Origin of the sequence: Halomonas sp. BDJS001 (genome assembly GCF_026104355.1) — a bacterium.
GTDB lineage: Bacteria > Pseudomonadota > Gammaproteobacteria > Pseudomonadales > Halomonadaceae > Vreelandella.
The window spans coordinates 1038088-1153430 of record NZ_CP110535.1 but is presented as its reverse complement, the minus strand read 5'-3'; the positions used below and the strand labels follow the sequence as shown (position 1 = coordinate 1153430).

Annotated in this window: 95 protein-coding genes and 1 pseudogene (2 of these 96 only partly in view); 46 read left to right on the top strand and 50 right to left on the bottom strand. The window is 55.1% G+C overall.

The genetic code is table 11. The features are described 5' to 3' along the window. The 4 genes from OM794_RS05285 to OM794_RS05270 all read right to left on the bottom strand — a co-directional run. Positions 1 to 267: the 5' end (the start) of a DUF2955 domain-containing protein gene (locus OM794_RS05285; RefSeq protein WP_226248317.1), read on the bottom strand. 780 nt of this gene lie to the left of the window's left edge; 267 of the gene's 1047 nt are visible here — the first part of the coding sequence; the start codon lies at positions 265 to 267; the stop codon falls past the left edge of the window. A 31-nt stretch (positions 268 to 298) separates the two neighbouring features. Then, complete coding sequence (locus OM794_RS05280) at positions 299 to 1360, bottom strand: HlyD family secretion protein (RefSeq protein ID WP_226248314.1); 1062 nt, start codon at positions 1358 to 1360, stop codon at positions 299 to 301. 240 nt (positions 1361 to 1600) lie between these two features. Then, the gene (locus OM794_RS05275; RefSeq protein ID WP_226248312.1) at positions 1601 to 2110 is read right to left on the bottom strand and encodes a porin family protein; all 510 of its coding nucleotides are present in this window, start codon (positions 2108 to 2110) and stop codon (positions 1601 to 1603) included. Between the two features lie 77 nt (positions 2111 to 2187). Next, complete coding sequence (locus OM794_RS05270; protein WP_088700939.1) at positions 2188 to 3108, bottom strand: EamA family transporter; 921 nt, start codon at positions 3106 to 3108, stop codon at positions 2188 to 2190. 190 nt (positions 3109 to 3298) lie between these two features. Here OM794_RS05270 and OM794_RS05265 point away from each other — a divergent pair, with 190 nt between their 5' ends. Together OM794_RS05265 and pta are read left to right on the top strand one after the other, a co-directional pair. Continuing rightward, positions 3299 to 4483 carry an acetate/propionate family kinase gene (locus OM794_RS05265; protein WP_226248309.1) on the top strand — a complete coding sequence of 395 codons (1185 nt, stop codon included), beginning with the start codon at positions 3299 to 3301 and terminating at the stop codon, positions 4481 to 4483. After that, on the top strand, positions 4480 to 6663 hold the full coding sequence (gene pta / locus OM794_RS05260; protein ID WP_226248307.1) for a phosphate acetyltransferase: 2184 nt from the start codon (positions 4480 to 4482) through the stop codon (positions 6661 to 6663). The genes OM794_RS05265 and pta overlap by 4 nt, the downstream gene beginning before the upstream one ends. Before the next feature lie 87 nt (positions 6664 to 6750). On the opposite strand, the gene cyoE is transcribed toward pta, so the two are convergent. The 6 genes from cyoE to OM794_RS05230 all read right to left on the bottom strand — a co-directional run bounded on the left by cyoE (position 6751) and on the right by OM794_RS05230 (position 12608). Beyond that, a complete protein-coding gene (cyoE, locus tag OM794_RS05255) occupies positions 6751 to 7674 on the bottom strand; it encodes a heme o synthase (protein ID WP_226248305.1) in 924 nt (307 codons plus the stop codon). Then, positions 7632 to 7952, bottom strand: a complete 321-nt coding sequence (gene cyoD / locus OM794_RS05250) for a cytochrome o ubiquinol oxidase subunit IV (RefSeq protein ID WP_022520636.1) — start codon at positions 7950 to 7952, stop codon at positions 7632 to 7634. Before cyoD ends, cyoE begins: the two co-directional genes overlap by 43 nt. A 1-nt stretch (position 7953) precedes the next feature. After that, on the bottom strand, positions 7954 to 8574 hold the full coding sequence (cyoC, locus tag OM794_RS05245) for a cytochrome o ubiquinol oxidase subunit III (RefSeq protein WP_088700935.1): 621 nt from the start codon (positions 8572 to 8574) through the stop codon (positions 7954 to 7956). Further along, the gene (cyoB, locus tag OM794_RS05240; RefSeq protein ID WP_088700934.1) at positions 8574 to 10568 is read right to left on the bottom strand and encodes a cytochrome o ubiquinol oxidase subunit I; all 1995 of its coding nucleotides are present in this window, start codon (positions 10566 to 10568) and stop codon (positions 8574 to 8576) included. The genes cyoC and cyoB overlap by 1 nt, the downstream gene beginning before the upstream one ends. 3 nt (positions 10569 to 10571) lie before the next feature. Further along, positions 10572 to 11597, bottom strand: a complete 1026-nt coding sequence (gene cyoA / locus OM794_RS05235) for a ubiquinol oxidase subunit II (protein ID WP_226248302.1) — start codon at positions 11595 to 11597, stop codon at positions 10572 to 10574. 240 nt (positions 11598 to 11837) lie between these two features. Then, positions 11838 to 12608, bottom strand: coding sequence for a DeoR/GlpR family DNA-binding transcription regulator (locus OM794_RS05230; protein WP_088700932.1), 771 nt, complete (start codon positions 12606 to 12608; stop codon positions 11838 to 11840). Positions 12609 to 12986: 378 nt separating this feature from the next. On the opposite strand from OM794_RS05230, the gene OM794_RS05225 reads away from it, so the two are divergent. From OM794_RS05225 to cdd, 7 genes are all read left to right on the top strand, one after another. Then, entirely contained in the window at positions 12987 to 13832 is an 846-nt protein-coding gene (locus tag OM794_RS05225; RefSeq protein ID WP_226248299.1) for an outer membrane protein OmpK, read from the top strand. A 168-nt stretch (positions 13833 to 14000) separates the two neighbouring features. Then, positions 14001 to 15284, top strand: coding sequence for a NupC/NupG family nucleoside CNT transporter (locus OM794_RS05220; protein WP_226248296.1), 1284 nt, complete (start codon positions 14001 to 14003; stop codon positions 15282 to 15284). A gap of 84 nt (positions 15285 to 15368) precedes the next feature. Further along, positions 15369 to 16163 carry a deoxyribose-phosphate aldolase gene (gene deoC / locus OM794_RS05215; protein ID WP_226248293.1) on the top strand — a complete coding sequence of 265 codons (795 nt, stop codon included), beginning with the start codon at positions 15369 to 15371 and terminating at the stop codon, positions 16161 to 16163. Next, entirely contained in the window at positions 16163 to 17518 is a 1356-nt protein-coding gene (gene deoA / locus OM794_RS05210) for a thymidine phosphorylase (RefSeq protein ID WP_226248291.1), read from the top strand. The genes deoC and deoA overlap by 1 nt, the downstream gene beginning before the upstream one ends. Continuing rightward, positions 17515 to 18774 carry a phosphopentomutase gene (locus OM794_RS05205; RefSeq protein ID WP_226248288.1) on the top strand — a complete coding sequence of 420 codons (1260 nt, stop codon included), beginning with the start codon at positions 17515 to 17517 and terminating at the stop codon, positions 18772 to 18774. The genes deoA and OM794_RS05205 overlap by 4 nt, the downstream gene beginning before the upstream one ends. A gap of 29 nt (positions 18775 to 18803) precedes the next feature. Beyond that, positions 18804 to 19529 carry a purine-nucleoside phosphorylase gene (gene deoD / locus OM794_RS05200; RefSeq protein ID WP_226248286.1) on the top strand — a complete coding sequence of 242 codons (726 nt, stop codon included), beginning with the start codon at positions 18804 to 18806 and terminating at the stop codon, positions 19527 to 19529. A 12-nt stretch (positions 19530 to 19541) separates the two neighbouring features. Continuing rightward, the gene (gene cdd, locus OM794_RS05195) at positions 19542 to 19961 is read left to right on the top strand and encodes a cytidine deaminase (protein ID WP_226248283.1); all 420 of its coding nucleotides are present in this window, start codon (positions 19542 to 19544) and stop codon (positions 19959 to 19961) included. On the opposite strand, the gene OM794_RS05190 is transcribed toward cdd, so the two are convergent. The 4 genes from OM794_RS05190 to OM794_RS05175 form a co-directional block, all read right to left on the bottom strand. Next, positions 19962 to 20951, bottom strand: a complete 990-nt coding sequence (locus OM794_RS05190; RefSeq protein WP_226248281.1) for a LacI family DNA-binding transcriptional regulator — start codon at positions 20949 to 20951, stop codon at positions 19962 to 19964. Between the two features lie 71 nt (positions 20952 to 21022). Then, positions 21023 to 22264, bottom strand: coding sequence for an ABC transporter substrate-binding protein (locus tag OM794_RS05185; RefSeq protein ID WP_226248754.1), 1242 nt, complete (start codon positions 22262 to 22264; stop codon positions 21023 to 21025). Between the two features lie 85 nt (positions 22265 to 22349). Continuing rightward, positions 22350 to 23399: a Gfo/Idh/MocA family protein gene (locus OM794_RS05180; protein WP_226248279.1), complete on the bottom strand. Its 1050-nt coding sequence runs from the start codon at positions 23397 to 23399 to the stop codon at positions 22350 to 22352. Then, entirely contained in the window at positions 23396 to 24175 is a 780-nt protein-coding gene (locus OM794_RS05175) for a ThuA domain-containing protein (protein WP_226248276.1), read from the bottom strand. The genes OM794_RS05180 and OM794_RS05175 overlap by 4 nt, the downstream gene beginning before the upstream one ends. Positions 24176 to 24428: 253 nt before the next feature. Here OM794_RS05175 and OM794_RS05170 point away from each other — a divergent pair, with 253 nt between their 5' ends. Continuing rightward, on the top strand, positions 24429 to 25553 hold the full coding sequence (locus OM794_RS05170; protein WP_226248274.1) for an aminotransferase class V-fold PLP-dependent enzyme: 1125 nt from the start codon (positions 24429 to 24431) through the stop codon (positions 25551 to 25553). A 44-nt stretch (positions 25554 to 25597) separates the two neighbouring features. On the opposite strand, the gene OM794_RS05165 is transcribed toward OM794_RS05170, so the two are convergent. Together OM794_RS05165 and OM794_RS05160 are read right to left on the bottom strand one after the other, a co-directional pair. Beyond that, positions 25598 to 26287 carry a CBS domain-containing protein gene (locus OM794_RS05165; protein WP_226248272.1) on the bottom strand — a complete coding sequence of 230 codons (690 nt, stop codon included), beginning with the start codon at positions 26285 to 26287 and terminating at the stop codon, positions 25598 to 25600. Positions 26288 to 26451: 164 nt separating this feature from the next. Further along, a complete protein-coding gene (locus OM794_RS05160) occupies positions 26452 to 27897 on the bottom strand; it encodes a hypothetical protein (protein WP_226248270.1) in 1446 nt (481 codons plus the stop codon). 115 nt (positions 27898 to 28012) lie between these two features. Between OM794_RS05160 and OM794_RS05155 the strand changes: the two genes are divergently transcribed. Then, entirely contained in the window at positions 28013 to 29026 is a 1014-nt protein-coding gene (locus tag OM794_RS05155; protein WP_226248267.1) for a J domain-containing protein, read from the top strand. A gap of 76 nt (positions 29027 to 29102) precedes the next feature. Continuing rightward, positions 29103 to 29534, top strand: a complete 432-nt coding sequence (locus tag OM794_RS05150) for a hypothetical protein (RefSeq protein ID WP_226248266.1) — start codon at positions 29103 to 29105, stop codon at positions 29532 to 29534. Here OM794_RS05150 and OM794_RS05145 read toward each other — a convergent pair. After that, a complete protein-coding gene (locus OM794_RS05145; protein ID WP_226248265.1) occupies positions 29451 to 31955 on the bottom strand; it encodes a mechanosensitive ion channel family protein in 2505 nt (834 codons plus the stop codon). The two genes, OM794_RS05150 and OM794_RS05145, sit on opposite strands and share 84 nt — an antisense overlap. 156 nt (positions 31956 to 32111) lie before the next feature. Here OM794_RS05145 and OM794_RS05140 point away from each other — a divergent pair, with 156 nt between their 5' ends. Both OM794_RS05140 and OM794_RS05135 read left to right on the top strand, forming a co-directional pair. After that, a complete protein-coding gene (locus OM794_RS05140; protein ID WP_226248263.1) occupies positions 32112 to 33143 on the top strand; it encodes an amidoligase family protein in 1032 nt (343 codons plus the stop codon). Positions 33144 to 33216: 73 nt separating this feature from the next. Beyond that, the gene (locus tag OM794_RS05135; RefSeq protein WP_226248261.1) at positions 33217 to 33900 is read left to right on the top strand and encodes a gamma-glutamyl-gamma-aminobutyrate hydrolase family protein; all 684 of its coding nucleotides are present in this window, start codon (positions 33217 to 33219) and stop codon (positions 33898 to 33900) included. Here OM794_RS05135 and tpx read toward each other — a convergent pair. Next, positions 33897 to 34397, bottom strand: coding sequence for a thiol peroxidase (gene tpx / locus OM794_RS05130; protein ID WP_226248259.1), 501 nt, complete (start codon positions 34395 to 34397; stop codon positions 33897 to 33899). The genes OM794_RS05135 and tpx overlap by 4 nt on opposite strands. 150 nt (positions 34398 to 34547) lie before the next feature. Here tpx and OM794_RS05125 point away from each other — a divergent pair, with 150 nt between their 5' ends. Next, on the top strand, positions 34548 to 35270 hold the full coding sequence (locus OM794_RS05125; RefSeq protein ID WP_320442900.1) for a glutamine amidotransferase: 723 nt from the start codon (positions 34548 to 34550) through the stop codon (positions 35268 to 35270). Between the two features lie 19 nt (positions 35271 to 35289). On the opposite strand, the gene nfi is transcribed toward OM794_RS05125, so the two are convergent. The 3 genes from nfi to OM794_RS05110 all read right to left on the bottom strand — a co-directional run bounded on the left by nfi (position 35290) and on the right by OM794_RS05110 (position 38091). Then, positions 35290 to 35976: a deoxyribonuclease V gene (nfi, locus tag OM794_RS05120; RefSeq protein WP_226248254.1), complete on the bottom strand. Its 687-nt coding sequence runs from the start codon at positions 35974 to 35976 to the stop codon at positions 35290 to 35292. 119 nt (positions 35977 to 36095) lie between these two features. Beyond that, the gene (locus OM794_RS05115) at positions 36096 to 37811 is read right to left on the bottom strand and encodes a DEAD/DEAH box helicase (RefSeq protein ID WP_226248252.1); all 1716 of its coding nucleotides are present in this window, start codon (positions 37809 to 37811) and stop codon (positions 36096 to 36098) included. 88 nt (positions 37812 to 37899) lie between these two features. After that, positions 37900 to 38091, bottom strand: a complete 192-nt coding sequence (locus tag OM794_RS05110; RefSeq protein WP_226248250.1) for a hypothetical protein — start codon at positions 38089 to 38091, stop codon at positions 37900 to 37902. 252 nt (positions 38092 to 38343) lie between these two features. Between OM794_RS05110 and OM794_RS05105 the strand changes: the two genes are divergently transcribed. Then, positions 38344 to 38541 (top strand): CsbD family protein, encoded by a 198-nt coding sequence (locus tag OM794_RS05105; RefSeq protein WP_027959898.1) that lies wholly within the window; start codon positions 38344 to 38346, stop codon positions 38539 to 38541. A gap of 110 nt (positions 38542 to 38651) precedes the next feature. Continuing rightward, positions 38652 to 39134 carry a PRC-barrel domain-containing protein gene (locus OM794_RS05100; RefSeq protein WP_226248247.1) on the top strand — a complete coding sequence of 161 codons (483 nt, stop codon included), beginning with the start codon at positions 38652 to 38654 and terminating at the stop codon, positions 39132 to 39134. A gap of 113 nt (positions 39135 to 39247) precedes the next feature. Here OM794_RS05100 and OM794_RS05095 read toward each other — a convergent pair whose 3' ends face one another. Together OM794_RS05095 and OM794_RS05090 are read right to left on the bottom strand one after the other, a co-directional pair. After that, on the bottom strand, positions 39248 to 40273 hold the full coding sequence (locus OM794_RS05095) for a glutathione S-transferase family protein (protein WP_226248244.1): 1026 nt from the start codon (positions 40271 to 40273) through the stop codon (positions 39248 to 39250). A gap of 91 nt (positions 40274 to 40364) precedes the next feature. Beyond that, positions 40365 to 41288 carry a LysR family transcriptional regulator gene (locus OM794_RS05090; RefSeq protein WP_226248242.1) on the bottom strand — a complete coding sequence of 308 codons (924 nt, stop codon included), beginning with the start codon at positions 41286 to 41288 and terminating at the stop codon, positions 40365 to 40367. 451 nt (positions 41289 to 41739) lie between these two features. Between OM794_RS05090 and OM794_RS05085 the strand changes: the two genes are divergently transcribed. Continuing rightward, on the top strand, positions 41740 to 43428 hold the full coding sequence (locus OM794_RS05085) for a peptidoglycan DD-metalloendopeptidase family protein (protein WP_226248239.1): 1689 nt from the start codon (positions 41740 to 41742) through the stop codon (positions 43426 to 43428). Between the two features lie 78 nt (positions 43429 to 43506). Here OM794_RS05085 and OM794_RS05080 read toward each other — a convergent pair whose 3' ends face one another. Further along, the gene (locus OM794_RS05080; protein ID WP_226248237.1) at positions 43507 to 45141 is read right to left on the bottom strand and encodes a L,D-transpeptidase family protein; all 1635 of its coding nucleotides are present in this window, start codon (positions 45139 to 45141) and stop codon (positions 43507 to 43509) included. Between the two features lie 106 nt (positions 45142 to 45247). Between OM794_RS05080 and OM794_RS05075 the strand changes: the two genes are divergently transcribed. The 10 genes from OM794_RS05075 (at position 45248) to OM794_RS05030 (ending at position 57538) form a co-directional block, all read left to right on the top strand. Then, complete coding sequence (locus OM794_RS05075; protein WP_226248235.1) at positions 45248 to 45970, top strand: murein L,D-transpeptidase catalytic domain family protein; 723 nt, start codon at positions 45248 to 45250, stop codon at positions 45968 to 45970. Positions 45971 to 46138: 168 nt separating this feature from the next. Then, positions 46139 to 47263 carry a CZB domain-containing protein gene (locus OM794_RS05070; protein ID WP_226248232.1) on the top strand — a complete coding sequence of 375 codons (1125 nt, stop codon included), beginning with the start codon at positions 46139 to 46141 and terminating at the stop codon, positions 47261 to 47263. A gap of 102 nt (positions 47264 to 47365) precedes the next feature. Next, positions 47366 to 48385, top strand: coding sequence for a patatin-like phospholipase family protein (locus OM794_RS05065; RefSeq protein WP_226248229.1), 1020 nt, complete (start codon positions 47366 to 47368; stop codon positions 48383 to 48385). Positions 48386 to 48731: 346 nt separating this feature from the next. Next, positions 48732 to 50084, top strand: coding sequence for a NarK family nitrate/nitrite MFS transporter (locus tag OM794_RS05060; RefSeq protein ID WP_226248227.1), 1353 nt, complete (start codon positions 48732 to 48734; stop codon positions 50082 to 50084). Positions 50085 to 50177: 93 nt separating this feature from the next. Further along, the gene (locus OM794_RS05055; RefSeq protein ID WP_226248225.1) at positions 50178 to 51455 is read left to right on the top strand and encodes a nitrate regulatory protein; all 1278 of its coding nucleotides are present in this window, start codon (positions 50178 to 50180) and stop codon (positions 51453 to 51455) included. A 121-nt stretch (positions 51456 to 51576) separates the two neighbouring features. Next, the gene (locus tag OM794_RS05050) at positions 51577 to 52269 is read left to right on the top strand and encodes an SDR family oxidoreductase (RefSeq protein ID WP_226248222.1); all 693 of its coding nucleotides are present in this window, start codon (positions 51577 to 51579) and stop codon (positions 52267 to 52269) included. 141 nt (positions 52270 to 52410) lie between these two features. Continuing rightward, entirely contained in the window at positions 52411 to 53403 is a 993-nt protein-coding gene (locus OM794_RS05045; RefSeq protein ID WP_226248220.1) for an LLM class flavin-dependent oxidoreductase, read from the top strand. A 23-nt stretch (positions 53404 to 53426) separates the two neighbouring features. Further along, positions 53427 to 53921 carry a GNAT family N-acetyltransferase gene (locus tag OM794_RS05040; protein WP_226248218.1) on the top strand — a complete coding sequence of 165 codons (495 nt, stop codon included), beginning with the start codon at positions 53427 to 53429 and terminating at the stop codon, positions 53919 to 53921. Between the two features lie 196 nt (positions 53922 to 54117). Next, on the top strand, positions 54118 to 55785 hold the full coding sequence (locus OM794_RS05035; RefSeq protein WP_226248216.1) for a methyl-accepting chemotaxis protein: 1668 nt from the start codon (positions 54118 to 54120) through the stop codon (positions 55783 to 55785). A 169-nt stretch (positions 55786 to 55954) separates the two neighbouring features. Further along, positions 55955 to 57538 carry a diguanylate cyclase domain-containing protein gene (locus OM794_RS05030; RefSeq protein ID WP_265154325.1) on the top strand — a complete coding sequence of 528 codons (1584 nt, stop codon included), beginning with the start codon at positions 55955 to 55957 and terminating at the stop codon, positions 57536 to 57538. A gap of 67 nt (positions 57539 to 57605) precedes the next feature. Here the strand turns inward: OM794_RS05030 and OM794_RS05025 are convergent, their stop codons facing one another. Together OM794_RS05025 and OM794_RS05020 are read right to left on the bottom strand one after the other, a co-directional pair. Next, the gene (locus tag OM794_RS05025; protein ID WP_226248211.1) at positions 57606 to 58160 is read right to left on the bottom strand and encodes a DUF1415 domain-containing protein; all 555 of its coding nucleotides are present in this window, start codon (positions 58158 to 58160) and stop codon (positions 57606 to 57608) included. Positions 58161 to 58235: 75 nt separating this feature from the next. Continuing rightward, positions 58236 to 58913, bottom strand: coding sequence for a GntR family transcriptional regulator (locus OM794_RS05020; RefSeq protein WP_226248210.1), 678 nt, complete (start codon positions 58911 to 58913; stop codon positions 58236 to 58238). A 179-nt stretch (positions 58914 to 59092) separates the two neighbouring features. On the opposite strand from OM794_RS05020, the gene OM794_RS05015 reads away from it, so the two are divergent. The 9 genes from OM794_RS05015 to OM794_RS04975 all read left to right on the top strand — a co-directional run bounded on the left by OM794_RS05015 (position 59093) and on the right by OM794_RS04975 (position 70189). After that, complete coding sequence (locus OM794_RS05015; protein ID WP_226248209.1) at positions 59093 to 59662, top strand: chromate transporter; 570 nt, start codon at positions 59093 to 59095, stop codon at positions 59660 to 59662. After that, positions 59659 to 60189 carry a chromate transporter gene (locus OM794_RS05010; protein ID WP_226248206.1) on the top strand — a complete coding sequence of 177 codons (531 nt, stop codon included), beginning with the start codon at positions 59659 to 59661 and terminating at the stop codon, positions 60187 to 60189. Before OM794_RS05015 ends, OM794_RS05010 begins: the two co-directional genes overlap by 4 nt. Before the next feature lie 122 nt (positions 60190 to 60311). Next, the gene (locus OM794_RS05005) at positions 60312 to 61292 is read left to right on the top strand and encodes a Bug family tripartite tricarboxylate transporter substrate binding protein (RefSeq protein ID WP_226248204.1); all 981 of its coding nucleotides are present in this window, start codon (positions 60312 to 60314) and stop codon (positions 61290 to 61292) included. Positions 61293 to 61349: 57 nt separating this feature from the next. Then, positions 61350 to 61820 carry a tripartite tricarboxylate transporter TctB family protein gene (locus tag OM794_RS05000; RefSeq protein ID WP_226248202.1) on the top strand — a complete coding sequence of 157 codons (471 nt, stop codon included), beginning with the start codon at positions 61350 to 61352 and terminating at the stop codon, positions 61818 to 61820. 13 nt (positions 61821 to 61833) lie between these two features. Next, the gene (locus OM794_RS04995; protein ID WP_226248199.1) at positions 61834 to 63348 is read left to right on the top strand and encodes a tripartite tricarboxylate transporter permease; all 1515 of its coding nucleotides are present in this window, start codon (positions 61834 to 61836) and stop codon (positions 63346 to 63348) included. Between the two features lie 46 nt (positions 63349 to 63394). After that, positions 63395 to 65002 (top strand): gamma-glutamyltransferase family protein, encoded by a 1608-nt coding sequence (locus OM794_RS04990; RefSeq protein WP_226248197.1) that lies wholly within the window; start codon positions 63395 to 63397, stop codon positions 65000 to 65002. Between the two features lie 129 nt (positions 65003 to 65131). Then, positions 65132 to 67000 (top strand): ABC transporter ATP-binding protein, encoded by a 1869-nt coding sequence (locus OM794_RS04985; protein ID WP_226248195.1) that lies wholly within the window; start codon positions 65132 to 65134, stop codon positions 66998 to 67000. A gap of 166 nt (positions 67001 to 67166) precedes the next feature. Beyond that, positions 67167 to 68843: a methyl-accepting chemotaxis protein gene (locus OM794_RS04980; protein ID WP_226248192.1), complete on the top strand. Its 1677-nt coding sequence runs from the start codon at positions 67167 to 67169 to the stop codon at positions 68841 to 68843. 140 nt (positions 68844 to 68983) lie between these two features. Beyond that, on the top strand, positions 68984 to 70189 hold the full coding sequence (locus OM794_RS04975) for an EAL domain-containing response regulator (protein ID WP_226248190.1): 1206 nt from the start codon (positions 68984 to 68986) through the stop codon (positions 70187 to 70189). Here OM794_RS04975 and OM794_RS04970 read toward each other — a convergent pair. Next, positions 70153 to 72204: an ATP-binding protein gene (locus tag OM794_RS04970; RefSeq protein WP_265154320.1), complete on the bottom strand. Its 2052-nt coding sequence runs from the start codon at positions 72202 to 72204 to the stop codon at positions 70153 to 70155. The genes OM794_RS04975 and OM794_RS04970 overlap by 37 nt on opposite strands. A gap of 203 nt (positions 72205 to 72407) precedes the next feature. Further along, entirely contained in the window at positions 72408 to 72926 is a 519-nt protein-coding gene (locus OM794_RS04965; protein WP_226248183.1) for a molybdopterin-dependent oxidoreductase, read from the bottom strand. A gap of 169 nt (positions 72927 to 73095) precedes the next feature. Here OM794_RS04965 and OM794_RS04960 point away from each other — a divergent pair, with 169 nt between their 5' ends. Together OM794_RS04960 and OM794_RS04955 are read left to right on the top strand one after the other, a co-directional pair. Beyond that, positions 73096 to 73809, top strand: a complete 714-nt coding sequence (locus OM794_RS04960; protein WP_226248181.1) for a response regulator transcription factor — start codon at positions 73096 to 73098, stop codon at positions 73807 to 73809. Positions 73810 to 74146: 337 nt separating this feature from the next. After that, entirely contained in the window at positions 74147 to 74395 is a 249-nt protein-coding gene (locus tag OM794_RS04955; RefSeq protein ID WP_088700880.1) for a hypothetical protein, read from the top strand. 167 nt (positions 74396 to 74562) lie between these two features. Here OM794_RS04955 and arfA read toward each other — a convergent pair whose 3' ends face one another. Both arfA and dkgB read right to left on the bottom strand, forming a co-directional pair. After that, complete coding sequence (arfA, locus tag OM794_RS04950; protein ID WP_226248751.1) at positions 74563 to 74712, bottom strand: alternative ribosome rescue factor ArfA; 150 nt, start codon at positions 74710 to 74712, stop codon at positions 74563 to 74565. 109 nt (positions 74713 to 74821) lie between these two features. Then, the gene (gene dkgB / locus OM794_RS04945) at positions 74822 to 75640 is read right to left on the bottom strand and encodes a 2,5-didehydrogluconate reductase DkgB (protein ID WP_226248179.1); all 819 of its coding nucleotides are present in this window, start codon (positions 75638 to 75640) and stop codon (positions 74822 to 74824) included. 29 nt (positions 75641 to 75669) lie between these two features. Here dkgB and OM794_RS04940 point away from each other — a divergent pair, with 29 nt between their 5' ends. Continuing rightward, a complete protein-coding gene (locus tag OM794_RS04940; RefSeq protein ID WP_226248177.1) occupies positions 75670 to 76989 on the top strand; it encodes an MFS transporter in 1320 nt (439 codons plus the stop codon). A 21-nt stretch (positions 76990 to 77010) separates the two neighbouring features. On the opposite strand, the gene OM794_RS04935 is transcribed toward OM794_RS04940, so the two are convergent. The 4 genes from OM794_RS04935 to OM794_RS04920 form a co-directional block, all read right to left on the bottom strand. After that, on the bottom strand, positions 77011 to 78726 hold the full coding sequence (locus tag OM794_RS04935) for a bifunctional protein-serine/threonine kinase/phosphatase (RefSeq protein WP_265154318.1): 1716 nt from the start codon (positions 78724 to 78726) through the stop codon (positions 77011 to 77013). Between the two features lie 65 nt (positions 78727 to 78791). After that, positions 78792 to 79601 carry a formate/nitrite transporter family protein gene (locus OM794_RS04930; RefSeq protein ID WP_226248174.1) on the bottom strand — a complete coding sequence of 270 codons (810 nt, stop codon included), beginning with the start codon at positions 79599 to 79601 and terminating at the stop codon, positions 78792 to 78794. A gap of 76 nt (positions 79602 to 79677) precedes the next feature. After that, complete coding sequence (cobA, locus tag OM794_RS04925) at positions 79678 to 80577, bottom strand: uroporphyrinogen-III C-methyltransferase (RefSeq protein WP_226248172.1); 900 nt, start codon at positions 80575 to 80577, stop codon at positions 79678 to 79680. Further along, positions 80537 to 83254 carry a nitrate reductase gene (locus OM794_RS04920; RefSeq protein ID WP_226248170.1) on the bottom strand — a complete coding sequence of 906 codons (2718 nt, stop codon included), beginning with the start codon at positions 83252 to 83254 and terminating at the stop codon, positions 80537 to 80539. The genes cobA and OM794_RS04920 overlap by 41 nt, the downstream gene beginning before the upstream one ends. Positions 83255 to 83991: 737 nt before the next feature. Between OM794_RS04920 and OM794_RS04915 the strand changes: the two genes are divergently transcribed. The 3 genes and pseudogenes from OM794_RS04915 to nirD all read left to right on the top strand — a co-directional run bounded on the left by OM794_RS04915 (position 83992) and on the right by nirD (position 88332). After that, complete coding sequence (locus tag OM794_RS04915; RefSeq protein ID WP_226248167.1) at positions 83992 to 85344, top strand: NAD(P)/FAD-dependent oxidoreductase; 1353 nt, start codon at positions 83992 to 83994, stop codon at positions 85342 to 85344. Further along, on the top strand, positions 85345 to 87852 hold the full coding sequence (nirB, locus tag OM794_RS04910; protein ID WP_226248166.1) for a nitrite reductase large subunit NirB: 2508 nt from the start codon (positions 85345 to 85347) through the stop codon (positions 87850 to 87852). It begins immediately after the preceding gene. A gap of 58 nt (positions 87853 to 87910) precedes the next feature. Next, a pseudogene (nirD, locus tag OM794_RS04905) lies at positions 87911 to 88332 on the top strand (nitrite reductase small subunit NirD). A 78-nt stretch (positions 88333 to 88410) separates the two neighbouring features. Here the strand turns inward: nirD and OM794_RS04900 are convergent. The 5 genes from OM794_RS04900 to tssI all read right to left on the bottom strand — a co-directional run bounded on the left by OM794_RS04900 (position 88411) and on the right by tssI (position 97284). After that, positions 88411 to 89247, bottom strand: coding sequence for an alpha/beta fold hydrolase (locus OM794_RS04900; protein WP_226248163.1), 837 nt, complete (start codon positions 89245 to 89247; stop codon positions 88411 to 88413). A gap of 196 nt (positions 89248 to 89443) precedes the next feature. Further along, complete coding sequence (locus tag OM794_RS04895) at positions 89444 to 90775, bottom strand: hypothetical protein (RefSeq protein WP_226248161.1); 1332 nt, start codon at positions 90773 to 90775, stop codon at positions 89444 to 89446. Positions 90776 to 90788: 13 nt separating this feature from the next. Next, positions 90789 to 94229, bottom strand: coding sequence for a toxin VasX (locus OM794_RS04890; RefSeq protein WP_226248159.1), 3441 nt, complete (start codon positions 94227 to 94229; stop codon positions 90789 to 90791). Next, entirely contained in the window at positions 94226 to 95095 is an 870-nt protein-coding gene (locus OM794_RS04885) for a DUF4123 domain-containing protein (RefSeq protein ID WP_226248156.1), read from the bottom strand. Before OM794_RS04885 ends, OM794_RS04890 begins: the two co-directional genes overlap by 4 nt. Positions 95096 to 95166: 71 nt before the next feature. Next, the gene (gene tssI, locus OM794_RS04880) at positions 95167 to 97284 is read right to left on the bottom strand and encodes a type VI secretion system tip protein TssI/VgrG (protein ID WP_226248154.1); all 2118 of its coding nucleotides are present in this window, start codon (positions 97282 to 97284) and stop codon (positions 95167 to 95169) included. 263 nt (positions 97285 to 97547) lie between these two features. Between tssI and OM794_RS04875 the strand changes: the two genes are divergently transcribed. After that, positions 97548 to 98480, top strand: a complete 933-nt coding sequence (locus tag OM794_RS04875) for a cation diffusion facilitator family transporter (protein WP_226248152.1) — start codon at positions 97548 to 97550, stop codon at positions 98478 to 98480. A gap of 14 nt (positions 98481 to 98494) precedes the next feature. Here OM794_RS04875 and OM794_RS04870 read toward each other — a convergent pair whose 3' ends face one another. Continuing rightward, positions 98495 to 99664: an MFS transporter gene (locus OM794_RS04870; protein ID WP_226248149.1), complete on the bottom strand. Its 1170-nt coding sequence runs from the start codon at positions 99662 to 99664 to the stop codon at positions 98495 to 98497. A gap of 137 nt (positions 99665 to 99801) precedes the next feature. Here OM794_RS04870 and OM794_RS04865 point away from each other — a divergent pair, with 137 nt between their 5' ends. Continuing rightward, positions 99802 to 101190 carry a PLP-dependent aminotransferase family protein gene (locus tag OM794_RS04865; RefSeq protein ID WP_226248148.1) on the top strand — a complete coding sequence of 463 codons (1389 nt, stop codon included), beginning with the start codon at positions 99802 to 99804 and terminating at the stop codon, positions 101188 to 101190. A 4-nt stretch (positions 101191 to 101194) separates the two neighbouring features. On the opposite strand, the gene OM794_RS04860 is transcribed toward OM794_RS04865, so the two are convergent. The 3 genes from OM794_RS04860 to OM794_RS04850 form a co-directional block, all read right to left on the bottom strand. Next, positions 101195 to 102685 carry an alanine/glycine:cation symporter family protein gene (locus OM794_RS04860; protein WP_226248749.1) on the bottom strand — a complete coding sequence of 497 codons (1491 nt, stop codon included), beginning with the start codon at positions 102683 to 102685 and terminating at the stop codon, positions 101195 to 101197. 196 nt (positions 102686 to 102881) lie between these two features. Then, positions 102882 to 104456 (bottom strand): aldehyde dehydrogenase (NADP(+)), encoded by a 1575-nt coding sequence (locus OM794_RS04855; RefSeq protein WP_226248147.1) that lies wholly within the window; start codon positions 104454 to 104456, stop codon positions 102882 to 102884. Positions 104457 to 104514: 58 nt separating this feature from the next. Then, entirely contained in the window at positions 104515 to 105270 is a 756-nt protein-coding gene (locus OM794_RS04850; protein WP_226248146.1) for a FadR/GntR family transcriptional regulator, read from the bottom strand. Between the two features lie 496 nt (positions 105271 to 105766). Here OM794_RS04850 and OM794_RS04845 point away from each other — a divergent pair, with 496 nt between their 5' ends. After that, positions 105767 to 106084, top strand: coding sequence for an NIPSNAP family protein (locus OM794_RS04845; protein ID WP_022521774.1), 318 nt, complete (start codon positions 105767 to 105769; stop codon positions 106082 to 106084). Between the two features lie 37 nt (positions 106085 to 106121). Here the strand turns inward: OM794_RS04845 and OM794_RS04840 are convergent, their stop codons facing one another. From OM794_RS04840 to OM794_RS04810, 7 genes are all read right to left on the bottom strand, one after another. Further along, a complete protein-coding gene (locus tag OM794_RS04840) occupies positions 106122 to 107807 on the bottom strand; it encodes a thiamine pyrophosphate-binding protein (protein WP_226248144.1) in 1686 nt (561 codons plus the stop codon). A 102-nt stretch (positions 107808 to 107909) separates the two neighbouring features. Further along, positions 107910 to 109427 carry a tripartite tricarboxylate transporter permease gene (locus OM794_RS04835; RefSeq protein WP_226248142.1) on the bottom strand — a complete coding sequence of 506 codons (1518 nt, stop codon included), beginning with the start codon at positions 109425 to 109427 and terminating at the stop codon, positions 107910 to 107912. Beyond that, entirely contained in the window at positions 109427 to 109897 is a 471-nt protein-coding gene (locus OM794_RS04830) for a tripartite tricarboxylate transporter TctB family protein (protein ID WP_226248139.1), read from the bottom strand. Before OM794_RS04830 ends, OM794_RS04835 begins: the two co-directional genes overlap by 1 nt. Positions 109898 to 109966: 69 nt before the next feature. Then, positions 109967 to 110950 carry a Bug family tripartite tricarboxylate transporter substrate binding protein gene (locus OM794_RS04825; protein ID WP_226248136.1) on the bottom strand — a complete coding sequence of 328 codons (984 nt, stop codon included), beginning with the start codon at positions 110948 to 110950 and terminating at the stop codon, positions 109967 to 109969. Between the two features lie 204 nt (positions 110951 to 111154). After that, positions 111155 to 112480: an enolase C-terminal domain-like protein gene (locus OM794_RS04820; RefSeq protein WP_320442899.1), complete on the bottom strand. Its 1326-nt coding sequence runs from the start codon at positions 112478 to 112480 to the stop codon at positions 111155 to 111157. A gap of 53 nt (positions 112481 to 112533) precedes the next feature. Continuing rightward, on the bottom strand, positions 112534 to 114102 hold the full coding sequence (gene garD, locus OM794_RS04815; protein ID WP_265154314.1) for a galactarate dehydratase: 1569 nt from the start codon (positions 114100 to 114102) through the stop codon (positions 112534 to 112536). Continuing rightward, positions 114083 to 115343: the 3' portion of a tripartite tricarboxylate transporter permease gene (locus tag OM794_RS04810; RefSeq protein WP_226248134.1), read on the bottom strand. It continues 302 nt past the right edge of the window; only the last 1261 of its 1563 coding nucleotides appear in the window; the start codon falls outside the window, past its right edge; it ends in the stop codon at positions 114083 to 114085. Before OM794_RS04810 ends, garD begins: the two co-directional genes overlap by 20 nt.

Below are 115343 nucleotides of genomic sequence, written 5' to 3'. Positions count from 1 at the left end.
CACTACCGGCATATGTTTAAGCAACCCCACCACCAGGCTGACTTCGAGCACGTTGATCGATACATTGGCTAAAAACTGACGAATGATATGCCCATTGAGCACCGGCACCATACCCAGTAAAAACATCGGGAAAACGGTAAAAAATACACCGTAGTTCCAGCCCATCAGTTGGCTAACTATAAAACCCAGCGTACCGCCCCCGGCCACTCTAAGGCACTGACGCAAGCCATTCTTTGAGAGTTCGGGCTTGCGCTTAGTGGCCGCCATGCTAGGGGATCGCGATCTGGCCAATGTTTTTTTAATACACATAGTGCAGCCAGCTAATGAGATGTGCCTGTAACCATACAAAAGGCTTGGCCAGGACAGCATCACCGGGCTGGAGCTGTACCGTGGCACGGGCGCCGCTGGGTAATAAGTTCGCGATGGGCTGAGTGAGCGCCAGGTGAACGCGCATACGCTGGGCATCGCGCACCCAACGATCAGTGGTGGGAATATCGGCCAGTTGCCCATCGGCAGCCAACTGACCTTCGCGGACACCGGCATCCATAGCGAGTACTTGGGCATCAAATACCTGCCCCGGCCAGGCATCAAATACTATCCGCGCTGCATCACCAGGCGCAACATGGCGCAAACTCTTTTCACGAAAATCGGCAATGATATCGACCGCATCCGCCACTACCGCTACCGCGGGCTGTCCCGCCTGAACATAGTCACCGGCCTCTAGCTGCAGGTTGGAAACACTCCCGGCTTGCGCGGCGCGCACCTGAGTATGGGCAAGATCCAGCTGCGCTTGGGAGAGCGCGTTTTCCGCTTGGCGCAAGCGCAGGTTCGTTTCGCCGGCATCGCCCAATTGCACTTCCAGGCTGACTATTTTAGCCCTGGCTGCCGCCACACTGGCCTGTGCGGTACGCTCAGCAGCCACCTGCTGCTCATATTGTTGGCGCGATACGCTCTGCTGCGCCACCAGGGTTTCGGCACGACGTAGCTCACCCCGACGCTCGGCAGCCGTCGCCTCAGCGGATGCCAACTCCGCTTGGGCAGAGGTAAGCTCCGCTTCCAACTGGGCATTCTCCCGCTCGGCCTGTTCGCGATTAAGTTGCGCCTGCTCAACGGCTAATCGAAACGGCGTCGGGTCGATCTGAAACAGTACATCACCTTTAGCCACATGTTGGTGATCACGCACCAACACCTCGCTCACTGGGCCACTCAGTTCGGGCGCTATACGCGTTACCGGCCGCATCACCCGCGCTTCGGGGGTCATGGGCATAAAGCTATCGGCCACTAGAAAATAGATAAAAAGCAATACAAAGGCAGCAAGGGCTATTTTCACCCAGCGGGCAAATGTTTGATCAGGGGTCATGCAGAACTCACTTGTTAGCCACCAGGCAACTGCCTGGCCAGCGCCTCTCTACGGGCGCGTATCGTGTAGGAAATAGCGTAGGGGACTTTAGTCTAACAATTAATTAGCTGGCTAACAATATACTTGGACTTATTCACTGCATCAACGCGCTATAACAAGCTTATAAAAATAAAAAGCCCCATGGCATAAAGGCCACAGGGCTGAGTGCTTAGTGATTCGCTACACGTTCAAGCCAACGATTTAGAACCGGTAACGTAGACCAACGCTGGCCGCATCAAAGGTGTAATCAGATTTATCCAGGTAGCGCATGTAATCTGCATTCACCGACAAATTGGGGGCTACGTCCATTTCAGCGCCGCCACCGTAGGAGAAATCACTCTCCCTGTTATTACTAACCTCAACTTCTGTGAAGCCCGCTAAACCGTATAACCGCACTTCAGGCGCCACCGGGAAAATCCCTTTTGCATAAGCGCCAGCTAGATGATCCAGATCAGCGCCACCATCTGAACCGCCCGTGCCTAAATGCCCTTCCAGCGCAAAGTAGTCATTAAATTGAGCGCCACCACGCAGGCGTAAGCCCACGTCATCACGGGAAGAGCCCCTGTCTGGATCCAGGCTCCAGAACATGGCATCGCCACCCAGGTAAGCTTGTGGGTAACCGAAGGACTGTTGTGCTTGAGCAGTGGTTGCAAATGCGCCTGCACCCACCAGGAGTACCGCCGATGTAAGTGACAATAGAGACATCTTCATAGCTTGTACCTCAGTTAAAAAACAGTGTTTCCTTACACGTTTGTATTGTGGTTCATAACTATGGAGAACGCAAATATTTACCGCCCCTTGGATAAACTCAGCACGACAATGCCGCCAACGACGACAGCCCCACCGACCAGTTGGCCGGGGCTAAGCATCTGCCCCAACACAAAGTAACCCAGCACCAGTGAGGCCACCGGTTCGATATTCATCACTGGTGCGTTGCGCGCCATATCGAGTCGTGGCACAAAAATAAACAGCGTTGAGAACGCCGAACCATAGAGCAGCCCGAGCAGCGTGAGCCCCAGCCAGCCAGTGCTGTTATCCGGCAGGCTCATTCCCCCAGGTACCACTCCGGCGATGCCGCCAATGATCATGACGATAAACACCGTTTGCATGGTCAATAGGCTGCGCAGCGTGCTGCCCACACCCGCCAGGCGGTGTTCGGTGACCCACAGCGCGCAGGCAAAGACGAAGGCCGCCATCAATCCAAACCCGATGCCCGCGATCCACCCTGGCCCCATGCCATCGGCGCTGGCGATCCATGAAGGGATATCCAGCACCACCAGTAAGCCGATTAGAATGGTGCCCATAATCAGGCAGCTGCGCAGCGTCGGCCGCGGACCGCCCAGCGCCCAACTGAGCAGTGCCAGTTGAATCGGAAAGGTATTGACCAGTAGCAGCGCAATCACCACCGGCAGCCTGGCCACGGCCGAGTAGAGGCTAACGCTCTGAATCGCGATTAGCAGCCCCACCGCAAGCTGCCAAGGCCAACTCCCCGCAGGCAGCCAGAGCCGCTTTTTCTGCACGATAACGAGTGCCACCAAAATCAGGCAGGCAACCCCTGAACGGGTCAATACCGCCAGTAACAGACCAGTACCGTTATCAAACGCCAGCCGCGCCGAGACATGATTGGCGGCGAACATGGTGGCCACGGTCATCATTAACAAAATGGCCAAGTGGCGCGGCAGTAGTTTCGGCAAAGGGGACGCTGACATAAGAACAGAACGGCTCATTAAGGGAGTAAGAAGGTGTAAGGTAAATACCAGGCGTGTAGCCATCAATAGCCCAGCATGCCTCGCTTTTACATAGAAGGCTAACGAAATTCAGGCGCTGCTTTTCCGCAGCGCAGCATGTTAAACTAAAGTCTATCTCTTTGCCCACTAACCTCCTAGCGAAAAGGTTTTTATGAACGCACCGGTGCTGGTAATTAACTGCGGTTCCTCCTCGATTAAATACGCGTTGATTGACTCAGACCCTCAAGCACCGCGACTCGAAGGTATAGCTGAACGTTTGGGTAGCGAAGAGGCGCGCTTAAAGGGCAAAAACAGTGCCGGTGAACGTTTTACTCAGCCACTGCCTGGAGCCGACCATACCCAGGCGCTTAGCGCCATTCTTGAGCGCATGGAGGGCCGATTACCGGCGGCGGTAGGCCATCGCATCGTGCATGGCGGCGAGCACTTCACTCAAGCCGCACTTATCGACGATAGCGTCATCTCGGCCATCGAAACCACCGCAGCGCTTGCCCCCCTGCATAACCCAGCCAATCTAGCGGGTATTGCGGCCACCCAAAACGTCTTTCCGGCGCTGCCCCAAGTGGCCGTGTTTGATACCGCTTTCCACCAAACCATGCCGCCCCGCGCATACCGTTACGCGCTGCCTGAAAACCTTTACGCTGAGCATGGCATTCGCCGCTATGGCTTTCACGGCACCAGCCACGCTTACGTTAGCCAGCGTACCGGTGAATTGAGTAGCCGTGGCACAGGCGGCTGGCTGACCGCCCACTTGGGCAATGGCTGCTCCACCAGCGCGGTTTGGAACAATCAAAGCCAGGATACCAGCATGGGCCTTACCCCGCTGGAAGGCTTGGTAATGGGCACCCGCAGTGGCGACGTTGACCCTGGCCTGCACGCCCATCTGCACCGTCAACTGGGCTGGTCGTTAGATAAAATCGACAACGTGCTCAATAAAGAGAGCGGCCTACAGGGCCTTTCAGGCTTAACCAACGATATGCGCGAAATTGAGGAGGCATCCGAACAGGGCCACGCCACTGCTCAGTTGGCAGTAGAAGTATTCTGCTACCGGATCGCTAAATCGCTGGCGGGGCTCTCCTGTGCGCTGCCCCAGCTCGATGGGGTTATTTTCACCGGCGGGATCGGCGAAAACTCGCCCATCGTGCGCCGTCAGGTATTGTCACTGATGCCCCACTTCGGCTTCGCGCTGGATAACGACGCTAACGAAGCGACTATCCGCGGCAAAGAGGGCAAGCTGGATAGTGCTGGACACCAAGGCCCCCAGGTGTGGGTGATTCCTACCGATGAAGAGGGCCGCATTGCCATGGAAACCCGCCACTGCCTAGAGACACGTGTATGACTACCCACCCCGACCAGCCACAAGCGATTCTACTTGTGCCCACCAGTGAGGGCGTTGGACTTACCTCCGCCTGCCTGGGGTTAATTCAAGCGCTGGATACCATCGGCCTGAAAGCCGGCTTTTTAAAGCCGTTTATGCAGAACGAGCTGAACGGCCCGGGGTTGGATCGCTCCACCGCGCTTGTCTCCCGGGCGCTTAACCAGCGCCCGCCTTCGCCGATCTCCCAGGCACGTCTGGAGCGACTACTGCGTGACGACCAAACCGATGAGCTGATGGAAAATGCCGTCGAGCTCTATGAGCAGGTTGTCCAGCAAGCCCACCGCGATGGCAGCACCCTAGACCTCGTTGTGGTAGAAGGCGTAGTGCCTACCCAGCACACCACCTACGCCACCCAAACCAACGCCCAGCTTGCCAATGCATTGAATGCGCGGATTATCCTGGTGGGCACCGGAGACTTAAACGAGCCCCAGGCCCTGGCCGAACAGTTGGATATGCATGCCCGTAGCTTTGGTGGGGTTAGCTCCAGCCGCACCCTGGGCGGCATTTTGATGCGTATGAAGAACCTGCCTTATGCTCAGGAAGACGATCTTTCTGCCGCCCCAGGCACCTTCAAACCGCAGTTGGAGGAGTCGGTACTCGCTGAACTACGCCAGTACTCCCCTGCCCTGGCAACCGACAAATTCCATCTGATCGGGGTCGTGCCTTACAGCAAAACGCTCAGCGCCCTGCGCACCCTGGATGTGGCCCGAGCGCTTAATGCCAAGCTGCTGAACGAAGGCGAGGCGGCCAGCCGCCGGGTACTCTCCACTAGCCTCTGCGCTCGCAGCGCTGCCAACGCGCTGCATATTTTCACCCCTGGCAGTCTAATCGTGGCCTCCGGCGACCGCGACGATGTAGTGCTCGCCTCAGCACTGGCGACCATGAACGGTATTCAGCTAGCGGGTGTCCTGTTGACCAACGGCTTTATGCCTAATGACAACATGATTGAGATGTGCCGCCCCGCGCTGAAAACGGGCCTACCGGTATTGGCGGTAGAGACGGACAGCCTGACCACAGCCCAGAACTTGAGCCAGTTAAGCAGCGAAATCCCCATGGACGATTTCGAGCGCGCCGAACAGGTGGCCCGTTATGTGGCGGCCCATATGGATCTTGAGTGGCTGAAAGATCACCTGAGCAGCGGTTATACCCGTCGCCTTTCGCCTTCAGCATTTCGCCACCAGTTGGTTAAACTCGCCCAGTTGGCTAAAAAGCGCGTGGTGCTGCCGGAAGGCGACGAGCCACGTACCGTCGAAGCAGCCATTATCTGCCAGCGCCGCGGCATTGCCGACTGCGTTCTGCTGGGTAAGCGTGACGATATCGAAAGCGTCGCGCGTAACCGCGGGCTAACGCTGCCCAAAACACTGACGATCATTGACCCCGAGAGTAGCCGCGCACGCTATATTGGCCCGATGGTCGAGCGTCGTCGTGGCAAACTCAACGAGCTAACCGCCGAAGCGCAGCTACAAGACAACGTGGTGCTCGGCACCATGATGCTGCAGTTGGATGAAGTCGACGGGCTGGTTTCCGGGGCCGTACACACTACCGCCAACACCGTGCGGCCAGCGTTTCAGTTGATTAAAACCGCGCCGGAGTATAATCAAGTCTCGTCAATCTTCTTTATGCTGCTGCCCGAACAGGTAGTGGTCTACGGCGACTGCGCAGTGAATCCCGACCCAGACGCAGAAACCCTGGCCGAGATCGCCCTACAAAGCGCCCGCTCCGCTGAAGCCTTCGGTATCGAGCCACGCGTCGCCATGATTAGCTACTCCACCGGCGACTCCGGCACTGGCGCCGATGTGGATAAAGTCCGCGAAGCCACCAGGATTGCTAAACAGCGTGCGCCGCACCTGGCCATCGACGGCCCGCTACAGTACGACGCCGCCGCCATCGAAAGCGTGGGCAAGCAGAAAGCCCCTGACTCGCCGGTGGCGGGTAAAGCCACCGTGTTTGTATTCCCCGACCTCAACACCGGCAATACCACCTACAAGGCCGTACAGCGTAGCGCCCGTGTAGTGAGCGTTGGCCCCATGCTGCAAGGGTTGAACAAGCCGGTGAACGACCTCTCCCGCGGCGCACTGGTGGACGATATCGTTTATACCATTGCGCTGACCGCCATCCAGGCCAGCCAGCGGGAAAGTTAAGTTACATAACTTTCTCCTACTCAAAAAAAAACGCCCCGAGCAGTTATCTGCTCGCGTTTGGCTTGACTACTTAACAGTAGGTGCGAGCTAAACCCACATTGGCACCATCGATTCCAACACCATGACTAAACTCATCGCGGTGATGGTCAAAATGGAGACGCCAAACACCTTCTTGGCCCAGCGCACATCGTCGTCTAAGCGGTAGCCGCGCAGCGCCAGGTAGAGCCAGTAGCCGCCCATGGTCAGCGCCACACACAGATACCCCGCGCCCGCCTGGCTGGCCAGCCCTAGCGCCAGCGAGGCGGGAATAAACGCCACGATGTAGCCCAGGATATGGTGCTTGGCCATTTTGACCCCGCGCACCACCGGCAGTACCGGAATCGATGCCCGTTGATAATCAGCGTAGCGGAAGATCGCAATGGCATAGGAGTGCGGCATCTGCCACAAGCAGAAAATCACCAGCAGCATGATCGCACCGCTGTCGAACTGACCTGACACTGCGCAGTAGCCCACCACCGGCGGCATGGCGCCAGAAAGGCTACCCACCAGGGTGCCGTACTCTGAACGGCGCTTCATATAGAGGCTATACAGCCCCACATACACGCCCCAGCCAATCACCGCCAGGGCAACCGTCAGCCCATTGGTGCCCAGCGCCAGACACACCACGCCCGCCACCCCCAGCAGCGCCGAAACGCCCAACGCTTGGGTGATGGAAATGCTGCCTCTGACCAGGGGGCGATGGCGCGTGCGCGCCATCAATGCATCAATATCGCGGTCAATAACGTTGTTACACGCACAGCCCGACGCAATGATTAATGCAATCCCTACCATGACCGCCACAAAGCTGAGCCACTCGAACTGCCCCTGGGCGGCCAGAAAGTAGCCGCCTAGCGTCGCAATCAGGTTGCCCCCGATAATGCCCGGTTTGGTCAGCTCGAGCAGATCCCGCCAGCGGCTAGGTGCTGAAATCAGCCGATCATCATGTTGAGATGCAGATGCTGCATGATCCACAGCGAGCCTCCTACCACTAGGACGAGAATCGTCAGTGTGAAGACGAAGGACATCAGGTTCCAGCCCTCGTCGGCTTTGGTACTCATATGCATAAACATGACCAGTTGCACCAGGATCTGCAACACCGCGGTCACGGCTATCACAATCACGGTAGCCAGTACGCTAAAAGCGCCACTCATCACCACCGCAAAAGGAATAATGGTCAGTATCAGCGACAATACCAGTCCTGTCACATACGACTTAACGCTGCCATGGGCATTGGTTGAACTTGCACTCATCTCACAACACTCCCATCAGATAGACGAATGAGAAGACACAGATCCAGACAATATCGAGGAAGTGCCAGAACAGGCTTAGGCACAAAATCCTCGGCCGGGTCATATCGTTCAACCCTTTGGTCGACAGCTGTACCAGCATCACCAGAATCCAGATCATGCCGAACGTAACGTGCAACCCATGGGTGCCTACCAGAGTAAAGAAGGCCGACAAAAAGCCGCTACGATCCGGACCGTACCCTTCATGGATCAGGTGCTGGAATTCATAGATTTCCATCCCCAGGAAGCACAAGCCCAGCAGGAAGGTAATGATCAGCCAAACTTTTACCTGGCCTACACGGTTGGCATGCATTGCCAAAACGCCCATGCCGAAGGTAAAACTACTGATTAGCAGCGCAAAGGTACCGAAAAGAATCAACGGTAATTCAAAGATATCAGCGCCGGTTGGTCCACCCGCCGTGCCTCTCATCAGCACAGCGTAAGTGGCGAACAGTGACCCGAAGATCACCAAATCGCTCATTAAGTAGACCCAGAAACCAAACAGTTTCGTGCCCGAGGCATCGTGATGCTCTTCTTCGTGCTCTACCGGGTGGTGCGAGCTATGATTTAGCGTATCAGTCGACATTACGCTTGCGCCTCCACGCCTAGTTTTTGTTCACATTTGAGTTGATGCTCACGTTCGATGCGCTCAACTTCAGCAGCAGGAACGTAGTAGTCGATATCGTCGTTAAACACACGCGCCATAAAGCTGACGAATACACCCACAGCGCCGACGCCGGCTAACCACCAGATATGCCATACCAGGGCAAAACCGATGACCAGTGCAAAGAAGCTGATAACCGGCCCGGCCACGGTATTACGCGGCATATGGATATCGGTGTAGGGGGCTTCTTCCAACTGCTCGTTGCTACGCTGTTTTTGCGACCAGAAGCTATCGATATCACCCACTTCCGGTAGGCGCGCAAAGTTGTAGAACGGTGCAGGTGAAGAGGTTGACCACTCCAGGGTACGGCCATCCCAGGGGTCACCAGTGACATCCGCATTTTGCTTGCGGTCGCGGATGCTGACCCAGAACTGAATAATGGTGCAGACAATGCCCAACATGATGATCACCGCACCAACCCAGGCCAGAATCATCCACGGCTGCCACTCAGTGTTGGGATAAGACTGCATGCGGCGTACGGCACCAAAGAAGGCCAGCACATAAAGCGGCATAAAGGCGACGTAGAAACCGATAAACCAGCACCAGAACGAACGCTTGCCCCACTTTTCGCTGAGCGTGAAGCCGAACGCTTTGGGGAACCAGTAGGTAAGCCCCGCCATCATGCCGAACACCACGCCGCCGATAATGACGTTGTGGAAGTGCGCAATAACGAACAGGCTGTTATGCAGCACAAAGTTGGCCGCGGGCACCGCAAGCATAACGCCGGTCATACCGCCTAGGGTAAAGGTGATAATAAAGCCCAGCGTCCACAGCACCGGCGACGTCAACTCCAGGCTGCCGCGGTACATGGTGAACAGCCAGTTGAACACTTTCACCCCGGTGGGGATGGCGATGATCATCGTCATAATGCCGAAGAAGGCGTTGACGTTGGCGCCCGCCCCCATGGTGAAAAAGTGGTGCAACCAAACCACAAACGAGAGCAAGGTGATCGAAATGGTCGCCCACACCATAGTGGCGTAGCCAAACAGCCGCTTACGGGCAAAGGTAGCAATTACTTCAGAGAACACGCCGAAGGCAGGCAGAATCAGGATATAAACTTCCGGGTGGCCCCAGGCCCAGATGAGGTTGACGTACATCATCATGTTGCCGCCAAAATCATTGGTAAAGAAGTGCATCCCCAAATAGCGATCCAGCGTTAGCAGTGCGATGGTCGCGGTCAAAATTGGGAAGGAAGCAATGATCAGCACGTTGGCGCACAGCGAGGTCCAGGTGAAGATCGGCATGCGGAACATGGTCATGCCTTTGGTGCGCATTTTAATGATGGTGACGAAGAAGTTGATACCGGTGAGCGTCGTACCTATCCCGGATATCTGCAACGCCCATATCCAGTAATCGACCCCCACCCCGGGACTGAACTCGATCCCCGATAACGGCGCGTAAGCGAGCCAGCCGGTAGCTGCGAATTCCCCCACTACCAGCGAAATATTGACCAGAATTGCGGAGACCGCAAACAGCCAAAAACTTAAGTTATTCAGGAAAGGGAAGGCAACGTCGCGGGCACCAATTTGCAGCGGCACCACCAGGTTCATCAGGCCGATGACCATGGGCATGGCGACAAAGAAGATCATGATCACGCCGTGGGCAGTAAAGATCTGATCGTAGTGGTGCGGCGGCAAATAGCCCGCTGCATCCCCGGCGGCCATTGCCAACTGGGTACGCATCATTATCGCATCCGAGAAGCCACGCAGCAGCATCACCAGAGCGACGATGAAATACATAATGCCGAGCTTTTTATGGTCAACGGAGGTAAACCACTCGTTCCACAGCCAGCCCCACTTACGGTAATAGGTGATTAAACCAAACAGTGCGATCCCACCAATGGCCATAAAGGCCGCGACGACCATGATGATCGGCTCGTGGTAGGGAATTGACTCTAACGTGAGTTTTCCAAACACGACTTAACCTCCCGCTTCTACGCTAGAAGGATGGCTGCGCATGGCATTATCCTGACTAGCATGGTTATTGGTTTCATGGCCTGATTCGGCCGCATGATCAGTAGCGTGAGCGCTTTCGCCATCGTGTGGCTTAGCATGGTCGCTGCCCATCTGGTGGCCGCCGCCCATATCGTGCTCGCTGCCGGTATGGAAACTTTTCAAGATGCTTTCATACAGCGAAGGCGAAATCGCCGAGAAGTACTCCACCGGATTCGATTCGCTGGGCTCAGCCAACGCCTCATAACCTTCGGGGTAAGTCAGCGTTTGCGGGGCGCCGCGCACGGTTTCAACCCAAGCGTCAAAATCTGCAGGCGTCGTCACCTTGGCTTCAAAAGTCATGCCAGAGAAGCCCGCGCCACTGTAGTTGGTGGAACGACCAGGGTAGCTACCAATTTCATCAGCGATCAGATGGACATCGTTATCCATGCCCGCCATGGCATAAATCTGGCTGCCAAGATGGGGGATAAAGAAAGCGTTCATCACTGAGCCTGAGCTGACCCGGAAGCGCACCGGTGTATCCACCGGAAAGGCCACTTCGTTAACACTGGCAATACCCTGCTCGGGGTAGATAAACAGCCACTTCCAATCAAGCGCCACCGCCTGTATTTCGATCGGCGCCACATCGCTTTCTAGCGGTTTGTGGGGATCAAGGGTATGGGAGGTCTTCCAGGTCAACAGGGCGAGTACAGCGATAATTGCGCAAGGTACGAGCCACACCACCGCCTCAATCACATTGGAGTGCGCCCAATCAGGCGTATATTTAGCCAGGCTATTACTACGCCGGTAACGCCAGCCAAACAGCAGCGTCATGACAATCACAGGAATAACCACAATCAACATTAGGCCAAAGGCGGTGAGAATCAGTGTGCGCTGCTCAGCGCCAATCTGGCCTTTTGGGTCTAGCAGCGCTGAACTACAGCCTGCTAGAAACAGACACAGCGCAAGGAGCACTAGCGTGCCTCGCCTGCGCCAAAGTGAGCGTCGTTGCATGGTGTGATCTCGTCAGAGGTTGTTTAAAACACTAGCCAGCCACGCGACAAAAAACATAGCAGGCTAACTACCACCCCATACTCTTCCCAAAACATGCTCTTCAGAACACTGCATGAAGCTGTGAGCGTCACTGCTCCGGGAAAAATATGCGTCGCCGAATGGGAAATGGCGACGAGTCGCGCTGCTTAAGCACTAAAGGACTTAAGCAGCTAAGACTAAAGTATTTTCTATTGATCTAGATCACGAAAGAAGTGGCGCATTGCCGCACCCCAGGTATTGACTGCTATGTGTCTTCTCTTCGTCGGTAACCACCACATCAAAATCGTCCAGAGCAGCGAAATAGGCAGGGCGTACTACGCCGAACTTGCTAGCATCCACCACCAACAGCCGCTGCATGGCGGTGGCAATGGCTGCCTGTTTGGGTGCAACTTCGTGAAAGTGAAAGCAGCTAACACCTCGCTCTAGATCTACCCCAGCCGCCGATATCAGCGCTTTATTAATACCCAACCGTTCGATGGCAGCGGCCATATTGTCGCTGCCAAATGACTGCGAAGCAGGATAAAACAACCCACCCAGCAGTACCAAGCGCACGTTGGGGAGTGCGGCGACAGCATTGGCAACGTTTAACGCATAGGTGACTACCGTCAGTTCGTGGAAATGACTTAACTGGCTGAGCAGCGGCATCAGCGTTGACCCGCAGTCAATAAACAGCGTATCGCCCTCTTGTATATAAGCTAAGGCACGTTGGCAGAGCCGATGCTTGGCTTGATAGTGGCTGGCCTGCTGTTCATTTAAGTCGTAAATAGGGGTTACGCCCGGGTAGTTTGCCATCACTAGCCGCCCCCCCAGCAGGCTAATAGCGGTCTTCTGGGTAGTCAGATCGCGGCGGATGGTCATTTCTGAAACATCGCACAACTCTGCGGCATCGCGCAGATGCAGAGTGCCGCCACTGGCAAGCGCTTCCTGAAGTTTGGCAAGGCGCAGCGCGCTTCGGCCATTGGTAGTGGGCATCTCCTTGCAAACCCCTCTTGTTGTGTGAAGCTAAACGTAAATATCGAATCGATGTCTTGGCGATGCTGCCTTCCTAAATAGTCAGCGTTCATTTCTATGCTGCGTGAGCAACGGCGGAATTTCCACTGCTATATCGTCATGGGATGTTTCTACGGCCATATCTCCACGGCTACCACAACCCTTGAACCGCCCAGCCTATACCTGACCTCCGTGAGAGTTATATGACATTTAAATAGCGTTGATGTGACAATACTTGCAAATCAACGTTAGAAAAATAACACTGAATGTTATAATTTTAACATTAACGCCAGCCCGCACGACTATAACCTCGGATAGCCACACCCAAATGGCTCCGCGACAACCCTTGTTGAGGCTCTCATGACTGCTCGAACACTCTCTCGCACCCCTTCGTCTATAATCGCGCTTGGCGCTGGCGTATTAGGGGCAATTCTCACTATGCCGCTAATGGCTGACGAGGCTGCTCAACCGCATCCTCTTGACCGGCTGTGGTCATTCGCCAACGTTTCGGTTAACTACCTGGATTGGTCAAACGGTACCGAAGATCGCACCGCTTCCAACGCGGCGAAAAGCGACTTTATGTTTCTCGAAATCGAAGGCGGCGCTGGCTTTAGCTGGGGTGAGTTTTACGGTTTCTTTGATTTCGAGAACCCCACCAACGATCAGTTCGATGAGTCAAGCGGTGGTAAAGACAACTTCCGCACTGCGGGCAAAGTGACCTCGCATATTTACCTGGGTGATAGCCCGCTGTCGATTTACGCCCACCTGTATGACTTCCGCGATTACGGCTATAACAGCCGCGAACAGGATCAGATTCTGGGTTTAGGTTACCGCACTACCTTCGATAATGGCCTCTGGTTCAAGCCCTTTATCGGTGCTGCGCGGGTGCAGAGTAACAGCTATACCGGCATGAACGGCTATATGGCAGGCTGGGTCGCGGGTTATGATTTCAACGCGCTCAACCAGAACTTCAGCGTCACCAACTGGCACGAACAGACCTTTGGTCGCGATGATGAGTATCTGGAGCAGAACTACGTGGGCGATACAGCGGGCAGCGTAGGCACCAACGGTGCACTGAGCCTATGGTGGCATCCGAGTGACTTGATCACCACTGGCATTCAGTATCGCTACTCTGATAACAAGTTGGGCACCCCCAACGACTATCAGAATGCGATGATCTACTCCGTCAAGCTCAACTTACTTTAATCGATTTAGGAGCCTCTGATTAACGTAATGAGCGCAGGCTAGACAAGGCAAAAATCAACGAAAAGGCGGAGTTTACTAGCAGTAAATGAGCACTTTGAGGCGATTTTTAACGCCGTATAGGCAAGCGCAATAGTTAATCAGAGGTTCCAGGACTCGAAGGATCCCCTTATGACACTCCTTATGAGCTTGGTGGGTATGGTCACTCTGGTGGCCATTGCCCTGATTTTCTCCTACGACCGTAAATCCATCCGGCTACGTACCGTGCTGGGCGCCTTTGCTATTCAAGCGGGAATTGGTGCTTTTGTCCTCTATGTGCCGTTTGGCCAAGCGGTGCTGCAAACCATCTCCTCCGGCGTTAGCCAAGTTTTGGTGTATGCCAACGACGGTATCGGCTTTCTATTCGGCGGTTTAGCCGATGTGGATAACGTCGGCTTTGTATTCGCCATCAAAGTACTCCCCGTCATTATCTTCTTCTCCTCGCTAATCGCCGTGCTCTACTACATCGGCATTATGCAGTGGGTGATTCGTATCCTCGGTGGCGCCCTGCAAAAAGCCCTGGGCACCTCACGGACTGAATCACTTTCCGCAACGGCGAACATCTTCGTCGGCCAGACCGAAGCACCGCTGGTGGTACGTCCCTTTATCGCCCGTATGACGCCTTCGCAGCTGTTTGCCGTTATGTGTGGTGGCTTAGCATCGGTGGCCGGTTCAGTATTGGCGGGCTACGCGGCACTGGGCATTCCCATGGAGTATTTGGTAGCGGCCTCCTTTATGGCGGCGCCAGGCGGGCTGCTGTTTGCCAAGCTGATCATGCCGGAAACCCAAGACGTTACCGACAGCGACAGCGTTTCCAAGGTTGAAGAAGAGATTGAAGCCCAGGAAGATAAACCTGCCAACGTACTGGACGCTGCGGCATCGGGCGCTACCTCGGGCCTAATGCTGGCCGCCAACGTGGGCGCCATGCTGCTGGCCTTTATCGCCCTAATTGCGTTGGTCAACGGTATTTTGGGTGGTATTGGCGGCTGGGTGGGCTTTGACTCGCTGAGCCTGGAACTGATCCTGGGCTGGCTGTTTGCCCCGCTGGCCTTCCTATTAGGTGTACCCTGGGAAGAGGCCACGCTGGCTGGCTCATTCATTGGTCAAAAATTAGTGGTCAACGAGTTTGTCGCCTACATCAACCTAGCGCCTTACATTGATGGGGAACAGGTGGTAGCTGCCACGGGTCAGATGATGACACCGCACACCATGGCGATCCTCTCTTTTGCGCTGTGTGGCTTTGCCAACCTCTCCTCCATTGCGATTCTGCTGGGTGGCCTGGGTAGCATTGCCCCTACCCGCCGCAAAGAGATTGCCCGCTTTGGTGTCAAAGCCGTGTTGGCCGGTACACTGTCCAATCTGATGTCGGCCTCTATTGCTGGCTTCTTTATCGCCCTAAGTAACGTCACTGCTTAACGCAGCGGGCTTGCTGAAGGTGACGGGCGCTGCGGCTTTATCCGCAGTGCCCGTTTTTATCTTTTACTGATTTGTGAGAATTCCATGACTGCGACCGCCTCCCCCCATATCGTCCAAGCCGCCCGCCAAGCACTCACCCTCATGGATCTAACGAGCCTGAATGACAACGACACAGACAGCACCATTGAGGCGCTTTGTCAGCAGGTAAAAACGCCTTTTGGTACCCCTGCCGCGGTCTGCGTGTACCCACAGTTTATTGTTACCGCACAACGTGCCCTGACTGCTCACAAGCTAAATGAGCAGGTAAAGATCGCCACGGTCACCAATTTCCCTAACGGCGGCGACGACATTATGGCCGCCGCCCGTGAAACCCGCGATGCGGTTGCCTCTGGCGCCCATGAAGTTGATGTGGTCTTTCCCTACCGCGCGCTGATGGCCGGTGACGAAGAGACCGGCCTTGAGCTGATTGAAATGTGCAAAGCCGCCTGCGCTGGCCAAGCACTGCTCAAAGTGATCATTGAGTCAGGCGAGCTTAAAGAGCCTGCGCTGATTAAACGCGCCAGCGAACTCGCTATTGAGGGTGGCGCTGATTTTATTAAAACGTCCACTGGCAAAGTGGCCATTAACGCCACCCTTGAAGCCGCCGAAATCATGCTCAAGGCGATTAAAGCCAGTGGCCAGGACGTCGGCTTCAAAGCGGCGGGTGGCGTCAAAACCGCCGAAGACGCAGCAGAATATTTAGCGCTTGCCAACGACATCATGGGCCCAGACTGGGCGACGCCCGCGCACTTCCGCTTTGGTGCCTCTAGCCTGCTGGGCAATCTGCTGGCGACGTTGACCGGCAATACCAACGCGGCCACTACAGAGGGAGGTTACTAATGTCTGCCAACGCCACTCAACACACCCTGCTCCCCCAGGAGCTGATTCGCTTAAAGCGTGATAACCAGCAGCTGCCCGCGGAAGAGATCAAAGCCTTTGTCCAGGGCATTGCCGATGACCGTATCAGCGACGCCCAGATTGGCGCCTTTACCATGGCAGTGTTCCTCAACGGCATGAGCCGTGAAGAAGTCGTAGCCCTGACTACTGCCACCCGCGATTCCGGTCATGTGATGCAGTGGAGCGACTTAAACCTGCCCGGCCCGATCGTAGACAAACACTCCACTGGCGGCGTGGGCGATTTAGTCTCGCTGGTGCTCGGCCCCTGGGTGGCCGCCTGCGGTGCCTTTGTACCAATGATCTCCGGGCGTGGCCTGGGCCATACCGGCGGCACGCTGGATAAGCTTGAATCAATCCCCGGCTACGACCCTTACCCCGCACCAGAGCGTTTCCGCGAGGTGGTGAAATCCACCGGTGTAGCGATTATCGGTCAGACCGGCGACTTGGCACCTGCCGATAAACGTATTTACGGCGTGCGTGATGTGACCGCAACGGTAGAATCGATTCCGCTGATTACCGCCTCTATCTTGGGCAAGAAGCTGGCCTCCGGACTGGATGCGCTGGTGATGGACGTAAAAGTCGGCAGCGGCGCTTTTATGCCCACGCCGGAAAAATCCCGCGAGCTGGCCAAAAGCATCGCCAATGTCGCCACCCAAGCGGGAACACCCACCACCGCCCTGCTCACCGATATGAGCCAGCCGCTAGCCCCCTGCGCCGGTAACGCCGTTGAAATCGTCGAGACCCTAGCCCTGCTGCGCGGTGACCGCCCCAACAGCCGCGTAATGCAAGTCACCCGCGAGCTGGCAGTGGAGATGCTGATTGCAGGCAAACTCGCAGGCTCTCGTGAAGAAGCGCTAACCAAGCTTGAAAAGGCGCTAACCTCCGGCGCCGCCGCTGAAGTCTTCGCCCGCATGGTGCGTGAACTTGGCGGCCCCAGCGACTTTATGGAGCGCTCCGATCACTACCTGGCCAAGGCCGACGTGATTAAACCCGTGTATGCCGAGCAAGCAGGTATTGTGCAACGTATTGATACCCGCGCCGTAGGTATGAGCGTGGTGGAAATGGGCGGTGGTCGCCTGCGTAACGACGCCAGCGTCGACCACAGCGTCGGCTTTACGGCTATCGTCGAAATCGGTGAGCGTGTGGATAGCCAGCGCCCCATTGCCATGGTGCACGCCCGCAGTGAAGCCGCCGCCGAGCGCGCCGCTGAGCAACTGCGCGCCGCATTTACCATTGGCGAAGGTACCGCCAGCGCCAACACCCTGCTACAAGACACTTTCCGTGGAGAAGCCTTATGAGCCGCGCGATTGTACTGGTACTTGACTCCTTTGGCATTGGCGCCGCCCCGGATGCCGCTACCTTCGGTGATGAAGGCTCCGACACCCTGGGTCATATCGCTGCCGCTTGCGCTCGCGGCGAGGCGGATACCGCCAACCGTTCAGGCCCACTCAAGCTGCCCAACATGGCCAAGCTGGGGCTATTTCACGCCCACCGCGATGCCACGGGCAACGTTGCCGAAGGCGTCACGCTGCCGGAAAGTCTGGAAGGTGCTTACGCCCACGCCAAAGAAATTTCCAGCGGTAAAGATACCCCCTCCGGTCACTGGGAAATTGCCGGTGTCCCGGTACGCTTTGACTGGGGCTACTTTCTGGATAAAACCGACAGCTTCCCCCTCGAGCTGCTCGACGCCATCGTGCAAGAAGCCGACCTCACTGGGGTCATTGGCAACTGCCATGCCTCGGGCACCGAGATCATCGCCCGCCTGGGTGAAGAGCACATTGCCACCGGCAAGCCGATTGTTTACACCTCGGCAGATTCAGTGTTTCAGATTGCCGCCCACGAAGAGCATTTCGGCCTTGAACGCCTTTATAAGCTTTGCGAAACCGTCCGCGAGCTGCTGGAGCCTTACAACATTGGCCGCGTCATTGCGCGTCCGTTTATCGGCGAAGACAGCAAAACGTTCGCCCGCACCGGCAACCGTCGCGACTACAGCGTAGAGCCGCCCTCGCCTACGGTGCTGCAGAAGCTTGCCGATGCCGGTGGCGAAGTGGTCTCGATTGGTAAAATTGCCGATATCTACGCCCACTGCGGCATTACACACAAGGTAAAAGCCAGCGGCCACGATGCACTGATGGACGCCACCCTCAACGAGATCGAGCGCACCAGCCAGCGCGGCTTTGACAAGAAAAATAAGGGCGAGCGCGCCATGATCATGACCAACTTTGTCGATTTTGACTCAGTCTACGGCCACCGCCGGGACGTGCCGGGCTATGCCGCAGCGCTGGAAGATTTCGACGCCAAGCTGCCTAAGCTCCTGGCTGCGCTAAACGAAGATGACCTGCTGATTCTCACCGCCGATCACGGCTGTGACCCAAGCTGGCACGGCACCGAGCACACCCGCGAGTACATCCCCATTCTGGTACAAGGCCCCGGCTTCACCCCCGGCCCGCTGGGGGAGCGCGGCACCTTTGCCGATATTGGCCAAACCCTGGCCGACTTTTTCCTGCTACCGGCCATGGCCGATGGCAAAAGCTTTCTACCCGACGCCGCTTAAAGGCTAGCGCTGTTTAAAGGAGAACTTTGATGGCTACCCCGCATATTAACGCTGCCCCCGGTGATTTCGCCGATACCGTCCTGATGCCCGGCGACCCGCTGCGCGCCAAGTACATCGCCGACACCTACCTGGAGAACGTTCGCCAGGTCAACGACGTGCGCAATATGTTCGGCTATACCGGCACCTATCAAGGCCGCGAGATTTCGGTAATGGGCCACGGCATGGGCATTCCGTCGGTCTCTATCTATGCCAAAGAGCTAATCACCGACTACGGCGTTAAATCGCTGATTCGCGTGGGTTCCTGCGGCGCGGTGCGCGACGACGTCAATGTGCGTGATGTGGTGATCGGCATGGGCGCGAGCACCGATTCAAAAGTTAACCGCATGCGCTTTAACGACCACGACTTCGCCGCCATTGCGGATTTTGAGCTGACCCAGCACGCCGTGGCTGCCGCCAAGGCCAAAAACGTGCCAGTCAAAGTTGGCAACATCTTCTCGGCAGACTTGTTCTACAACCCGCAAACTGAGATGGCTGAAATGCTTAAGCGTTACGGCATTGTGGGTGTAGAGATGGAAGCTGCTGGCCTTTACGGCGTCGCCGCCGAGTTTGGCGCCCGCGCCATGACCATCTGCACCGTATCGGATCACATCCTGAAAGGCGATTCGCTCTCAAGCGCTGACCGTCAAACGACCTTTGACGACATGATGTTGATTGCTTTGGACACCGTGTTACGCGACGACGCAGCCCGCGCTTAAAAGGAGGGTGTGATGAGTCAGCAAACAGATGAAGTATCAGCAGAGATTGTTGAGCAGTTATTCAGCGCCCGGGCTAACGCCTATGTGCCCTACTCAGCACACCCGGTGGCATCAGTCATGGTGACGCCGGATGGCCAGCAGTTTGCGGGTACTAACGTAGAAGTGGCCCACTACAAAGGCCTGTGTGCCGAAGCCTCGGCCATTTCCGCCATGGTAACCGCCGGGCAACGCCAGTTGGCCACCGTCTACGTCATGGGCCCGGGCGATCACCTGTGCACGCCCTGTGGCGACTGCCGCCAGCGCATCCGCGAGTTCGCCACGCCAGAAACACAAATCAAGGTGCTCTCCGGCAGCGGTGAACTGCTGAAAACCTACACCATGGAAGCCCTGCTACCCGACGGTTTTGGGCCTGAGCAACTGCCACCGCGTTAACTACCCAGTTTCGCGCACCACCAGCGCCACCGGCAACGATACGTGCCGGGGCGCTTCTCCCGCCCTTGCTTCCGCCAGTAGTGCCATGCTCGTCGCCGCTATCTCGGCAATATCCTGCCGTACAGTGGTGAGCCCAGTAGCAAGGGTGGGCAGGTCATCAAAGCCTGTCACCGCGACCTGAACAGGCACCTCGATCCCGCGGTCTTCCAGCGCGGCCACACAACCCAACGCTAGTTCGTCGGTGGCGCACACCAGTGCATCAAAAGGCAGTGGTTGGGCACCCTCTTGATCTAAATAGCGATTTAAATAGCGATAGCTGTTAAGGGAGTCTGACGCCAAGCGGTGCGGTAGGCTGATCAAACGTTCGGCAAGCCCAGCCTCTGCCAACGCCCGCCGGTAGCCCTCCAAACGGCTATGGGGACGCGGCACCTCTAACTCACCGCCCATAAAGGCAAGCCGTCTGCGCCCCTGGGTAATGAGGTGGTGGGTCATCTCATACAGCCCCTGCCGATCGTCCGGAGCGACGGAAAAGCCTTCCCCGGCGTCACCTATGCGCACAAAAGGAATAGCAGCGGCTTTGAGCAGTGCCGGACGCTCATCGTCTGGGGCTTCACCAAGCAAAATAGCAGCCCCCGCGCGTGCGGGTAATTCGGCGGTTTGCTGGTGATTAAAGAACACCGGCACCATACCCTGCTGATGAAGGGCCACGGTAAGATGCTGGTAGAGCAATATATAGTAAGGGCGCAGCTCGATATCCTGACGGCCGAGCGAGATGCCCACCACTGCCATTTTACCGCTTATTAGCTGACGAGCCGCGGCGCTGGGCTGGTAGGCTACTTCTCGACTAATCGCCAAAATCTTCTCACGCAGGGCGTCGCTAAGCCCCGGCTTGCCGTTCAATGCCCGGCTGACCGAGGCAATCGATACCTGGGCCCGACAGGCAATTTCCCGAATGGTGGCCGTTTGGGCGCTTTGTTTGCTCTCTCTCACCGACTGTTTCTCGCCCTGTCTCTCACCTGGAAAGCGTCCAGTGTGCCGAAAACGCCCGGCGTTGCGACAGACTACCAGCCACGACGCCCTAAACGGACAAGCTCGCTTTCCAACTGCTGTAATGCCTGGCTGGGCTCAACGTCACCAGAAAGGACTTCGTGCACGCGGTTAAAAATAGCATTGGATACCCGAGGGTAGGCATCTCCGGTGATGCTGGCCGGGCGCGGCACGCCATTCATTACGGTCTGATAAAGCTCGCCAATAAAGGGCTGAGCGGCCAAGACATCGTCGTCTTCATACAAGGCAGGCCGAGTAGGATTACGCCCATACATAATCGCATGGGATTTCTGTTGCTCTGCAGCACTTAAATAGGCGGCTAGATCAGCAGCAATTGCTGGGTGTTCTGAGTAGCGCGAAACAGCCCAGTTCCAGCCACCAAGCGTCGCGACAGACTGCCCATCAGGCCCACTGGGTAGCGGCGCCACCGCAAACTTGCCCTGAATCGGTGTGCCATCGGCTTGCCCTAGCGACCATGCATAAGGCCAGTTGCGCATAAAAACTGCATTTCCTGCCTGGAAGACGCCTCGGGCTTCCTCTTCCATATAGTTACGCACGCCTTCGGGGCTAATATCACCGATCCACGATGCGGCCAGGGTTAATGCGTTGACTGCATTGACATTATTAACCGTCACCTGCCCCTTTTCATCGATAAAGGTACCGCCGCCGTAGCTCGCTACCCACTCTAAAGCATTGGTGGTCAAGCCTTCATAGGCCCGCCCCTGAAATACAAACCCGTGCATTCGCTGATTGCCAGCCTCACGCTCAGCGGTTTGAATCTGTCGTGCGGTGTCGGTCAGTGATCGCCAGGTTTGCGGCACTGCGGCGTCGTATTTGTCTAATAAATCGTGCCGGTAGTAAAGTAACCCCGCGTCGGTAAACCATGGCAGTGCCACCAATTTTCCCTGCACGGTATTATTCGCCATTAAAGAGGGAATAAATCCTTCGGTGGCACTGTCTGGCAGGTACTCATTTAAATCGACCAAGTGCTCGGCTAATAAGCCTGGCCAGACGATATCAACCATTAGCACATCGACATCTTGCGAGTGGCTGCCTAACAGCTGTTGGTACAGCGAGAGCTTTTCAGTGGGCGACGGCGGCGTGGTTACAATATTAACCTGATGACCGTTCGCTTCTGCCCAGCGCTGCGCCAGCTCCGGGCAAAAATCTGCCTCACCGCCATCACCACAGGCAATAGTAATCTCGACGGCATCAGCAGGTAGCGCGAAAGGCAGCAAGGTCAGGCCCGCTAACATACATAGCGCTTTACGTGGGGTGTGGAACATGGCAATTCACCTCTATTTGTTATTGGTAGGTGGTTAGAGCGTTGTATCAATTGTTTTAGCGGATAATGGCCAAGCTGCGATCCTCCTGACTGGAGATAACACAGGCATCAAGAACGGTTTGGATCGCCGCGCCGCGGGCAAAGTCCGGCTGGTCGTTTTCACCACTGCGGATGCTTTCTATGAAACGCTGATAGATATTCGGCGTGGACGGAGCCTTGACCGTGCTCCAGCGGGCGGGGTGAACATTGTCATCCAGGCAAACCTGCACCTCGTCTAATGATGTATCCAGATCGACCCGAATAGCGCCCTTATCGCCGTGTACGCTCAGGGTTAGCGAGTTGTGGTGCCCAGTCGCCCAGCGGGTAGCTTGAAGGGTGCCCTTGGCTCCATTGGCAAAGGTTACCCGCATTAGCGCGGTATCGTTGGCATCCAGCAGATAGTCACCGATGCGGTTATCCGGGGCTTTCTCGAAGCAGGTCAGTTCGCAGTTAACGCGGGTAATATCGCCAACGGGAAAGCTGGCGAAATCGACAATATGGACACCCACATCCCCTAGCACGCCTTTACTGCCGTGGGCTTCAGAGAGCCGCCAAAGCCACTGGCTATCCTGATCCCAACGTCCCCAGGCATTGCTGACCAGCCAACTCTGCCGGTAGCTGGCATCCACGTGACGGACTTGCCCAATCGCCCCAGCGGTAATCAGTGCACGGGCGTGCTGAATGGCCGGTGCATCACGATAGCTAAAGTTGACCATATTGATGACGTTGGCAGCCTCGGCCGCCTGGGCCATTGCATGGGCATCGTCGGCATTCGTCGCCAGCGGTTTTTCACACAAAATGTGTTTGCCGGCGGCAATCACGGCCAGTGACGTGCGCTTATGAACACCATCTGGTGTGACGTTGCTAACGGCTTGGATATCCTCCCGCGCCAGCATAGCCTCCAGGTCGTCATACGCATCGGCGATACCAAAACGCCCCGCAAAGTCTCGGGCCTTGACTAAATCCATATCACACACCGCCACCACTTCCACTCCCTCGATCCGGCTAAAGTGCTTGGCGTGTTCACCCGCCATACTGCCCGCGCCAATAATCGCCAAACGGATCATTTGAAACCCTCCTCACCGGGTTTATGCAGGCTTTCCCCTTTGATCTCCACCGGGTTGGGCGCCTGATCGGCAGGAACATTAGGGCAACTGTCGATCCATCGGGAGCCTTCCGGGCGCGCCCAATTCACCGCGTTCTTCAGCACCGTTTTAACTTGGGCGTCATAGTAGATTGGGTAGGTTTCGTGGCCAGGGCGGAAGTAGAAAATCTTGCCGTTGCCGCGCTTATAGGTCAGCCCTGAACGAAATACCTCTCCACCTTCAAAAGCACTGATAAATATCACTTCATCGGGGTTGGGCACCGCAAACGGCTCGCCGTACATTTCTGTATGCGGCAGTTCTATATAGTCGCCCAGCCCCTGCACGATAGGGTGCCCAGGATTCACCACCCATAGCCGTTCGCGCTCCCCTGCTTCCCGCCACTTGAGCGAGCAGGTGGTGCCCATCAAGCGTTTGAAGATTTTTGCATAGTGCCCGGAGTGCAGCACAATCAGCCCCATGCCCTGCAGCACTCGTTTCTGAACGCGATCAACCGTTTCTTCCAGTACATCGCCGTGGGCTGCGTGGCCCCACCACAGCAGCACATCGGTATTCTCAAGGGTTGCTTCACTTAGCCCTTGCTCGGGGTCTTGCAAGGTAACCGCGGTGGCGTTGATCTCTGCCGCTTCGTTGAGACCTTCGGCGATGCAGTGATGCATGCCATCAGGATAAATGCGTGCCACGACTTCATTGGTTTGTTCGTGGACGTTCTCCCCCCACACTGTGACGTTAATGGTCATCTTTTCTCCTCAGCCAGACTGGCAATCGCGTCTAAATGACGTTTTATGTCGCTCTCAACCGCCAAGGTAAACGTTTACCACAACTACGTAAACGTTTACTTATCTGCAACTTTAGTCGCGCTAAAGAGAGCACTCTGTTAGCTAACGCTATTGGCATAGCGCCCTGGTTATCCGTATTCTGATGTGTTCCCACCCGCTTTAGCGCCGCTAAAGCATGTGTTTCACTAGCTGTTTCTAACACCAGGAGAATGCCATGGCTGGTTTGCTACCCAACGTCGACCCCGACGGCCTGCTTGAGTACTCAGTGGTCTATACCGACCGTTCGCTGAACCATATGTCACAGCAGTTTCAAGGTGTAATGCGGGACATTTCCGCCACGCTAAAGGAGGTGTATCACGCCCACGCTGCGGTCATCGTACCGGGGAGCGGTACCTTTGGTATGGAAGCAGTAGCGCGCCAGTTTGCCGTTGAACAGAAAACCCTGGTCATTCGCAATGGCTGGTTCAGCTACCGCTGGACGCAAATTATTGAGATGGGGCGTTTAACCCAACAGCACACGGTGCTTAAAGCACGGCGTCTGAATGCCGATGACCCGCACTCACCTTTTCAGCCAGTGCCCATTCATGAGGCCGTGGCGCAAATTCGTAGCGAGAAACCTGCCGTCGTGTTTGCCCCACAAGTGGAGACCTCCGCTGGTTTGCTGCTTCCGGACGACTATATTCAGGCGCTTGCCGAAGCAACCCATGAAGTAGGTGGTCTGTTTGTGCTGGACGCTATTGCTGCGGGCACCCTGTGGGTGGATATGCAGGCGCTAGGCATTGATGTAGTGGTCAGCGCCCCGCAGAAAGGCTGGAGCGGCTCACCCTGCTGCGCTATGGTGATGCTCTCAGAGCGTGCTACCCAGCGTTTGAGCGAGACCCAGAGCAACAGCTTTGCCTGCGATTTAGGCAAGTGGCACAGCATCATGCAGGCCTACGAAAATGGCGGGCACGCCTACCACGCCACGATGCCTACCGATGCGCTGAGACAATTACGGGATATCATGCAGGAGACCCGCGCCTACGGCTTTGCCAAAGTAAAACAGGAGCAGCAGGCGATTGGTCGGGAAGTCCGCGCGATGCTTAAACGCCACGGTTTTGTCAGCGTTGCCGCGGAAGGCTTTGAAGCCCCAGGCGTGGTGGTGTGCTACAGCGACGATAGCGGCTTGGTGGGCAAGCTTGCCCAGGCGGGCGTTCAGGTGGCAGGCGGCGTACCGCTAATGTGCGATGAGGGTGATAACTTCCAAACCTTCCGCATTGGCCTGTTTGGACTCGATAAGCTCCACCACACAGAGCGCAGCGTCAACAGCCTGGAGCAGGCGATTAAGTCAGTGGTTTAAAGAGTCAGGAAGGAGTAGCCCGCTATAAGAATAGCGGGCTAAGGTTACATATACCCCACGCCCCGCGGTATCATACCCAGGTGGTTTTCAACTTTCGTAACCCCTGGCACGTTTTCTGCTGCCACTGATACCGCCTGCTTCTGCTCATGGGATTCGACCAGCCCCCAAACCTCTACCGCACCGCCATCCACAATCACGCTAATGCCTTCGACCTGTACACCGGTATTATTCTCAACCTCTTTGAGAATGGCCTCACGAATCTGCCGATCATCCGTGGGTGATTGGGTCGGCGCTACCGCGGCATTGGCAATCCCTTGTAGCAGGTTAGCGCGGCTGACAATGCCCACCAGTTTGCCTTCACGCAGCACAGGCACCCGTTTGATATGGTGTTTTTCCAACATACGCGCAATGGTGTGCAGCGGCGTATTTTCCGCTACTGACAGCGGGTTGGCCGTCATGACTTCATGGGCTTTTCGACCGTGGGACTTCACATAGTCACCCGCATCCTTGCCACCAGCAAATAGCGTTAACCACCAGGCGTCGCGGTGGTCACCCTCATCTTTTATCCGACGCATTAAATCGCCTTCGCTGACAATGCCAACCAGTTGGCGATCCTCATCAACTACAGGCACGGCACTGATCCGGTGCTTGAGCAGCAGTTGGGCAATGTCGCGCACTTCTGTATCAGGGCCCACGCTGACCACGTTAGGCGTCATAATATCGATAGCTTGCATGGCTCTCCTCCTTGCGTCAGCCTTTAATACGTATTTTAAAGACTGATTCGCAGATGCAGGTTGTCCTGCTTGTTCTTTGAGCCTAGTTCGCTGCGAGCAATTTGCCTATGCTGGAAGGAACACATTGAGGCGGTGTTGATCTAGCGCAGTTTATGGGGGCTTATTTATGCCTCACTGTTTTCTTTCTTCTGCTGCATGCCACTGCTCTCTTCGACTTTCTCCACATCGACAATGCCCGAGCGGCTCACGACGACCTTCCAACGAGCGAGATAGGGCGTATCTTCGCTGCCTGTTTCCCGAATCACCAGGTTGAACAGATGGCGGCGCTCGACACCCTCCCGCACTGCCTGGCCATCCTTCAGGCGGTAGATATGATGTTTGCCCTTACTCATGAGCCGGGTGAGCATGGAGATATCCAGATTGAGGGTTTCGCGGGTATGCTCGTAGCCGCTTAAAAAGCGCGTGGGGGACATACGTGAACTTGAACGGTAGTGAAGCACCACTTCTTCACGTTGAGCGACCGTGCGGCGTCGCATCTTTTGGATATCAGCGGCCAATGAAGCAAAGCGCTTATAATCGAACCACTCCAATTGACGCCCCACCACGGCATTGCGCGTAGGGTCTAAATACTGGCGACGCCATTTGGGGCGCCCTTTACGCAGCCAGCGCCACAGAGTATTGCGCAAATCATCCTTAAAGACCTCACGCATGGCATAGAGCAGTGCCATGGCTAGCACAAACAGCGCCGTGATATCGCCCAAGGCGCTACGCAACTGCAGCACGCCCAACGATACAAAGGCCATCACCACGGCGGTGGCAAGCGCTTTGACCGCTTTTTGCTCGCCGCCGCCCAACTCCAAGGCCTCTTGCTTCAGCGTAATTGGGTGCTCGATCAAGCGTCGCAGCAGGCGCATTTTATTCGACATGCGCGTAGGGTCTGCCATGACCCGCTCAGCGTTGTACTGCTGTTCCCGGCGATGCTCATCCTCACGATGGCAGACGCTGATGAAACGGCGGCGAATATCGGTAAACTCTCCCCCTCGGGGCATATGAGCGATCAACGCCAGCAACTGCTGTTCGGTAAACCAAGAGAGGTAGTTATCGATATTGGCAAAGTACTTATTGAAGCTTTCATCATCGGGCTTATGGCGTCGTAGCCGATTGAGAATACCGTCGCTTAAGTCGATCATTTCATGCAGTTGATCACGCAGGGCGTCGGCACTCTCTTGTGCTTCACTGCTCTCATCCCGCTCCTCTTGGCGAGCGTGACGCAGCTTATTGGCACTCACTAGCATTGAGCGAGTAGTGCGCTCCATCGCTTCCACGTATTGGTAAGCATAGAGGCTTAGGCTTAACCGGTACGACTCGCTGCCAAGACGGTTTCGACTGGCCAATCGACTGTGCACCAAGGGTAGGAGATACTCGTCACTGTAGTAGGTGCGTGAGACATTGATAGCCGCATGATAAAAGGCTTCTTCTGAGATAAGCTGTGTGCTTAAGCCAAGCTCGCCAGGCACAAAAAGATAGACGTCGAGGTTATGCGATGTCTCTTCCTTGAGCCGCCGGATAAGACGTAGCTGAAAGCTGTTTTTACGCTCAACGTTGATCAACTCATCAATCTCCTACTCCTTTGCCTAACGTGATGATATACCATGGCTAAAAATGATCATGTTGCCGCATAAAGCCACCGTACTTTATTTACCTCTTCGTCTGTGGAGCTAGGAAATGCCCATTGCCCGTTTTTCACCCTTTGAGCTGCTGCTATTAAAGAGCCGTAGCCAAGTGGATACGGCAACCCTGCTGCTGTTGGCCTGGGTGCTGGTGCACCGCCAACACGTCTCAGAAGGCCAGCGCCGCCGCCGCTTGGCTCAGGTGACCGCGCAGTTTCGCCATGGGCATGAGCTGGGGCCGGTGATGAGTATTGCCCATAGCCAGGATCTGCAGGCAATCCAGTTAGCCGCCGAGGTGGTTCGCAAAGAGTGTGGCTCTGAACGTAGCCTAAGCATTATTCATCAAGCCATTGCCGTCGCCACTGATGACGGCGAGCTGTCGCTGGCCAACCACTATATTTTGCGCTTTTTGGCTGATTTGCTAAACGTTGCACCAATGACCTTAAATACGCTGTTTAAGGAACTCACAGGCACCCCGCTTGCCACCCCCGAAGACCCTAGCCGCGACGCCTACTGGCAAACCCACGACCCAGAATACCATGCCCGAAAAGCACGTGAGGCTGAGGCGGCTGAACGGCAACACCAGCAGGCTCACGCCCGGGCCGAACAACAGCAACGAAAAAAAGAGCAGCGCCACCAACAGAAGCAACAAAAACAGCAGGAGAAGCAGCAACGTCAGGAGCAGGCGCGCCAAGCGCGAGAACAGGAACAGCAGCGCCAGCGGGAACAGACACGCCAACAAGAGCAGGAGCGGCAAAGGCAGCAACAGCAGCGCGAACAAGCCGAACGCGAGCAGCGACGCTCCCGCCAGCAAGATTCTCGTCAGCAGCACCGACATCGGCAGCAGCGCGCTTCACCGCCACCGCCCGACCGCACCACGCGGGCGCTTTCGGTGTTGGGGCTTACCCCTGGCGCCACCCGGATAGAGGTACGCCACGCCTATCGAAGGATGGCGCAGCTTCACCACCCGGACCGCTTCTATTCGGAAAGCGAACACCAGGTTGCCTTGGCGTCAGCACGGTTTCAGCGTATTAAAAACGCCTATGATTATTTAATGCAAACTTACTAAGACCATGTAACGCTATACGTTTCGCACTATGCGCCGGTTCACAAGAAACGAGTTCTAAGAGAAACAACAGCCCCCTATGCGCGATTTGTATCAGCGCCTCGCCGTTTCCCCCGAGGCCAACGACCAGGAAATCAGCCAAGCTGTGGCTAGCTGCCAGCACAGCGCGCTACGCCAGGATGCTGAGGCGGTGTTCGCGGTTGCCGAACGCCGGGAAACCTACGATACGTTGCACGACACCGTCAGTGATATTGGCAGGCTACGCGCACGCCTTGGGCTCAGCCACGGCCCCCACTGGCAGGGCGATGTCGCTAACGACTTTTCACTGCCCCCCGACCACGCTATTGCCCGTCACGACGAACTGGTTGACCGCGTTAGCCACGCGGTCTCGCTGTACAACCGCTGGCGCCGTCTGCGCGGCCCATGGCTACTCATCGCCGTGTTCGCCGCCGGGGCTGGCATAGGTATCGCCCTGGGGCTCGCCCTGTGCATGGGCCGTTTGCCGATGTGAGGCTGCCCGGTTAGCCGTCTTATCGTGCTTGCGTGCCTGCTCATCCTGGCGTATCTCGGCTTTTGTCGGACGCGGCGCGGGCTTCGGCGGAGCCGGTTGCTTATGATGCCCGTCGTTTGATTCGCTCTCCTGCCCAGCTTCACCACCGTTCTGTCCGCTCTCCGGCGAGTCTTTTTCCAAAGAGAACGAAGTCCCCGCGGTGGCCTCCATACGGTCTTCGGCGCGCGCTTCCATACTCACGCTGAGACGCGGTACACCCAGGTCAATCTCTTGATCTTCCATACGCTGCTTCAGCAGCAGATTAAACGCCCGTGAAACATCCCACTGCATCTCCGGCGCGGTGCGAAAACGCATACGTAAAATGGGGCAGCCATCTTCAAAACCCTGAACGCCCTGCATCTCCAGAGGCGACCAGATGTAGTGACGCATCATCGGGTCACGGCGCAGTTCCTGGGCGGTCTCCTGCATCAGCGTAATCGCATCGTCGATTTTCATATCAAAGGGAATGCGGATACGCATTAGCGCAATGCCGAACTGGCGCGACATGTTATGAATCGACTCAATGCGGCTGAAGGTGATGATATGCACTATCCCATCCAAATCGCGCAGCCGCACGGTGCGTAGCGTCAGCCCCTCGACCGTACCCATATGGTTATTAATCTGCACGAAGTCATCGACCGCCAGCGAATCCTCAATCAAGATAAAAATACCGGTGATCAAATCCTGCACCAACGTCTGGGCGCCAAAACCAATCGCCAGACCAATCACACCGGCACCGGCTAGCAGCGGTGTGACGTTGACCCCCAAATTCGCCAGCCCAGCGATGAAGGCAATAATCAAAATGGTGACGAAGATGACATTGCGAATCATCGGCGTAATGGTTTGCGCCCGCGCCTGATTGACCCGCCGCCCACGAGAGCGTGCCGACGACGTGAGTGCCCGCTGAATGGCGGTATCGGCAAAGATCCACACTAGCCACGCCAGGAGCACGGTGGCCCCCAGGCTCATCAGCGCTTGGCCAATACGCGCGCTGGCCACGGCCTGCTGGCCTAGCCCAAAGAAGGAACTACCCCACACCTGCATTGAGAGCTCAGCAAACACCATCCACGAACAGATATGCGCCAGCACAAAACCAAAACGCTCCAAACGCTTACGGTACTGGCTCTGGCGGCGGCGGTGTCGGCGCTTGCCCATGCGCTCCGCCTGGCGGCGCAATAAGCCAGTGACCACCAGCGTAAGCACCAACAGGCTGGCGGAAATAATCGAGCGTGCCAGGGCGGTTCCCACATCCCCCACGGTGATAAAGATCGCCAGCAGCGAGCCACTCACCAGTAACAGCGCGGGGATGTGCCAGAGCCCCCCCAAGGAGCGAATCATCTCAACGGCCGTACTGGCATCACGACGCTGCTTGAACGGGCGGTTGCAAATCAAATGGCGCACAGGCCGTTTGAATTTGATAATGAAACGCGCAGCGAACAGCGCCGCCAGCATATTGGAAAGCACCGAAACCAGGCTCGATAGCTCACTGCCCAGCATTTCGACCAAACGAGAGGAGTTAACCGCATCGCCCAACGCAATCAAGGCACCAATCACAAACAGCCCGCGCAACGCACGCTGTTGTAGCAGTTGAACTGCGGTAAACCGGTGGCCCCGGCTAAAGAACGCGATGACCGTTTCAAACACCACCGAGAGCGCCCGCCCGCACAGGCAAATATAGGCCACCACCAGCACCAGCGTTCGCCCAGGGCTATCGGGCAACACTTGACCAATGCCCAGCGTGATGGCAAACGACAACGCCCAAGGCAGCATACGGCGTAAGAAGTGCACTGCCATCAGCCAGCCTTTGGGATCCCGAGGCAGATCCAACGGCCACTCCCGCCGGGTGGCCACCATGCGCCCAAAGGCAATCATGACGACCAGCAGCACCCCCCATATAAAGGCTAGCACGGCCCCCTCTGCCACCGCGCGAATGGCCTCGCCCTGGTCGGCATCATCGTTAAGCGCGCGCAAATCTTCAGCACCTTGCGCCAGTTGGCGCGCCCACTCATCAATGGGAGAGCCCCCCGCCTCAGCTTGGTCACCCAAGTCACTTAAGGTGTCGGCAAGAGCCCCCAGCAGCCCTTGGCGCACCACGCCCTCATCCTCACTGGCAGCGTCAGCAGTGACCTGGAGCTCGCGCAGCGATTTAAGCAACTCGCTGCGCTGCTGCTCATTTTCGAGCAGGGTGATGACGTCATTGAGCGACTGCTGAAACTCTTCGCCGCTGACCTCAGCCGTTTGCTCGTCGGAACCACTGCTCAGACCGGGCAGCGACACCGTTTGCGCCTGGGCCTGAGTGATTGCCATGCTCGTCACTGTCAGGCTTGCTAACACAAACAAGACAACGCCTATTAGCGAGTTGATTAACCAGTGCTGTCGCACGCCTTACTCCTGAAAATTAGCCTGGATGGCGACCTGCGTACTATTTACCACCGCTTCAATTTACTGAACTTAGTCATAAGCTCAGGCCACAAGCTCAGTCTCAACGCGTGACTATGATAGGCTGGAGGCTTAAACGTTCACCTCAAGGATGCTGAGATGACGCTACAAGCTCCACCTAATCGCTTAAATAGCCACGGGAAAATCCGGCAAGTTGGCGTCGAAATTGAATTCGCTGGTCTGCCACCCCGGGACACGGCGATGATCGTACGCGAGCTGTTTGGCGGGGAGCTTAACGTGGTAAGCCCCCATCGGCTACTGGTTGAAGATACCCGTTGGGGCGAATTTGATATCGAGCTAGACACCCAGTACGCGCATCCTGATAAGTCGCTGGTCGATGTCCCGATCGCTGAAGATAGCGAGTGGGCGCGACATCAGCATCAGCGGCGAGTCGAGTTTCACCAAAAAACCCGCGAATTGATCGGTGATATGGTTACCGGCCTGGTACCGACCGAAATTGTTTGCCCACCCATACCCTGGAATGAGCTGGAAGCGTTAGACGCCCTGTTTGAAGCTCTGCGTGAACACGGCGCCAAGGGTACCGATGCCAGCCTGCTGTACGGGTTCGGGTTACACCTAAACCCTGAAGTAGAGCGCTTTGACGTTGACTACTTGCTCGCTATGCTACGCGCTTACCTGCTGCTGGCTGGCTGGCTTCGCGACGAAATTAAAGTCGACATTACCCGTGAGATGCTGCCCCATGCCAATCCATTTCACAAAGCTTATGCGCTAAAAGTATTGGATAGCCGCTACTCGCCTGATCTTGATACGCTGATTGCCGACTACCTGCACCACAATCCAACCCGCAACCGTGAACTGGACATGCTACCGCTATTTGCCTTTCTGCGCCCTGACCATCCTCATGAACTGCTGCATACGCAGCTTATCAAGCCGCGCCCCACCTTTCACTACCGCTTACCCAACGCTCAGCTTTCCCAGCCTGGGTGGGGCTCTGTGATCGAGTGGAATCGTTGGGTGGAAGTTGAGAAACTGGCCGCCAATTCTGAGGTTCTGCTCGCACGCTGCGCTGAGTATATCGCCGACCATAACCGACCGCTGCTTAGCCGCGCAAAAGATAAGCTTGCCCGGTCAACTGCTAAACTGGCTCGCTGGCTTCGCCGCGAGCGCTGATCGTTCGGAAGAGTCCAGCGATATAACGCCGGTTAGCCCCTTTCATTTTCTGTCACAGTGAGTAACGACACACATGACTCGGCCGCTTATCGGAATTACCACCTCTGATCAAAAAAGCCACTTAGCGTGGTGGTTTGATTGGTTTGCCGTTTGGCGGCATGGCGGCAAACCACTACGGCTGTCCCCTTCGCGCCCGAAGCCTGAAAACCTGGACGGCTTAATCATTGGCGGCGGCGACGATATTCAAGCCCACCTCTACGGGGGGGAAGTACAGCTGGATGTTCGCTTAGACCCAGCGCGGGATGAGCTGGAACTCGCCCTACTTGAACGCTTTATCCCACTGCATACACCCGTATTGGGAATTTGCCGTGGGGCACAATTAATCAACGTACACCTTGGCGGCACGCTGGATCCAGATATCTACACCACCCATGAAGGGCTAAAAAGGCGCCGTACCGTACTGCCGCGCAAAACTGTTGATATCGTGGGAGCGAGTAAACTACATCGTTTACTGGGGGTCACCTGGTGCCGGGTTAACAGCCTGCATCATCAAGCCGTTTATCAGGCGGGCAAAGGGATTGAAATCGTTGCACGGGACAGAGATGGTTTGGTGCAAGGGATTGAGTCGCGGGAGCACGACTTCTTGATTGGCGTGCAGTGGCACCCGGAGTGGCTGATTTTCAACCGCCCCCAGCAGCGCTTAATTCGTGCGCTGGTGAGGGCGTCAGAGCGGCATGCTAAGCGCCAGACAAACTAGTTCAGCACCGCCAAGGCAGCCTCGTAGTCAGGCTCGTTCTTTAACTCGCTCACCAGCTCGCTGTGTAGCACGCGGTTATCGGCATCGAGTACCACGACGGCACGAGCGCAAAGGCCTTCCATGGAGTTGTTACACAGCGCCACGCCCCAGGCTTCGCGAAACTCGGGATGGCGGAAAGTAGACAGTGTTTCAACGTTATCCAGCCCTTCTGCGCCACAAAAGCGTTTAGCTGCAAAGGGTAAGTCCGCTGAAACCACCAATACCACGGTGTCGGCAAGGTTAGACGCTAGCTCGTTAAAGTGACGCGTGGACATGGCACAGGTGGGCGTATCCACACTGGGAATGATATTGAGCACCTTGCGCTTGCCTGCATAGGTATCGAGGGTAACGTCTTGCAGCTCGGTATTGGTCAGCGTCATCGCCGGTGCCGCCTGCCCTTTTGCGGGCAGTGTGCCCGCCACATCCAGCGGTTCGCCTGCGCGGGTAATCTGTTGCATTTTCCTCTCCTTATGACGTTAATAATTCATGCGTTCTTACCAACTCGTTCTTACCAACTGAGAAGCCATGGTAGGCTATCTTCACGCCTGAGCGCTGTTCCTGAAAGACCTTTGTTCAACGTTTGCGTTTCATCCTACCGAGGGAGTGATATGGCCTGTGTATTGATTGTTAAAACCGGCGACGCTTTTCCGGAAGTTGTCGACCAGCACGGTGATTTTGAAACGCTATTTGAAAAGCAGCTTAGCACGGCTTTACCGGCACATTTAGATTTACAGGTCTGGGATGCAACCCGCCAACCCAGCGCTCCTGAGCTTAATACACTCGCGGGTATGGTGATTACCGGTTCGCACAGCATGGTCAGCGAGGCCGAGCCCTGGAGCGAGGCACTTAAGCCGTGGCTGCAAGAGGCATTGGAAAAAGACATTCCTATGCTAGGCGTTTGCTATGGCCACCAGTTAATGGCCGCCGCTTTTGGAGGTGTGAGCGACTACCACCCGGCTGGCCGGGAATCGGGCACGCGCACCGTGCGACTTACCCAAGCGGGCCAGCAAGACCCGCTGTTTAGCCAGCTACCGGAAAGCTTTGCCGCCCATCTGACCCATGCCCAATCGGTGATGCAGGTGCCTCACGGCTGCATAGTGCTGGCCCATAACAGCCACGACGCCTACCAGGCGCTGCGCTACGGCCCGCGCCAGTGGAGCGTGCAGTTTCACCCCGAGTTTACGGCGCCAGTGATGCGCGCCTACCTTGAGCGCCAACGCGCGCCCTACGCGACCAAGGCGAAGAGCCCGACGCTCTGCTGGCGAACATTGCGGACTGCCATGATGCCACCAGCCTGCTGCATCGCTTTTTGGCATTCGTATAGCCTCTGACACCCTTAGAATAAGCCGTCTACTTACGCTGATCACGCCGCGAGGCCAGCCTATCCGCCAGCCGTGTTGGCTCAGGCAGTTTGGTGCGCCCTAAGCAGCACATTACCCAGGCCATCGAGGTTTCAAGTGTGATGCGGTGCCCAGGCGATACATAAACGGGCTTCACCTTGGTGCGGGAGCGCAAAACAGCACCAAGGGTCTCTTTCCCCGCGTAAAGCGGCACCCAGTCGCCGCGCTGCTCGCCCACCTCAGCGTGTTGGCCATAGAGGCGTGACTTGGCAATCCCAATGGTGGGCAAATCCAGCCATAGCCCTAAGTGAGCGGCCACCCCTAGCCGGCGTGGGTGGGCAATCCCTTGACCATCGACCATCACCAGCTCGGGTATTACGCTGAGTTTTTCAAACGCACCCAGCGCGGCGGGGATTTCGCGAAACGAAAGCAAACCGGGAATATACGGCATACGGGTGGGCTCGCGGTGCACCACCTGCTCCACCACGCTTAAATCGGGCGCGGTGGCAGGATCCCACTTCAATACCACCACCGCTGCCCGGGTGATTTCGCCACTCTCTTCAAATCCAATATCCACTCCGGCGATATGTGTTATCGGCGCTAAGCGGTCAGCAAGCTCCAATCGCTTCGACAGCTCTGTTTGCAGCGCCCTCGCCTCTTTAGGCGCCAAATTCCATTCGTGTAGTGGTGCTGACATATCATCCTCCGTGATCTAGTGAATGGTGAATAAGGTAGCAAAAAACGCCCCCGCACCTGAAAAGGTACGGGGGCGTTTGAGATTTTCTCAGGCGCCGTTTAACGGCGACTGATCAATCTTTAAGCGCGTTCGCGACGACGAACCGGCGCATCGCCTTCGTCACGACGACGGCGCGGAGCGCGCTCAGCCGGTGCGCTGTCTTCACTGATTTCCAGCGGGCGACCGGCCACACGGGCACGGGCCATCTTGGTCAGAATCGTTGCGGGCAAGCCACTCGGCAGCTCGACCACAGAGAAAGCATTGCGAATATCGATACGACCGATACGTGCGCCTTCAATGCCGCCTTCGTTAGCGAGAGCACCGACCAGTTGGCCAGGTTTGACACCATCTTTATGGCCAACCGATACGCGGTAGCGCGTCATGCCTTCAGACGGCGCACCAGTGCGTTCGCGACGTGCCCCCGGCTTACCGCCAGACGCACCATCACGCGAGGGCTTCTCTTTGCGCGGTGGCTGTAGGCGACCAATCGGTGCTTCGTCAGCACGCGCCATAGCGGCAAACGCACAGGTCAGCTCGATCGGATCATGGCCCTCTTCGATGAGACGCTCGATCAGAGCACGCTGCTCTTCAGCGCCCTTCGTTAAGGAAGCAATAACACGCTGGTAGAAGACGTCATCGCGATGGGCACGGATAGCGGCTTCGTCGGGTAGCGGCATTTCAGTCATTTTCTGACCGGTTGCCTGCTCCATCCAGCCCACTTTGCGGCCTTCACGGAAGCCAGCAAAGGTAATTGCGATGCCACTGCGGCCTGCACGACCAGTACGGCCGATACGGTGCGTGTAAGCTTCCGCATCCTGAGGCAGATCGTAGTTGATAACGTGAGTAATACGCGACACGTCAAGACCACGCGCTGCTACGTCAGTGGCGATCAGCACGTCGACTTTGCCACGCTTCAAGCGCGTAATAGTACGCTCGCGCAGGCTCTGGTCGAGGTCGCCGGACAAGCCAGCGGCGTTAACGCCACGGGCAGTTAGCTGCTCAACCAAGGTGGTACAAGCCGCACGGGTGCGCACAAAAACGATGGCCCCATCGACAGGCTCAACTTCGAGAATACGCGACAGGGCTTCCAGCTTAGCGCCACCGTCGACGCGCACAATGCGCTGTTCGATGTTTTCGCCGGTCGTGGTGCTAGACTCAATGGCGACTTTTACCGGGTTAACCAGGTAGCGGTTAACGATGCGCTCAATTTCAGTGGGCAGTGTCGCTGAGAAGAACACACGCTGGGCATCTTTCGGGGTATCGGCGACCACGCGTTTTACGTCGTCGATAAAGCCCATGCGCAACATTTCATCAGCTTCGTCCAGCACCAGGGCGGAGAGGCCATCAAGCTTCAAACTGCCGCGATCCAGGTGATCGATAATCCGGCCTGGGGTACCCACAACCACTTGCGCGCCTCGCTTAAGGGCGCCCAGCTGTTCACGGTACTCTTGGCCGCCACATAGGGTCGCAACTTCGAGCCCTTTGAGGTTTTGGCCATACTTACTAAACGAGGCAGCTACTTGCTGAGCAAGCTCGCGGGTTGGTGCCATTACCAACACTTGCGGTTCGCGGCGAGTTAGTTCTAAACGTGACAGTAACGGCAGTGCAAACGCTGCGGTTTTGCCGGTACCCGTCTGGGCCTGGCCCAACATATCGCGGCCTTCAAGCAGCGCAGGGATGGTTTGCGCCTGAATCGGCGAGGGAACGAGGTAGCCCTGTGATTCAACAGCAGACAGAACGGCAGGCAAAAGAGCTAGATCGCCGAAGCTCGGCGAGGCGACAGAAGTCGAGGTCATTAATCACACCTTGGTAGGCCGGCAAGTACCGGCAAAAAACATCATAAGCGTCTCTGACTCTGTCATCGTACAACGCCATAAAGTGTGGTCATTGTCGATAACAGGCACCGCCGTAGCGGTCAAAGCCATCAATGGAGTCGGAGACGCCGGTCGCACCTAGCATCCGGTTGGCAAACACCGCGTCAGCGGGCCAACCGCTGTGGCGACCTTCTGCGCCGATTTCACCCGTGTGGCAAAATACTGGAGGCGCGCCATCTACACAGCAATGAACATCTAGCAATTGGCGAGATGTTCCCGCAAGCGACACTACAAATAACTATTAACATCTACTCATTAACAATTATGCAGTTTAACGCTTACCGTCGTGATGGAGGGGTCAACACATGCGAGGAGGGCGCATCCTAACATCGCATTTCGCTTCTGACCAGCACTTTTAACTTACACCACATTGAAACAAGGGCTTGCACTCATGCACATATGGTCTAACCTGAGAAATGCCTAATCAAGTTCACTATTCTCAAGGAGCGATGCAATGAACTGGGATCAAATCGAAGGCAAATGGAAAGAGATGAAGGGTAAAGCACGTTCTAGCTGGGGCGAGCTTACCGACGATGAACTGGATCAGATTGGCGGTAAGAAAGATCAGCTGGTAGGCAAGCTTCAACAGAAGTACGGCCTTGAGCGCGAAGAAGCAGAGCGCCAAGCCGACGACTGGGCTGATAAGCAGTAGTGTTTTGACTGCTCCTTCTATAACACTCTATTCCTGTTTTAAGTCTGTCGGTTGGCTAGTACAAGCCGATAAGTGACTTAACATTTTTCGTAGCCACATGGAGAGATGCTATGCGTAAGACAATTCTGTCAACAGTGATCGGTACTGTCCTAATGGGGGGCTTTGCCATGAGCGCTCATGCCCAAAACGAGCCACAGGGCATGTACTCTGCCGATGACATCCTCGATGCAGAAGTCTATTTTGCCGGCGGTTCTGGTGAAGAGATTGGCGATGTTGATGACATTCTGTTTGATGAAGAGATGCGGATTACCGCGATTGTGATCGAAAGCGGATCTGTATTGGGTCTAGGTGGTCGTGAAATTGTCGTGGATACTGATTACTTTACCCTTGAAACTGAGACAGAAGGCGACGGTGACACTGAACACCGCATCATGGTCGAAGCCAGCCAGGAAGAGGTCGAAGCCTTCCCTGCTTATGACAATGATTGGTGGGAGCAAACCAAGGCTAATGCCCGCGACGCTTGGCAAACCACTCAGGAAGGGGCTGAAAGCGCTTGGCAGCGTACCCGTGAAGCGGTAAACGCCGACGAATAAAGCAGCCAAGCCAGTTAGATATGCTGGCGTTTCGAGCAGATCAAGTGCTGGAAAACCAGCAAGCAAAAGGGCCGCCCGATGGGGCGGCTCTTTTTGGTGGAAACGACCTGACGCTAGGTACGCCGACTATTGATGTCGCCTCCGCTCGCTTTACGCCGTACGCCTTTGCCTGTCAAACGCTCCCGGTCATGGGGCCGCTGAAAATCGAGCAGTGGGCCAGCGGGTACAATGCGTGTCGGATTAATCGTGTCGTGGCTGTAATAGTAGTGGCGTTTGATGTGATCCATATTGACCGTCTCGGCCACCCCCGGCCATTGGTAGATTTCTCTTACGTAATTAGAAAGGTTGGGGTAGTCCTCAATGCGCTTAAAATTGCATTTGAAATGACCGTGGTAAACCGCATCAAATCGGATCAGCGTCGTAAACAGGCGAATATCCGCCTCGGTCAGCCACTCCCCCGCCAAATAGCGCTTATCGGCCAGGCGCGCTTCCATACGCTCAAGGGCGTCAAACAATGCCTTCACGTGCTTCTCATAAACCGCCTGCTCGGTGGCAAAACCTGATTTATAAACGCCGTTATTGATGTGGTCGTAGACATCGGCGTTGACGTCATCAATGACACCACGCAGATCTTCTGGGTAAAAATCCAAGTCGTTGCCGGTCAATTCATCAAACGCACGGTTAAAAATACGTAGCAAGTCTGCCGACTCATTATTAACGATCGCGCTGCGCTGTTTGTCCCATAGCACGGGCACGGTGACACGGCCGGTATAGTGTGGATCCGTCATGGTGTAGAGCTGGTGATGGTAGTCTACACCGTTAATGGGGTCGCCACTGGCACCTTCTTCCTGGTGATACGTCCAGCCTTGGTCGAGCATCAGGGGACTAACATGGGAAGTGCCAATCAACGGCTCCAGCCCTTTCAGCTTACGCATAATCAGTGTGCGATGCGCCCAGGGACAGGCTAGCGAGACATATAAATGATAACGATCTTTTTCCGCCGGGTAGCATTCACCGTCAGTCTCCGGCTGATCACCCACCCAGTCACGAAGTTGGGCGGATTCGCGTACAAACTCGCCGCCGTGTTTTTTGGTGTCATACCACTGGTCTTGCCATTCTCCGTTTACAAGTAGTCCCATGGGGCGTCTCCTGAAAAGTCGTTTGGGGTTTTTAGTTATTACGTCACTGTTTTCAGCATACGCCCGCTTCAAGGAGGCTCAAGCGGATGTTTTACGGTCTTTCATTCGAGTCAGTCGAATCATGCAGCGCGCACTCGCTCACCACGGCTTGCTTCAATGCGGCAGCCATCGCATGAGCCGCAGGCCCGGCCCGATCCCGGTCGCGGAAAATCAGTTGAACCGGCACTTCGCGAATCCCCCCCGCGGGCAGTGGCAGAGGCTTTAACTGGCCGCTTTTTAACTCTTCAGCAATGCGTGTTTCAGGCATCCAGGCAAAGCCCAGACCACGCCTTAGCATATCCAGTGAGGTGTTTAGGTGGCTGACGGTCCAGCGCTGCTCCGCCTTCAACCAGCCAGAGTTGGTTGATTGGCGCAGTGCTGAATCACGCACTACTAACTGTCGATGCTGGGCCAGATCGCGCAGATCCAACGAGCGGCCCAATTGATGTAGCGCGTGTTGGGGGTGCGCCACCGCCACAAAACGCACCGTGACCAACGGCTCCCCCAAAAAGCCCTGGGCCTCAATCCCGGAGACCACCAGGTCTGCGCGGCCGTCGTAGAGCATTTCAATGCCACCATTGAGCACACTCTCGTGTAATTGAACGCGCACCTGGGGGTACGTTTCAGAAAAGCGCTCCAACGCTTTAGCTTGAGCGGCAGCAGGAAATACCTGATCGATTGCTACGACCACTTCTGCCTCTAAACCCGCGGCTAGCCGGGTGGCGACATCCTCAAGTGAAGCCGCGCTCTCAATCAATTGGCGCGCACGCCTAAGCAGCAACTCTCCCGCTTCGGTTAACCGTACCTGGCGGCCGATAGGTTCGAGCACTTGCACGCCTAGTTGCTCTTCTAGTTTATGCACCGCATGGTTCAGTGTGGAGGGGCTTTTATGTACCGCCTCTGCCGCACGCGCAAACCCACCATGGTCAACCACGGCGGCCAACATTTGCCATTGTGAAAGTGTTACCCGGGACATTTCGATTTCCTCAACGCAATACAGCGAAACAATGCGCTTAATGTTCGAAAAAACTTGTATTCAAAAACATGACTAGAATGCCAGGAAACAGCCAATACTTCCGCCCATGCTTATAAAATGCTTGTGAATGGTCGCGAGAGCGACGGACAAACAAGCCCTCAACGCCTAGCCAACCACCCAATACTCGACATGGGTTACATCTAAGCTTTTAAAAACACCGTTTTCGTCTATAGTTAACTCAGGTGAATTAGTTAGCAGGCTCTACTGGTTACATTTGTTAGCAAACAGTGTTTATTAATAGCTATCTCTATCTATAATTACTCTTTCTGTATTTAATTACGCTTTATGTATAGATATACAGTCTATGCACCTCTGCCTTCATGGGGTATGGTTTCCGGGTTTATTCACTTTATAGTTACTTTTAATCACGAACTCGGCGGTCCATTTACTCATGTTGCGAATCCTCCATTCGCTGCCTCGCACGCATAAATTATTACTGTTACCCGTGGCCACAATGGTCACCGTGCTGGGCACACAAAAATTATTAACGACATACCAAGATTTAAATCAACCGCACACCCCGCTTGAAAGCGTGCTGGTTCCGCTTCCAAGCGACTCTACACCGGGCGTACCTTCCCTGCGTCAAGAACGCACCCCGGTGGCAGAAGCGATCGACCGCGCCTCTCGTGCCCTCGACGCAACCCGCGAAAACATCCCCCTCAGCGAACTAACAGCCACCGAAATCGTTGATCTTGACATGATTGCCAGCGCAGAAGCCGACATAGCAGACCAACCTGCTTTGGGCAGCGATGTCGCGGTACTGAACACCGCCGTACTGGAAAGCGCCGGTCTTGATGATGGCGCGCTGCATATGGCCATTGTACTGGGCACACTAGCCAGTGGCATGCTCGATGTAGATGACTCCTCCGTTGAAATAGCCGATGCCACCTCTTACGAGGATTACGGGGTGGAGCTATTTGACGATATATCGTTCCTGGATTTAGAGCTGGCAGCGGAAGAGCCGTTTGTGCCTCAATGGGAAACACATATTGTTGAATCTGGCGAAACTTTCGCCGTCCTGGCGCAAAATGAACTAGGCCTGGGCTACAGCGAAGTGATGGCGCTGCTTGAAGACCTACCCGATCAGCGCATGTTAACCAATTGGCGCGCCGGGCACAGCTTTGATTATCAGTTGGATGAAGATGGGCGTTTGTTGTCACTGCGAATGATGAAAAACACCCGCGATGGCATACTGTTGGAAAAGGATGCCGATCGCTACGCCATCACCACTATTGAACGCCAGGGTGAACCCGTTCAGCGCCTCTATGCGGGTAGCGTTAGCGGTAGTTTTGCACGCTCCGCCCAGGCGACAGGTTTGAACAGCAGCTCGGTAACAGAACTGACCAAGCTGCTCGAAAAGAAACTCGATTTTCGGCGAGACAGCCGCCGCGGTGATCGCTTCCAGGTACTGGTCGAGTCAGACATGATCGACGGTGAAACGTTAGATTCCCGTGTATTGGCGGTTCATTACAACGGCGAACGCATGGACTTAACCGTTGTGCGTAATGCCAGCGACGATAACTTTTATACACCTGAGGGTGGCAGCCTGGATCCGGCCTTTGCGCGCCATCCGTTTGAAGGCAATTACCGCTTGAGCTCCGGTTTCAATCCACGCCGCAAGCATCCGGTGACTGGCCGCATCAGCCCCCATAACGGCACCGATTTTGCTATGCCGATTGGCACGCCGGTAACGGCTCCTGCTAACGGTGTCGTTGAGCGGGTGAGTAACCATCACGCCGCAGGACGCTATATCGTCGTCCGTCACGACAATGGCTACCGAACGCGTTACCTGCACCTCTCCCGGCCGCTGGTGACGCAAGGTGAGCGTGTAACAATGGGCGAGCGTATCGCTCTGTCAGGCAATACAGGCCGCAGCACCGGCCCTCACCTGCACTACGAAGTCATCGTCAACAACTCGCCGGTCAATGCAATGACGGTTCCCCTGCCTGAAAACACCAGCTTGAGTGGCGACACGCTTATTGCGTTCCAGAGCCAGGCAGCGCCCATATTGGCGGCACTGGAAAGCGGCGAAACAGGCACGGTTAGCGTGGCTAATTATCAGAGCGAAAGTGACGACTAACCATCCGGCAGATGACATTGATGCTGACATGCAAAACACCGCCTCTCGGCGGTGTTTTGCATTGGCTTGTGTAAATACTTAGACAGGACGACGCAATGCGGCCAGTAGCGTTGCATCACGGCGGTAGATATCAGGCCTAAACTCCACCTCACCCTCGGCATTCGGCCACGCGGTTAAATAGTGCAGCGCAATGGGAATACGCTGGGTTAAGTTCACATTGCGATCACTTCCCCCATTTAACAGCGAACTCATTTGGTAGCGACTACCGGTGTCTTGCAGCAGCATTTGCGCCAGTTCAGCCACCCCTTCAACTCGAATGCAGCCTGAACTGAGTGCCCGCTGATCACGCTGGAATAAGCCGCGCGCGGGGGTATCGTGCAAATAGATCATGTCATCGTTGGGAAACCGCACCACCACGCGACCTAGCGGGTTACCCGTGCCGGCCACTTGGCGCAGCATAACGCCGCCGGGGTGCTGCCAATCGACCTCATCTGCAACCAGCGGCTCGCCCATGGGGCTAATCACCTGGATATTTTTACGCGCCAGATAGTCAATATCAGCACGCACCTGGGGCAACACATCTTCGCGCATAATCGTCGGCGGGATTGTCCAGGAGGGGTTAATGGTCAAATGGCTGATCGTGGAGTGGATGATCGGCGTCTCGCGACGCGGCGTACCGACCACCACTCGGGCATCCCAGTGCTGACCATTTGGGCGCACGTAGTGCATCCTGTAGCCTGCAATATCAACCCACACCCGCGGCTCAGCAGACTGCATCGGACTGATCCACCGCGCGCGCTCTAAATTGACCCGCAGTTGATCAATGCGTGATGCCACTGAGGTGTTCAACGCCAGGCGGGTTTGTTCGCCCACCACACCATCTTCCTGCAGCAGGTGGCGGCGCTGGAAACGCCTTACAGCAGCTTCCAGGGGCGCATCATAGGTGCGCCGGTTAGACGCCGTCTGCACCCCAATCATGGGATAAGCACGGCTGTCAGCCACTTGTAAATCAGCTTCACCCCACAGCGCTAACCGTTGACGCAACACGCTCACATCGTCGTCTTCGTCCCCTGGCCGAAGCGATTCATCCCGTGCGGCCAAGTAGGGCACACTGCCCAAGTTCACCAGCTGATAATGCTGCTTCAAGGCATCTCGCAACTGCTGATATTCAGGTGATGAGGGCCGAGCCAGGGCGATAGCGTTATCAATGACGCGATCATCGACAGCATGCACAACGCGCAACAGCGAGTAGCCACGCTCAGGGCGTGGTGTGTCCCACTGGGGCTCTATCTCACGAGGGTTCACTTTGCCCCGCTCTAAATGATCCAGCGCCAGCAACAGCGACCGGGTCGCTTTAATATCAAACGTCGCCTGTGCGGCTTCACCCTCCGCCTGACTGCGCTGAAACTCATCCAACAGCGTATCAGCGTGATAATCATCAGGTGTTAGACCGTCGGCTTCCAGGCTGTTAAGTGCTGCTACCAATGATTCAACCGCCCTGGCTGTCTGCCAAGCGGGCTGACCATCGCGGAGTTGGTAAAACTCTGTAATGGGTAATCGGTACGCGTCCATCTTGCTTAACTGCTGAGTCAGCGCCTGCTGTAACGGCACTGAATCCGCATACGCCTGACTAGTACCTAAAGGGCTGTGGGTAAGCGTGAGACATAGAGCGACCCCTATCGCCCATTGTCTTAGTGGCTGTATATCGTTCATCGCCCTCTCCTTGCGTTACTATAGTCTTCCACATCGCCGAACCTGTTCTTTTATCTTAGTCGGCTAATTTTCATAATGACTGATATTGCTTGTAGGATCGACTTTTATGGCTCTTCGTTTAAATGTTGCCACGTTAATATTTTCCCTACCTTTTACATTATTTACATTACCGCTACACGCTGCCAGTTTCTTTGCCCAAGTTGATTCAACGCCCCCCCGGGGCGTACTGGCTTTAAACCACCAACTGCAGCAGCTCGCCCCCCAGGCGTCCCCCGATGCACTGCGTTTAGCCGCTCAAGCGCTTAACTGTGCCGAGCCCAATGCCGAGCGCCTGGCGGTGATCGATTACTCGTTGCCATCTACCGAGCCGCGACTATGGGTGTTTGATTTACGCCAGCACAAGCTGCTCTTTGAAGAGCTGGTCTCCCACGGCCAGGGGTCGGGCGACGCCCAGGCCGAGACATTTTCCAATATCCCTGATAGCCACCAATCCAGCATTGGCCTATTTCGTACCATGAACAGTTATTATGGCCGCAACGGCTATTCCCTGCGCTTGGAAGGGCTGGAACCTAACGTCAACGACTTGGCGTATGAACGCGCTATTGTCATCCATGGCGCGGACTATGTGAGCGATGCGTTCATCACCCAAACGGGGCGGCTCGGGCGCAGTCATGGCTGCCCGGCCGTGCGTGAAGACGTAACTTACCCGCTGATCAATAGCCTCAAAGAGGATCAGTATGTGTTCGCTTATTATCCCGATGCAGAGTGGCTGGCCACCTCTGCGTTTCTCGGCTGCACGGCCGCCGCCGCACAGCTTGCCCGGCGCTAATATCGAGGCTTTTGGTAAAGGAGAGCGTTAACAACCTCAGTCTTAGAGATAATTGATAGCTCAATTTCATCATTTACGGTCGCTAAATCAGGCGTACGCGGGAACCCTCTGCAATACTTCGTGACAAATCAACACAAAATGTTGCTATCTGCCGTAGGTGTCTCTGCCATGTTCACCTTTATGCACCCGTATCAAAAAATTCGCCGCCTGGAACAGGAAGTTGCCGAGCTACGCACTCAGCTTGATGCTGCTACCCCCTCCCCCAGCTGCCGATTGCTAAACCTGATGAAACCAGCGCAATCCATCAGCATGCTGCAGGCGAGAGGCGCAGATATGCTGACTTCTCTTAATAATGGCCTTCAGGAGTTCGCTGACCAGCTTGCCGGCGAGCGCGCCACCCTAACCGAAACAGCCCATTTAATTGTCGCCGCCGAGCAGGCGGTCGATACCCTTGATCAGCATTGTCTCGACACCGAGCATGCCGAAGCCTTACCCCCGTTAGTGCTGGCCAAGACGTTACATGCCCTAAGCCAACTGCAGGTTTCCCTCGCCCGCAATGCAGGCCACGCCCAAGCATTAGCAGTGAGCGCGGCGCTGGAAACGGCCCATAGCCAGGGTCTAATGGGCAGCGCTGACTCGGCTAGCCAGGCGTCACCAGGGTTGGCAGCCATTGCGGATGACATGCACCATCTCGCGCTGACTATGCACCGCTTAAGTCACCAGCTCAGCCAACTGATGGAGCAGGTTAATAGCCAGGTAAGAGAGCACTCACAGGCTGTGGTGAAAAAGCGCTTGGCTGACGATGAGATTGCCCGCTCGGCGCAAACAGCCAAGCAGGCAGTGCATCAACTTGCTGACCAATCCCAGCATATGCACAAGGTGATTCATCACAGCGCCACCGCGGCGTTTTTACACTCTGCGAAGCTTGATCATGCGGTGTGGAAATGCCGTCTTTATAAGCAGCTTCTCTCTGCCAACACAGACACGCCCTTAGAGGATCACCACCAGTGCCGTTTGGGCCGCTGGTATCAACAGGGAGAGGGCCACCAACGCTACGCTCGCACCGACGCTTATAGGGCACTGGCGGCACCCCACCGCCGCATGCACGACAGTGGTGCTGAAGCGCTAAAGTTTGCCCGTCTGGGCGACCGCAATGGTCAACTGGCTGCCTTGGGCGTAATGGAAGAAGCCAGCCAGCAGCTCGCCCTTCAACTGGATAACCTTATGGAACACGCCATATTTGAAGCACCCTACTCAACCAACCACCGTTCACCGCTTGCAGGGGCGCCTTAAAGAACCGCTGTGCGCTAAATAGCCTTTCGTCTTATCTGGCCGCCTATGCCATGCTGGTTTCACTGGAACCAATTTCCTCACCAGCAGCAATGGGAAAAGCATATGGCAAAGGTCAAAAAGTTAGACCTCGCGTTACAAGGCGGCGGCGCCCATGGGGCCTATACCTGGGGTGTTATTGATCGGCTACTGGCGGATGAGCGTATTGAAATCGAGGGTATCAGCGGCACCAGCGCGGGGGCGATGAACGGCGTGGTGATGGCCGATGCGCTGACGCGTGGCGATAAAGAGACCGCACGGCAAGCACTGCACGATTTTTGGCAAGCGGTGAGTCGAGCAGGCATGGCCAGCCCCATCCGCCGCTCCCCCCTGGATATATTGACCGGCAACTGGAGCCTGGATCACTCACCGGGTTTTATTGCGATGGATTTGTTAAGCCGAGTGGCCTCCCCCTATCAACTCAACCCGCTCAACATCAATCCGCTGCGCGATATCGTGACTGATCACATTGATTTCGAGCGGGTGCGCCAATGTCAGCAGCTTAAGCTATTTGTCGCGGCAACTAATGTACGCACAGGTAAACAGCGGGTGTTTCGCCGTGAGGAGATGAGCGTTGATGCGGTGATGGCCTCCGCTTGCTTACCCTTTATGTTTCAAGCAGTGGAGATCGACGGCGAAGCGTATTGGGATGGCGGCTACATGGGTAATCCAGCGCTGTTTCCACTTATGGAGGAGTGCAGCGCACGGGATATTCTGCTGATACAAATCAACCCCATCAGCCGCAATGAAGTGCCTACCTCGGCGTCAGCCATTATGAACCGCCTCAACGAGATCACCTTTAACTCAGCTCTGATTAAAGAGATCCGCATGATTGCGCTGCTTAAGCATGCCCTTGATGAGCAAGGCATTGAAAACTGCTATCAACAGGCGTTGTTTCACCGCATCAGCGGCGAGCAGGCGCTTGAGGGACTCTCCGTCTCGAGTAAATCCAATTCCGAATGGCCATTTCTATGCCATTTATTCGAACAGGGCCAAGCTGCCGCTGAACGTTGGTTAAGCGAACACTTCGATGCGATTGGCAGCCACTCCACCCTTGATATTGATGCCGTCTATTTACATGAATAATGGCTGCACGTTCAGTCCGCCCAATTGCCCCCTTTTTTAGCACCAAGATGCCGCAAAATGCGCGCTGCATGCCCAATCATGCAGCACAAGCTTGCCTATTCATCCTTCACACACATGGGGTAAATTCTTTAAGAATTTGATTTTTTTGAAATAAGTTTTCAACTGGCAAGCTACCTGCATAACTCCTACCAGTGGTGGTAGGCGTGGACCAGGCCCAACTGGGTACGAGTGCGTCGAGCCTGACCTTCAACGATGAAGGCATGTTCTCGTCAATTGTTTACGTAACGCGCCAACTCGTCTGCGTTGCGTAGCGATCAACTCGTTTTATGCCCCGTGAGGCCATCCCATGGACATACGCAACAAAGCCAACCGCATTCGGTTATTCAACTTCTCGACCCCTCAGATGCGCGCTTTCCACTTCTCATGGTTCGCATTTCATATCTGCTTTTTTGGCTGGTTCGGCATCGCCCCTCTTATGGCGATCGTTCGTGAAGACCTTTCGCTGACACAAACACAAATCGGCAATACGATTATCGCTTCGGTGGCAATCACCGTGATAGTACGCCTTGCCATTGGCGTACTGTGTGACCGGATCGGCCCGCGCAAAACCTATACCGGGCTACTGCTATTGGGCGCAATCCCAGTAATGGGCATTGGCTTGGCCGATAGCTTTGAAACCTTTTTATTAGCGCGCTTGGCTATTGGAGCCATCGGTGCCTCTTTCGTGATTACCCAGTACCACACTTCAATGATGTTCGCGCCCAATGTGGTTGGTACCGCTAACGCTACCAGCGCGGGCTGGGGCAACCTGGGTGGTGGCACCACACAAATTCTAATGCCGCTGATCTTCTCTGGCATGCTGATGCTGGGCGTAAATGAGGCCTTTGGCTGGCGCCTGGCGATGATGGTGCCTGGCGTAGTGATGTTCTTGACCGGTATTGGTTACTGGTTCTTCACTCAGGATGCCCCCAATGGTAATTTCAGCGAACTGCGCGCTCGGGGTGAACTGCCCGAAGCTTCCGGCGAAAACGGTGCCGCGCAAAGTTTTTTAGCCGCCGCCAAGGATATCCGTGTCTGGGCACTGTTCGTTGTCTACGGCCTCTGCTTTGGCGTGGAGCTGACAATCAACAATATTGCCGCCATCTACTTCTTCGATAAGTTTGATCTCACCCTGGCTACCGCGGGCATGATCGCTGGCTTGTTCGGGTTAATGAATATTTTCGCACGTACCCTTGGAGGGGTTTTCTCGGATCTTTTCGCCAAGCAAGGGGGCCTGAAAGGGCGCGTTCGCTGGCTGTTTATTGCCTTGGTTTGCGAAGGTATTGCGTTGGTGGCGTTCTCACAGATGCACGTCTTGAGCCTGGCGATTGGCATCATGCTCGTGTTCAGCCTGTTTGTGCAAATGGCGGAAGGCGCCACCTACGGTGTTGTACCGTTTATTAACAAAAAAGCCTTGGGGGCCGTCGCAGGGATTGTCGGCGCAGGCGGTAACGTTGGCGCGGTAGGCGCAGCCTTTTTGTTCCGCAGCGAAAGCCTGAGCTATCAACAAGGACTGTTCTATTTAGGCCTCACAGTACTGGTGCTGGCCTCCTGTGTGCTACTGGTGCGCTTTAGTGATGCCACTGAGGCAGAAGAGGCCAAAGCCTACCGCGATGCGATTGGTGATGATGTTGGCGCAGGCGCCCTGTCGTTGCGTTAAACGCTTTCCAGTACACTCGAGTACACTCCCATCTAGCTATTTAGCGGTATGGGAGTGTTTTCATTTAGGCGGCAAGCTACCAAGGAAATCTCTATGTCTTCAGCGCAGCAACTGCTCTTAACCGCCATCCGTTGCGATATCGACAACCTTACCCACCTTGCCACCACTGCAGATATTGTCGGCGACATTAGCCGCTTTATCCATATGCTCCAGCGTGAACGTGGCGCATCGACGATTTACCTGGTTTCCCAGGGGCAGCGCTTCAAGACCCGCCGCGACACCTACCGACAGCACAGTCAGCAGGCCGAAACATTAATGCGCCAACGGCTGGAAGCGCTCAGCGAGGAGGCTCGCCCTCAGGCCGCTGCGCGCTTACTACGCCGAATTGCCGCCGTGTGGTATGCGCTAGACGAGCTGGGTGCACTTCGCCAGGCTATCGATACCTTTGCGATCACGCCCGACGCAGCGACCCAGGCGTTTAACCAGTTAACCAGTGGGCTGCTGGCCATTGTATTTGAGGCCGCGGACACCTCTATCGACCCCGATATCACCCGTACGCTGGTGGCCATTTTCCACTTGATGCAGGGCAAAGAGCTGGCGGGCCAAGAGCGCGCCTGTGGTGCCTTTGGCTTTACCCATGGCCACTTCGACGAGCCCCACCGGGCGCTGCTAAACCAGCTAATGAAGGATCAGCAGCGCTGTTTTGACACCTTTGTAGAGTTTGCGACCCCCGAAGCGCAGCAGGCATGGCAAAAAGAGCTTTCACCGCGCACGCTGTCGGGTATTTGCCATCTTCGCGATATCGCCTGCCAGCGCTTGTCGGCAACGCAATCCCCACCCAAAGATACGCCTGATAAGCTGGGGGAAACCTGGTACGAACTCACCACCCTGCGTATCGACTCAATGAAAATGGTGGAAGATGCGCTGATCTCACAGCTGAGCGTGCTTTGCCACCGCAAAATTTCCCAGGCCGAGGATGCGCTAGAGAAAGCTAAAACGCAGACGTGTACTTATGCCCCTGCGCCGTGCGAACAGCTGCTGGCGCTTAATGATGGGCAACCATTAGGCGACCTGACCGCCAACGCCCTCACCTCTCCACTAGGGCGTTCGCTGATCGAACTCACCCAGGCCCAGGCTAGCCGCTTACAGGGACTGAGCGATGAGCTCGAAAATACCCGCAAAGCACTGCGTGAACGCAAATTGATTGAACGCGCCAAGGGCCTGATCATGGCGCACCAGGAGATGAGCGAAGAGGAGGCCTACCGCTTTCTGCGTAAAACCTCGATGGATCAAAGCAAAAGCATGGCGGATATGGCCCAAGCGATTCTCGATCTCTCCGCGATGCTGAAACGTAAGGATGCAAATACATAATGCCGCCGTTAATGGCCACTTAGCAGCACTGCCGCCAGCAGTTTAAGCCGATATTTGCAGGATGCCGTCACCTTAGCCATGCTAAAAGCTTACTTGATTTATCAGGCAAGGAGTGCAACCCATGCAAAACGGCGTGCTATTAATTACCGGCGCATCCAGCGGCATTGGCGCAGCCACCGCCCGAGCAGCCGCGCGTGAGGGCTATAAACTGGTATTGGCCGCCCGCTCTAGCGACAAGCTCATCGCACTGGCCCAAGAGTTGGGGCCGGAAAATGTGCTGGCATGTGAGCTGGACGTGACCAACATGGAGCAGCAACAAGCCATGGTTGAGCAGGCGCTGGAAACCTTTGGACGCCTGGACGGCGTGTTTGCCAATGCTGGCCGTGGTGGCTCGCCCGGCGGCTTTAGTGAAGCTGATCACAGCGAGTGGCGGGAGATGATTCTCACCAATATCTATGGCGTGGGACTCACTATTCAAGCCTGCTTGCCCGCCCTTAAACGCAGCAAAGGCCATGTATTGCTGACTAGCTCAGCCGCAGGCCGCACGACGATACCAGGCTCCATGTATAGCGCGACCAAATGGGCGGTCACCGGCATTGGCTATAACCTGCGTGAAGAGCTCCGTGGTACTGGTATGCGCGTAACGCTGATTGAACCGGGAATGGTCGACACGCCCTTTTTTGATGAACCGCCGACCTATGCCTTAGACGATCGCGATATCGCCAATGCGGTAATTTACGCGCTTGCCCAGCCTGCCCATGTCGATGTGAATGAAATTCTTATCCGTCCCACTCCGCCTTTAAATGAGGAGTGAGGAGCCAACGAGCCTGTATATCCGCCACATGGATAGTCGGCACCTTGCAATTCATCTGCACTGGCCGCATAACGTGTAATTACCAAGCGCGCTAAGTAATTTTTCACTCTACGCGCCCACGAATTAATTTGCAGGTGACCCATGAGCCAACTCGCTTCCACGGCACTTTCCGTCCTCGATCTGGCCCCCATCCGCCAGGGCGGCAGTGCCGCAGAGACCTTTCGTGATAGTGTTGCCCTAGCACAATTAACCGAGCAACTCGGCTATACCCGCTACTGGCTAGCCGAGCACCACAATATTGCCGGGATCGCCAGCGCCGCCACCGCGGTGTTGATTGGACATATTGCTGGGCAAACGTCCACTATTCGCGTAGGCAGCGGTGGCATCATGCTGCCTAACCATCCTCCCCTGGTGATCGCCGAGCAGTTTGGCACCCTGGAAACCCTCTACCCTGGCCGTATTGACCTGGGCTTAGGCCGTGCCCCAGGCTCGGATGGCGCCACCATGCAGGCCATGCGCCGCAACGCCCACGCGGGTGTCGACGACTTTCCGCAATTGCTGAATGAACTGCGCAGCTATTTAGCCGATGCGGAGCCCCAACAGCGTGTCAAAGCGGTGCCTGGCCAAGGCACCCATGTGCCTATTTGGTTGCTGGGTTCCAGCGGCTACAGCGCGCAGCTGGCCGCCAAACTGGGTTTGCCCTTCGCGTTTGCGGCACAGTTCGCGCCGGGCTACCTGTTTGAAGCGCTGCGCCTGTACCGTGATAACTTCCGTCCCTCGGAACACCTGGGTAAGCCCCATGCCATGGTCGGCCTTCCCGTGATGGCGGCAGAGAGCGATGCAATGGCTAACTACCTGGCCACGACTGCTCAGCAGAAGTTTTTAAACCTTATTCGCGGCAAGCCCACTCAGTCGCAGCCGCCGGTGGAGCAGCTCGATTGGTCGCCGGTGGAGCAAGCCCAGGTTAGCCAGTTTTTAGGGGCGGCTATTATTGGTGGGCCAGAGACGGTTAAAGCAGAACTTGAGGAGTTCCAAGCGCGTACGGGTGCCGATGAACTGATGATTAATAGCGATTTTTACAATCACGCTGACCGTCTGCGTAGCTACAAGATTGTGGCTGAGGTCGCTCGGTAGGCGCTTCGCTGTAGAGGATACTGATGACCACACTGGCTTTTTCTCCGATGACGGACGGCGATTTTGCTGTTTTCTGGCCAACCTTTCACGCCATTGTGGCAGCGCAAGAGACTTATGCGATTGACCCAGATATCGGCTTTGACGCTGCCCGGCAGTTATGGTGTAAAACGCCGAACGCCAGCGTGGTTGCCAAAGATAAAAATGGCCAAGTGTTGGGTGCCTACTACTTAAAAGCCAACGCGGCAGGCCCCGGTGACCATATATGTAACTGTGGCTATATGGTGACCCCTGCCGCACGGGGCAAAGGCGTAGCGCGTGCCATGTGCGAGCACTCTCAACAACAAGCACGGGAACTGGGGTTTCTCGCCATGCAGTACAACGCCGTGGTGGCTACCAATGAAGTGGCCGTCGCGTTATGGCAGAAACTTGGCTTTCGCATTGTGGGTACCGTTCCTAACGCTTACCGCCACGCACGCCTTGGTTTTGTCGATACGTATGTGATGTATAAGACGCTTTAACAGCAATCCATTTAGCAAAGAACTTTGAAACTAGTTAAGAAAACATTTAATTATACGACTTTATCGTAACTAACCATTTAACAATATCACAAACTAAAGACAACTTAATCAAGACACTATTTTAATGAGAAATTGATACCTTTTAAAACTCCTCTATGCACTAATTCAGGTGCGGGGAGTATTAGGAGAAGTATCAATGCAAAACATATCAGTTAAGAGAGTGATTGCTGGCGCACTGATTGTGCTTTTAGCCATGCTTATTATTTTGGGCAGTATGGGGGCTATGGCAGAACGTGAGTCTGCGCAGCTGCTAGCAGAAATTAATGAGATAAGCGCTCAGCAGGCGAGTGCTGCCAACCGTGCAGAAACGAACCTAATGGAGGTTCGGGTAAGATTAGAGCGTATGTCTCAGCACTACCAAGCGGGTAACGAAAACAATGCGAAGCGGGCGCTAGGAGAGGCGCTGCAGAGTTTGGAAAGGGCTGACCGGCGTATTGCAGAACTCTCAGGCATTGAGCTCCCGGTTGGTTCCGAGCGTCGCCCGCTCATTGCTGACATTGTCGAAAGCTACAACCTTATTGTCACTGACGAACTAAGGGGCGACTTGGCTAATGAGCGTTATGAGGCTCTTGATGCGTATAGGGATCCTATCAACCAAAAATTTTCAAGCTTCAGCGCAGCAATCAATAATTTTAATAACTATGCACTAAGCCGGGGAAATCAGGTTCACTCGGAAGCCCAGCACGACAGCGTCATTTTTAGCATTACAGTGGGTGCGCTTATTTTAACGGCCATAGTGCTCTACATTGTGGTACAGATAATGATTAATCGGCTCGTTATTAATCCACTCCAGCGTGCGGTTCGCATCTGTGAAAATATCGCCAAGGGGGATTTGACCAGCCATATCGACACCCTAGGACGTAACGAGATCGGCCGCCTTTACAGTGCCATGGAGGATATGCAAGAGCGTCTGGAAGACATGATTGGCACACTCAATCAAAGTAGCGAAGCCGTCGCCTCCAGTTCAACGCAAATCGCAACCGGCAGCCAAGACCTCGCCTCACGCACCGAACAACAAGCCGCGGCGTTGCAACAAACCGCCGCGAGTATGGATGAAATTTCATCGATTGTGCGCCAAAACGCTGACACTGCCAGCCAGGCCCAGCAACTGACCCAAGACGCAGCACAACAGGCGAATACCGGCAAACAGGCCTCTGAGCGCACTAGCCTACTGATGCGCGAACTGGAAGAAACCTCGCATAAAGTCCACGATATTGTTCAGGTGATTGACTCTATCGCCTTTCAAACCAATATCCTGGCACTCAATGCCTCTGTGGAAGCTGCCCGTGCAGGCGAACATGGGAGAGGCTTTGCGGTGGTGGCGAGTGAAGTTCGCTCACTAGCCACAAAGACCTCCACCTCATCGAAAGAGATACGCACCATGATCGAAGATATCGCGCAGCGTATTGTGGTGGGTGCGGAACAAGCAGCGAAAAATGGCCATGATATGGCGGATATCAACGAAGCGATTCGTAAAGTGACGGAAATGATGCAAGAGCTTGCGCTCGCTGCAAAAGAGCAGGAGTCGGGCATTAGCCAAGTCAGTACGGCTGTATCTCAGATGGATTCCGCCACGCAGGAAAATGTCTCATTGGTTGAAGAGACCAGCACGGCATCTGCATCACTCCAGGATGAAGCCACTCGTTTGGCCGAGTTGGTCACCACCTTCAAACTGAAGCGGGATGCGAACGCTGGTTCGGAATCCTCTACCGCCACGGCTTCACCGCATCCCCTGGCAACAACTCACTCTTCTTATACAACTAAAAAATTATCCAGCAGCACACCCGATTGGGAAGAGTTTTAGTTCACATTTCCGGGCCAGCTTTGCTGGCCCTTTTTCCCTTGAGCCAGTCTTTAAGTGAATCATAATTAACCACCCGTTAAATGCAAAAAACAGCAGAATAAGGTACTTTCCTTCAGCTAATGACAATACGTTAATAAGCAGTTTCTCTTATCGGTGATGGCTAATAATAATGTCTGTTCATACCTGGTTATTCTCGCGCTTCTCACTACGCTCACGGTTTAGCGCACTAATTGCAACGTTGGTGTTTGCCACTACGCTGTTACTTGGCTGGGTGGCATCTCGTGAATCAGCGCAGCAAATGGAAGCTAGCATTGGTACGGCGACTGCAGAAGCGGCCTATCAAATGGTGGATAAGCTAGAGCGCAATATGGATGCACGCATTAAGGAGGTCAAACTCCTATTGGGTATGCAGGCACTCACTAATGACACGCGCCCTGGCGCGCTACGGGGGCAGCTAGAACGATTGCAAGACAATCATGACGTTGTGTCGTGGATTGGCTTTACTGACCCGGAAGGGACTGTTCAAGCAGCGACAGGAGGAATTTTAGAAGGTGTTTCAATAGCGCAAAGACCCGTATTTATTGAAGGGCGCAAAGCGCTTTGGATAGGCGATGTTCATGAGGCAGTGCTTCTCGCACAACTGCTGCCTAACCCCAGTGGTGAAGCGCTTAAGTTCGTCGATATTGCCACCCCGGTGTATGACCGCAATAGGGAGTTCCAGGGCGTTCTGGCGGTACATTTAAGCTGGGAATGGGCAGAATATATTCAGCATTCAATGTTTTCACCTACTAAGCAGCGTCAAGATACCGAGATGCTACTGCTTTCAACTGATGGTACCGTCTTACTGGGCCCAGAAACGCTCATGGGACAATCATTAGCCAGCCTGGATCATCTACCCGGCCCCGCTACCACATCACCGCAATGGGCTATTGAAACCTGGCCCAATGGTGAACAATTTGTGACAGGCTACGCTCGAAGCAACGGCTACGAGGACTTTCCTGGATTAGGCTGGATAGCGATTAGCCGAAAACCGGTCTCTATCGCTTTTGCCCCTGTGGAGCAGCTACAGGCAGCCATTATGGGCATCGGTATTCTACTGGCGCTGCTGTTTGCAATGATTGGTTGGGCGATTGCCTCTCGAATGGTGACTCCTCTCACCCGCTTAGCCAGTGCCGCCGATCAAATACAGGAGGGCGAGCAAGCCGACTGTATTCCTCTGGAAAACGGCTCTCCTGAAATGAAGCGCCTATCGACCTCCATGCGTAACATGGTCAGTCGGCTACTGGATCAACGTCAAACGATCAACCGCTTAGAGGATCTAGCCAATACCGACCCACTAACGGGGCTTCCCAATCGCGCCTTTCTGAATCAATACTTACAGTTGGCCATGCCAGAAGCTGAAAGAAACCAGCAAAGCATGGTGGTCATGTATATCGATCTGGATGGTTTCAAACGGGTCAACGATGAACTGGGCCACCATGCGGGAGATCTGTTGCTTATTGAGATAACCCAGCGTCTGAAAAACGCCCTGCGCAGTGGCGATGTGGTGGCGCGCCTGGGTGGCGATGAATTCGTCATGGTGCTCAAAACCAAGCAGGAGTACCTGGAAATGCTTACCCACGAAGTGAGTAGGCGTTTACTTACGGCTATCGCCCAACCGATTTTACTACCCGAAAATAAGCGCGCCCATGTGGGCTGTAGTTTGGGCGCGCTTGGTGGCCACACCACGGCCTGCATATTGAAACGGTGCTAAAACTTGCCGATAGCGCCCTATATGCGGCTAAAAGTAAAGGCAAGCATCAGCTAGTGATTCACACGCCTTAGCCCTTCAAGTCAAAACAGTGCTGCAACTGTTGCTCAGCGGTAGCGCTGCCCATGGCCGTTAACTTAGCGATATTGCGCTCGGGAATAGCGTCGGTATCGCCGTAAAACTCAATCGCCTTTTCGACACTCTCTTCGCGCAACAGATGCACCATGGCGTAGGGAGAGCGGTTGGTATAGTTAGAGGCTTCATCGGGCTCGGTACCGTCGAAGCAGTAATCCGGATGAAAAGTGGCGAGCTGATAGGTTCCTTCATACCCTTGGTCGACAAGAATACTTTCAGCCAGCTCAACAAAATCCAGGTAGTGATCAAAGCTTTTGAAGAGCGTTGGGAATACCAGCAGCGTGGTTTCTGTTTCTGGATGCTCATCCAGCCACTGGACTTCGACCATCAGTTCCCCCAGGGCCACTTCGATTTTCTTGGAGCGCACTACCTCAACGCGGATGGTGTCACGCGCTAGCTCCCGCTGAGCGAACGGGCAAATATCGTGGGCCACAATGAAGGTGCGCACCCAGTTCAGCGTTTGCGCAACTATTTGGTTATCTGCGTGCATAGCACCCTCTTTACTGATCGGGTCGGCGATGACCGACACCCTGTGCGCAGCAGTTTACCAACTGTTCATGACCAACTACACGTGCTCTTGATAGCGCTTCAAGGCAACCTCATAAGATTTATGGATATGGTCGTCCATTAATTCACGCGCTGCTTTAGCATCGCGCTGTAGCGCCAGCTCCACAAGCTGATGGTGCTGCTCGTCAAGCTCTTGGCGAATCGTCGGCATCTTCGGCCCCAGACGGCGATAGCGATCAAACTGGTCATGCAGTTGTTCAATAAATCGTAACAACCACACTGACCCACAGGGCGCCACCAGGGTACGATGAAATTGGGTATGCAGGTGTTCCCACTCCTCGCCTTTATCCAGGGTTATATCAGCCCGCTTCAGACGATGCGCGGCAGCCAGCAAATCGGCCTCCCAGAGTGAATCACCCTTAGCAATCGCCCGTTCGAGCGCCATCCCCTCCATTTCCAAACGCATCTGGGCAATATCGTCCAGCTCATCCCGGGACAGCTTCGGAACCCGAAAGCCCCGCTGATTCTCCTGCACCAGCAACCCATACGCCGCCAATTTATTGAGCGCTTCTCTTAGCGGACTCAAACCGACTTGGTAGCGATCTTTAAGCGCATTGATCGCGAGCTTTTCGCCAGCGACAAAACGCCCGCCGACCAAATCTTTACGTAAATGATCAAACACACGACTTGATGCAGTACCTGCTGGCCCTGCTGGCGTCGGTAAAGAATTACTCATGGCGATGTCCTTTATTCATCTCAGTCCCCGCTGTCCATTCTATTTTTCGCTGTTGACGTTGGATCGGGCACTACCTATATTCTATTTTAGACAAGATAATCGATTTTTTAACCTACAAACGATAAATAAGGCTAGAGTATGATTTTGCTCCCTTCGTCGGCTGTGCGGGATATGCGCCCATGAAACCACCTGCTGTTTCCTGGCAACTATTCTGGGCCTTCTTCCGCATTGGCATCTTCGGTTTCGGTGGCGGCCCCGCCATGATTCCCTTAGTACGGGCCGAGGTCGTCACCCGCCACCACTGGCTAACCGATGAAGAGTTCGCCGACGTGCTGGCGATTGGCAATACCCTACCGGGCCCCATTGCCACCAAAATGCCCGGCTACATTGGCTACCGAGTGGGCGGTGTAACAGGCTGCATCGCCGCCGTCATTGCCATTATCGTGCCAATGATTGTAGCGATGATTGTCATGTTAGGCATTTTCAGCCGCTACCGCGATGTGGCATGGATTCGCGGCATGGGCCAAGCAGTGGTGCCAGTAGTCATGGTGATGATGGCGCAACTCACTTGGGACTTTTTTGAGAAATCACAGGCAGCACTTGGCTGGCTGGTTAGTATTGCCATGGCCATTATTGCCGCCGGGCTAATCTACTGGCTCGGCCTTCACCCAGGCTGGGTGATCGGCGCCATTCTCGTTGCCGCCCTGCTGCGTCCTGCTGGCAAGAAAAAAGCGGAGGGGACGGCATGATTTACTGGGATCTCTTCTTAGCTTTTTTTATTCCCAACATTATCGGTTACGGCGGTGGCCCGGCCATTATTCCACTGATTGAGGCGGAAGTGGTGGGCCGTTATGGCTGGATGACCGCGCAAACCTTCGCGGAAACATTAGCCTTGGGTAACGCCTTGCCTAGCCCTATCGCCACCAAAATGGCCGGCTACGTGGGCTATGAAGTAGCGGGCATTGGCGGCGCTTTCATCGCCGTAGCTGCCACGGTGATCCCCACGCTGCTGCTAATGCTGGGTGCCTTGGGGCTGCTCTACCGCCACCGCGACTCTCCCAGAGTTAAGCGCATGAGCCAGTGGGTACGCCCGGTCATCGCCATGATGATGGCCTGGCTAACCCTGGGATTTCTGCTCGAAAGCTTGGACTCCAGCGGCACGATTCATACCCTGATTATTGGAATAGTCGCCGCTATTGCATTGATCCGCTTCAAAACGCACCCCGCCTTTGTGGTCATGGGCGCCTTGGTTTATGGAGGCTTCTTCCTCGGCTAACACTCATTGCAGATGCATTTATCAAACAACAAGAACCCGAAAACGGATCACGCGCTCACCACGCCGCTGCAGTAAGGGCGGCATCCCTCAACACCAACCTCAAAACATAAAGGTGTATAAGAATGACGCGTTCAACATTTACTCTAAGCACTACCCTCGCCGCCATCGGACTTGCGTCTAGTTTGGCAATTACCACCACCGCACAAGCTGACTATCCCGAGCAGGATATTCGCTTAATCATCCCTTACGGGCCTGGGGGAGCAACGGATATCCTGTTCCGGTTGATTTCTCAGGAAGCTGAGAAAACGCTAGGCGAGTCCATCGTACCCGTCAATATGGCAGGTGCTGGGGCAACTTTGGGTTCACGCAACGTGAAAGATGCTGATCCCGATGGCTACACGCTGCTTGGCAGCCACGACACCATTGCACTTTCAAAGCTAGCGGGCACCGTCGACTACTCGTTTGATGCCTTCGAACCTATCGCGCTACTTACCCAAACCATCAACATTCCCACTGCACATGCCAATCATCCCGTGCAGAGCGCTGACGAAATCGCTGACTACGTCAGTGAAAATCCAGGCCAAGTGCGTTTCAGCATGATCCCCAGCTCCACGGATCACTTCTTCTGGGCACAGTTCTTCCAGGAGGCGGGCATTGATATGGCCGATGTACGTCTAGTTGGCTATCCCGATACGGGAGAACAGGTATCGGCCTTGATGGCGGAAGAAGTTGATTTCGCGATGTTCAACCTGCCCTCTGGCGGTGCGTTTTTTGAAGATGGCACCTTCCGCGCGCTCGGTATCGCTCATCCAGAACGTCTCGAAAGCATGCCCGATGTCGCTACCTTGCGTGAGCAAGGCATCGAGATGGATCACTCGACCAGTCGAGGCATTTTCGCGCCTAAAGGCACGCCTCCGGAAGTGATCGATACCATTGCTGATGCCTATGGCCAAGCACTGGAAAATGAAGAAGTCCAGAGTCGTATTGAGAATGAATTTGGCTCTGTTGTTCGCTTTCTGGCCGGTGATGATTACCAAACGTTTCTGGATGAAAACGAAGCTGCACTCTCCGCTGCTGCCGAGAACATCGATTTCCAGAACTGAGGGCGCACGCTCTAGCCCTCGTTAATGCGGGGGCTAGAGCTGCCGGAGGCATCGCTAATGCTTACGCTAACTAAAGACCGCGCCTTGGCGCTGGCGCTGCTCTTAATTGTGGCTGTCATGTGGATGGAGTCGGGTGATATTCGTCCACCGACCAGCTGGCAGCCTTATGGGTCAGCGCTTTTCCCTCGCATTTTGTTAGTCGTGATTGGGGTGTTATCACTGCTGATTTTAGTGCGTTCCTTATGGGTAAACGTGCCTGAACGGCTTGGCGCAAAACAGCTGGTTACTGAGTGGTTTCAAAGCCGACGCACCATACTCGCTCTGTTTCTACTGTTTGGGCTCTACGCTGCCTTACTTCCAGTGGTGGGGTATATCGCAGCCACCATAGGCTTCTTGGTCGCTTCTCTGGCTCTACTGTTGGGCATTGATACGCGACGTAAATGGATGATTAATCTCACTCTTAGCGCCACCTTAACTATCGTGATATTTGTCGTTTTCCGCTATGGCCTGAATGTTTGGCTGCCTTAACCTGGAGTAAATAATGACCAACTTTTTTCTCCAAGCCCTCGCTGAGGTCGGCACGCCATCGGTCTTGGGCTTGATCATCATTGGCGTACTGTTTGGGATTGTTGGCGGGAGCATTCCTGGTTTTACCGTCACCATGGCTATCTTGGTGGTCTTCCCATTCACGTTTGCCATGGATCCGGTAAGCGGCGTATCGCTGATGGTCGGTGTGTTTGTGGGTGGGTACTCTGGCGGCATTGTGTCTGGCGTCATGCTGGGAATACCTGGCACCCCCTCATCGATTACCACCGTTTATGATGGCTACCCAATGGCACAGAAAGGCGAACCTGGCCGCGCCTTGGGCATCGGCGTTGCATCGTCTTTTCTAGGCACGCTGATTAGCGTGGCAGTACTGGTTTTTTTCGGCCCGTTGATTGCCAGTTTCAGCATGAATTTCCGCCCCTGGGAAATTACCGCGTTAATCGTTTTCGCCCTGACGCTGGTAGCCGGACTTTCAAGTGGCGCGTTGCTCAAAGGCCTGATGGCCGCGGCGTTAGGCCTCTTGATCACCACCGTTGGCTATGACCGCAACAGCAACCTGCGCTTTGACTTTGGCCTGCCTGCAATGGGCTCTGGGTTTGAAATCCTGCCCGTGATGATCGGTATCTTTGCCTTCTCACAGCTGCTTGGCAATATCGAAAAGCTGAAGGATGAGAAAAGTGACGCCAAAAAAATCGACACCAATGTCACCATTCCCTACGGCCTAATACTCAAAGATATGGCGGGGCAAAAGCTCAATACCCTTCGCTCATCGCTGATTGGCAGTTTAGTAGGGGCGCTCCCTGGCACCGGCGGTACCGTTGCCAACTTCTTGAGTTACGACCAAGCAAAAAAATTCTCCCGACATCCGGAAGAGTTTGGCACCGGTACGCCGAGTGGCATTGTGGCTTCTGAAGCCTCCAACAGTGCGGTGGCGGGCGGCGCTTTTGTACCCACGCTGGCATTGGGCATACCGGGCGATCTGCCTATGGCGATCATGATGGGCGTACTGATTCTGCACGGCATTACGCCGGGGCCAATGATGTTCGAACAAAACCCCGTATTGGTGGGTGCTATTTATGCCAGCTTACTGATCGGTGCGGTGGTCATGGTGCTTTGCAACCTGCTGCTAGTGCGCTGGTTCGCCAAAATATCGTTGATCCCCCAACAGATCCTCGTTCCCGTCGTATTAATGCTGTGTGCCATTGGTGCTTACGCCCTGAATAACAACCTGTTTGATATTTGGGTGCTGTTTATCTTCGGCATCATCGGCTACCTGCTGTGGAAAGCGGACGTTCCCCTAACGCCTCTGATACTCGGCGTGGTACTTGGCGACAACCTTGAACGTCAGCTATTCCGCGCCTTAGAGCTTAACGAAAGCTGGTTGACGTTTTTAACCCGGCCTCTCTCTGCGCTTTTCCTGGCATTAGCCGTCGCTTCGATTTTGTTTTCGCTCTATCAGGATCGCAAGATTCAGCGGTTAAAAAATGCCGCTCAGCGGGAAAACATTTAAGACATTACTAGGCTATTTGATAACTCCGTTCAAAAGGAACTCTGGCATGCAACAAGATGCACTCTATTATCCCAGCGCCTCGCGCCGGATGGCCACCTTCGGTAAACGTGGCATGGTCGCCACCTCACAGCCATTAGCGGCGCAAGTGGGTATTAACATCCTGCAGCAAGGAGGTAACGCCATTGATGCCGCCATTGCAACAGCGGCGGCGCTAACGGTGGTCGAACCCACCTCCAATGGGATCGGCAGCGATGCCTTTGCGATTGTCTGGGTCGACGGCAAGCTACATGGCCTTAATGCCAGTGGCCCTGCGCCACAAGCGGCGACCATTGAAGCGCTGAAAGCACTCGGCCATGATGCAGTGCCCAATCACGGTATGCTGCCTGTCACAGTTCCTGGAGCACCCGCTGCCTGGGCGGCGCTCTCTGAGCGCTTCGGCAAGCTGCCATTCGCTGAACTGCTAGCGCCTGCCATTGCGCTGGCAGATGAAGGTTTTCCCGTCTCTCCCGTTATTCATCAAATGTGGAAAGAGGCTTTCAATACGTATTCAGCCTATAACGATGCCTCTTTCAAACCTTGGTTTGATACCTTTGCCCCCGAAGGTCGAGCGCCTAAGGCGGGTGAGCTATGGCGTTCTGAAGGCCATGCAAAAAGCCTAAAAGCCATTGCTGACACCCACGCTAAAGCGTTTTACGAAGGCGAGCTGGCCAAAGCCATCGACACCTTCTCCCGGGAACATGGCGGGCTGCTACGCAAAGAAGATCTGGCTGCTTACCAGCCGGAGTGGGTAGATCCGATTAGCGTTCGCTATAAAGACCACGATATTTGGGAGATCCCTCCCAACGGCAGTGGCATGATAGTACTGCAAGCGCTGGGTATGCTTGAGCACTTAGGCGCAGAGGGATCTGACCCGATTGAAACCCTTCACCGCCGTATCGAAGCCACCAAACTGGCCTACGTTGATGGCTTCGCGCACGTTACCGATCTAGACGCGATGCGTCCCACGATTGATCAAATGTTGGACGACGACTATTTAAAAGCGCGAGCAGCGCTGATTGGCGAACAGGCGGTCGATCCGGTACACGGCAATCCAATTAAAGGCGGCACGGTGTATCTTGCAACAGCTGACAGCGATGGCAATATGGTGTCGCTGATTCAGAGTAATTTCAAAGGCTTTGGCTCAGGCATGGTGGTGCCAGGAACCGGCATCAGCCTGCAAAACCGCGGCTGGTCGTTCTCCTTGGATCCACAACACCCTAATGCACTGGCACCGGGCAAACGCACCTACCACACCATCATTCCTGGCTTTATCACCAAAGATAACCAAGCCGTTGGGCCGTTTGGCGTGATGGGTGGCTATATGCAGCCCCAGGGCCATGTGCAGGTGGTAACGGCCATGCTTGAGGATCAACTGAATCCTCAAGCGGCGCTGGATATGCCCCGTTGGAAATGGACCAAAGGCAGAACCATCGAAGTTGAGGCCGATTTTCCCAATCACTTAGCGCTGGCCCTGGCACGCCGCGGCCACGACATCGTCAAAGTCGCCGATTCAATCAGTTTTGGCCGTGGCCAAATCATTCTGCGTCATCCTGACACTGGGGTACTTCAAGGCGGCACCGAACCACGCACCGATGGGGCTGTGCTTCCCTGGTAACACCTATCTACTAAACTGCCTTTCCGCCGTGTTGCCGTTGAAGGCAACCGGCGGTTGTTAGCTGGCTATCTCCTCTCAATCCCCGCATTATGGCTGCTCTGTTTTTATTAGAGTTCTGCCTTTTTCACTATGTCACCGCCGCCCTCTTCTCAAACCTCCCCATCCTCACCGCTAAGCGGCTTTTTTGGCGTATTTCGCTATAGCCGTCGCGCACTCGGGTTAGTCTGGGAAACCTCTCGTTGGATGATGCTTGGCTTAGCCCTGTGTACTCTGGTCGCTGGGGTTCTGCCTGCCGTAGCCGCCTGGGTAGGACAACTGATTGTGGATGGGGTAGTGAGTGCCATGGAGGCCCATCAGGCAGCCACTGATCCCAACCTGCTAGTGTCCATTACGCCGGTGCTAACGCTAGTGGGTATTGAGGCGGTGATTATTGGGTTTATTGCCCTGGCTCAGCGGGGCCTTGCAGCCCAGCAGTCGCTGCTACGTGCGCTGCTGGGGCAGAAAGTCAATGTGATGATTCTGGAGAAAGCGGGGCAGCTGTCACTTAGCCAGTTTGAAGACTCTGAGCTTTACGACCAGCTCACCCGAGCGCGACGTGAAGCGTCTACGCGCCCCCTTGCCCTGGTGAATAAAACCTTCGGCTTGCTGCAAAATGCTATCTCGCTGGGTAGCTTCGCGGTGCTGCTGGTGCAGTTTTCCCCCTGGGCGCTGCTGATCTTAGTGGTAGGTGCTCTGCCGGTATTTATCTCAGAGGCCAAATTTTCCGGGGATGCCTTTCGGCTGTTTCGCTGGCGCTCACCGCAAACCCGTATGCAGATCTATTTAGAAACGGTGCTGGCGCGGGAAGACAGTATTAAGGAAGTCAAGCTGTTCGGTCTTGAAGGGCTATTTCTCAAACGCTACCGGGATATCTTTACCCAACTATTTGCCGAAGATCGCCGCCTAACCTTGCGCCGGGAGAGCTGGGGTTTTCTGCTCGGTTTACTCGGCACGTTAACCTTTTATGCCGCCTACGCCTGGGTGGTCATTGAAACGATTGCCGGAGCGCTTACCCTGGGCCAGATGACCATGTACCTGATGGTCTTCAAGCAGGGGCAGGCCGCGCTCTCCGCCAGCCTCACCGCCATTAGCGGCATGTACGAAGATAACCTTTATCTATCCAACCTTTATGAGTATCTGGAGCAGCCGATAGAGGGTGAGACCGGTACGCTCACCCAAGGTGTACTACCCGGCGACGGCCTACGCTTTGAGCATGTTAGCTTCTCCTACCCTGGCGGCGACTCTGATCTCCAAAATCCGGTTCTCCACGATATTTCGCTACACCTTTACCCTGGGCAGAGCCTGGCCTTGGTCGGCGAAAATGGCTCGGGCAAGACGACCCTTATTAAACTGCTAACGCGGCTATACCACCCGACTCAAGGGCGTATTTTGCTAGATGGCAGCGACCTGCGGGACTGGAGTACCCAGGCCCTACGTGATCGAACCGGCGTTATTTTTCAGGATTTTGTACGCTATCAGCTCCAGGTGGGCGAAAACCTGGGCGTAGGCGACACCTACGCCTTTCACGATGAGCAGCGCTGGCAACGCGCCGCACGCCACGGCATGGCGGATGCGTTTATTACCACTATGGCGAGTGGCTACAAAACCCAGCTTGGCCGTTGGTTCAAAAATGGCCAGGAACTTTCCGGGGGACAGTGGCAAAAAATTGCCCTCTCCCGAGCATATATGCGTGAAAACGCTGATATTCTAGTGTTAGACGAGCCCACCGCCGCCATGGATGCCGCCGCAGAAGCCGAAATATTCGCCCGCTTTCGCGAGCACAGCCGCGATAAAATGGCGATATTGATCTCCCATCGCTTTTCAACAGTGCGCAGCGCTGATCTCATTCTGGTTATCGATCAAGGACATATCATTGAACGCGGCACCCACGAGGAATTGCTCGCAGCGGAAGGTCGTTATGCCAAGCTATTTCACCTACAGGCGGCAGGTTACAAATAACCACCTAAACATCAATCGTTATTATTACAACTACTATTAACCAGTTGTATCGCCACTTAAAATACAGAACGTGAACAAAAGTGACAAACGTCACAAAGCTATCGACCATACTAATACTTTAAAGGTAGTGTTCTCCTATAGGCTTTTCACTACAGGAGTAGCACCTATGAACCGCCTCCATCAGATAAAAGTTAAGTATGCTATTGCCTTTATTAGCGTTGCAGTATCACTACTGGTTATTGTGATCGCCGATGCGCTGCTCGTTAATATGGTGAAAAGCCGTCTAGACACTTTTATTAACAATTATATCCCAGCCACCTCTACCGTACTCAATGCGGATAGAGACCTTTACCAAGCACGGGTAGCTGAGATCGAGTACCTGCTATCCGACCCCAACTCGGAGCGAGCATCAGCGTTAATCGCTGACTTTGAGGAAAATGCTCAGCAAGCTTACGACCGTATGAGTCAGTATTCCGAACTGATGCAGAACTACCCAGAGCTAACCACCCAACTCGCTAATTTCGAAACACACTATAATGATTGGAAACAAGAGGCCACGCGGGTTTTTCAACTACACCAGAACGGTGATACTAACCAGGCTTTAAATCTGTTAGCGGGCTCTTCACTAGATCGGTTCAATACGCTTCGGGATGTCTACGACCTCTCGGGAGTAAATGTTGAAACCGCTACTTACCAAGCAGAAGAAGCCGTCGTCGACAGAATTCAAGTACAACAGACATCCACTATTATTATCGCTTTAATCATCTTTATTGCGGCGACACTTATTGCACTATTGGGGCCGTTAATGATGTCACGGGCTATTCGCCAGATTAGCGGACGCATAAAAGAGATCACCGAAGGTGATGGCGATTTGACCGCCCGTATTAACAGCCAGCGCCGCGATGAAATAGGCGATCTGGCACAGCAGTTCAATGCTTTTATTAAACGCATTGATGATACGCTTCAATCCGTTAGCAGCAGCACCGTTAGCCTTCAACATGCGTCAAGTGAAATAGCCAAAGGCAGCCAGGAGCTTGCGGCCCGCACAGAGCAGGCCGCGGCCAACCTGCAGCAAACTTCTGCGTCGATGGAACAAATCGCGGCAGTGGTGAACAACGCTTCCGACTCTGCCCAGCAGGCCGACCAACTGGCGCTTTCAACCCGAGACCTCGCTCAGCAGGGCTTGCACTCTATGCACAGCGTTGAGCAGACCATGGATACCATTAATGACTCGTCATCTGAAATCAGTAATATTGTCAACTTAATTGACAGTATTGCTTTTCAGACCAATATCCTGGCGCTGAATGCGTCGGTAGAGGCCGCTCGCGCAGGTGAGCATGGTCGGGGCTTTGCGGTGGTCGCCCAAGAGGTACGTATCTTGGCCAGCCGCTCCAGCGATGCGTCCAAAAATATTGCCACGCTGATCAATACCTCATTAAGTCGCACAAAATCTGGCGTTGACCAGGTGAAGCAAGCTGGCGTCACTATGCAGGAGATGGTGAAAAGCATCGAGCGCGTAGCCGATGTAATTGCCGAAATTAGCGCCGGTGCAAAAGAGCAGAGTGTGGGTATAGGGCAAGTCAACGACGCGGTCAACGAGTTGGATAGTATGACCCAACACAATGCCTCCATGGTGGAAGAGTCCAGCGCTGCCGCGGCGGAGCTAAGAGAGCAAGCCGACCGACTGGGCGTACTAGTGGGTGCATTCAAGCTCAGTAATACCCACCAGCAACCAGTCCTTGCTAAAGCAGCGCTTGCTTCTACCACGAATAAGCCCTCGCCTACCCCTGCTGCCCCGCGTCGTATGCAGAGTTCACAGCAACCTGAGTGGGAGTCGTTCTAAGCAATCCCCCTTAGTTTTCTACGCTTCCTTGGGCTCAGCGTAAGCCCAAGGAAGTTTTATTACCGGCTTATATAACGCGTATCCATTTCAGCAAGCGCTTTGTCTCACAGCCGCTCATCGTAATCATCAAAGGTACACGTATGCTGGATGCTTTAATTATTGATGATGATTGTAACGTCCAACTCTTGGGCAGAATGCTATTACGCCAGCACGGTTATCAGGTGGTGACCGCAAGCAGTTTTGGCGAGCTGGTGCGCCAACCTGACCTGCTCAATGTCGAGCTGATCTTGCTTGATATCGGGCTAGGTGAGTTTACCAGCCTTGATATTCTTGAATATCTGTATGATTTACGCTTAAACGCTTCAATTTTATTAATTAGTAGTTGCACAGAAGAAACTGCCGCGCATGCTCTCGCAACAGGTGAAGCAAAAGGCTTGAAAATGTTAGGTTTCCTACCTAAATCCAAGCTACTCACCGGCCTAAAGAAATTCCTTGGACCATTAAAAAAGGCGCCTAAAGCGCCTACAGCCGATGAATTGACGAAGGCCATTCGTGAACAGCAGCTTTTTCTAGCGTTTCAACCCCAAATAAGCCTGCAGCCAGGCACTCAACGAGGTCAGGTTATTGGCGTTGAAGCGCTGGTACGTTGGCAAGATCCTCAACGTGGCGTGCTCTACCCCGATAGTTTTATTCCTCTAGCGGAGCAAAACGGTCTGATTCTGCCGCTAACTTGGTACGTTATTGAGCTTGCCATGAAGCAACAAGCCCAGTGGCTGTCGCAAGGGTGGGATCTAAACATCTCGATTAATATACCGGCGGCCTTTATTCAGGCAGAGGGCGTTCTGGAAGTGTTTGATCAACTCACCCAAGAGCACCAGGCTGTTCTTAATAAAATCACCCTAGAGCTCACCGAAACGGCCGGGGTTGAGTGTTTGAGCTACGCTTGCTACGTGCTCAAAGCGTTGCGGCAACGGGGCTGCAAACTGGCGTTAGATGACTTTGGTACCGGTCACTCTTCGCTGACACAGCTCTATCGGCTGCCTTTCAGCGAGCTCAAAATTGACCGTAGCTTTGTCTCACTGATCGACCAGGATCAAGAAGCCCTGGTGATCACAGAGTCAATTATCGACTTAGGCAAGCGCCTGGGACTGACGGTAGTCGCCGAAGGTATCGAAAAATCCACGCAGTACACCCTGCTGGTTGAAGCTGGGTGTACGGTTGGGCAGGGCTACGCTATTGCGCACCCTTTAACCGCTGACGCTTTCAACGCCTGGTTACGCGAGTACTCTTCCTCCGCCCCCATGGCGCATCAAACGAGCATACTTTCTTGCTCTAAAGCCTGCTGAGTAGTGTCCTGAAGAGCGACTAAACGCTCCAGATAGATAGCCAATTCATTCAATGGGGCTTCTAGCGCTGCTTGCTCCAATTGGCTTGCTTGCTCAGCAATGGCAGCACAGCCGAGAGAGGAAGCGGCACCTTTCAGCGAATGCGCCTCTTGGCACAAGGCTTGACGATTCTCTGACTGCCAGTAAGCGTCAAGGCGGGCACTACGCTCCACAAGTCGCGTTAAAAACGTGTTCAGCAGCGCACCCAACGCACTAGGTTCAAAGGTGCTTTTCAGCTCTTCGCAAAGACGCTTATCGAGCACCTGAACAGCACCAACGGTGTCACCCAATGACTCAGAGCCTGTGGTCGAGTGAATGTAAATACCCTCAGGTGCTAAGATTTCGTCATTAGAGAGATAACGGCTGATGACCTGATACAGTTCATCCCGCGTAAAGGGTTTATGGATCATATCGTCCATACCACTTTGCATACAGCATTCGCGGTGCTCAGGCATCACATTCGCCGTCATCGCCACTATCGGCAACCGGGGTAATTGATGCACGGCTTCGTAATCACGCCAGCGCTGGGTGGTTTCAGGCCCATCCAGCTTGGGCATCTGCATATCCATTAAGACCAAATCGAACCTGCCATGATCCACTTTCAGCTGTTCGAGTGCTTCCAGACCGTTCTCTGCGATAGTCACCTGCTGGCCAAGGCGTTCAAGCATAACGCGGGCAACCGTCTGGTTTAACGGGTTATCCTCAACCACTAAAATTTGGTGCTCGGCAGTGAGTGCAAGCGAGTTTTCACCGGTTTGATATACCGCCAACGGTTCAGTTTCCGGCATTCTAACAATAAACCAAAATCGGCTACCAAGCCCCTGCTGGCTATTAACGCCTATCTCGCCCTGCATGGCTTCGACTAAACGCTTACAGATCGCCAGCCCAAGCCCAGTCCCTTCGTGACGCCGCGCCATGGAGGTATCCACTTGCGAGAACGCCGAGAAGAGCTGCGTTTGATTCGCTTCCGCGATTCCACAGCCAGTATCATGCACCTCGACGAGAATATTATCGTCTCCCAGTGGTTTTACCTGGCATTTAACGAAACCCTCTTCGGTAAACTTTAAGCCATTATTGATTAAATTCATCATGACTTGACGTAACCGAGCGACGTCACCCATCACATAACGGGGTAAAGCGGGATCAATAGCGTAGCTGAAGGAGACCTTTGCCTTCGGCTCGCGAAGCGTGTAGTTCTCACAAAGCTGGTCAATACATTGGTGAAGATCAAACGGCTGAGCATCCAGGTCGAGGCGCCCCGACTCAATTTTGGTGTAGTCGAGAATATCGTTGATCACCGCGCGTAGGCTCTCTGCACTGCGCTTAAGCGCCGCTAGATAAGTCTTCGCACTTGTTGTTTTAACCTCCTCGCTTAACAAATCCGCCATACCTACGACGCCGTTTAATGGGGTTCTAATTTCATGGCTCATCACCGCCATAAACTCAGATTTTGCCAGGCTCGCTTTCTCTGCTTGCTTGGCGGCCTCGTTCAGCTCTTTACCCTTGGCCTCTAATGCTTGTGCCTTCTGATCACTTGAACGGCTTTCCATAATCAGCGCGCGAACCAGCATGCCACCTGAAAACATTAACAGGACAATAAGCAACAGCACCAATCCGTAGAGACGCGTCAATGCGCGGTGTTCTTCACTATGTAGATGGGAAACATAGGCGTTGGTTTCGATCAAAATGTTTCCGGTGAGCTGCTGTAGCTCCGCCGTTTGCTGTAGGAGGGTAGCCGTTAACTCGCTATTTAACTGGGTGGGGCTGTCCCATACCTTTTCGAGTAGGGTATCCATCTCTAAAATACGGATTTGAGTTTGTTGGATGACCGCCTCAATATCCTCAAGTTCCGCCACGATTTTGCCTATTTCACCTTTAAAAAAAAGTGACTGTCGGCTGAAGAGAATTTCAAAACGCAGCAACACGTCATCAACGGTAGCGTTCCCTGCACTCGTTTCGAATAGCGAGAGGCGCAATTCGCGCACCTCTCGATCAAACTGATACCCGGCCCATAATAAGTTTTCGAGCAGGCGGTTCTCCAACGCATGTTGACGGTTATAAATAACCCCACCGGTGGTTAGCGCTGAAAGAAAAAAAGGATCGCTGAGAATGTAGCGACCCTGGTGCTGCGGGAGAAATAGAACTTCAATAAGGCCAGCATGGCAATTGTCCGATTATTTTATTTAACGTCGATGCGCGCCACCTGCCACACAGAGCGCGAAAATATCTCTTCATCTAGCAGCTCGGGGTGCTGGTCAAAAGGGTAAATGACAAACAGCGGCCCCTGGTCGCGAATTCGCAGCGCTTTACCGTTTGCCTGCATGGCAAGAATGACATCGTAATTCTCAAAATCACTGTTGGGCACTGTCGCGGCGTACTCATTCAACGCTACCACACGAATATCCTCCCCTTCGGCACCGACAGCTTCCAGAATAGTTCGCACCAAGGGGCCAGAGAAGCCAATCACACCGTCGTGCCAGGGCGTACGGGTAATCGTTTCGTGCTGCCCTAAGCTTGCTAGCATCGCTTTATCAAAATGGGCTTCGTCACCCACATTAGTCTGCCCCACCTTTCCACTCACTACCAATATCACCGGGCCTTCAGGTACTTCCAGCGCACTAGCCAGGGGCGACGACAGCAAGGCAAGCCCCACTGCGGCGATTAGAACCTTGCTTTTAGAAACCAAAGAACCACGCATTAAGCTGCACCCCGGTATTAGCGATTAAGAGTGCAAGCAGTATATATCGGCCGTCTGCGGACAAACTGTGAACCTTTGTGTCAACGCACCATCATCAACTAAACTTAACGTATGAGTTTGTAGCTACTACGCGTGTGACGCTTATAAGACGACAATACAGGGGATCACCATGCATATTGGCGTACTTGAAGATGATATTGATCAGCAGGCTTTTATTGAGCAGTGTCTACTCACGGCAGGCCATCAGGTTTCTTTATTTACCCGCGCCAACGAGCTGCGTCGCGCGACCCAGCAACGATCATTTGATTTCCTGATTATCGACTGGTGGTTGCCCGACAGTGACGGCATGGATGTGGTTGTCCACCTGCGCCAACATGACAGCTGGCGCGGGCCAATCCTGTTTATTACCGCTAGCCAGGGTGAAGACGATGTCGTTAAAGCGCTCGAACAGGGTGCCGACGATTTCCTTGCGAAACCCCTGCGCCCCAGTGAGCTTATTGCCAGAGTAAGCGCACTAGGTAGACGGTCTGGATATGCCACACCTCGCCCAGCACCCGCTTGCCCAGAGACCTTTACTCTGCACACCGAAGAGCACTACATCAGTGTTGCTGGCAACGCCGTTGATTTAACCGAGCGTGAGTATCGATTAGCGGCGCTCTTCTTCTCAAAAATCGGTGAACTGATTACCCGTGCGCATTTATTAGAGTTGGTATGGGGTATCAAAGGGGACGTTTCAACGCGAACCGTAGATACCCATGTAAGCCGCCTACGTCGTAAGTTGGAGCTGGATGGACGGCACGGCCTGCGTCTTCGCAGCGTTTACCAGTCGGGCTATCGCATGGAGACCTGCCAAACCACCTCCATAGCACAAGTCGCTAATTAGATGGCATCTAGACTTGACGCTCATATAAGCATCGGTTAAAAGATAAAAGCTGCCTTTAAAAGGTAGCTTGGTTTTATTAATCAGAATTTGATTAACGTAATTTTCTTAACGTAATAATTCTCAGAGACCTCATCATGCGCTGGCAAATCCCCGCGACACGAATGAATAAGCTGCATCGCATTATTAATAATGCGGTATCAGCTTATTGTTGTCGCGCGCCAGAGATGTAATGAGAAAACTGGCCGCGGCAGGTGTCGCGGCCATGTTGTTTTAGCGTTACGTTTGAGACTCCCTGATCGCGATGTTGCCCGGCCTCCTAACCCAGGAGACCGACCCCATGGCAATCGCAACAATGACCCGCAAACTACTCAGCGCTTTCACTCACTATCGTAACCAGCGGCGCTTTTACGAAGATCCGCGCTTTCATGACCCGCACCTGTTGAAAGATATTGGCCTACGCTGGGAGCAGGGCCAGCTAGTATCCATTCACGGCGTAGAGGAGCCAAGCCAGCGCAACCAGCGCCTTCAGGCTGAAACCCGCGATGCCTACGAAAAATGTCCACATTGCGGGAGTAGTTTGGCGTAGCCGACGCCCCGGCCATAGGAAGTGGCCGGGGCGTTTTCAGTTGCGCGCCATGCCTGGCGCACAATAAAAAAAGCCGATCCATTGGATCGGCCAAGCTGATGGGATATTGCACAGTATGGGGGATACTGTGCAGCGATGCCTGGGGAAGGCATCGCCAAAACGCCGGGCTAGGCGGCTTGGCGATGCCCTCCCAGAGAATTGCGTCCTTTACGTGAGTAGCTGCCTTTGCCTTTTTTCGGGGTTTGCTGCTGCATTTTAAACCTCGGCGTTCGCAGCTGCGCTTTTAACGCGTTATCTTTTATCTTGCGCTGTTTCATCATCTTCTCCGTTTACTTAAAGATACCTGCCTGGGCAGGCATCCACTACGACACAAACTATTCATTGAAGTTCATCGGTTGGCGTTTCAGGCGCCTCTTATTGACTCCCTTACTCATCCCAAACGGGTGCAAAGTCAGGGCTAGCAATACGCTCTTTACGATCTAACTGGGCGATTTCCGCCATTTCACTGTCGCTTAGCACCAAATCAAAGGCGGCCATATTACTTTGAATATTACGCGCCTTGGTCGATGAAGGTATGGTAATCATATTGCGCTGTTTGACCCAAGCAAGGGCAACTTGTGCGGGCGTAACGTTATGTGCGTCGGCAATCTGCTTAAGGGTCGGGTCGTCCATAACCTTGCCCACAGCTAACGGCATAAAGGCGGTGACCTGGATTCCCTGCTGCTCGCAGTGCTCCGCTAACTTACGGTTCTGTAAAAAGGGATGAACTTCGATCTGGTTGGTAAGAATCTCACCTTTGCCTAGAATGCTAACCGCTTCGTCCACCTGGGCGATGGTAAAGTTGGAAATACCAATATTGCGCGCCTTACCCTCGGCTTTGACCTCTTTCAGCGCCGTCAGGTAATCGACCATTGGCACTTCACCCTCTGGGGACGGCCAGTGGATCAGCAGCAGGTCAACGTAATCGGTGCCTAATTTTTGCAGGCTTTCGTCCACGCTGGCTTTGAGTGTTGCAGGTTCAAGGTTGTCGAACCACACCTTGGTGGTTAGGAAAATATCGCGGCGTGGCACGCTGCTGTCGCGAATCGCCTCCCCTACCCCTTTTTCATTGCCATAAAACTGTGCCGTGTCGATGTGCCGATACCCGGCCTCCAGCGCTGCGTGAATACTCTGCTTAAGCGTATCGCCTTCCAGGCGAAAGGTGCCGAAGCCGGGGTTAGGCATTACATTCTGCATCATTAACATCCTTTTCTATTGATAGCGTGTTAACTAACATGGGGTGGCAACTGCCCCACTTCAACCCTTTGCTAGTGAATCCCGCTGACCATGACGCCGACATGACCTCTTCAAACGATGCGCCCTTAAACACAGAGGCACTGCAACCGCTGCACCGCCAATCAGGCTTTTTAAGCTTTCTGCTTTCTCGTTTGGCTGCGGTATTTGCCATGCAGATTCAAGCCATCGTAGTGGCTTGGCAGGTCTACGACATTACCCGTGACCCCATGGCCCTGGCCTATGTGGGCTTGGCTCAGTTTGTGCCCATGGTGCTGCTTCTGCTTCCTGCAGGGGATTTCGTTGACCGTTTCTCGCGCAAGCGCATATTGCAAATTAGCTGGGTAGTACAGGGGGTGTGCAGCGCTCTACTGCTGACGCTTTCGCTGAATGGAAGCCAGAATGTAGTTGGCTTTTACGCGGTACTGGCACTGTTTGGCGCGGCGCGAGCCTTTACCGGCCCCGCCTTACAAAGCTTGCTGCCCAACATCGTGCCCCGCACGCAGCTTGCCTCGGCCATTGCGTTGAACAGCTCCATCATGAAAATCGCCGTGATTGGCGGCCCACTTTTGGGCGGCATTTTGTATGGCTTGGGCGGCGGCAGCCTGGCTTACAGCGTATGTTTAGGATGCTTTATTGCGGCGCTGATGCTGCTGATGCCGGTGCCTATTCGCTATGCTGAAACCGCCAAAACATTGGAAAGTACTGCCATCAAACGCTTTACGGCGGGCATTCGTTATATCCGCCATCAGCCGATTATTTTGGGCGCCATTTCTTTGGATCTGTTTGCCGTGTTATTGGGTGGCGTGGTAGCACTACTGCCCATCTACGCACAGGAAGTGCTGCACGTTGGGCCGGAAGGGTTAGGCGCGTTACGTAGCGCTATTGCGGTGGGCGCCCTACTCATGGGGCTCTACTTAGGCATTCGCGGCATTCAGCGCCGCGCTGGCTTGGTGATGTTTGCGGCGGTGGCGATTTTTGGCGTTGCCAATTTAGTGTTCGCCTTTTCGACGATTTTTTGGCTCTCCCTGATAGCCATGTTGGTGGCGGGCGCCGCCGATATGATTAGCGTCTACGTGCGCATGACGCTGATTCAGCTTGCCACCCCAGATGAGATGCGCGGCCGCGTGAATGCCGTCAACATGTTGTTTATCGGTTCCAGCAATGAGCTAGGCGAGTTCCGCGCGGGCAGCATGGCAGCAGGGTTTGGCGTAGTGCCTGCGGCCATTATTGGCGGCGTGGGCACTTTGGCGGTGGTCGGCGCCTGGATGAAGCTGTTCCCAACCTTGTGCCGGGTTGACCGTTTTGACGATGCGCGCTGATAACACTCCATCCCACCATCCTTAACGCACTAACAGAGCAATCACCACAATAGCCAGCGCTAGCGATACACCTTTCCAGAACAGCACCGGATCACGTTCCAGCAGCGGTAACTGGGCGCGCTTAAGCATGTCTGGGCTTGGCGAGCGTAGCTCGAAGATAAACTCCGAAAGCGCCGGAAAGCGTTTGTGGGGAGTGGGATGTAATGCCTTTTTGAGCACCTCATCCACCCAGGCGGGCAGTTCACGGTTTTCGCTAAGCGCCGATTGATAGGCAAGCTTATGCTGCGCTGCCCGCGTGCGGGTTTTGGCCACCTCGGTGCCGTAGGGCAGCGTGCCGGTTAGCATTTGATAGGTAATCACTGCCAGGGAGTACTGATCAGAACGGGGCGTGCCGCCTTCCCCGAGAAAATACTCCGGGGCGGTGTACTGGGCGGTGCCTAGAATATCGTCGCTAGCCGCACCGACCTCTTCGGCAATCCCCGCCACCTTGGCAGCGCCGAAGTCGATCAGCTTCACCGTGCCGTGGCTATCGATCATGACGTTGTCAGGGCGCAAATCCTGATGCAGCATTTCCAGGCGATGAAAGGCGCGCAACCCCTTGGCGATCTGCTCGACGAGGGGGCGCACACTGGCCAAATCGGCATCCGGATGGTCGCGCATCCACTGGGTCAGGGTTTGCCCTTCGATATACGCCAGCACGGTATACAGGTAGTGGCGTGGCCGCTGTTGGACAGGCGCTTTAAGCACGTGCACATTATTGATACGCCGGGCAATCCACTCCTCGCGCACAAACCGCTCAATGCTTGCCGGATCTTGGCTTAGCTCAGTCGAAAGCGTTTTTAGCGCGACTTTTTCACCACTCTCTACCTCTTCTGCCAGAAACACATGGCTGCGGCTGCTGGCATGCAGCTGGCGCACAATGCGGTAGCCATCTAGCTCGCTTCCCTCACGCAACTCAGGCGGCTGCGGTAACGCGCTTAGCGCTGCGTAAAGCTCATTGGAGTAATGTTCAGGCAGGCTATCAATGCGCACAATCTGTACGGTGAGGTTGTCATCGCTGCCCTTATCGAGGGCAGCAGCGATCAGTGCCTCGGCCGCCGCGTCCAGATCGCCCCAGTGGGCATGAATCAGCGCGACCATTTCGGCACTGGTCAGCCACTCATAAACACCATCAGTGGCGAGTAAAAACACATCACCGGCACTTAACGATACCGGGCGATAATCCAGCTCCAGATGCTGGCTGGCTCCCATGGCACGGCTTAAATGGCTGACTTCCCGGGATGCCCAGAAGCGATGATCCTCGGTCAGTGGTTCCAGCGTACTACCTGCGAGCTGATAGATGCGGCTATCACCAACGTGAAACAGGTGCGCAGTGGTGGACTTAATCACCATCGCGCTCAGGGTACACACATAGCCACGATCCAGATTGTAGCGATACTGGCTCTGGCGGGTTTGGGCGTAAAGCCAGGCATTGGTGGCCTGCAGTACCCGCTGGGCGGAGGTTTTAACCGCCCAAGTGGCTGGGGTGGCGTAGTAGTCTGTTAAGAAACCGCCCACTGCTGCCTCGCTCGCTTCCCGGCTCACTTCGCTGCTGCTGATCCCATCCGCTAACGCGATCGCAATGCCTTTGGTGGCGCGCAGGGGGTCACCGGGTAGATAAGCGCCATAAAAATCCTGATTGCTGGGCTTGCGCCCTTTATCAGAGTGCTGGCCGAGCGAAATGGTCAGCGCTGCCATTGTGCTTCCCCTACAAAAAGCCCCCGCCGGAGCGAAGGCTTGGTAAATGACTCACCACTATCAAATCATAGGGCTTTCTGGGGCGCGGTACGCACATGTGTGGTGTAGAGCGTCAGGCCGGTTAGCGCTAGGCCACCGATCAAGTTACCCAGCACTACCGGAATTTCGTTCCAGATCAGGTAATCCATAATCGAGAAGTTACCGCCCATCATCAGCCCGGATGGAAACAGAAACATGTTGACCACCGAGTGCTCAAAGCCCATACCGAAGAACAGCATAATCGGCATCCACATGGCAATCACCTTACCGCTCACCGTGGTTGAGATCATCGCACCCACCACGCCCAGGGAGACCATCCAGTTACACAATACGCCGCGAATAAAAATCGTCGCCATGCCGCCGGCACCATACTCTTTGTAGCCCACGGTGCGCCCTTCACCCACTTCACCAATCACCCGCCCCACTTCGCTGGGTTCGGTGCTAAAGCCGTAGGTAAAGACAATCGCCATAAGAAAGGCGACCGTTAATGCCCCACCAAAATTACCTATAAAGACAATGCCCCAGTGCTTGAGAATACGATTAATGGTCACCCCTGGCCGCTTATCCAGCCACGCCAACGGCGTTAACACAAACACGCCGGTCAATAGATCAAAGCCCATTAGATAGAGTATCGAAAAGCCCACGGGAAACAGAATGGCGCCAATAATCGGATAGCCGGTTTGCACCGCTACAGTCACCGCAAACACCGCCGCGATAGCCAAAATAGCCCCCGCCATAAAGGCACGAATCAGTGCATCACGGGTAGACATGTGAAGCTTGGCTTCGCCAGCATCGACCATCTTGGTGGCAAATTCGGCAGGCAATAAGTAGGACATAGAGAGCGTTTCCTTGGTTGTGGATTTTAAGGGACAGCAGGGTCAGAAGCGTAAAACGCGCACAGAAACCCTGCCGTTAAGGCGTGGTGTGCTGTGCAGAGCAAACATGGGTGGCTAGGGCAGCGGGCGTGGAGGTAACTCTCTGCACCACACTGCCCACCACAATCAAGCAGGGAGATGGCAAGGGAGTGGCGGCGAGTTTTTCAGGCATATCCGCCAGTGAACCCACTAGTGACTGCTGCTCTGGCTGGCTGGCGTTAGCCACCAGCATGATCGGCCACTCATCCGGCAGACCCGCTTCGCGTAGGCCGTGACAAATCGCACGCACTTTGGAAAGCCCCATATAAAACACCAGGGTTTCATCCTTACGCGCCAGCGATGACCAATCCGGCGTACCGTCTTCGCGGCATAGCTGGGCAGTCACAAAGCGCAGCTGCTGCGCGTGGCCACGATCGGTAAGCGGAATGCCCATACAGGCAGCGGCGGCAGAGGCCGCAGTAATCCCCGGCACAATGGCCGCGGGCACCTGGGCGGCGGCCAGGGCATCCAGCTCCTCGCCCATCCGCGCAAACACCGCTGGGTCGCCGCCCTTCAGACGCACCACCGACTTACCTTCCCGGGCGAGTTTGACTATTAGCGCACCAATTTCCGCCTGGGGTACGCTGTGATAACCGCGGGCTTTGCCCACATAGTAGCGCTCGCTGCCGCTAGGAATCAGGGCCAGCACGTCATCGCCCACCAAGCGGTCATACACCACGGCGTCCGCCTGCATAAGTAGGCGTGCGGCCTTGAGGGTTAACAGCTCCGCGTCGCCGCTGCCTGCTCCGACCAGGTAGACCTGCCCGGCGCGGCACTCGCCACGTAGTGGCAAACGTATATCGGAAGCGTGCGGAACCAACGGCGTAAGCGCGCGGTGCGATAACCGCATAAAGGCGTTAAACCACTTCAGTAGCAAGGGGTTGCTTAGTGCGGGCATTGGGCCGCTCCTCTTCAATCAGTGATTTCAATTCGGGAATACAGCTACCGCACTGGGTGCCGCAGGCGAGCCTGGCGCCCAACGCTTCTACGCTGGTGTCGCCCTCGCGGATCGCATTGACGATGGTGGTTTGGCCCACCTGGTGACAACTGCACACCACCGGGCCGGTATCCGCAGCACCGTCGTCACAGCCAGCTAATAGGCGGCGGCGGTGGGTATCGCTTAGCGCCGCCTCGTTGAAACGCGCCTCCAGCCACGCCAACCCTGGCAACTCTTTGGGCGGGCCGACCATCAGCCACCAGCGCAACTGACCGTTTTCTACACAGGCGGCGCGCAGCCGTCCGTTAGTGGGATCTTGGCTGACGATCGATACGTCGCCGGGCAACCACGTTTTCAGCTGCACCAACCAGTCATCAACTGATTGCGTATTGGCAAGCTGCCAGCGCTGGCAGCCGCGCATGGGAATACGTGTCCAGTAGGCACTGCTGCACCAAGGTGTTGATTCCACTGCTCCTTCGGCGACCAGTAGAGTGGCCTGCCAATCAGTAGCAAGCGGCGCCAGCGCCACGGCGCCGTGCTTCGATTCTGGCTGCCCAGAGAGCGAATCGGTAATGCTGTCGATCAGCGCGCTGCTTCTGGCCTGCTGGGTGAAGCAGTCAGTCCAGTGGATGGGCACAAAGACCTCACCACGGCGCTGGGCGTGGGAGACCCGTACCCGGGCGCGAAATTCGCCCTTCGCGGCGGTTAGCACCGCTAACCCCTGATCGGTGACCCCGGCAGTGTGAGCATCATCCGGGTGCACGTCCATAAAGGGTTCAGCGCGGTGGTTCATTAATCGTGGTGAGCGCGCGGTGCGGGTCATTGTGTGCCACTGATCGCGTATCCGGCCGGTATTCAACCGTAGCGGGTAGGCGGCACTCAACGGCTGTTCGGGCCCTTTGGGATGGATCGCCAGCAGCTTGGCGCGACCATTCGCGGTGGCAAATTCGCCATCTTCAAACAGTCGTGCCGTACCATGGGGAGCAGCCTTTGTGACCGGCCACTGAATGGGTGCCAAGGCGTCGTAGCCATCCCGGCCCAGGCCCACCAATCCCGAAATATCAAACAGCCGTTTTGGGCTGCCGGTCGCGCCGTTATTTTCAAACCCCGAGAGCCTGGCGTGCTCGTCGAAAATCTCCCAGGGGTGTGCGTAGTTAAACGCCTCGGCAAACCCCAACCGTTTCGCCACCTCGCAGATTATCCACCAGTCGTGGCGAGCCTCGCCTGGGGGCGGCAGCATGCCCCGCTGGCGAGAAATGCGCCGCTCGGAGTTGGTCACGGTGCCATCTTTCTCCGACCACCCCGAGGCGGGTAGCACAATATCGGCGTAGGGCAGCAGATCGGTATGGGCAGCGCACTCGGAAACGATCACCAGTGGGCACTTTTCCAACGCAGCACGCACTCGCGCAGCATCGGGAAGACTAATCGCGGGATTGGTGGCCATCACCCAGAGCGCTTTTATCTCGCCTTGCTCAATGGCTTCAAACAGTTCCACTGCTTTATAACCGGGCCCTTCCGGCAGGATAGGCGTCAGGCTGCTGGTGGCCCAGAAGCGGCTGACCAGATCGAGGGCGCCTGGGATGTGGTAATCCATATGCGCGGCTAGCTGGTTGGCTAACCCGCCCACTTCGCGGCCGCCCATGGCGTTGGGCTGGCCGGTAATCGAGAATGGCCCAGCCCCCGGCAAGCCGATTTTGCCGCCGGCCAAGTGGCAGTTAATAATGGCATTGCACTTATCGGTGCCGCTGGCGGATTGATTAACGCCCTGGGAGTAGAGGGTGACCACATGCAACTGACTGGCAAACCAGTAGTAGAAGGTTTCCAGTCGCTCGGGGTCGACATCACAGGCTTCCGCAACCTCTGCCACCGAGCCCGCGGTTTGCTGGGCCGCCGCCAGGGCATCGTCAAACCCGTCAGTGTGGCGCTCAAGGTAGAGGGTATCGAGTTTACGGCGCTGCGCCATCCACGCCAGCAATCCATTAAACAGGTAAGCATCGCTGCCCGGCTTAATTCCCAGGTAGAGGTCGGCGATTTCACAGCTGTCGGTCACGCGAGGGTCGATCACTACCAAGCGCATCAGCGGATTGCGCTCTTTAGCCACTTTAATACGCTGATAGAGTACCGGGTGATTCCAGGCCAGGTTGGAACCCACCAGTACGATCAGCTCCGCCTCTTCCAAATCCTCGTAGTTACACGGCACCGCATCGGCACCGAAGGCGCGTTTGTAGCCCACCACCGCCGAGGCCATACAGAGCCGCGAGTTGGTATCTAAATGAGGCGTGCCTAAAAAGCCTTTAAACAGCTTATTGGCGACGTAGTAATCTTCCGTCAGCAGTTGACCAGAAAGGTACGCTGCTACTGTTTGATTGCCATGCTCAGTGCGCAGGGCGTTTAAGCGCTCGGCGGTGGCGTTCAGGGCGGCCTCCCAGGAGACCTCCACGCCATCAACGCGAGGGTGAGTCAGCCGACCCTGATGTCCCAAGGTTTCGTGTAGTGCAGACCCTTTGACACATAGCCGCCCGAAGTTCGCCGGGTGCTCGCGGTCGCCCTCGACAGCGCTCAGCGTGCCCGCTTCAACGGTCGCCGTCACGCCACAGCCGACCCCGCAGTAGGGGCATGTGGTTTTGGCCTGAGTCATAGCTACTCCTCGGGTTGCTCATTAGCGCCAGGCATAAAAAAAACGTCCAGTCCCGTTCTCTAATACGCTCTATCAACGTATTAAGAGAAGAGGGCTGGACGTCGTTGCCACAGCGCACCTTCATCGGTGCCTTACTCTTTACAATAGTCTCTTCAAACAAATGAAGATTTACTAACAGCTACACATTTTCTAACGGCGAGTTATTTTTCTAACGGCTTTGGAGTTGTTCGCTGCCATCGCCAAGCAATGAGCGCTTATCCCTTGTTAACTCACTTATTGCCCTGACAGCTGCAAGAGCCAAGCCGAAAACCGCACTATTTAAAAATAATTATTTAAAAACAGATGGTTAAAAAAACAACGAATCATCACGCGGCACGCTTTTTAGCACTATGCGCACGTTAAATGGCATGTGAGGGTGCACGCTACCGCCCTTTTCGCACCATCGCTGTGCAGCCTATGCGCAGAGCCGTGCCGCCAGCAATCCAACCACCAAACCTAAGCAACTGAAATAATTATATAAAAGATGGTTAATGGCCAGTTGGCTAGTTCCTTGCTTATTACGGAGTAAGATTTTTAATCAGCTGACAGCCAATGGCGGTTGTCGCGCGTTTAAAAAACGCTATCGGGCAACGACGCCCCTGTTACGCACACTTTTGCAATGCTTTGCAAAGGGATGCGAGACAGGGGCGTTTTTTGTTTGGTGCTCAAGCAGCCGCAAAGACACAGAGGAGCCACCCATGGAAACCACTTCCCGGTGCTCGCCCAACGACCATCAAAACGACCATCTGGTGATCATTGGCAATGGTATGGCAAGCCACCGCCTAATCGAGGCTTTGGTAAAACAGCCCACACGCCCCCAGCGCATCACGGTGATTGGCGCAGAGCCGAGCCCTGCCTACAACCGTATTCTGCTTTCACCACTGCTGGCCGGTGAAATGCAGCAGGATGCACTTATGCTGCGCGACACCGCGTGGTACGCCGAACAGGGCGTCAACCTGATACTGGGTGAAAAGGTCGAGACGCTTGATCGCGCAAGCCAAACGTTGACCACCGATAGCGGGCGATCGCTTGATTACGATCATTTGGTCATCGCCACCGGATCACGCCCAGCGCTGCCCGATGTTCCCGGGATTGAACTTGAGGGCGTACACGGCTTTCGCGACCTGCAAGATGCCGAAGCACTTGAGGGCATTGCTCAGCGCGGCGGCGACGCTGTCGTGATTGGTGGCGGCCTCCTCGGTCTTGAAGCGGCTGAAGGGCTACGTAAGCGTGGCAACGGTATCAACGTCAGCGTGCTCCAGCGCAGCGAGCGGTTGATGAACCGCCAGTTGGATACCACCGCCGCGCACCTGCTTAAAGACACCCTCACTCAACGCGGATTGAACATTATCACCGGTGCCCAGCTAGCACGACTAGAAAGCGACGCCCAAGGCCGGGTAGCTAAGGTGCATCTTACCGATGGCCGCCAGTTGAACGCCTCCAGTGTAATCGTTGCCGCGGGCATTACCCCTAATGCGGAACTTGGCCGCCAGGCAGATCTGCGCACGGATCGAGCTATTGTGGTGGACGAATGGCTCACCACCAGCGACCCAGCGATCTCAGCGCTGGGCGAGTGCTGCCAGTTCGATGGCACCACCTACGGCCTTGTGGAGCCGATCTGGCGTCAGGTAGAAGTGCTCGCCGCGACGCTGTGCGGCACGCATACCCAAGGCTACGCGGATGCTCCCAGCGCTACCAAACTCAAAATTAGCGGTGTAGCGCTCTACGCCTTTGGCCCCACCGAGGCCAGCGCCGAGCATGAAGTGCTGAATTACCACGACATTGAGCGCGGTGACTACCGCCGCCTGCTGCTACGCGACGGCCAGATTGAAGGCGCGGTGCTTTACGGCGACACCAGCCAAGGCCCCTGGTACTTCGAGCAGGCGCTCGCGGGCACCGATCTCAACGCTTACCGCCAAGCCTTGTTGTTTGGTGGTGCTGATGTCGAGGTGCTACGCGAAGCATCTCAACACAGCCCTGATTATTCTGAGCTTTCTTCAAAACAATCTTCTTCAAAACACTCTTCTCATACAACGTCGGAGGCGGCTTAAATGTCTACCCAACAGCAGCTTATTATTATTGGTAACGGCATGGTCGGCCACCACCTGGTCGAACAGCTTGTCGATAACGGCGCCCTTGAGCGCTTTCAGGTCACCGTGTTTGGTGAAGAGCGCCACCGCGCCTACGACCGGGTGCACTTATCTGAATACTTCAGCGGTCGCGATGCCGATTCGCTAGCGCTTTGCGAGGCGGATTACTACGCCACCAGCGGTGTGGAACTGCGCACAAGCGAAGCTGTGATTGAGATCGACCGCGACCAGCAAGAGGTCATCACCGACCAAGGGCGATACCCCTATGACCGCCTGGTGCTGGCCACCGGTTCTTTCCCCTTTGTACCGCCGATTCCCGGTAACGATCGCGATGGTTGTTTGGTGTACCGCACTCTGGACGACCTAGACGCCATCCAAGCGGCCGCCGAAAACGCCACCACCGGCGTGGTCGTGGGCGGCGGTTTGCTGGGCCTTGAAGCGGCAAATGCCCTGCGCGGGTTGAACCTGGATACCGCTGTAGTAGAGTTCGCCTCTCGCCTAATGCCTATGCAGGTGGATAACGAAGGCGGCGAGCTACTGCGGGAAAAAATCGAAGCCCTGGGCGTACAGGTCCTTCTAGAACGGGCCACCCAGCGTATTGAGGATGGCGAAACCAGCCGCCACCGTATGGTCTTCCAAGACGACAAGGTGCTGGAAACCGACCTGATTGTGTTCTCGGCAGGCATTCGCCCCCGCGACCAGTTGGCCCGGGAGTGCGGCTTAGAGATTGGCGAGCGCGGCGGAGTGGTGGTGGATAACCAGTGCCTCACCAGCGACCCGGCCATTCTCGCCATTGGCGAAGTGGCACTTTGGAACCAGAGCATTTTTGGCCTTGTGGCCCCCGGTTACCAGATGGCCAAAGCGGCGCTTTCGACGCTGATTGGCGGTGACACCCAGTTTAGCGGTGCCGACATGAGCACCAAGCTTAAGCTAATGGGCGTTGACGTAGGCTCTATTGGTGACGCCCATGGTAATCAGAACCCCGGCGCGCGGATGTTCCGCTATCTGGATCCCATCAAGCAGGAGTATCGCAAGCTGGTGGTTTCCAGCGATGGTAAAAAGCTGCTCGGCGCCATGCTGGTGGGCGACAACGGCGTTTATGACACGCTGCTACAGTACTACTCAAACCGTATTGAACTCCCCGATGAACCCGCTTCGCTAATCCTGCCCCAAAGCAGCGGCGCAGCCCCCACCCTCGGCCCTGGCGCGCTACCGGAAACCGCCACTATCTGCTCCTGCCATAACGTCTCCAAGGGCGATATTTGCACCTCCATTGATGCGGGTGCGATAGATTTAGGCGGGGTGAAAGGCGATACCAAAGCCAGCACCGGCTGCGGCGGCTGTACCGCGCTGCTTAAAAGCGTGGTGGATCATGAGCTGGAAGCCCGCGGCGTCGAAGTCGATAAATCGATTTGCGAGCACTTCGCCCATACCCGCCAGGAGCTTTATGACATTGTGCGCGTGGAAGGTATCAAAACCTTCAGTGAGTTGATCGCTAAACACGGCAATCAGGACACACACTGCCTGGGCTGCGATATCTGCAAACCCGCCGTGGCATCCATTCTGGCCTCCTGCTTTAACGAGCCGATCACCGACGCGGCGCACATCCCCTTGCAGGATACCAACGACACCTTTATGGCCAACATGCAGAAGAACGGCACCTACTCGGTGGTGCCCCGTGTTGCCGGCGGCGAAATCACCCCAGACAAGCTGATTGTGCTGGGCGAAGTGGCCAAAAAATACAACCTCTACTCCAAAGTGACTGGCGGCCAGCGCATCGACCTGTTCGGCGCCCGCCTGGAAGACCTGCCGGATATCTGGGGCGAGCTAATTGCTGCAGGTTTCGAGACGGGGCACGCCTACGGCAAGTCACTGCGTACGGTGAAATCCTGCGTGGGCAGCACCTGGTGCCGCTACGGCGTGCAGGACAGCGTCGGCATGGCGATTCAGTTAGAGAACCGCTACAAGGGCCTGCGCTCACCGCACAAGATCAAGTTTGGCGTTTCCGGCTGCACCCGCGAGTGCGCCGAAGCCCAGAGCAAAGACATCGGCATTATCGCTACCGAAAACGGCTGGAACCTCTACGTGTGCGGTAACGGCGGCATGCGCCCCCGCCACGCCGAACTGTTCGCCACCGACCTGGACGACGAGCAGCTCTACCGCACCATTGACCGCTTCCTGATGTTCTACGTGCGCACCGCTGACCGCTTGCAGCGCACCTCGGTATGGCGCGAAAACCTCGACGGCGGCCTGGAGTACCTCAAAGAGGTGATTCTGGAAGACAGCTTAGGCATCAACGACGAGCTGGAGCGTCAGATGCAAACCGTGGTGGATACCTACCAGTGTGAATGGGCCGACGCTATCAGCGACCCGGAGAAGCTCAAGCGCTTCCGCAGCTTCGTCAACGATGACCGCCCGGATCCGTCAATCATCATGACCTCCGAACGCGGCCAGCTGCGCCCCGCTTAAGCACGCTGGGCCCTGACACGGGCAAAGACACTGATACTGAATAAAAACGAGGCAACCCATGACCGCAACGGCACTGAAAAAAGAGATGGATATGGTAGACACCCCTAACAGCGAGGCTTTTGAAAGCAGTAGCGCATGGCAAAAAGTGTGTACCAAAGATGATCTGGTAGCGTTCTCTGGCATCGCCGCCTGGCTGGAAACCGCCGACGGCCCGCCCAGGTCGCCATTTTCTACTTGCCTGGGTTGGAAAACGGCAAAAACAGCGCACTCTATGCCCTCGACCACCATGACCCTTTCTCTAACGCCAATGTGATCGCTCGTGGCATTGTCGGCGACCTGAAAGGCGCACCGGTGGTCGCCTCCCCAATCTACAAGCAACACTTCCGCCTTGAAGATGGCCAGTGCCTAGAAGATGAGAACGTCAAACTACGTACCTGGAAGATTGAGTTTAAAGGTGATGAAGTGTGGGTGGAGGGTTAGCCACATTGATTAGCTTTGTTAAAACAACAACGTCGCCATTAGGGCGGCGTTGTTGTTAGTAGCCGTTACTCTCAAACGTTATTCATTCAAAAAGCTAATAAGCGCCTGATTAAACTCATCAGGATGGGTAGCATTGAGACCATGAGGCCCGCCCTTGATCACTTGCGTTTGCGCATTGGGCAGTAGCTCCTGGGCCCGTTTACCGCTGACTTCAAAGGGCACGATGCCATCTGAGTCGCCGTGCAGCACCAATGTGGGTATATCGATCTTGGTCAGGTCTTTGCGGAAATCGGTGTAGCTAAAGGCTTTTATGCAGTCGTAGGTCGCTTGGGGTGACGCAAAGGCGGCAATATTGCGATGGTACTGCCGATTCGGTTCGCTGACTAAATTGCTGCGCTCGCCTGCGTTAAAGAAGCTCTTGGTAAACTCCTCCAGAAAGGCAAGGCGATCATCTTTTACGCCCTCAAGGAACTGATTGATGGTGGCATCATCAAGACCGCCTTCAGGATTATCATCGGCTTTATACAGGTAAGGTGGCACCGCCGCAGCAAAAACGGCTTTATGGACATGCGCCGTGCCGTAGCTGGAAAGATAGCGCGCCACTTCCCCGCCGCCCATGGAAAAGCCCACCAGGGTGGCATCGTGCAGATCCAGCGTCTCGATCAGTTTCTTGAGATCTAACGCGAGCGTGTCATAGTCGTAGCCACCGTCGGCCTGGGTTGACCCGCCAAAGCCCCGGCGGTCATAGGTAATCACCTTATAACCCGCCTCGACTAACGCTGGCACCTGCTTTTCCCACGAGCGACCACTCAGCGGCCAACCGTGAATCAGCACCACGGGCTTACCCGCCCCGCGCACTTCGTAATAAAGCTCAACCGGCGTGCCCTGTTCCGTTCCTACGCTCAGCATTGGCATCGTCTCACCCTCCTGTTTGGCTTAACGTGAAGCATTTATGTGCCACATAAGGCTAGTACAACCCTTTCGGACTTACCAAAGTGGGCTGTTAGTAGCTCTTTATACGTTCGTTAGAAGCAGAGGCATTACTGTTCGCCCCTGGTTTTCGCGTTCCTGTGTGCATGGGGGCAAAGCTGCTGGGATTGGTGTTAAACAATTACCGTGAACTACCACGCCTAAAGGGAAAGGTGGGGTAAGCCTGTTGTCTTGCAGCGGGTACCACCATCCCAAAGCGATTTTCGATGTCGCCCATTTCAATAAATTTCTCGCCGCGCTGGTAAGCCGCGCGCAGCTGCTCACTAAGTTCGTTAAGCGCCGCCGATGGCTTAGCCCATTGGGATTCAGGCAGGGGTTTTGACCACTCGGCAAGCCAGTCGCTGGGCACGGCTTTGGGGAGGATATGCTTCATACGGTATTCGGTGTACCAGTGAGCAAAGCGAGCATGCTCCCAGAGTCGCTTGCGCCGAAAGCGCCGCCAGCGGGCGGGGTCGTTAGTGCGTTCGCATTCAGCTTTTTCACGGGCCACATAGGCGTTGTACCACTCGACGCCCCACTCTCTGGCGGAGGGGGTAATCGCATCAGCCCCCTCTTCCATAAAGCGGCGAATATACTCCCACTGGGCTAGCGCACCGGGCAGACCACCGACGCCGACCATAATGCCCGCACCTGGCAGCGTGTAACCAGGGCGCTGCGGGTCAGGCGGCACCAGCGCAAAGCTCCAACCAAAGCCTGTGATCGCCCCTGGCCCGAGGCCAGGGTTAAAGGCACACATCGCGACGACATCTTCCCAGGGCACCAATACCGTGCGCCGTTCGCGTTTGAATAGCCGACAGGTGGCGTCATAAACCGGTGGGTAAACGTAGAAAAAAGCCAGGGCGCCGATATGCAGTAGCGTCAAACCGACAGGGAAACTCGGCCGGGCACCGCGCAGCCATTCACCCACTTCAATCACCCCCATAAAACCCGGAGCCGCTGCGGCTAGGCCCACTGTAGACGTTAACCAAAGGTTTTGAGGCGCGGGAAGCCAAAAGCGACCTGGGGGATCTACCACAAAAGCAACTTCACGTCGCTGACGGTTTAGGCGAATAGGCGGCATACGCTTAAGTAGCGTATTGATCCAGACAATGCTAAGAATAAACACATACAGGAAAACAAAATATAGTCCTCCCCCCCATCCTATAAACACCATGTCGTACAACGAGTTTTTGGCAACGGCAATCATAAGCAGTAGCAAGCCGAAACCGTTCATAAATAACGCTAACCCACTTAACATATGCCCTGCCGTCATCATGGTGTCGGGGCTAGCGCCCTGGCGAATATCCATTGTGACACCATCGTGGTGCACATCGATATGCGCCACATCTACCGCGTACTCGCTATCTGTGGGTAGGGGTAGCGGACTCAAACAATATTGCTCACCCCCGGCACGGCTTTCCCGTTCGCCCGCGCGCATGGGGGGTAAAGCATCTTTGGGGTTGGTGTTAAACATTATTCTTCCTTGTTTAGGGCGCCCAGGGCGTGAGTGGCATACCCGGCCAAGTGCCTATTTTGACGCTACTGAAAAAACTATCCGTCAGGGCACTCACATCACGCCACTCTCCTGGCAGTGAACGGCCACGACGGTGTAGTTCATAGACTTGCGTTGTGGATTCACCGTTGAGGCGCGAGCGCACCACCAGCCGTACAAAGTTGAACTGACTTAGCGCCTCTGGCGCAAAGTGATAGGTGACATCTACACGAGAGTTTTCTGTTCTATTATGGGCATACGCCAGCACATCACGGGTCAGCTCTTGATGGCCCCCACGCATAGGAACACCCCATACTCCGAAAGAGAGCGTCTCTTCATCGGGTGGCTGACCACCGGGCATGGTCAGCCGGAAGGCTAGATCGCTAGCGGCAGGGCCAGGCCCAGGGCCTGCATGGGGTGCTGCCACGCCTTGGCGTTCCACGCTAACCTCGCTGCCGCTTAGTTTGCCCAGTTCCTGCTCATGCTTTTCAAGGTTCCACTGTTTACTGCGCAGCCCCCAGTAGCTTTGCTGGCACCAGCGCTGCACAGGGCTGAGTGAAAAGCGACTGGCTAATAAGTCGCCCATCACCAATAACAGCGTACTGACCGCAACGAACCAGCCCACCGGCCCGGCAAACTGCAACATCAAAAGCCGCAACTGCGCAGCAGGCGTGCCTAATATTCTACCCACAAGCCATCTGCCGCCTAAGGCAAAGCCTCCTCCTGCTGTACCAGAAGCCCCCATCAGAGCCACCTGAGTGGCTAAACGCTCCGCCTGGGTCTGGGCACGCCCCAGCTTCTGCCCTTGCCTAATCATCTCAAAAACACCAGCCACCCCACCCAGACCAGCAACAAAACCCATAGCTTTATTGGCTGCCCTGGCCCAACGCTCCAGCTGGGCTGGGCTGCCCGCTGCCGCTTTTAATTCAGCCTGGGCGACCTGCTGAAAAGCTCGCCCTTCATAGAGTTTGCGATGGCGAGCATCGACGATCATTTCTCTAATCGCCATAAGTGCTGCCGCTGTTGCTGTTGTCTGCGAGCCCGCATTACCAAAATGCTCCCAAAAATGCTCTTGCCCCCAGTTCTTGACCAAGTCGTTCACAGCGACACAGGCAGTAATTGCACCTAAAGCTGACAAACTACCGTTCACCAACACCCCCACAGCCCGGGATACAGACAATTCATTCTGCTCGTTACGAATCAGGGTATCCAAGGTATTGCGCATCGTGTCACGGGGCTGATTGGCCAACTGTTTGAAGGCGTTGCGCTCAGCCAGCGCTGCGCGGGTAGCGGCTTGGCTTAAGCCGCCTATTTTCAGGGCGTGGCTACCATTCTCATTAGCGGGAAAACTATGATCTGCCAGCTCTTCTAATGCCTCACCCAGCAACTGCTGCTGTTGCCTTATCTCTAACTCTTTAGCTCGGATTTTTCTCGCGTTGAACTGGTCAGCAGCGCGGCGATGGGCCTGGCTTGTGCCCCGACGAGAAGCACGCTTTATTTCCGCATCCCGCTCTTGGTAATAGCGCTCCATATCCTGTTCCAACCGCTGGAGCAGTGATGACGAGCGTTGTGCCTTGGTGGTGGCCTCCCGCAATTTACCTAGCACGGTTTGGTCAGGAATATCCCAGCCCATCTCAGCCAGCCCCAGGCGCTCAAGAAACATTAGCCGTTGCCCTTCCGGCAACATGCCTGCCAGATTGGCAAAGCGCTGGGGCATCTCCAACTGTTGTGCATCGTCTAGCAGACTTTTGATGACCGCTTCACCCAACATTTTCTCTTTGTAACTGACCTCCCCGGCAATATCCGCCACCACATCATCGGCGAGGCCCTCAATGCTGCGAAAGCGCAGGCCTGTTTGCTCATCAATAGTGCTCCGCCACGTTTGATAATTACCTAGTGCGCCTGAGGCGGTCATCAAAGCCGCCGCCTGTGTTAAGGCTTTTTGCGGGCCATCCAACTCGGATAGGAAGGTGTCAATAAAGCTTTCAGTAGGAATAAAGTGAAGCAAGTGGGCCGTGTTGGGGGTATCGCCCATATAATACTGAGCAAGAAAATCGCTTTGCCCACACAATGCCAGCGTTTCGAAAGCGTACTTCTCGATTTTACTCGTCAGTTTTATATGTAGTGCTTCTTCCCTATCCAGCACCAGAGCATAGTCGTGCCATACAGGCGCTAGCCGCGCCATATCCTGTCCTATGGCTAGGTAAGCCGATTGCCAATCCTCCTCAAGGCCGTTGGCGTAGGCTAGGAAATTTTCCATATCCTGCTGACGAATGACATCTACAATGCCATTGGGTGCCAGCGCGTAGTGGCCGCCAATCACTTCATTAAAGTGGGCCTGCTCGGTTTCCTCGACAAACTCTTTTACTGACTCAGCATCCGTACCTAGGTTTTCAGCGATTTGCTGGCTGAGTTCATCGATATCCCGGTTAATAGGCGCCAAGGCGCTACCGACCACTCCAGTGTGAGCAGTATGGATAGCCTCACGCCTTTCGCGTCGCTGCTCGTAAAGGTCTGCCAGTTCGCGTAGATCAGCTTGATCATCGCTGCCAGCATCGCCTAGCCATTCGGGAATATTGCCCTGGCCCGCATTAGCGGCATGCGGAGCAAAGTTAAGGGTCATCAGCCCATCGATCGTTCTCGCCGCGAAGTTCTCTGTTTGATACTTATCCTGCCAATTGCCCTGTTGTTCAGCTAGTTGCTTCCAAAGTTGCGCCCAGTCTTTTACTCGTGCGGGAATATCTTCTACCACGAGAATGGCGCTGTCGTTTTGGTAGCTGCCTTTGATGCTGCCCACAATCTCGCCAGCGCTGGCCGCTTGCCAATCGATAGGCGTCGCTTCGAGGTCACACCAGGCATAACTGCCCGGATCGATTTCAGCATCAGCGCCTGCCTCTTGGTCAGGCGCTTCTGGGGTTACACGATGCTCACCGTGGTCGTCTGCCAGTGCGTCAGGCAAGTCATTGGGGTCAAGTAAATGAGCGGTGCCATGGCAGAATCCGCCTATGCCTACTCGGGTCATTACCTGGCGACGGAAGGTGGGGATCAATAGCATGGACTGATGGCGCTCAGTTAGCTCCACCATGCTGTGCAGTACTTCGATGCTCCCTTTGCGTTCAAGAATAATCTCATCGCCACTGCCATCGGGCTCTACTTTGAATATCAGGAGTTCATCGGGCGTTAAGCTATGCACAATATATAACCACCCTGAACGTATCGGCCGAATGCCTGAACGGCGAAAACGACCACCGTGCACTGGGGCAAAGCCATTCACCGCTTCTGCACGCTCGGCCTCAGGCTCTTCGACCATGGCATAACGTACCGGCACTAACTGCATATCTTTTTGTGTTAGCGTACATTGGCCGCTTTCATCGCTGGGGTCGTTATCGGGTTGATTATCGGCAACGCGATTCGCGGCCGCTATATCCATGCTCATACCATGTCATCCTGTTCTAACGCTTGCTGGGCAAGACTGACTGCCGCTTTTAGCCGTTCCATTGGTGCTTGATGGTTGGGATGGAGAAGCAATTTAGCTAATGCAGGGTACCGATCAACATCCAATGCGGCGTTACCGTGGGCGCCTAATATATTTGCCATGTAAAAGTGGGCTCGCTGGCCCATAAACCCTAGACGAGCTGTCGTTGTGATTACCTGCTCGGCCGCCTCCATCGCTGAGCCGTGGTGACTGATTAGCGGGCCTGATGGGAAGTAGCGCTGCAAATGCTTAGCGAGCGTGGTTTGAAAACGCTGCCAGTTCACTTGTGCCAGAGCGGAAAGGTGCACTTCTTGCAATGTTAGGGGAGACGCTGAAGTAGGTACGCCAGTCTCTTGCAATGAGTCGCTTTGGTTAACCTGCCACCATGTCATGGAGGTGTTGTCTTTAACCGGTAACCAGGCACGTTCAATAACGCTACCAAACAAACTTGTGTAGCTCCCTCCCCCCTTGATATTGAGCAAACTGTGCATAACGGCTGGGGAGGCGAGACGCAGCACCTGCGTCCCATGGACGGGGTGATGCACCATCAGCAGCCAGCGTAGGCGGGCTAAAAGCTCTTGGCGGGAGGCACGACTGTAAAGCAGCCACCCCCACTGCTGTTCAGCCCCTTGCTGTAAGAATGCGTCCCAGAGGGCTGGTGCCCCTTGCAGAGCCACCAGGCAAGGTGACGCTTCACGACACTCTTTCAGAGGCGTTTTCAGGTAGAGCACCTCGTAATCGGGCGCTTCCACTGTCTCATAGAGCCAGCGCTCTAGGTTTGGCCGCGTTAACGCATCCAGCAATACGTAGTAGTCAGGCTGATTCACTACGTCTCTATATTTAGGTGGCGGGCCCAGCGAATATTTTCGTAAGCCTTCGCTAGTGAGATGACTCATCATTATGCCCCTCCCGATACAGTGTCGTCGGGTGGCTCGCATAGATTGGTCAGCGCACTCCCTTGCTTTAGCGCTGCTAACTGGCGCGATGGCTCAATATCACTGCTTAGCAACGGCGAGTGCCCTATCGCCTCTGCCCGGCCATGGTCTTTACCTTCCAGCACGGGCGGCAGTTTGGGCAATTCAACCGCCTGCCCGGCACCACTACCTGGGCTGCCACCGGCGTTGATTTTGACTCGGGGGCCGACGATGGTGATGCCACTGGCGTTAATCTTGATAAAGCTGCCACCGGCTTTTAGGGTGATTTCGCCATCGGCTTCGAGGACTGCTTTTTGCCCCGACTTGATATGCAGCTCCTGACCACTTTCGCTTAGCCAAGCCTCTCCGGCGCGCATATGCAGGGTGCCTTCCACGCTTAAATGCTGGGCGCCTTCGGTGTGCTCAAAGCGGTGGCGGTGCACCGTGTGATGATCGTCGTTGTCGATCTCGCTGATGCGGTCGTTGTGCACCTTGAGGTGGCTATCGCGTTTGATCTCTTCCGTGCGGTCGTTAAGGGTGAGTAGCTCCAGGTCTTTTTGGGCGTGGAACCAGATCTGCTCCTCGTCGGTGGCGTCCTCAAAGCGCAGTTCATTAAAGCCTTTGCTTTTATGGCTTTGGGTGCGGATCACCGTGCGGGTTTTGTGCTCCGGTAGCGTATACGGCGGGGTGTTTACCGCGTGGTAGGTACGGCCGGTAATCAGCGGCTGGTCGGGGTCGCCTTCCAAAAATGAAACGACCGTTTCATTTCCGATCCTGGGGATCGCCATACTGCCGTAGCCACCGCCTGCCCAGTCCTGGGCCACCCGTACCCAGCAGCTGGCGGTCTCGTTAGGTTCGGCGTAGCGATCCCAGGGGAACTGCACCTTAACCCGGCCGTGTTCGTCGCAGTAGATCTCTTCGCCTTCCGGGCCCACCACAAAGGCTATTTGGGGGCCGTCAACGCGGGGTTTGGGGTTGGGCTCCGGGCGGAAGGTTTGATCCTTGGGCATGATTACCAGCTCGTTATAGTAGCGGGTCATCTGCTCGTCTGCTTGCCCGGTGTTTGCCCCATTGCCGCCCCGCATCATGCCGTCCTCTTCCAGGGCCTGGGGCTGTTCGCCGTGATGCACCACCGAGACCACCTGCCACGCCTGGTTAAGGCTATCGATATCGTGGTCGGTGAGGGTAAAGCAGATACCCGGGGCGAGTTCGGGCAAATCACTCTCCGCCTCGGCGGTGGTGGCGTCAGCGCGCAGGGACTCTAAACGGTGGCGGGTAAAAGGCTTGCCGGAGGCGTCCTTCTTATAACGGCCGGGGTAATCAAAGTGCTCGTAATCCTCTCGTTGGGCGTGTTCGCCCAGCCCCGATGCTTGGTGCTCGTGAATCTGGGCGTAGGCAGGATTCTTAAAAGTGTAGTCCTTGAGCATCGCCGAGGCGGGGCGCACCCGACTGGCCTGGCGGAGTTGACGGATATGGCGTCGTGGCGGGGTACCTCCGGCACGGCCGTGGTAGACGCGCTCGCCGACGCTGGGCAGTACCACGGTGGCGTCGGCAAACACCAGCTGGTGCTTGCCACCTTCGACGTTCTCGAACTCATGGAAATAGAAACAGCCCTCTTCAGCGGCCACGCGCCCGATAAAGGCCAGGTCGGTCTCCCGGTACTGCACCAGATACTCACGATCCAAGGGCGTGCGGGTGGTGGCAAAGCCGATATCGGTCAGGCCACGCTCGCTGGCCAGGGTGGTGATGGCGTCATAGGGCGAGGTGTCTTGAAAGATACGCGAATTATGGCGCAGCGATAACCGCCACAGGGCGGGCCGAATCTCCACCCGATAAAAGCTGCGCCGATGACCGCGATCGCCGCGGTGCAGCTCTGTGACCACCCCGTGCACCCGGCGCAGCGGCTCGCCATCCTGCCAAATGGACAGGGTGGCTTCCTGATCCAAACAGTCGCTGGGCGATAGGTTATGGGAGCGGCTGGCAAAGTCCACGGAGAGGGTAAAGGGTTCAGAGAGAGCTTCACGATGGGTAAAACGCACCACGGCGGTATCATCGGCCCCTGGTAGGGCCAAGGTAAATTGCAGGCCTGTTTTATCCGCCATTTCTCCGCTCCTTGGATCGTTATCTGCTAATGAGAACGAATCAGGATATCGGCACCGGGCGAGAAAGCAAGCCTACTCGGGCAAGTGACAGCGATCTCTTACACGGCTGTAAGATATGGCTTACACGCGTAAGAGATCTCTTACAAAAGAGCATTGGAAACTCATCAAATTGACAGCAAAAACTCGCAAAGACGCTGACATTGAGACCGACGAAGTTGCTATGCTTACTGGCTATTTTGACTATGTACACTGGAAAAAACTTCGTGAAGACAGAATCAAGCACTTTGGCATTCTCAGCCTTTATGGCGCTGCTGATTGGTTGTGCAGGCATCGTAGCCACACTCGCCTCCAACTCCCAAGCGATCTTGCTGGATGGGCTTTTCAATCTGATCTATTTCAGCGTTGCCCTGGTCACGATCAAGGTGAGCAAACTGGCTAGCCGCCCCGATAGCGAATCCTATCCGTTCGGCTATAGCTACTTTGAGTCGCTGGTGAATCTGTGCAAAGGGCTGCTGATTTTAGGCGTGTCTATTTTTGCCTTGGTCGATGCCATTGCCGCCCTACTCACCGGGGGCCGTGAGATAGCGGCAGGCTTGGCGGTGCTGTACGCGCTATTCGCCACTGCGGCTTGTTCACTTACCGCCTGGGTGATGCACCGCAGTCAGCGCCATGTGAGCAGCCCATTGGTAGCGGCAGATAAACTCAACTGGCTGGTCAATAGCGTTATCTCTGCCGCTGTACTCGCCGCCTTCTGCCTGGTGATGCTGTTTGAACGCTTGGGCTGGCAGACGGTTCTGCCCTACGTGGATTCGGTGCTGGTCATTGCGGTGGTGGTGCTCTGCTTGGGTGTACCGGTGCGAATGGCCTCTCAAGCATTGAAGGAGCTGCTTAACAAAACGCCGGAAGAGGCTATCGCGATACCCGTTCGCCAAGCCGTGGCGAACGCCCTGGCGGCTACCGAGACCCAAGAAGTGCGCGTGCGCATGGTTCGCCCTGGGCGCCTGCTCTATGTGATGGTGCATGTGGTACTGCCGGATCAATCCGATGTTTCGGTCTCCACCCAGGATTTACTCCGGGCGCGAGTCGATGACGAGGTGCGCCGCTACTACTCTCCCGTAGTGTGTGACGTGGTGTTTACTGCCGACACCCGATGGGCAGCGCCCTCCTGTGGACTATTGGTAGAGAAACAACCCTAGACCCTCTATCCAGATTACCGAGCCTTGCGCAATAGGACTAGCGTGGCGATCACGCCCCCCAGTAGCGCAAGGCCAAACAGCGTTAATGCCAATGCATGCCCTACGCCATCTATCAGCACCCCGGTAGTGATCACCGGGATACTGAAGCCCAGATAGGCCATCAGAAAATAGCCCGCGCTGGCTTGGGTGGTTTGTCGGCTAGCCGAAGCATCTGCAATCGCCAACACGCCGCTTAATCCCCCCAGGTAGATAAACCCATAGCAAGCGCTGCTTGCAGCCACCGTACCCAGCAGCACCGCCACAAGATTGCCGTGAATAGCGCCCCAGGCGATCGACCCATAGGCAATCGGCAAAATCACCAGCCCCAGTTGAGTAGCGCTACGCGGCGCCAGCCTTCTCGCCCAGGGCTGAAAAAGCACCCCACAGCTGCAAATGCCGAAGGTGGCGAAGCCGCTCCAGGCGGATAAACCGTGTTGGCTTAATGCCGAAGGCAGGATCGCGATCACCAACCCCACTAACGCCCAGGCCAACAAAATCGCCAACCCATAGGAGATAGCCCCACGGGGATAGCTGGGCAAACGTAGCATAGGGTTTTTCGTGGTGCTCGGTGCACGATCCTTAAGCGTGGTGACCACCACCAGCGCTAGCGAAGCAGTAACCAAATAAATCCACAGGCTGGGTGGCGATACGCTTGGGGTGTGGAAAACAAACAGGCTAGTCACCGCAGCCCCTAGCCCGAACCCGAGCGCGGTACTGGCCGTTACGTAGTTAGTCGCCACACGGTTATCCTGCCCACCCAACAGCATCTGCATATAAGCGGGAGCCACCGCAGACGTTAACCCCGTACTAATACCCAGCAGAAAGCGAGCAACACCCAGCGCCAGCAAACCGGGCGCTATCAGGGTGATCCCGGTCGCCAAGAGACATAACAGCAGTGCAGTCATTATTAATGGCTTGCGCCCTACCCGACCGGCCAAGCCGTTTAACCCCAGCAACACCGGTATAATGCCCACTACATAGCAGGCAAAAGCGATGCTGGTGGCGCCAACGCCCAAGCTATCCTGCGCCGCCAGCGCATCGTAAAGTGGCGCCTGTAAATTAACCGCCGTGGTAATCGTACATAGCGCAAACGCCAGGCAGGCGGCGCTTTTTGTATTGATCCTTGGAGTAGCAGCGCGGTTCATAGCAAAGTCCTAAATAAGCGAGTCGTTGAACCGCTAAGCTCGCACGCTTACCGGGCAGCGGTAAGGTACACTTCACCACCACTTTTCAAACACTGTTCCACCCTTTTAGCGAACAGTTAAAAACAACAGGGCACGTTATGAAGCTAGAGGTTAATCGCCACTCTGCGACTCCCATCGCTCAGCAGCTCGAAAAGGGGATGCGCGCCTGGATTGCAGCACACGGGGCTGGTGGTGGCCGTCGTTTACCCTCTATTCGCCGCTTAGCCGCCACTCACCACATCAGCCGTAATGCGGTGATTGAAGCCTACGAACGGCTTGTCGCTTCTGGCTTAGTGCGCTCACGACCCGGTTCAGGTTTTTATGTGGCGGATAGCGCAGAAGTATTGGTGTCGAACCCGGTAGGCGCTAACGGTTTGCAAGAGGTCACCAACGGGCTATGGGGGCTTTTCAGTGCCAATGAGCACACGCTCAAGCTTGGCTGCGGCTGGCTGCCCAGCGACTGGCGAGAAGGCGACGACCTAACTCACGCCATTCGCCAAGTGGCGCGTAAAAGCCGTTCGGGAATTTTCGAGTACAGCACTCCTCAAGGGCCGCAGGAGTTGCGCGGTTTAATCCAGGAACGCCTGCGCCCACTGGCGATTACTGCGGACGCCCAGCAGATCATAATGACCGGCGGCGGCAGCCACTCGCTGGATCTACTGGTGCGGATGTTGCTTGAGCCTGGCGACGTGGTCTTCGTGGAATCACCTGGCTATTACAACCTGTTCGGCCTGCTGCACTTACAGCGAATCCGCATAATTGGCGTGCCACGATTAGCCGATGGGCCTGATATCGAGCAATTGGAAACCTTGTTGGCCCAGCATCGCCCGAAGCTGTTCTACATCAACAGCGTTTTTCAAAATCCTACAGGTAGCACGCTCACTCCAGCAGTGGCGCACCGAGTGCTACAGCTCGCCGAGCTACACGATTTTCAGATTATTGAAGATGATATCTACGCGGATTTTCAACACACTCCCACTACCCGCCTGGCCACACTAGATGGGTTAAACCGTGTGTTCTATCTGGGCAGCTTTTCGAAAAGCCTCTCCTCTTCACTGCGAGTCGGCTTTGTCGCCACGCCCGTGGCTTGGGTACAGCGCCTTGTAGATATCAAGATGTTGACCAGCATTTCCGCTTCGCGGTTTGCCGAACAGGTGGTCACCACTCTGCTGCAAAACGGCAGCTACCGAAAGCTGACCGAACGGCTGCGCATCAAGCTCGCTAGTCAAATGGCGATGGCACTAACGATGCTTAAAAATGCCGGCTGGGAGGTATATACCCAACCGACAGGTGGGATGTTTGTGTGGGCAAAACCACCTGCAGCTATCCCCCCTGAAACCCTGAGTGAACTGGCTAGCCGGTGGGAAATCACGCTATCGCCGGGGCATCTGTTTTTTGCCGATCACCAGCCAACGCCCTGGCTCCGGCTCAACGTTGCCTATATACAAGACCCAAGGGCGAAAGCGTTTATTGAAGCAGCGCGTTAAATACTTACTGTTCTTTTGCCTCTTTCACTGGCCACACATCTGCATCCACCAGTTCAGGGCGTTTAAGAATGGCTGGATCAAATATCGGCTCTTTAATACCGTCGCGGCGCTGGCGCTCATAATCTTTTAGCACGGCGACAGCAATCGGCCCCATGATCAGAATGGCAAATAAGTTAGTGGTCGCCATTAGCCCCATAGCCAAGTCGGCAAAGTCCCAGACCACGCTTAGCTCCGCGACCGAACCTAACAGCACCATGGCGATAATAATCACCTTTAACACGCTGACCGCTTTCCTGGCGTGGCGGCGGAACAGAAATTCGATATTCACCGACGAGAACGAGAAGTTGGCCAAGATAGACGTAAAGGCAAAAAACAGAATCGCCAGGGCGATAAATATTTCCCCAAAACCACCTAAGTGATCGACCATGGCATCCTGGGTGAGCTGAATACCTTCGATGCTGTCGCCCGGCGACTCCGACATCAGTCGCTCATAAACCCCGGAAAGCAGAATCACAACCGCCGTACAGCTACAGATCACGATGGTATCGACGAATACCCCAAATGACTGCACTAACCCCTGGGCTGCCGGGTGTTTGACCGTCGCTTGGGCCGCCGCATTAGGCGTTGACCCCATGCCCGCCTCATTGGAAAACAGGCCGCGCTTGACGCCATTCTCCATCGCCGCTTTAATCGCGTAGCCCGCAGCACCACCCACCGCAGGGCCAAGGCCAAAGGCGCTCATCACTATCAGCGAGAGCATATCGGGCACTGCTGGCAAATTAGTCAACAGGATCCATAGCGCAACGAGCAGATAGGCAATCGCCATTGCCGGGACGATCTTTTCGGCGGTGCGCGCCACCGATTTGAGGCCGCCATAAATCACCGAGCCTGCCAGAATGGCAATCACCACGCCGGTGAGCCAATTGGGTATGCCAAAGGCGCCGTTCATACCCTGCGCGATGGTGTTGGACTGGGCGGCGTTAAACGCTAAGCCGTAAGCAATGATCAGAAATACCGCGAACAGCGCGCCGAGCCAGCGCCACCCCAGGCAGCGTTCAATGTAGTAGGCTGGCCCGCCACGAAATACGCCATCTTCATTACGATGCTTATAGACCTGGGCCAGGGTCGATTCGATAAACGCCGTGGCGAAACCCACCAGCGCTGTCACCCACATCCAGAAAATTGCCCCTGGCCCACCAATCCACAGCGCCAGAGCCACCCCGGCTAGGTTACCGGTGCCAACCCGCGCCGCCATGGAGGTGGCAAATGCCTGAAAGCCACTAATGCCATCCCCGGCGCCGCGTGCACTGAATGTCACATACGCCATATGCCTGAACAGACGGAACTGCATACCTCGCGTCATAATGGTAAACAGCAGGCCAGCGCCTAGTAGCAGATAGACAAGAATATAACTCCAGATAAAGTTACTGACCGGCATCATGATGGCATAGAGACCATCGCGCAGGGGGGCAATGAGTAGTTCAAGGGTCTCCATGGGCATGCCTCTCCAATTGGTTTCTTGTTGACACGTGAGTATTTGCCCTGACCCGACGTGCTAAGTTGGCTCACTAGGGGTTAGAACCCTGCCAATAAGTCTAGACAGTTTTTGAATTAGCCCCCAAGCATAGCGCATAAAAAAAGCGGCCCGAAGGCCGCTAAAAATACAATTATTTAGAGTAACCACCCGTTAATTACAGCTCGCGTTTGCCGTCAACTAACCGCGATACTTTAAGCGGGTTGCCCTCTTTAAGGGCATCCGGCAGCAAGCCTTCTGGCAGGGACTGGTAACATACCGGCCGTAGGAAGCGGTGAATGGCCGCCGAACCCACAGAGGTCGTGCGCGAATCGGACGTAGCCGGGAACGGCCCGCCGTGCACCATGGCATGGCACACTTCGACACCCGTAGGCCAACCGTTGGCGAGGATACGCCCAGCTTTACGCTCTAAGGTAGGCAGTAACGCTTTAGCGGCATCCAAATCGGCGTCGTCCATATGCAATGTAGCGGTAAGCTGACCCTCAAGCTGTTCAGCAACACGCTTTACTTCCGCCGCATCTTCGCACTCAATAATCAACGAGCTGGCACCGAACACTTCCGCTTGCAACGCTTCAGATGCGAGGAAATCGCTCGCTGAAGCGGCAAACAAGCCCGTTTGGCACTGATAGTCGCTGCCCGTCTGGCCACGGGCAAGTTCACGCACCTTGTCGGCACTGCTCAGGCTGGCTACGCCCTCTTGATAGGCACGGTGAATACCCGGCGTCAGCATTGTCTGCGCGCCGCTGGCTTCCACGGCACCTCGTGCCGCCTCAATAAAGGCATTCAACTCAGGGCCTTTTTCCGCAATCACCAGGCCAGGATTGGTGCAGAACTGGCCTGCGCCCATATTGAGAGAACCCACAAAGGCTTCACCCAGCGCTTTACCACGAGCTTTAAGGGCTGCCGGTAGCAAGAAGACGGGGTTAATGCTGCTCATCTCAGCGTAGACCGGGATCGGCTGGGGGCGTGCTTGGGCAGTTTTCATCAGCGCTGTACCACCACTGCGTGAACCGGTGAAACCAACCGCTTGAATGCGAGGGTCATCGACCAGCGCCTGGCCAATTTCGTTACCGGCACCAAACAGTAGCGAGAATACGCCTTCTGGTAACTGGCAGGCTTTCACGGCTTTTTGAATCGCCTTACCAACAAGCTCGGAAGTGCCTGGGTGTGCAGAGTGGCCTTTTACCACTACCGGGCAGCCAGCCGCTAGGGCCGAAGCGGTATCACCCCCCGCAACCGAAAATGCTAGTGGGAAATTGCTGGCGCCGAATACAGCGACAGGCCCCAGAGCGATATGGCGCTGACGCAGGTCAGCACGCGGCAGCGGTTGACGATCCGGCATGGCCGGGTCGATGCGTACATCAAGCCATTCACCGGCACGCACCACTGATGCGAACAGTCGCAGCTGACCGCAGGTTCTGCCTCGCTCGCCTTCAATGCGTGCCTGGGGCAGGCCCGTTTCAGCCATGGCGCGCTCAATCAGCTCACTACCAATCGCTTCTATTTCACTGGCGATGGTTTCTAAAAACGTAGCGCGCTCTTCAAGAGACGTTTCGCGGTAGATGGCATAGGCCGTTTCAGCTAGCTCACAGGCTTGTTCAACATGGGCTCGACTGCCGCCAATATAGACAGGCTCTAGTTTTTCGCCGGTGGCAGGGTTAACCGCTTGAATATTGGCTTGGGTGCCGGTCACTGCTTGATCACCGATCAACATTTCGCCTCGAATCGTCATATGTTGCTCCTTATATGGGTCAGTGGTATCACTGGTCGCGATATTCATCGTCGCTGTACTACTGGTCGCGATACTGGGCGTAGGTATTGCGCGCCCGATTAAGGTGCTGGTACATGGTTTCGCGGGCCGCTTGAGCATCACGAGAAAGAATAGCTTCGAGAATGTAAGTGTGTTCTTCCTGAACTCGCTCTAAATAGCGCTCTGAAGAGATCGGGTTAATATCAATACTCAGCAGCTTGGCGCGGGGAATCACGCTCTGGCTCCACTGCTTGTAAAAAGATTGGAAAAAGGGATTTTTGGTCGCCGTGGCAATCGCAAAGTGAAACAGATAATCCTCTTCACGGGCTTGGGTTTTTGCAGTATAGGCAGTACTAAAGGCAAGGTGCTGCGCCTCCAGCCGCTGACGATCTTCATCGTCGTGGCGTAAGGCGGCCAGTTCCGCCGCCGCTGGCTCTAAGGTTAGCCGCAGTTCTAGCAGGTGCAAGATATCTTCCACAGTAGTGGGGTTAATGCGTTCTGCAGGACGCGCTTCTACTGTGGAAGAGCGCAGCACGGATGTGCCTACGCCTCGCCGGGTTTCCACCAGCCCCAGAGACTTAAGATGGGTAATCGCTTCACGGATCACAGTGCGGCTAACGCCAAAGGAGTCACACAGACTGTTCTCTGTAGGCAGCTTCTCTCCTACCGCGACTTTGCCCTGCGTGATCAACGCTTCCAACTGGTCGGCCACGTGCACGGACAAGCTTCCCTGCTGTGTCACTTTACTTATTTGAAGCGGTTTTAGGGCAGATGCCGCTGCGCTGGTTTTGACCATGGAAGCTATCCTTCATTAATATCCAAGTTGTATTATATCGTACAACCTAGGTCTTGGAAGTGCCAATAAACGGCTTCTGAATGACCCCAGGCAGCCTGTTTTCTATTTTTAATGCCATCACGAGTAATGACGAATATTTTCTCATGCTAGATACAACACATCATACAAGAAAAAATAGGCCTTATTATTGTGCCAAGCAAGCATGACTAACGAAAACTAAACCAAAGTTAAAGTAGCACTTTGATAAAAATCAGCCCATCAACATTACGGTCTCATATACCTTTTATTCCCCTTGCTTATGACGCAATCGGTGCATGCTTTTTGTTGCAGTATTGTATGATGTAATACAACATATGGTTAATAGAGGGATCCAAAGGCGATAAGGCTTAACGTAACCCTCATACCGGCGAGATCACACAAGGTTCTTTACTTGCATAGCGCCACATTGGGTGGATAACCCGCAGCCTTAATAGAGTAATCATCAAGGAGTATCACCATGCTGTATGACCACCGTACCTATACCTGCACACCTGGCACGTTGAAGAAACAGATGGCGCTCTACGAAAAGCATGGCTGGGCCATCCAAAAACGTCACCTTGGCGAACCTCTGCTATACGGGCCGGTAGAAACCGGCAATGTGAACTCCTATGTGCATATCTGGGTGTTTAAAGATGCCGCTGACCGTAGCCAGCGGCGCGCCGCCATGCAGAGCGACCCTGAATGGGCCGCCTATCTCAAGAAAAGTGCCGAGGCGGGTTATCTAATCAGCCAGGAAAACAAGATTGTTGTCCCCGCCCCCTTCTTTAAAGACTGATTTCTTGATTAGCGGGTCTCTTCATGAAGTGGTTCCTTTATGAACGAGCTTTAGCTGAACGCAGTGCTGTGACGGTAGTGCGTGTTGAAATACGTTCCGGGTCAGTCACAAGCTCGATCACGGCAGGGCGACCCGAGGCCATGGCCCGCTCCAGAGCGGGCTTGAAACCAGCCGTATCGATAACACGTTCGAAATGCGCGCCCAGCCCTGCTGCCAATTGGCCGAAATCGGGATTCACCAGGTCGGTTCCCGAAACGCGATTAGGATGTTCACGCTCCTGGTGCATGCGAATCGTGCCGTAAGTACCGTTGTTAAATAGCAGCACGATGGGCCGTCCGCCATGCTGTACGGCAGTGGCGAATTCAACACCGCTCATCATAAAGCCGCCGTCGCCTACAAACGCCAGCACACACTTATCGGGCTCGCGTAAAGAAGCTGCCACGGCGGCAGGAACCGAGTACCCCATCGCACCACACGTTGAACCAATAATCCGACCAGGACGCTGGTAGGCCAGAAAGCGCTGCGCCCATCCGGTGTGGTTTCCGGCGTCCAGAGTGACGATACACTCCTTCGGCAAGCTATCGCGCAACGCATGCATTGCCGCGCCCATATCGAGCGGGTAATCGTGTGACGGAGGCAAAATATCGGCAAGATACTCATCTCGCAACGTTTTGCACCACTCACTCCAACGGCTGCGCTGCCCCCAGTCGTGAGCGGCTAACGCTGCAGCCAGCTTATCAGGGGCCGAAACAACGCCCAGCGCCGGACTAAACACACGGCCTATCTCATCCGGGTCAATATGCACGTGTATCAGCGTCTGGCTGGGGTTTGGTGAAGTCAGCGTGGTGTAGGTTCGGGTGGTCATCTCGCCTAACCGGGCTCCGACGACCAACAGCAGGTCTGCCTCCGCAAGGCGCTTAATCAGTGACGGCACCACGGCGGTACCGAAATCACCGACATAGCATTCCGAGGCATTATCGAGAATATCCTGACGGCGAAAGGAGCAGGCCACTGGAATACCATTAGTTTCAGCGAAGCTGCGTATCTGCCCGCAGGACTCATCTGTCCAGCCCGATCCACCGACCAACATCATCGGACGTTCGGCACAGGAAACCAGGGCAGCGATTTTCTCGATTTCCTCCACGGCAACGCCCGGCCTTGACGGCGTGTAGGGTTCAGCGTCTTCGACTTCGACGATATCGGTTAGCATATCCTCAGGTAGCGCCAGCACCACCGGGCCTGGGCGGCCGGACGTCGCTACCCGGAAGGCGCGCGCCATGTATTCGGGAATTCGACTCGCATCTTCAATCTGTGCGACCCACTTAGCCATACCGCCGAACATTACCCGATAGTCAATTTCCTGGAATGCTTCCCGATCCATCGAGCTACGGTCGACCTGGCCGATTAGCAGGATCATAGGCGTCGAATCCTGCTGGGCAATATGAACGCCAATAGCGGCATGGCAAGCGCCAGGCCCGCGTGTCACCAGGCATATACCGGGGCGCCCCGTTAGCTTGCCATAAGCCTCGGCCATATTCGCCGCTCCAGCCTCGTGCCGCGCATTGTAGAGGGTGAAATGTTCACGCTGATCATAAAGCGCATCGAGCACTTCCAGGTAGCTTTCCCCCGGCACACAGTAGCCACTATCAGCACCGTGTATAAGAAGCTGGTCAACCAGTACTTTTCCGCCGGTACGCGGCAGGGGGTGAGTTTTTGTTGTCATGTCAGCATCCTAATAACAGAGAAGCGCGCCCCCAAGCCGTTCATGATGATCTATACGGGAGGCGCATAGCGAGTAACAGTAGCTAATCCAGTTGCATTCTAGCTAGGGAATTGCATCAAGCTTCGGCTTCTTGCGCAGAATTAGATAGGCGAAAACGACGGTTAATGCCAGGAAAGCAAGGCTGTCCATACTGGTCAGAAAGACGATCGGGTTACCGTCATTGAACGATAAGGAGCGTCGCAAATACTGCTCCAGATCCGGCCCTAGAATAAAGCCCAGCAGCATAGCCACTACCGAGTAGTTATGCTTTCGCAGGAAGAAGGCCAGTACGCCAAATATCAGCGCCAGGAACATCTGAAAAATTGAGTAAGTGGCCACGTAGCTGCCAACGAGCGCCACCACGGCAATGGAGCTGTAGAGCAGACCGCGAGAGATTGAGACGATGCGAATAAAGTACGGCCCAAACAGAAACAGCGTTAGCGGTATGAGGATCAAAGCACTTACAAATAACGAGGCAAACATGGGTGCAATCAGGTCTGCCTGCTGCTCAATAAGACGCGGCCCCGGCTGTAAGCCATTGATAACCAAAACACCAAGTACAATAGCCGTGGTTGGGTCGCCCGGAATCCCGAACATCAGCATCGGCACAAAAGCACCGCCGCACATGGAGTTATTTGCTGATTCAGCCGCTGCAATACCTTCTCGACTGCCGTTGCCATACTCTTCGGGTTTCTTCGAACCACGTTTGGCATCAGCATAGGCCACAAAAGCCGCCATTGAGCCACCCGCGCCGGGCAAAATACCAATGGCATAGCCAATGAAAGCACTCTTAATATAGGTAAAGAACCCCACCTCACGAACTTCAGACCACGGCGGAATAAAATCGCGCCGACGAATTTTTAAGCCTTTCGCCCGCTTCAGAGTACCCTCTAAAGAGAGGTTCCAGTTCTGCGCCTGTACCAGTAGTTCACTGACCGCAAACGCACCGATGACCACCGGCATTAAACCGATACCTTCGACCAGCAGTTCAGTGCCAAACTCGAAGCGTGGAATCGGCTGGAGTACATCAATGCCTACTGTAGCCAGCATGATGCCCAGCGTCGTAGCGACAATGCCCTTAGCGATAGCGCCCTTATCGACAATGATGATCACCACCAACGCAAAAAGCACCAGTGAGAACTTCCCTGGGGTGCGGATCAGCAGCGCCAGCTCACCGGCAATGGGCATGAACGCCATGAGCAGTAACGCACCGATTGACCCACCGATCATCGAGCCCAGCGCCGCGTGCCCCAGCGCATTGGCGCCCTGCCCTTTTAACATCAAGGCGTTGCCTTCCACAGCGGTCATCATTGAGGACGGCGCACCGGGAATATTGATGGTCGTGGCCGTGATACTGCCGGAGTACATCCCCGCCATAAAGATCGAGGCACACATGACCAGCGCGGGTACTACGTCGATCGTATAGGTAATAGGTAACAACAGCGCAATGGCTAGCACTGATGTGAGGCCTGGCATCGCACCGAAAAAGGTACCAATCAAGAAACCGGCAATCATGAAGCCAAGCACTTCCCAACTCAGCAATGCTTCAAAACCGCCCAGGAAACTAACAAAGGTCTCCATTAGAATCCTCCTAACAGGGGAGGCAGACGCACTCCGAAAATACCGGCAAATAGTCCGTAAAAGAGCGCTGTAACGGCGATCACATAAAAGATAAAGAAGGCGGGCCGATGTTTCTCGAAGTCAAAGATAAGAAAGAGGGCTACCACGAAACCCAGCGTAGCGGGCACGTAACCCAAGGGACGAAACAAGGCGATGTAGATGCCTGTCGCCACCACAATCAACAGTGGCCTTAGCAGAGAGCCACCAGTGGCCACCTCTGCTTCTTTGCGCCACTCTCCCACGATTACAACTATCAGCGCTGCATACATGATGAACGCCATCAGGATAGGCATGAAGCGCGGCCCCACAAGGGTGTCACCACCAAACTGAGAGCGTATGCTCAAGGCTTCCGCCAGGTAGATCGTGGTCAATATCAGCAAGAAGGCAGGAAAAAGTACTGCCGACCTTCTAAAGCGTTCGACGTTGTTCATTGACTCAAAATCCTCTGCTTGAGATAGCTGTGGCACCGGTAACCGGCGCCACGCGCTTTGAGCTGCGAATTACTTGGACATCACGCCTGCTTCTACCAGCGCATCCATTTCGCTGAACAGTGACTCGGCCGTCTCATCAGCCCAGGCAGTCACCTCATCGGTACCCAGCCAGTTCGGCGTTACCCCGACGTTGGCCACCCACTCTTGAAATTCATCGCTGTCGTACGCCGTTTTGTAAGCACTTTCCAGTGCGTTAATGGCTTCTTCCGGGGTGTCTGCGGGTGCGGCGAACACAATAAAGCTGCCAATCTGGAGATCGATCCCCTCGTCAGCTGTGGTAGGCACATCGGGATAGGTAGGATTCTGCGTATCGGAGAATTCAACAAGACCGCGTACGGTGCCATCTTCCAGAAGATTGGAAAAATCCCCCAGGCTGGTGAGGGCCACATCGACTTCGTCGGACAGAATGGCCTCTTTCTGGGGTGCAGCTCCGCCAGGATAGGAGACGATGCGGAACTCCGTATCGGTCAACTCTTGAAACTGCAGGATCGCGAGATGAACGCGTCCACCCAAATTCTGAATGGCAACGCGAATCTCGCCAGGGTTTTCCTTGGCCGCCTCGATAAGGTCATGAATCGTTTGGTAGTCGGAATCGGCGTCAACAACAATAGCATCGGGCTCGCTAGTCACCCGCGCAATCAGCTTCAATTTATCCATATCGTAACTAGGCAGCATGGCCTGCCAGGGCACGGTAATTAGGCTGTCGTAGGTTAACGCGCCAATGGTATAGCCGTCAGGCCGGGCGCTCATAAGCTGGCCAATACCGGTGGCACTCACGCCACCCTCGATGTTTTCTGCATACATGGAAACATCGAGGCTTTCTTCAGCGATGGTGGTCAGTTTACGAACGATTCCATCGGTACCCCCACCGGCCCCCCAAGGCACAATCACGCGGATATCGCGCTCAGGGTAGTCAGCTAGCGCCACGCCAGATAGTGAGGATAAAGCGACGGCAGCGGTCAGGGTTAACAGGGTTTTGTTGTTTTTGTACATTGTGTACTCCTTGGTTAAAAACTTATCAGCAGAGTTATTCTCATGATCAAGTCATACATCATACAACTTGAAACTTAGTGTGTTCTCGTTAGCTCTACAATAGAGAGATATAAAAATGAGACCAAAGTCGAGCATTTACTCAGTTGACCACATCACTCTATCGGCAATACGTTTGGCTTAATCCATCGTCATCGTTAAAGCACTTTAACGAACGAGAGCAGGACACTTAGGATCGAACTCCCACCCAGGAATCAAAAACTGCATCGCCATGGCATCGTTTCGCTGGGTGGTATCCAACGACTTATAAAGCGTGTGGGCCTCCATAAGCTTCTCTTCGTCCAGCTCAACTCCCAGCCCTGGCGTCGTGGGAACCTTGAGCTTGCCATCGCGGATGAGCAGAGGGTCTTTCGTGATACGCTGCCCGTCCTGCCAAATCCAGTGGGTGTCAATGGCGGTAATCTCACCCGGACAAGCCGCCGCAACGTGGGTCATCATGGCGAGCGAAATATCGAAGTGGTTATTACTGTGAGAGCCCCAGGTCATACCCCACTCGTTGCAAAGTTCACCCACTTTGACAGCACCTTGCATGGTCCAGAAATGACAATCTGCCAACGGTATATCGACGGAATTTAGCTGAACGGCGTACTGCAGCTGTTTAAAATCTGTCGCAATCATATTGGTGGCGGTAGGCAGGCCGGTGCGTTTTTTAAACTCGGCCATTGTTTCACGACCGGAGTAGCTCTCTTCCTGGCCACAGGGGTCTTCGGCGTAGCTGAGCAGGTGTTTGATGGGCTCCAGCACGCGCACCGCTTCATCGAGCTTCCAGGCACCATTGGGATCAAGCGTTAGTCGCGCATCGGGGAATGCTTCATGGAGCGCGCGAATGCAATCGGCCTCCTCTTCGCCACGTAATACACCACCTTTTAATTTAAAGTCTTTAAACCCATAGCGCTCATAGGCGGCTTTGGCTAAATTAGCCACCGCCTCGGGTGTTAGCGCTTCTTGATAGCGTATTTCGTCCCACCTATCTTGAGGGTTATGCGCGTTAGGGTATGGCAGGTCTGTCTTGCCCGGGTCACCCAGTAAAAACAGATACCCCAATGCCTCGACTTCGTCACGCTGACGGCCGTACTGACCCAGCAGATCGGCGACGGGTAACTGTAGTGCCTGCCCATAGAGGTCTAACAGCGCCGACTCAATTCCGGTGATCACGTGTACCGCTACGCGCAAATCAAACGTCTGCCTGCCCCGCTCCTCGCGTCCGTTCTGGGCTAATCGCAGGCGAACCTGATTGAGGGTGTGTTTGATGTTATTGATCGGCGAGCCTTCCACCAGCTCACGGCACTGCTCCAGCCCGTTAAGAATGCCACCACTGGAAGGAATCTCACCAACGCCCTGATTACCTGCATCATCCTCAAGGATAACTACACAGCGGATAAACCAGGGGGCGTGACCGCCACTGAGATTTAATAAGAAACCGTCGTAACCAGCGACAGGCACCACTTTCATTGATTTAATCTTTGGAAACATATCTCGTAAACCTCTACTTATTATTGACCCAAGTTGAAACTTTATTCAGGTGATCAAGTCACTGGCGCAGGATTAAACAGCACCAAATCGTTATGAATTCCCAGTCGGTCGGCAGCGGCCTGTTGTCGGCCACTGGCCACCTCAAGAATGAGATGGAAAAGCTCCCAGCCCACCTCTTCAATGCTGGCCTCGCCAGTGGCAATCCGCCCCGCATCAAGATCAATGATGTCGTGCCAGCGTTTTCCCAGCGCTGAGTTGGTGGAAACTTTCAACACCGGCACCATAGACAGACCATACGGGGTACCCCGACCTGTGGTGAATACCTGCAGATTCATCCCCGCAGCTAGCTGGAGCGTGCCACAGATGAAATCGCTGGCCGGGGTGGCGGCAAAGGAGAGCCCCTTACGGCGCAGCCTTTCACCTGGGCCTATAACATCGACAATCGGCGAGTTGCCAGACTTGATCACCGAGCCCAGCGCCTTCTCAACGATATTGGAAAGCCCCCCTTTCTTGTTGCCCGGTGAGGTGTTGGCGCTACGATCCGCTTGGCCTTGAGCCAGGTAGTTGTCGTACCACGCCATCTGCTCAATCAGTGCCCTCCCCACCGCTTCGTCAATGGCGCGCGGGGTTAACAGATGGATAGCGTCGCGCACCTCGGTAACCTCTGAGAACATCACACTGCCCCCCGCCCGCACGATCAAGTCGGTTGCAAAGCCCACAGCGGGGTTAGCCGTCACCCCCGAAAAGGCATCGCTGCCGCCACACTGCATGCCGACGACGAGCTCGGACGCCGGGCAGGTTTCACGCTGGCGTCGATTGAGTCGCTCAAGGTGTCGTTCGGCCATGGCCAAAATACCCTCGACCATCTCGCCGAAGCCCTGAAAAGAGTCATCCTGAAGACTCAGTAAGTTGGCGTCCGGGTCAGCTGCCTCGGTGTTTTCATAAATTTTCACCGGTCGATCAGAAAGCAGTGTCGAGGGTTGCAGCTTCTCGCACCCCAAACCGATGATCATTATCTCGTTGCCGAAGTTGGGATTCAGGGCGATATTTTTAAGCGTTCGAATGGGCACAATAGCCGCAGGCGCATTAATGGCGACCCCACAACCATATGAGTGATTAAGCCCCACCACATCATCCACGTTGGGAAATCGCGGCAGCAGCTCGCGTTTGATCCGCTGCACGACGAAGTCGACGGTACCAGAGACACACTGCACGCTGGTGGTGATACCCAGTACATTTTTGGTGCCCACACTGCCGTCAGGATTACGAAAGCCCTCGAAGGTATACCCTTCAAGCGGCTCGGTTTTCGGTGCTGGCCGGGTCGCCAGCGGTAGATCCGCAAGCGGCGGTGGTGTTGGCATGTGCAAGTTGGTCTCGCTGACGTGGCCACCTCGGGGAATAGGCGTGGCCGCCGTACCGATCACTTCACCGTAGCGAATGATGCGCTCCCCCTCCGCCAGATCGACAAGGGCCACCTTATGCCCCTGGGGGACAGCCATTGTGGTGGTAACTTCTCCCTCAATGACGGCACCCTCAGCGAGACCGCCCGGCTCAACCACGATGGCGACATTATCGTTGGGGTGTATGCGAATCACGCGCGTATTAGTCGTTATCTGTTTCATGACCCTTTCCTGAGGCTGTGCGTGTACTGCCAGTTACCTGGGTCAGCTCCATTTTTTGCCTGGCGCGGGATTTGAAGCCCATGACGATGGCGAACATTACCGAGGCGACAATCAACCCCCACAGCACCATGGCGATGGGACTCTTGGTGAAAAAGATCGAGAAAGTGCCGAACGACTCCAGGCTCTTGACGAAGTAGACCTCGGCTTGGCTGCCCAAGATAAAGCCAATAATGAGCGGGGCCACTTCCAAACCAATTTTCTGCACCAGGTAGCCTAAAATGCCGAAAATAAGCAGCGTCCAGACGTCAAACATAATTCCGTAGTTGATGGCATAGGCCCCCACTACACACATCATCACAATGATGGGGAAGAGAATATGCTTTGGCACCATCACCACTTTGGCGATGTACTTAATGGCATAGAACATTAAGAAGAACATCACGATATTGGCGAACACCAAAGCCGTCATCATGACGTACCAGGTCTCGGTATTCTCAGGAATAAATAGCGGCCCTACCTGGATGCCCTGCAGGGTGAACGCACCGATCAACACAGCCGTCGTCGAGTCGCCAGGAATACCTAGCGATAGCAGTGGAATCAAAGCCCCACCGGTCAACGCATTATTGGCGGACTCCGAGGCAATAAGCCCCTGAGGCGCCCCTTTACCCATTTGCGATGAATCACGGGTTAAGTTTTTCTCTTGGGTATACGCCAGCACGGAGGCGGCACTGCCACCGACCCCAGGCAACATGCCAACGAAGGTGCCAATAAAGGACGAACGCACCAGGTTAGTCAGGCGACCGTTAAAGATCGAAAGTGAAAAGCCTGCTCCCTTGCTGAGTTTGATGCGCTGGTTAGCTAAATCACTCTTCGCCCCCTTTTCCGCCTCAAGCAGAATCGTGGAGATACCAAACACCCCGATCAGCACCGGCAGCAGGGAAAACCCTTCAAATAAGTAGGGTTCCATGAAGTCGAACATCAGCCGGGTTTTGCCATTGCCGCCGTCAGAGATGCTGTAGTCACCAATCAAGCTCAGCCAGATACCGATGACGCCGCTAAAGATGCCGATCAGCATGCTGCTAGAGAGCGAAGCAATGACACTCAGCGCTAACAAAATGATCAAAAACTTCTCTACATAGGAGAACTTGATCGAGAAATCGGCCAGCAGAGGCGCAAACAGGAAGAGGATAGCGGCGCTAACAAGGCCGCCGATCACTGAAGCGATGACGCATATTTTCAGT

What these genes read in the sequence shown, in the direction of transcription:
- OM794_RS04890 (WP_226248159.1), bottom strand. Translation starts at nt 94,229, where the DNA reads ATGAGCATGGATATAGCGGCCGCGAATCGCGTTGCCGATAATCAACCC.
- OM794_RS04960 (WP_226248181.1), top strand. Translation starts at nt 73,096, where the DNA reads ATGCATATTGGCGTACTTGAAGATGATATTGATCAGCAGGCTTTTATT.
- OM794_RS04820 (WP_320442899.1), bottom strand. Translation starts at nt 112,480, where the DNA reads ATGTTTCCAAAGATTAAATCAATGAAAGTGGTGCCTGTCGCTGGTTAC.
- nfi (WP_226248254.1), bottom strand. Translation starts at nt 35,976, where the DNA reads ATGTCAGCACCACTACACGAATGGAATTTGGCGCCTAAAGAGGCGAGG.
- OM794_RS05050 (WP_226248222.1), top strand. Translation starts at nt 51,577, where the DNA reads ATGCAAAACGGCGTGCTATTAATTACCGGCGCATCCAGCGGCATTGGC.
- OM794_RS04825 (WP_226248136.1), bottom strand. Translation starts at nt 110,950, where the DNA reads ATGTACAAAAACAACAAAACCCTGTTAACCCTGACCGCTGCCGTCGCT.
- garD (WP_265154314.1), bottom strand. Translation starts at nt 114,102, where the DNA reads ATGAAACAGATAACGACTAATACGCGCGTGATTCGCATACACCCCAAC.
- deoA (WP_226248291.1), top strand. Translation starts at nt 16,163, where the DNA reads ATGTCTGCCAACGCCACTCAACACACCCTGCTCCCCCAGGAGCTGATT.
- cyoD (WP_022520636.1), bottom strand. Translation starts at nt 7,952, where the DNA reads ATGAGTGCAAGTTCAACCAATGCCCATGGCAGCGTTAAGTCGTATGTG.
- OM794_RS04860 (WP_226248749.1), bottom strand. Translation starts at nt 102,685, where the DNA reads ATGGAGACCCTTGAACTACTCATTGCCCCCCTGCGCGATGGTCTCTAT.
- OM794_RS04895 (WP_226248161.1), bottom strand. Translation starts at nt 90,775, where the DNA reads ATGTTTAACACCAACCCCAAAGATGCTTTACCCCCCATGCGCGCGGGC.
- OM794_RS05270 (WP_088700939.1), bottom strand. Translation starts at nt 3,108, where the DNA reads ATGTCAGCGTCCCCTTTGCCGAAACTACTGCCGCGCCACTTGGCCATT.
- deoC (WP_226248293.1), top strand. Translation starts at nt 15,369, where the DNA reads ATGACTGCGACCGCCTCCCCCCATATCGTCCAAGCCGCCCGCCAAGCA.
- OM794_RS04850 (WP_226248146.1), bottom strand. Translation starts at nt 105,270, where the DNA reads ATGGTCAAAACCAGCGCAGCGGCATCTGCCCTAAAACCGCTTCAAATA.
- OM794_RS05095 (WP_226248244.1), bottom strand. Translation starts at nt 40,273, where the DNA reads ATGGGACTACTTGTAAACGGAGAATGGCAAGACCAGTGGTATGACACC.
- OM794_RS04900 (WP_226248163.1), bottom strand. Translation starts at nt 89,247, where the DNA reads ATGCCAATGCTGAGCGTAGGAACGGAACAGGGCACGCCGGTTGAGCTT.
- OM794_RS05045 (WP_226248220.1), top strand. Translation starts at nt 52,411, where the DNA reads ATGAGCCAACTCGCTTCCACGGCACTTTCCGTCCTCGATCTGGCCCCC.
- OM794_RS05020 (WP_226248210.1), bottom strand. Translation starts at nt 58,913, where the DNA reads ATGAGTAATTCTTTACCGACGCCAGCAGGGCCAGCAGGTACTGCATCA.
- OM794_RS05175 (WP_226248276.1), bottom strand. Translation starts at nt 24,175, where the DNA reads ATGACCATTAACGTCACAGTGTGGGGGGAGAACGTCCACGAACAAACC.
- OM794_RS05125 (WP_320442900.1), top strand. Translation starts at nt 34,548, where the DNA reads ATGGCCTGTGTATTGATTGTTAAAACCGGCGACGCTTTTCCGGAAGTT.
- OM794_RS05135 (WP_226248261.1), top strand. Translation starts at nt 33,217, where the DNA reads ATGACTCGGCCGCTTATCGGAATTACCACCTCTGATCAAAAAAGCCAC.
- OM794_RS05105 (WP_027959898.1), top strand. Translation starts at nt 38,344, where the DNA reads ATGAACTGGGATCAAATCGAAGGCAAATGGAAAGAGATGAAGGGTAAA.
- OM794_RS05230 (WP_088700932.1), bottom strand. Translation starts at nt 12,608, where the DNA reads ATGCCCACTACCAATGGCCGAAGCGCGCTGCGCCTTGCCAAACTTCAG.
- cdd (WP_226248283.1), top strand. Translation starts at nt 19,542, where the DNA reads ATGAGTCAGCAAACAGATGAAGTATCAGCAGAGATTGTTGAGCAGTTA.
- OM794_RS05080 (WP_226248237.1), bottom strand. Translation starts at nt 45,141, where the DNA reads ATGAACGATATACAGCCACTAAGACAATGGGCGATAGGGGTCGCTCTA.
- OM794_RS04955 (WP_088700880.1), top strand. Translation starts at nt 74,147, where the DNA reads ATGGCAATCGCAACAATGACCCGCAAACTACTCAGCGCTTTCACTCAC.
- OM794_RS05040 (WP_226248218.1), top strand. Translation starts at nt 53,427, where the DNA reads ATGACCACACTGGCTTTTTCTCCGATGACGGACGGCGATTTTGCTGTT.
- OM794_RS05280 (WP_226248314.1), bottom strand. Translation starts at nt 1,360, where the DNA reads ATGACCCCTGATCAAACATTTGCCCGCTGGGTGAAAATAGCCCTTGCT.
- OM794_RS04870 (WP_226248149.1), bottom strand. Translation starts at nt 99,664, where the DNA reads ATGAACCGCGCTGCTACTCCAAGGATCAATACAAAAAGCGCCGCCTGC.
- cobA (WP_226248172.1), bottom strand. Translation starts at nt 80,577, where the DNA reads ATGCCCGCACTAAGCAACCCCTTGCTACTGAAGTGGTTTAACGCCTTT.
- OM794_RS05170 (WP_226248274.1), top strand. Translation starts at nt 24,429, where the DNA reads ATGGCTGGTTTGCTACCCAACGTCGACCCCGACGGCCTGCTTGAGTAC.
- OM794_RS05035 (WP_226248216.1), top strand. Translation starts at nt 54,118, where the DNA reads ATGCAAAACATATCAGTTAAGAGAGTGATTGCTGGCGCACTGATTGTG.
- OM794_RS04995 (WP_226248199.1), top strand. Translation starts at nt 61,834, where the DNA reads ATGACCAACTTTTTTCTCCAAGCCCTCGCTGAGGTCGGCACGCCATCG.
- OM794_RS05070 (WP_226248232.1), top strand. Translation starts at nt 46,139, where the DNA reads ATGTTCACCTTTATGCACCCGTATCAAAAAATTCGCCGCCTGGAACAG.
- OM794_RS05275 (WP_226248312.1), bottom strand. Translation starts at nt 2,110, where the DNA reads ATGAAGATGTCTCTATTGTCACTTACATCGGCGGTACTCCTGGTGGGT.
- OM794_RS05150 (WP_226248266.1), top strand. Translation starts at nt 29,103, where the DNA reads ATGCGCGATTTGTATCAGCGCCTCGCCGTTTCCCCCGAGGCCAACGAC.
- OM794_RS05180 (WP_226248279.1), bottom strand. Translation starts at nt 23,399, where the DNA reads ATGATCCGTTTGGCGATTATTGGCGCGGGCAGTATGGCGGGTGAACAC.
- OM794_RS05100 (WP_226248247.1), top strand. Translation starts at nt 38,652, where the DNA reads ATGCGTAAGACAATTCTGTCAACAGTGATCGGTACTGTCCTAATGGGG.
- OM794_RS04915 (WP_226248167.1), top strand. Translation starts at nt 83,992, where the DNA reads ATGGAAACCACTTCCCGGTGCTCGCCCAACGACCATCAAAACGACCAT.
- OM794_RS04935 (WP_265154318.1), bottom strand. Translation starts at nt 78,726, where the DNA reads ATGGCAGCGCTGACCATTTCGCTCGGCCAGCACTCTGATAAAGGGCGC.
- cyoA (WP_226248302.1), bottom strand. Translation starts at nt 11,597, where the DNA reads ATGCAACGACGCTCACTTTGGCGCAGGCGAGGCACGCTAGTGCTCCTT.
- OM794_RS05115 (WP_226248252.1), bottom strand. Translation starts at nt 37,811, where the DNA reads ATGACCTCGACTTCTGTCGCCTCGCCGAGCTTCGGCGATCTAGCTCTT.
- OM794_RS04990 (WP_226248197.1), top strand. Translation starts at nt 63,395, where the DNA reads ATGCAACAAGATGCACTCTATTATCCCAGCGCCTCGCGCCGGATGGCC.
- OM794_RS05025 (WP_226248211.1), bottom strand. Translation starts at nt 58,160, where the DNA reads ATGCACGCAGATAACCAAATAGTTGCGCAAACGCTGAACTGGGTGCGC.
- tpx (WP_226248259.1), bottom strand. Translation starts at nt 34,397, where the DNA reads ATGCAACAGATTACCCGCGCAGGCGAACCGCTGGATGTGGCGGGCACA.
- OM794_RS04980 (WP_226248192.1), top strand. Translation starts at nt 67,167, where the DNA reads ATGAACCGCCTCCATCAGATAAAAGTTAAGTATGCTATTGCCTTTATT.
- nirB (WP_226248166.1), top strand. Translation starts at nt 85,345, where the DNA reads ATGTCTACCCAACAGCAGCTTATTATTATTGGTAACGGCATGGTCGGC.
- OM794_RS05015 (WP_226248209.1), top strand. Translation starts at nt 59,093, where the DNA reads ATGAAACCACCTGCTGTTTCCTGGCAACTATTCTGGGCCTTCTTCCGC.
- OM794_RS05010 (WP_226248206.1), top strand. Translation starts at nt 59,659, where the DNA reads ATGATTTACTGGGATCTCTTCTTAGCTTTTTTTATTCCCAACATTATC.
- cyoC (WP_088700935.1), bottom strand. Translation starts at nt 8,574, where the DNA reads ATGTCGACTGATACGCTAAATCATAGCTCGCACCACCCGGTAGAGCAC.
- OM794_RS05030 (WP_265154325.1), top strand. Translation starts at nt 55,955, where the DNA reads ATGTCTGTTCATACCTGGTTATTCTCGCGCTTCTCACTACGCTCACGG.
- OM794_RS05005 (WP_226248204.1), top strand. Translation starts at nt 60,312, where the DNA reads ATGACGCGTTCAACATTTACTCTAAGCACTACCCTCGCCGCCATCGGA.
- OM794_RS05225 (WP_226248299.1), top strand. Translation starts at nt 12,987, where the DNA reads ATGACTGCTCGAACACTCTCTCGCACCCCTTCGTCTATAATCGCGCTT.
- OM794_RS05065 (WP_226248229.1), top strand. Translation starts at nt 47,366, where the DNA reads ATGGCAAAGGTCAAAAAGTTAGACCTCGCGTTACAAGGCGGCGGCGCC.
- OM794_RS04845 (WP_022521774.1), top strand. Translation starts at nt 105,767, where the DNA reads ATGCTGTATGACCACCGTACCTATACCTGCACACCTGGCACGTTGAAG.
- OM794_RS04855 (WP_226248147.1), bottom strand. Translation starts at nt 104,456, where the DNA reads ATGACGATTCGAGGCGAAATGTTGATCGGTGATCAAGCAGTGACCGGC.
- OM794_RS04920 (WP_226248170.1), bottom strand. Translation starts at nt 83,254, where the DNA reads ATGACTCAGGCCAAAACCACATGCCCCTACTGCGGGGTCGGCTGTGGC.
- OM794_RS04975 (WP_226248190.1), top strand. Translation starts at nt 68,984, where the DNA reads ATGCTGGATGCTTTAATTATTGATGATGATTGTAACGTCCAACTCTTG.
- OM794_RS05265 (WP_226248309.1), top strand. Translation starts at nt 3,299, where the DNA reads ATGAACGCACCGGTGCTGGTAATTAACTGCGGTTCCTCCTCGATTAAA.
- OM794_RS05220 (WP_226248296.1), top strand. Translation starts at nt 14,001, where the DNA reads ATGACACTCCTTATGAGCTTGGTGGGTATGGTCACTCTGGTGGCCATT.
- deoD (WP_226248286.1), top strand. Translation starts at nt 18,804, where the DNA reads ATGGCTACCCCGCATATTAACGCTGCCCCCGGTGATTTCGCCGATACC.
- OM794_RS04930 (WP_226248174.1), bottom strand. Translation starts at nt 79,601, where the DNA reads ATGTCCTACTTATTGCCTGCCGAATTTGCCACCAAGATGGTCGATGCT.
- pta (WP_226248307.1), top strand. Translation starts at nt 4,480, where the DNA reads ATGACTACCCACCCCGACCAGCCACAAGCGATTCTACTTGTGCCCACC.
- OM794_RS05140 (WP_226248263.1), top strand. Translation starts at nt 32,112, where the DNA reads ATGACGCTACAAGCTCCACCTAATCGCTTAAATAGCCACGGGAAAATC.
- OM794_RS05060 (WP_226248227.1), top strand. Translation starts at nt 48,732, where the DNA reads ATGGACATACGCAACAAAGCCAACCGCATTCGGTTATTCAACTTCTCG.
- OM794_RS05185 (WP_226248754.1), bottom strand. Translation starts at nt 22,264, where the DNA reads ATGTTAGCGGGCCTGACCTTGCTGCCTTTCGCGCTACCTGCTGATGCC.
- OM794_RS04865 (WP_226248148.1), top strand. Translation starts at nt 99,802, where the DNA reads ATGAAGCTAGAGGTTAATCGCCACTCTGCGACTCCCATCGCTCAGCAG.
- OM794_RS04940 (WP_226248177.1), top strand. Translation starts at nt 75,670, where the DNA reads ATGGGGTGGCAACTGCCCCACTTCAACCCTTTGCTAGTGAATCCCGCT.
- OM794_RS05000 (WP_226248202.1), top strand. Translation starts at nt 61,350, where the DNA reads ATGCTTACGCTAACTAAAGACCGCGCCTTGGCGCTGGCGCTGCTCTTA.
- OM794_RS05165 (WP_226248272.1), bottom strand. Translation starts at nt 26,287, where the DNA reads ATGCAAGCTATCGATATTATGACGCCTAACGTGGTCAGCGTGGGCCCT.
- OM794_RS04965 (WP_226248183.1), bottom strand. Translation starts at nt 72,926, where the DNA reads ATGCGTGGTTCTTTGGTTTCTAAAAGCAAGGTTCTAATCGCCGCAGTG.
- OM794_RS04985 (WP_226248195.1), top strand. Translation starts at nt 65,132, where the DNA reads ATGTCACCGCCGCCCTCTTCTCAAACCTCCCCATCCTCACCGCTAAGC.
- OM794_RS05055 (WP_226248225.1), top strand. Translation starts at nt 50,178, where the DNA reads ATGTCTTCAGCGCAGCAACTGCTCTTAACCGCCATCCGTTGCGATATC.
- OM794_RS05155 (WP_226248267.1), top strand. Translation starts at nt 28,013, where the DNA reads ATGCCCATTGCCCGTTTTTCACCCTTTGAGCTGCTGCTATTAAAGAGC.
- OM794_RS05075 (WP_226248235.1), top strand. Translation starts at nt 45,248, where the DNA reads ATGGCTCTTCGTTTAAATGTTGCCACGTTAATATTTTCCCTACCTTTT.
- OM794_RS05090 (WP_226248242.1), bottom strand. Translation starts at nt 41,288, where the DNA reads ATGTCCCGGGTAACACTTTCACAATGGCAAATGTTGGCCGCCGTGGTT.
- OM794_RS04835 (WP_226248142.1), bottom strand. Translation starts at nt 109,427, where the DNA reads ATGGAGACCTTTGTTAGTTTCCTGGGCGGTTTTGAAGCATTGCTGAGT.
- tssI (WP_226248154.1), bottom strand. Translation starts at nt 97,284, where the DNA reads ATGGCGGATAAAACAGGCCTGCAATTTACCTTGGCCCTACCAGGGGCC.
- OM794_RS04840 (WP_226248144.1), bottom strand. Translation starts at nt 107,807, where the DNA reads ATGACAACAAAAACTCACCCCCTGCCGCGTACCGGCGGAAAAGTACTG.
- OM794_RS04830 (WP_226248139.1), bottom strand. Translation starts at nt 109,897, where the DNA reads ATGAACAACGTCGAACGCTTTAGAAGGTCGGCAGTACTTTTTCCTGCC.
- arfA (WP_226248751.1), bottom strand. Translation starts at nt 74,712, where the DNA reads ATGAAACAGCGCAAGATAAAAGATAACGCGTTAAAAGCGCAGCTGCGA.
- dkgB (WP_226248179.1), bottom strand. Translation starts at nt 75,640, where the DNA reads ATGTTAATGATGCAGAATGTAATGCCTAACCCCGGCTTCGGCACCTTT.
- OM794_RS05085 (WP_226248239.1), top strand. Translation starts at nt 41,740, where the DNA reads ATGTTGCGAATCCTCCATTCGCTGCCTCGCACGCATAAATTATTACTG.
- OM794_RS05205 (WP_226248288.1), top strand. Translation starts at nt 17,515, where the DNA reads ATGAGCCGCGCGATTGTACTGGTACTTGACTCCTTTGGCATTGGCGCC.